109 protein-coding genes and 2 tRNA genes (2 of these 111 cut by a window edge) are annotated in these 110,690 nt (G+C 67.8%); 44 read left to right on the top strand and 67 right to left on the bottom strand.

Annotated features, from left to right (window positions below; all coding sequences use genetic code 11):
- The 10 genes from RZE77_RS07980 to mnhG all read left to right on the top strand — a co-directional run.
- Positions 1-801, top strand: the 3' portion of a protein-coding gene (locus RZE77_RS07980; RefSeq protein ID WP_319441393.1) for a TRAP transporter substrate-binding protein. The gene continues 168 nt to the left of window position 1, outside the view; 801 of the gene's 969 nt are visible here — the last part of the coding sequence; its start codon lies beyond the left edge, outside the window; its stop codon occupies positions 799-801.
- 17 nt (positions 802-818) lie between these two features.
- Entirely contained in the window at positions 819-1,325 is a 507-nt protein-coding gene (locus RZE77_RS07975) for a TRAP transporter small permease (RefSeq protein WP_319441392.1), read from the top strand.
- Complete coding sequence (locus RZE77_RS07970) at positions 1,318-2,619, top strand: TRAP transporter large permease (RefSeq protein WP_319441391.1); 1,302 nt, start codon at positions 1,318-1,320, stop codon at positions 2,617-2,619. Before RZE77_RS07975 ends, RZE77_RS07970 begins: the two co-directional genes overlap by 8 nt.
- Positions 2,620-2,653: 34 nt before the next feature.
- The gene (crcB, locus tag RZE77_RS07965; protein ID WP_319441390.1) at positions 2,654-3,031 is read left to right on the top strand and encodes a fluoride efflux transporter CrcB; all 378 of its coding nucleotides are present in this window, start codon (positions 2,654-2,656) and stop codon (positions 3,029-3,031) included.
- Between the two features lie 91 nt (positions 3,032-3,122).
- The gene (locus RZE77_RS07960) at positions 3,123-6,074 is read left to right on the top strand and encodes a monovalent cation/H+ antiporter subunit A (RefSeq protein WP_319441389.1); all 2,952 of its coding nucleotides are present in this window, start codon (positions 3,123-3,125) and stop codon (positions 6,072-6,074) included.
- Positions 6,074-6,427 (top strand): Na+/H+ antiporter subunit C, encoded by a 354-nt coding sequence (locus RZE77_RS07955; protein WP_307654613.1) that lies wholly within the window; start codon positions 6,074-6,076, stop codon positions 6,425-6,427. Before RZE77_RS07960 ends, RZE77_RS07955 begins: the two co-directional genes overlap by 1 nt.
- Positions 6,424-8,130 carry a monovalent cation/H+ antiporter subunit D gene (locus RZE77_RS07950; RefSeq protein WP_319441388.1) on the top strand — a complete coding sequence of 569 codons (1,707 nt, stop codon included), beginning with the start codon at positions 6,424-6,426 and terminating at the stop codon, positions 8,128-8,130. Before RZE77_RS07955 ends, RZE77_RS07950 begins: the two co-directional genes overlap by 4 nt.
- Positions 8,127-8,618 (top strand): Na+/H+ antiporter subunit E, encoded by a 492-nt coding sequence (locus RZE77_RS07945; RefSeq protein ID WP_319441387.1) that lies wholly within the window; start codon positions 8,127-8,129, stop codon positions 8,616-8,618. The genes RZE77_RS07950 and RZE77_RS07945 overlap by 4 nt, the downstream gene beginning before the upstream one ends.
- Positions 8,615-8,893, top strand: a complete 279-nt coding sequence (locus RZE77_RS07940; protein ID WP_021006334.1) for a K+/H+ antiporter subunit F — start codon at positions 8,615-8,617, stop codon at positions 8,891-8,893. The genes RZE77_RS07945 and RZE77_RS07940 overlap by 4 nt, the downstream gene beginning before the upstream one ends.
- Positions 8,890-9,246, top strand: coding sequence for a monovalent cation/H(+) antiporter subunit G (gene mnhG, locus RZE77_RS07935; protein WP_021006333.1), 357 nt, complete (start codon positions 8,890-8,892; stop codon positions 9,244-9,246). Before RZE77_RS07940 ends, mnhG begins: the two co-directional genes overlap by 4 nt.
- 15 nt (positions 9,247-9,261) lie before the next feature.
- Here the strand turns inward: mnhG and RZE77_RS07930 are convergent, their stop codons facing one another.
- The 7 genes from RZE77_RS07930 to RZE77_RS07900 form a co-directional block, all read right to left on the bottom strand.
- Positions 9,262-10,284 (bottom strand): XdhC family protein, encoded by a 1,023-nt coding sequence (locus tag RZE77_RS07930; protein ID WP_319441386.1) that lies wholly within the window; start codon positions 10,282-10,284, stop codon positions 9,262-9,264.
- A 14-nt stretch (positions 10,285-10,298) separates the two neighbouring features.
- Positions 10,299-10,916 carry an SRPBCC family protein gene (locus RZE77_RS07925; protein ID WP_319441385.1) on the bottom strand — a complete coding sequence of 206 codons (618 nt, stop codon included), beginning with the start codon at positions 10,914-10,916 and terminating at the stop codon, positions 10,299-10,301.
- 32 nt (positions 10,917-10,948) lie between these two features.
- Entirely contained in the window at positions 10,949-12,163 is a 1,215-nt protein-coding gene (locus RZE77_RS07920; RefSeq protein WP_319441384.1) for a vWA domain-containing protein, read from the bottom strand.
- Between the two features lie 26 nt (positions 12,164-12,189).
- Positions 12,190-13,176: an AAA family ATPase gene (locus tag RZE77_RS07915; protein WP_319441383.1), complete on the bottom strand. Its 987-nt coding sequence runs from the start codon at positions 13,174-13,176 to the stop codon at positions 12,190-12,192.
- Positions 13,177-13,246: 70 nt separating this feature from the next.
- Positions 13,247-14,038 (bottom strand): FAD binding domain-containing protein, encoded by a 792-nt coding sequence (locus tag RZE77_RS07910; protein ID WP_319441382.1) that lies wholly within the window; start codon positions 14,036-14,038, stop codon positions 13,247-13,249.
- A 21-nt stretch (positions 14,039-14,059) separates the two neighbouring features.
- Complete coding sequence (locus tag RZE77_RS07905) at positions 14,060-16,444, bottom strand: xanthine dehydrogenase family protein molybdopterin-binding subunit (RefSeq protein ID WP_319441381.1); 2,385 nt, start codon at positions 16,442-16,444, stop codon at positions 14,060-14,062.
- 13 nt (positions 16,445-16,457) lie between these two features.
- Positions 16,458-16,955 (bottom strand): (2Fe-2S)-binding protein, encoded by a 498-nt coding sequence (locus RZE77_RS07900; protein ID WP_027730067.1) that lies wholly within the window; start codon positions 16,953-16,955, stop codon positions 16,458-16,460.
- A 180-nt stretch (positions 16,956-17,135) separates the two neighbouring features.
- Here RZE77_RS07900 and RZE77_RS07895 point away from each other — a divergent pair, with 180 nt between their 5' ends.
- A complete protein-coding gene (locus tag RZE77_RS07895; protein ID WP_319441380.1) occupies positions 17,136-18,269 on the top strand; it encodes a helix-turn-helix domain-containing protein in 1,134 nt (377 codons plus the stop codon).
- A gap of 9 nt (positions 18,270-18,278) precedes the next feature.
- Here RZE77_RS07895 and RZE77_RS07890 read toward each other — a convergent pair whose 3' ends face one another.
- The 11 genes from RZE77_RS07890 to RZE77_RS07840 all read right to left on the bottom strand — a co-directional run bounded on the left by RZE77_RS07890 (position 18,279) and on the right by RZE77_RS07840 (position 28,564).
- A complete protein-coding gene (locus RZE77_RS07890; protein ID WP_319441379.1) occupies positions 18,279-18,656 on the bottom strand; it encodes a nuclear transport factor 2 family protein in 378 nt (125 codons plus the stop codon).
- Between the two features lie 112 nt (positions 18,657-18,768).
- Positions 18,769-19,629 (bottom strand): ABC transporter substrate-binding protein, encoded by an 861-nt coding sequence (locus RZE77_RS07885; RefSeq protein WP_319441378.1) that lies wholly within the window; start codon positions 19,627-19,629, stop codon positions 18,769-18,771.
- The gene (locus tag RZE77_RS07880) at positions 19,626-20,345 is read right to left on the bottom strand and encodes an ABC transporter ATP-binding protein (RefSeq protein WP_319441377.1); all 720 of its coding nucleotides are present in this window, start codon (positions 20,343-20,345) and stop codon (positions 19,626-19,628) included. The genes RZE77_RS07885 and RZE77_RS07880 overlap by 4 nt, the downstream gene beginning before the upstream one ends.
- On the bottom strand, positions 20,342-21,097 hold the full coding sequence (locus tag RZE77_RS07875; protein WP_012746731.1) for an ABC transporter permease: 756 nt from the start codon (positions 21,095-21,097) through the stop codon (positions 20,342-20,344). Before RZE77_RS07875 ends, RZE77_RS07880 begins: the two co-directional genes overlap by 4 nt.
- 94 nt (positions 21,098-21,191) lie before the next feature.
- Positions 21,192-22,664 carry a M81 family metallopeptidase gene (locus tag RZE77_RS07870; RefSeq protein ID WP_319441376.1) on the bottom strand — a complete coding sequence of 491 codons (1,473 nt, stop codon included), beginning with the start codon at positions 22,662-22,664 and terminating at the stop codon, positions 21,192-21,194.
- On the bottom strand, positions 22,661-23,917 hold the full coding sequence (locus RZE77_RS07865) for a Zn-dependent hydrolase (RefSeq protein ID WP_319441375.1): 1,257 nt from the start codon (positions 23,915-23,917) through the stop codon (positions 22,661-22,663). The genes RZE77_RS07870 and RZE77_RS07865 overlap by 4 nt, the downstream gene beginning before the upstream one ends.
- A gap of 34 nt (positions 23,918-23,951) precedes the next feature.
- The gene (locus RZE77_RS07860) at positions 23,952-24,665 is read right to left on the bottom strand and encodes an ABC transporter ATP-binding protein (protein WP_319441374.1); all 714 of its coding nucleotides are present in this window, start codon (positions 24,663-24,665) and stop codon (positions 23,952-23,954) included.
- 74 nt (positions 24,666-24,739) lie between these two features.
- A complete protein-coding gene (locus RZE77_RS07855) occupies positions 24,740-25,507 on the bottom strand; it encodes an ABC transporter ATP-binding protein (protein WP_319441373.1) in 768 nt (255 codons plus the stop codon).
- Positions 25,504-26,463, bottom strand: coding sequence for a branched-chain amino acid ABC transporter permease (locus RZE77_RS07850; protein ID WP_319441372.1), 960 nt, complete (start codon positions 26,461-26,463; stop codon positions 25,504-25,506). The genes RZE77_RS07855 and RZE77_RS07850 overlap by 4 nt, the downstream gene beginning before the upstream one ends.
- Before the next feature lie 8 nt (positions 26,464-26,471).
- Positions 26,472-27,332: a branched-chain amino acid ABC transporter permease gene (locus tag RZE77_RS07845; protein WP_012746725.1), complete on the bottom strand. Its 861-nt coding sequence runs from the start codon at positions 27,330-27,332 to the stop codon at positions 26,472-26,474.
- Between the two features lie 26 nt (positions 27,333-27,358).
- The gene (locus tag RZE77_RS07840; RefSeq protein ID WP_319441371.1) at positions 27,359-28,564 is read right to left on the bottom strand and encodes an ABC transporter substrate-binding protein; all 1,206 of its coding nucleotides are present in this window, start codon (positions 28,562-28,564) and stop codon (positions 27,359-27,361) included.
- Between the two features lie 188 nt (positions 28,565-28,752).
- Between RZE77_RS07840 and RZE77_RS07835 the strand changes: the two genes are divergently transcribed.
- A complete protein-coding gene (locus RZE77_RS07835) occupies positions 28,753-29,538 on the top strand; it encodes a FadR/GntR family transcriptional regulator (RefSeq protein WP_319441370.1) in 786 nt (261 codons plus the stop codon).
- Between the two features lie 184 nt (positions 29,539-29,722).
- Here the strand turns inward: RZE77_RS07835 and RZE77_RS07830 are convergent, their stop codons facing one another.
- Complete coding sequence (locus tag RZE77_RS07830; protein ID WP_319441369.1) at positions 29,723-30,670, bottom strand: LysR family transcriptional regulator; 948 nt, start codon at positions 30,668-30,670, stop codon at positions 29,723-29,725.
- 108 nt (positions 30,671-30,778) lie between these two features.
- Here RZE77_RS07830 and RZE77_RS07825 point away from each other — a divergent pair, with 108 nt between their 5' ends.
- The 3 genes from RZE77_RS07825 (at position 30,779) to RZE77_RS07815 (ending at position 34,801) form a co-directional block, all read left to right on the top strand.
- Positions 30,779-32,134, top strand: a complete 1,356-nt coding sequence (locus RZE77_RS07825) for an omega-aminotransferase AptA (protein ID WP_062362485.1) — start codon at positions 30,779-30,781, stop codon at positions 32,132-32,134.
- A gap of 66 nt (positions 32,135-32,200) precedes the next feature.
- Positions 32,201-33,313 carry a substrate-binding domain-containing protein gene (locus RZE77_RS07820; RefSeq protein ID WP_319441368.1) on the top strand — a complete coding sequence of 371 codons (1,113 nt, stop codon included), beginning with the start codon at positions 32,201-32,203 and terminating at the stop codon, positions 33,311-33,313.
- 36 nt (positions 33,314-33,349) lie between these two features.
- Positions 33,350-34,801 carry an MFS transporter gene (locus RZE77_RS07815; RefSeq protein ID WP_319441367.1) on the top strand — a complete coding sequence of 484 codons (1,452 nt, stop codon included), beginning with the start codon at positions 33,350-33,352 and terminating at the stop codon, positions 34,799-34,801.
- An 18-nt stretch (positions 34,802-34,819) separates the two neighbouring features.
- Here the strand turns inward: RZE77_RS07815 and RZE77_RS07810 are convergent, their stop codons facing one another.
- Positions 34,820-36,112, bottom strand: coding sequence for an SUMF1/EgtB/PvdO family nonheme iron enzyme (locus RZE77_RS07810; protein WP_319441366.1), 1,293 nt, complete (start codon positions 36,110-36,112; stop codon positions 34,820-34,822).
- Positions 36,113-36,310: 198 nt separating this feature from the next.
- Here RZE77_RS07810 and RZE77_RS07805 point away from each other — a divergent pair, with 198 nt between their 5' ends.
- Positions 36,311-36,910, top strand: coding sequence for a TRAP transporter small permease subunit (locus tag RZE77_RS07805; RefSeq protein ID WP_319441365.1), 600 nt, complete (start codon positions 36,311-36,313; stop codon positions 36,908-36,910).
- Positions 36,911-36,921: 11 nt separating this feature from the next.
- Positions 36,922-38,742: a TRAP transporter large permease gene (locus RZE77_RS07800; RefSeq protein WP_319441364.1), complete on the top strand. Its 1,821-nt coding sequence runs from the start codon at positions 36,922-36,924 to the stop codon at positions 38,740-38,742.
- 102 nt (positions 38,743-38,844) lie between these two features.
- Here RZE77_RS07800 and RZE77_RS07795 read toward each other — a convergent pair whose 3' ends face one another.
- The 4 genes from RZE77_RS07795 to xseB form a co-directional block, all read right to left on the bottom strand.
- Complete coding sequence (locus RZE77_RS07795; RefSeq protein WP_319430814.1) at positions 38,845-39,927, bottom strand: TRAP transporter substrate-binding protein; 1,083 nt, start codon at positions 39,925-39,927, stop codon at positions 38,845-38,847.
- Between the two features lie 112 nt (positions 39,928-40,039).
- Positions 40,040-41,896 (bottom strand): 1-deoxy-D-xylulose-5-phosphate synthase, encoded by a 1,857-nt coding sequence (gene dxs, locus RZE77_RS07790; RefSeq protein WP_319442320.1) that lies wholly within the window; start codon positions 41,894-41,896, stop codon positions 40,040-40,042.
- A gap of 38 nt (positions 41,897-41,934) precedes the next feature.
- Positions 41,935-42,852 carry a polyprenyl synthetase family protein gene (locus RZE77_RS07785; protein ID WP_319441363.1) on the bottom strand — a complete coding sequence of 306 codons (918 nt, stop codon included), beginning with the start codon at positions 42,850-42,852 and terminating at the stop codon, positions 41,935-41,937.
- Positions 42,849-43,115 carry an exodeoxyribonuclease VII small subunit gene (xseB, locus tag RZE77_RS07780; RefSeq protein ID WP_319441362.1) on the bottom strand — a complete coding sequence of 89 codons (267 nt, stop codon included), beginning with the start codon at positions 43,113-43,115 and terminating at the stop codon, positions 42,849-42,851. Before xseB ends, RZE77_RS07785 begins: the two co-directional genes overlap by 4 nt.
- A gap of 213 nt (positions 43,116-43,328) precedes the next feature.
- Between xseB and RZE77_RS07775 the strand changes: the two genes are divergently transcribed.
- The 8 genes from RZE77_RS07775 to RZE77_RS07740 all read left to right on the top strand — a co-directional run bounded on the left by RZE77_RS07775 (position 43,329) and on the right by RZE77_RS07740 (position 51,659).
- Entirely contained in the window at positions 43,329-44,471 is a 1,143-nt protein-coding gene (locus RZE77_RS07775; protein ID WP_145741716.1) for an aromatic ring-hydroxylating oxygenase subunit alpha, read from the top strand.
- A 28-nt stretch (positions 44,472-44,499) separates the two neighbouring features.
- On the top strand, positions 44,500-45,417 hold the full coding sequence (locus tag RZE77_RS07770; RefSeq protein WP_319442319.1) for a DMT family transporter: 918 nt from the start codon (positions 44,500-44,502) through the stop codon (positions 45,415-45,417).
- Positions 45,418-45,455: 38 nt separating this feature from the next.
- Entirely contained in the window at positions 45,456-46,364 is a 909-nt protein-coding gene (locus tag RZE77_RS07765; protein ID WP_319441361.1) for a sulfurtransferase, read from the top strand.
- Entirely contained in the window at positions 46,361-46,939 is a 579-nt protein-coding gene (locus tag RZE77_RS07760; protein ID WP_319441360.1) for a DUF2796 domain-containing protein, read from the top strand. The genes RZE77_RS07765 and RZE77_RS07760 overlap by 4 nt, the downstream gene beginning before the upstream one ends.
- 4 nt (positions 46,940-46,943) lie before the next feature.
- Positions 46,944-47,693, top strand: a complete 750-nt coding sequence (locus tag RZE77_RS07755) for an ABC transporter ATP-binding protein (protein WP_319441359.1) — start codon at positions 46,944-46,946, stop codon at positions 47,691-47,693.
- A gap of 1 nt (position 47,694) precedes the next feature.
- Complete coding sequence (locus tag RZE77_RS07750; protein ID WP_319441358.1) at positions 47,695-48,957, top strand: ABC transporter permease; 1,263 nt, start codon at positions 47,695-47,697, stop codon at positions 48,955-48,957.
- A gap of 3 nt (positions 48,958-48,960) precedes the next feature.
- Positions 48,961-49,602: a DUF3299 domain-containing protein gene (locus RZE77_RS07745; RefSeq protein WP_319441357.1), complete on the top strand. Its 642-nt coding sequence runs from the start codon at positions 48,961-48,963 to the stop codon at positions 49,600-49,602.
- A gap of 158 nt (positions 49,603-49,760) precedes the next feature.
- Entirely contained in the window at positions 49,761-51,659 is a 1,899-nt protein-coding gene (locus tag RZE77_RS07740; protein ID WP_319441356.1) for a DUF3300 domain-containing protein, read from the top strand.
- Positions 51,660-51,680: 21 nt separating this feature from the next.
- On the opposite strand, the gene RZE77_RS07735 is transcribed toward RZE77_RS07740, so the two are convergent.
- The 3 genes from RZE77_RS07735 to RZE77_RS07725 all read right to left on the bottom strand — a co-directional run bounded on the left by RZE77_RS07735 (position 51,681) and on the right by RZE77_RS07725 (position 54,434).
- Positions 51,681-52,952, bottom strand: coding sequence for a glutamate carboxypeptidase (locus RZE77_RS07735; protein WP_319441355.1), 1,272 nt, complete (start codon positions 52,950-52,952; stop codon positions 51,681-51,683).
- Positions 52,953-53,062: 110 nt separating this feature from the next.
- Entirely contained in the window at positions 53,063-53,701 is a 639-nt protein-coding gene (locus tag RZE77_RS07730; protein ID WP_319441354.1) for a class I SAM-dependent methyltransferase, read from the bottom strand.
- Positions 53,702-53,714: 13 nt separating this feature from the next.
- The gene (locus RZE77_RS07725) at positions 53,715-54,434 is read right to left on the bottom strand and encodes a helix-turn-helix domain-containing protein (RefSeq protein ID WP_319441353.1); all 720 of its coding nucleotides are present in this window, start codon (positions 54,432-54,434) and stop codon (positions 53,715-53,717) included.
- Between the two features lie 203 nt (positions 54,435-54,637).
- Between RZE77_RS07725 and RZE77_RS07720 the strand changes: the two genes are divergently transcribed.
- The 8 genes from RZE77_RS07720 to RZE77_RS07685 all read left to right on the top strand — a co-directional run bounded on the left by RZE77_RS07720 (position 54,638) and on the right by RZE77_RS07685 (position 64,569).
- Positions 54,638-55,798: an NAD(P)/FAD-dependent oxidoreductase gene (locus RZE77_RS07720; RefSeq protein WP_319441352.1), complete on the top strand. Its 1,161-nt coding sequence runs from the start codon at positions 54,638-54,640 to the stop codon at positions 55,796-55,798.
- A 33-nt stretch (positions 55,799-55,831) separates the two neighbouring features.
- Positions 55,832-57,283: a M81 family metallopeptidase gene (locus RZE77_RS07715; protein WP_319441351.1), complete on the top strand. Its 1,452-nt coding sequence runs from the start codon at positions 55,832-55,834 to the stop codon at positions 57,281-57,283.
- 31 nt (positions 57,284-57,314) lie between these two features.
- Positions 57,315-58,892 carry an ABC transporter substrate-binding protein gene (locus tag RZE77_RS07710; protein WP_319442318.1) on the top strand — a complete coding sequence of 526 codons (1,578 nt, stop codon included), beginning with the start codon at positions 57,315-57,317 and terminating at the stop codon, positions 58,890-58,892.
- 21 nt (positions 58,893-58,913) lie between these two features.
- Positions 58,914-59,849 carry an ABC transporter permease gene (locus RZE77_RS07705; protein ID WP_012746698.1) on the top strand — a complete coding sequence of 312 codons (936 nt, stop codon included), beginning with the start codon at positions 58,914-58,916 and terminating at the stop codon, positions 59,847-59,849.
- A 26-nt stretch (positions 59,850-59,875) separates the two neighbouring features.
- Entirely contained in the window at positions 59,876-60,763 is an 888-nt protein-coding gene (locus tag RZE77_RS07700; protein WP_319441350.1) for an ABC transporter permease, read from the top strand.
- Between the two features lie 8 nt (positions 60,764-60,771).
- Positions 60,772-61,800, top strand: coding sequence for an ABC transporter ATP-binding protein (locus RZE77_RS07695; RefSeq protein WP_319441349.1), 1,029 nt, complete (start codon positions 60,772-60,774; stop codon positions 61,798-61,800).
- Positions 61,797-62,795, top strand: a complete 999-nt coding sequence (locus tag RZE77_RS07690; RefSeq protein WP_319441348.1) for an ABC transporter ATP-binding protein — start codon at positions 61,797-61,799, stop codon at positions 62,793-62,795. Before RZE77_RS07695 ends, RZE77_RS07690 begins: the two co-directional genes overlap by 4 nt.
- Before the next feature lie 319 nt (positions 62,796-63,114).
- On the top strand, positions 63,115-64,569 hold the full coding sequence (locus RZE77_RS07685; protein ID WP_319441347.1) for an N-acyl-D-amino-acid deacylase family protein: 1,455 nt from the start codon (positions 63,115-63,117) through the stop codon (positions 64,567-64,569).
- A gap of 6 nt (positions 64,570-64,575) precedes the next feature.
- Here RZE77_RS07685 and RZE77_RS07680 read toward each other — a convergent pair whose 3' ends face one another.
- The 5 genes from RZE77_RS07680 to RZE77_RS07660 all read right to left on the bottom strand — a co-directional run bounded on the left by RZE77_RS07680 (position 64,576) and on the right by RZE77_RS07660 (position 68,548).
- Positions 64,576-64,788: a hypothetical protein gene (locus RZE77_RS07680; RefSeq protein ID WP_012746693.1), complete on the bottom strand. Its 213-nt coding sequence runs from the start codon at positions 64,786-64,788 to the stop codon at positions 64,576-64,578.
- Between the two features lie 125 nt (positions 64,789-64,913).
- Positions 64,914-65,786 (bottom strand): ZIP family metal transporter, encoded by an 873-nt coding sequence (locus RZE77_RS07675; RefSeq protein ID WP_319441346.1) that lies wholly within the window; start codon positions 65,784-65,786, stop codon positions 64,914-64,916.
- Between the two features lie 106 nt (positions 65,787-65,892).
- Positions 65,893-66,792: a dienelactone hydrolase family protein gene (locus tag RZE77_RS07670; protein WP_319441345.1), complete on the bottom strand. Its 900-nt coding sequence runs from the start codon at positions 66,790-66,792 to the stop codon at positions 65,893-65,895.
- Positions 66,793-66,902: 110 nt separating this feature from the next.
- Entirely contained in the window at positions 66,903-67,640 is a 738-nt protein-coding gene (locus tag RZE77_RS07665) for an aspartate/glutamate racemase family protein (protein WP_319441344.1), read from the bottom strand.
- A 20-nt stretch (positions 67,641-67,660) separates the two neighbouring features.
- Positions 67,661-68,548 (bottom strand): transporter substrate-binding domain-containing protein, encoded by an 888-nt coding sequence (locus RZE77_RS07660; RefSeq protein ID WP_319441343.1) that lies wholly within the window; start codon positions 68,546-68,548, stop codon positions 67,661-67,663.
- A 235-nt stretch (positions 68,549-68,783) separates the two neighbouring features.
- Between RZE77_RS07660 and RZE77_RS07655 the strand changes: the two genes are divergently transcribed.
- Positions 68,784-70,004 (top strand): D-amino acid dehydrogenase, encoded by a 1,221-nt coding sequence (locus tag RZE77_RS07655; RefSeq protein WP_319441342.1) that lies wholly within the window; start codon positions 68,784-68,786, stop codon positions 70,002-70,004.
- A 30-nt stretch (positions 70,005-70,034) separates the two neighbouring features.
- Here the strand turns inward: RZE77_RS07655 and RZE77_RS07650 are convergent, their stop codons facing one another.
- Genes RZE77_RS07650 through polA form a run of 3 tightly spaced genes read right to left on the bottom strand, consistent with a single transcriptional unit; the run spans position 70,035 to position 75,084 of the window.
- On the bottom strand, positions 70,035-70,937 hold the full coding sequence (locus RZE77_RS07650) for a LysR family transcriptional regulator (protein ID WP_319441341.1): 903 nt from the start codon (positions 70,935-70,937) through the stop codon (positions 70,035-70,037).
- 7 nt (positions 70,938-70,944) lie between these two features.
- On the bottom strand, positions 70,945-72,228 hold the full coding sequence (locus RZE77_RS07645) for a M20/M25/M40 family metallo-hydrolase (RefSeq protein ID WP_319441340.1): 1,284 nt from the start codon (positions 72,226-72,228) through the stop codon (positions 70,945-70,947).
- Positions 72,229-72,261: 33 nt separating this feature from the next.
- Positions 72,262-75,084 (bottom strand): DNA polymerase I, encoded by a 2,823-nt coding sequence (gene polA / locus RZE77_RS07640; protein WP_319441339.1) that lies wholly within the window; start codon positions 75,082-75,084, stop codon positions 72,262-72,264.
- Positions 75,085-75,181: 97 nt separating this feature from the next.
- Between polA and RZE77_RS07635 the strand changes: the two genes are divergently transcribed.
- Genes RZE77_RS07635 through RZE77_RS07625 form a run of 3 tightly spaced genes read left to right on the top strand, consistent with a single transcriptional unit; the run spans position 75,182 to position 77,472 of the window.
- Positions 75,182-75,547: a hypothetical protein gene (locus RZE77_RS07635; RefSeq protein ID WP_319441338.1), complete on the top strand. Its 366-nt coding sequence runs from the start codon at positions 75,182-75,184 to the stop codon at positions 75,545-75,547.
- Between the two features lie 43 nt (positions 75,548-75,590).
- On the top strand, positions 75,591-76,637 hold the full coding sequence (locus tag RZE77_RS07630) for a homoserine kinase (protein ID WP_319441337.1): 1,047 nt from the start codon (positions 75,591-75,593) through the stop codon (positions 76,635-76,637).
- A 10-nt stretch (positions 76,638-76,647) separates the two neighbouring features.
- Positions 76,648-77,472: a BPSS1780 family membrane protein gene (locus tag RZE77_RS07625; RefSeq protein WP_319430778.1), complete on the top strand. Its 825-nt coding sequence runs from the start codon at positions 76,648-76,650 to the stop codon at positions 77,470-77,472.
- A 9-nt stretch (positions 77,473-77,481) separates the two neighbouring features.
- On the opposite strand, the gene RZE77_RS07620 is transcribed toward RZE77_RS07625, so the two are convergent.
- From RZE77_RS07620 to azu, 4 genes are read right to left on the bottom strand one after another with little or no spacing between them, the layout of a single operon-like run.
- Positions 77,482-79,002 (bottom strand): DUF3999 domain-containing protein, encoded by a 1,521-nt coding sequence (locus RZE77_RS07620; protein ID WP_319441336.1) that lies wholly within the window; start codon positions 79,000-79,002, stop codon positions 77,482-77,484.
- Positions 78,999-79,127: a hypothetical protein gene (locus RZE77_RS07615; RefSeq protein WP_319441335.1), complete on the bottom strand. Its 129-nt coding sequence runs from the start codon at positions 79,125-79,127 to the stop codon at positions 78,999-79,001. The genes RZE77_RS07620 and RZE77_RS07615 overlap by 4 nt, the downstream gene beginning before the upstream one ends.
- Before the next feature lie 34 nt (positions 79,128-79,161).
- Positions 79,162-81,591 carry a UvrD-helicase domain-containing protein gene (locus tag RZE77_RS07610; RefSeq protein WP_319441334.1) on the bottom strand — a complete coding sequence of 810 codons (2,430 nt, stop codon included), beginning with the start codon at positions 81,589-81,591 and terminating at the stop codon, positions 79,162-79,164.
- Positions 81,592-81,650: 59 nt separating this feature from the next.
- Complete coding sequence (azu, locus tag RZE77_RS07605) at positions 81,651-82,103, bottom strand: azurin (RefSeq protein ID WP_319441333.1); 453 nt, start codon at positions 82,101-82,103, stop codon at positions 81,651-81,653.
- On the opposite strand from azu, the gene RZE77_RS07600 reads away from it, so the two are divergent.
- Complete coding sequence (locus RZE77_RS07600) at positions 82,102-82,272, top strand: hypothetical protein (RefSeq protein ID WP_319441332.1); 171 nt, start codon at positions 82,102-82,104, stop codon at positions 82,270-82,272. The genes azu and RZE77_RS07600 overlap by 2 nt on opposite strands.
- Positions 82,273-82,453: 181 nt before the next feature.
- Positions 82,454-83,431 (top strand): GMP reductase, encoded by a 978-nt coding sequence (locus RZE77_RS07595; protein WP_319441331.1) that lies wholly within the window; start codon positions 82,454-82,456, stop codon positions 83,429-83,431.
- 12 nt (positions 83,432-83,443) lie between these two features.
- On the opposite strand, the gene RZE77_RS07590 is transcribed toward RZE77_RS07595, so the two are convergent.
- Complete coding sequence (locus tag RZE77_RS07590; RefSeq protein WP_319441330.1) at positions 83,444-84,310, bottom strand: alpha/beta hydrolase; 867 nt, start codon at positions 84,308-84,310, stop codon at positions 83,444-83,446.
- A 94-nt stretch (positions 84,311-84,404) separates the two neighbouring features.
- On the opposite strand from RZE77_RS07590, the gene RZE77_RS07585 reads away from it, so the two are divergent.
- The 3 genes from RZE77_RS07585 (at position 84,405) to RZE77_RS07575 (ending at position 87,197) form a co-directional block, all read left to right on the top strand.
- A tRNA-Ala gene (locus RZE77_RS07585) sits at positions 84,405-84,480 on the top strand.
- A gap of 320 nt (positions 84,481-84,800) precedes the next feature.
- Positions 84,801-86,489, top strand: a complete 1,689-nt coding sequence (locus RZE77_RS07580) for a sensor histidine kinase (protein WP_319441329.1) — start codon at positions 84,801-84,803, stop codon at positions 86,487-86,489.
- A gap of 51 nt (positions 86,490-86,540) precedes the next feature.
- Entirely contained in the window at positions 86,541-87,197 is a 657-nt protein-coding gene (locus RZE77_RS07575) for a response regulator transcription factor (RefSeq protein ID WP_319441328.1), read from the top strand.
- 15 nt (positions 87,198-87,212) lie between these two features.
- On the opposite strand, the gene RZE77_RS07570 is transcribed toward RZE77_RS07575, so the two are convergent.
- The 14 genes from RZE77_RS07570 to RZE77_RS07505 all read right to left on the bottom strand — a co-directional run bounded on the left by RZE77_RS07570 (position 87,213) and on the right by RZE77_RS07505 (position 98,777).
- Positions 87,213-88,121, bottom strand: coding sequence for a type II secretion system F family protein (locus tag RZE77_RS07570; RefSeq protein ID WP_319441327.1), 909 nt, complete (start codon positions 88,119-88,121; stop codon positions 87,213-87,215).
- Positions 88,122-88,133: 12 nt separating this feature from the next.
- Complete coding sequence (locus tag RZE77_RS07565; protein WP_319441326.1) at positions 88,134-89,126, bottom strand: type II secretion system F family protein; 993 nt, start codon at positions 89,124-89,126, stop codon at positions 88,134-88,136.
- Positions 89,127-89,135: 9 nt separating this feature from the next.
- Positions 89,136-90,509 carry a TadA family conjugal transfer-associated ATPase gene (locus tag RZE77_RS07560; RefSeq protein WP_124957031.1) on the bottom strand — a complete coding sequence of 458 codons (1,374 nt, stop codon included), beginning with the start codon at positions 90,507-90,509 and terminating at the stop codon, positions 89,136-89,138.
- Between the two features lie 54 nt (positions 90,510-90,563).
- The gene (locus RZE77_RS07555; RefSeq protein ID WP_319441325.1) at positions 90,564-91,715 is read right to left on the bottom strand and encodes a CpaE/TadZ family protein; all 1,152 of its coding nucleotides are present in this window, start codon (positions 91,713-91,715) and stop codon (positions 90,564-90,566) included.
- Between the two features lie 28 nt (positions 91,716-91,743).
- Positions 91,744-92,193, bottom strand: a complete 450-nt coding sequence (locus RZE77_RS07550) for a TadE/TadG family type IV pilus assembly protein (protein WP_319441324.1) — start codon at positions 92,191-92,193, stop codon at positions 91,744-91,746.
- On the bottom strand, positions 92,190-92,648 hold the full coding sequence (locus RZE77_RS07545; RefSeq protein ID WP_319441323.1) for a TadE/TadG family type IV pilus assembly protein: 459 nt from the start codon (positions 92,646-92,648) through the stop codon (positions 92,190-92,192). Before RZE77_RS07545 ends, RZE77_RS07550 begins: the two co-directional genes overlap by 4 nt.
- 10 nt (positions 92,649-92,658) lie before the next feature.
- Entirely contained in the window at positions 92,659-93,849 is a 1,191-nt protein-coding gene (locus tag RZE77_RS07540) for a pilus assembly protein TadG-related protein (RefSeq protein WP_319441322.1), read from the bottom strand.
- A 163-nt stretch (positions 93,850-94,012) separates the two neighbouring features.
- The gene (locus tag RZE77_RS07535) at positions 94,013-94,228 is read right to left on the bottom strand and encodes a Flp family type IVb pilin (RefSeq protein WP_124957041.1); all 216 of its coding nucleotides are present in this window, start codon (positions 94,226-94,228) and stop codon (positions 94,013-94,015) included.
- A 123-nt stretch (positions 94,229-94,351) separates the two neighbouring features.
- The gene (locus RZE77_RS07530) at positions 94,352-94,645 is read right to left on the bottom strand and encodes a hypothetical protein (RefSeq protein WP_319441321.1); all 294 of its coding nucleotides are present in this window, start codon (positions 94,643-94,645) and stop codon (positions 94,352-94,354) included.
- Between the two features lie 11 nt (positions 94,646-94,656).
- On the bottom strand, positions 94,657-96,162 hold the full coding sequence (locus RZE77_RS07525; RefSeq protein ID WP_319441320.1) for a type II and III secretion system protein family protein: 1,506 nt from the start codon (positions 96,160-96,162) through the stop codon (positions 94,657-94,659).
- A 23-nt stretch (positions 96,163-96,185) separates the two neighbouring features.
- Positions 96,186-97,028 carry a Flp pilus assembly protein CpaB gene (cpaB, locus tag RZE77_RS07520; protein WP_319441319.1) on the bottom strand — a complete coding sequence of 281 codons (843 nt, stop codon included), beginning with the start codon at positions 97,026-97,028 and terminating at the stop codon, positions 96,186-96,188.
- Positions 97,029-97,070: 42 nt separating this feature from the next.
- Positions 97,071-97,655 carry an A24 family peptidase gene (locus RZE77_RS07515; protein WP_319441318.1) on the bottom strand — a complete coding sequence of 195 codons (585 nt, stop codon included), beginning with the start codon at positions 97,653-97,655 and terminating at the stop codon, positions 97,071-97,073.
- Between the two features lie 10 nt (positions 97,656-97,665).
- Positions 97,666-97,812, bottom strand: coding sequence for a hypothetical protein (locus tag RZE77_RS07510; RefSeq protein ID WP_319441317.1), 147 nt, complete (start codon positions 97,810-97,812; stop codon positions 97,666-97,668).
- 257 nt (positions 97,813-98,069) lie between these two features.
- Positions 98,070-98,777 carry an SDR family oxidoreductase gene (locus tag RZE77_RS07505; RefSeq protein ID WP_319441316.1) on the bottom strand — a complete coding sequence of 236 codons (708 nt, stop codon included), beginning with the start codon at positions 98,775-98,777 and terminating at the stop codon, positions 98,070-98,072.
- Positions 98,778-98,915: 138 nt separating this feature from the next.
- On the opposite strand from RZE77_RS07505, the gene RZE77_RS07500 reads away from it, so the two are divergent.
- Positions 98,916-98,991 (top strand) — tRNA-Lys (locus RZE77_RS07500).
- A 75-nt stretch (positions 98,992-99,066) separates the two neighbouring features.
- Here the strand turns inward: RZE77_RS07500 and RZE77_RS07495 are convergent.
- Together RZE77_RS07495 and RZE77_RS07490 are read right to left on the bottom strand one after the other, a co-directional pair.
- Positions 99,067-99,477, bottom strand: coding sequence for a hypothetical protein (locus tag RZE77_RS07495; protein ID WP_319441315.1), 411 nt, complete (start codon positions 99,475-99,477; stop codon positions 99,067-99,069).
- Between the two features lie 42 nt (positions 99,478-99,519).
- Positions 99,520-99,726, bottom strand: coding sequence for a short-chain dehydrogenase (locus tag RZE77_RS07490; protein WP_319441314.1), 207 nt, complete (start codon positions 99,724-99,726; stop codon positions 99,520-99,522).
- A 505-nt stretch (positions 99,727-100,231) separates the two neighbouring features.
- On the opposite strand from RZE77_RS07490, the gene RZE77_RS07485 reads away from it, so the two are divergent.
- Positions 100,232-100,624: a hypothetical protein gene (locus RZE77_RS07485; RefSeq protein WP_319441313.1), complete on the top strand. Its 393-nt coding sequence runs from the start codon at positions 100,232-100,234 to the stop codon at positions 100,622-100,624.
- A 6-nt stretch (positions 100,625-100,630) separates the two neighbouring features.
- Here RZE77_RS07485 and RZE77_RS07480 read toward each other — a convergent pair whose 3' ends face one another.
- The 11 genes in view from RZE77_RS07480 to RZE77_RS07430 are tightly spaced (at most 52 nt apart) and all read right to left on the bottom strand, a layout consistent with a single transcriptional unit that may run on beyond the window.
- Positions 100,631-101,089, bottom strand: a complete 459-nt coding sequence (locus RZE77_RS07480; RefSeq protein ID WP_319441312.1) for an acyl-CoA thioesterase — start codon at positions 101,087-101,089, stop codon at positions 100,631-100,633.
- The gene (locus RZE77_RS07475; RefSeq protein ID WP_319441311.1) at positions 101,089-101,616 is read right to left on the bottom strand and encodes a MarR family winged helix-turn-helix transcriptional regulator; all 528 of its coding nucleotides are present in this window, start codon (positions 101,614-101,616) and stop codon (positions 101,089-101,091) included. Before RZE77_RS07475 ends, RZE77_RS07480 begins: the two co-directional genes overlap by 1 nt.
- On the bottom strand, positions 101,616-102,392 hold the full coding sequence (locus tag RZE77_RS07470; protein WP_319441310.1) for an SDR family NAD(P)-dependent oxidoreductase: 777 nt from the start codon (positions 102,390-102,392) through the stop codon (positions 101,616-101,618). The genes RZE77_RS07475 and RZE77_RS07470 overlap by 1 nt, the downstream gene beginning before the upstream one ends.
- 52 nt (positions 102,393-102,444) lie before the next feature.
- Positions 102,445-103,215: an SDR family NAD(P)-dependent oxidoreductase gene (locus tag RZE77_RS07465; protein WP_319441309.1), complete on the bottom strand. Its 771-nt coding sequence runs from the start codon at positions 103,213-103,215 to the stop codon at positions 102,445-102,447.
- Complete coding sequence (locus tag RZE77_RS07460; protein WP_319441308.1) at positions 103,212-104,816, bottom strand: ATP-dependent acyl-CoA ligase; 1,605 nt, start codon at positions 104,814-104,816, stop codon at positions 103,212-103,214. The genes RZE77_RS07465 and RZE77_RS07460 overlap by 4 nt, the downstream gene beginning before the upstream one ends.
- Complete coding sequence (locus RZE77_RS07455; protein WP_047785234.1) at positions 104,806-105,537, bottom strand: ABC transporter ATP-binding protein; 732 nt, start codon at positions 105,535-105,537, stop codon at positions 104,806-104,808. Before RZE77_RS07455 ends, RZE77_RS07460 begins: the two co-directional genes overlap by 11 nt.
- Complete coding sequence (locus RZE77_RS07450) at positions 105,534-107,321, bottom strand: branched-chain amino acid ABC transporter ATP-binding protein/permease (protein ID WP_319441307.1); 1,788 nt, start codon at positions 107,319-107,321, stop codon at positions 105,534-105,536. Before RZE77_RS07450 ends, RZE77_RS07455 begins: the two co-directional genes overlap by 4 nt.
- Positions 107,318-108,373 (bottom strand): branched-chain amino acid ABC transporter permease, encoded by a 1,056-nt coding sequence (locus RZE77_RS07445; RefSeq protein ID WP_124957068.1) that lies wholly within the window; start codon positions 108,371-108,373, stop codon positions 107,318-107,320. The genes RZE77_RS07450 and RZE77_RS07445 overlap by 4 nt, the downstream gene beginning before the upstream one ends.
- Before the next feature lie 43 nt (positions 108,374-108,416).
- Positions 108,417-109,580 (bottom strand): ABC transporter substrate-binding protein, encoded by a 1,164-nt coding sequence (locus RZE77_RS07440; protein WP_319441306.1) that lies wholly within the window; start codon positions 109,578-109,580, stop codon positions 108,417-108,419.
- Positions 109,581-109,620: 40 nt separating this feature from the next.
- A complete protein-coding gene (locus RZE77_RS07435) occupies positions 109,621-110,088 on the bottom strand; it encodes an aromatic-ring-hydroxylating dioxygenase subunit beta (RefSeq protein WP_319441305.1) in 468 nt (155 codons plus the stop codon).
- Positions 110,085-110,690, bottom strand: partial view of an aromatic ring-hydroxylating dioxygenase subunit alpha gene (locus RZE77_RS07430; RefSeq protein WP_319441304.1) — the 3' portion only. The gene runs 720 nt beyond the window's last position; the window shows 606 of its 1,326 coding nt (coding positions 721-1,326); its start codon lies beyond the right edge, outside the window; its stop codon occupies positions 110,085-110,087. Before RZE77_RS07430 ends, RZE77_RS07435 begins: the two co-directional genes overlap by 4 nt.

Below are 110,690 nucleotides of genomic sequence, written 5' to 3'. Positions count from 1 at the left end.
ATCACCGTCCATGCGAATGCCGCGCTGTTCAAGGCGCCCGAGATCAAGCGCGCGGTGCAAGGCGGGCAGGCCCAGTTGGGCGAGATCCTGCTGGTGAATTACCAGAACGAATGGCAGATGTTCGGCGCCGACGGCATCCCGTTCCTGGCCGACAGCTACGACGCCGCATGGAAGCTCTACCAGGCGCAGAAGCCAGCGCTTGAAAAGAAACTGGCCGAGCAGGGCCTGGCGCTGCTGTACACCGTGCCGTGGCCGCCGCAGGGCATCTACGTGAAGAAGCCGATCTCTTCCGCGGCCGACCTCAAGGGCGTGAAGTGGCGTGCCTACAGCCCGGCCACCGCGCGCGTCGCCGAACTCGTCGGCGCGCAGCCAGTCACGGTGCAGCAGACCGAACTCTCGCAGGCCATGGCCACGGGCGTGATCGAGTCCTACATGTCGTCGGGATCCACCGGCTACGACACCAAGACCTACGAATACATCAAGAACTTCTACGACACCCAGGCCTGGCTGCCCAAGAACGCGGTGCTCATGAACAAGAAGGCCTTCGACGCGCTCGACAAGCCCACGCAGGATGCGGTGCTCAAGGCCGCTGCCGAGGCGGAGAAGCGCGGCTGGGATCTGTCGAAGAAGAAGACGCTCGAGTACCTCGATCTGCTCAAGAAGAACGGCATGGCCATCCACGTGCCTTCGGACCAGCTCAAGGCCGACATGAAGAAGGTGGGCGACACCATGCTCAAGGAATGGCTTGAGAAGTCCGGCCCCGAGGGGCAGGCGGTGGTCGACGCGTACAAGAAGATGTGAGGCAGCGCTGCCTACCGATGCGCAAGACACTCGATTTCCTCTACAACAGCGCCGCCGCCCTGGCGGCGCTTTTCATGGTCGGCCTGCTGGTGATGGTGCTGCTGTCCATCGTCGGACGGCAGATTCACCTCAACGTGCCCGGCATCGACGCCTACGCCGGCTACCTGATGGCTGGCTGCGGCTTCCTCGCGCTGGCCCACACGCTCAAGCGCGCCGAACACATCCGCGTGACGCTGGTCATGCAGAGCCTCGGCCCGGCAGCGCGGCGCTGGCTCGAACGCTGGGCCGTGAGTGTTGCGGCCCTGCTGGCGCTGCTGTTCGCGACCTACAGCGTGCGCCTGGTGATGCAGTCGATCGAATACAACGACATCTCCACTGGCAACGACGCCACGCCGCTGTGGATTCCGCAGCTCGGCATGGCCATCGGCGCAGTGATCTTCGCGATCGCCGCGATCGACGAAGCCGTGATCGAGTGGAAGGGGCGCCCGCTGCGCACGAACCTGGAGGCGATGCGCCATGAATGACGTGGCAATGGCGGCGCTGCTGATCGTCACGCTGTTCCTGATCCTCGGCAGCGGCGTGTGGATCGGGCTCACGCTCTCGGGCGTGGCGTGGATCGGCATGCAGCTGTTCTCCTCGCGCCCCGCCGGCGATGCCATGGCCGTCACCATCTGGGGCTCGGCGTCGGGCTGGACGCTGACCGCGCTGCCGCTGTTCCTGTGGATGGGCGAGATCCTGTTCCGCACGCGGCTTTCGCAGGACATGTTCAAGGGCCTCGCGCCCTGGATGCAGAGCCTGCCGGGCCGCCTGCTGCACACCAACGTGGTCGGCTGCGCGGTGTTCGCCGCGGTCTCGGGTTCGAGCGCCGCCACCTGCGCGACCATCGGCAAGATGAGCCTGCCCGAACTCAAGCGGCGCGGCTACCCGGACGACATGGTGATCGGCACGCTGGCCGGAGCCGGCACGCTGGGCCTGCTGATTCCGCCTTCGATCATCATGATCGTCTACGGCGTCAGCGCCGATGTGTCGATCTCCAAGCTGTTCATCGCGGGCGTGGTGCCCGGACTGCTGCTGGGCCTGCTGTTCTCGGGCTACATCATGTTCTGGGCGCTGCGGCATCCGGACCAGGTGCCGCCGGCCGACCTCAGGATGTCCTTCGGCGCGAAGCTGCGCGCCTCGCTGTCGCTGATCCCGGTGGCACTGCTGATCCTCGCCGTGCTCGGCTCCATCTACACGGGTTTCGCCACGGCCACCGAAGCCGCCGCGGTGGGCGTGGTCGGCGCGCTGATCATTTCCGCGGCGCAAGGCTCGCTGAGCTGGACCAACTTCAGGGAGGCCCTGCTCGGCGCCACGCGGCTCTATTGCATGATGGCGCTGATCCTCGCCGGTGCCGCCTTCCTGACGTTGTCGATGGGCTACATCGGCCTGCCGCGGCACCTGGCGGAGTGGATCGCCTCGCTGGGCCTTTCGCAGTTCCAGCTGGTGGTCATGCTCGCGGCCTTCTTCATCGTGCTGGGCTGTTTCCTCGACGGCATTTCGGTCGTGGTGCTCACCATGGGCGTGGTGATGCCGACGGTCATCGCCGCCGGCATCGATCCCCTCTGGTTCGGCATCTTCGTGGTGCTGGTGGTCGAGATGGCACAGATCACGCCGCCGGTCGGCTTCAACCTGTTCGTGCTCCAGAGCATGACGGGACGGGACCTGCTGTACATCGCCCGGGTCACGCTGCCGATGTTCTTCCTGATGGTGGCGGCCGTGCTGATCATCTACTTCGTGCCGCAACTGGTCACCTGGCTGCCGCAGCAGATGGCGCCATAACCAGCAACGCCGGGCGCACCCCGACAATAGGCCCATGCTGCTTCCGATTGTTGCCATCTGCATGGGTGCCTCCGTGGGCGCGCTGGCGCGCTGGGGCCTGGCACTCTGGTTCGGTGCGGGCGGACTCATGCCCTGGGGCACGCTGGCCGCCAACCTGATCGGGGGCTACCTCATCGGCGTGGCCATTGCCTCGTTCCAGCTGCTGCCCGACCTCGATCCGGCCTGGCGGCTCGCGCTGGTCACGGGCTTTCTCGGCGGCCTGACCACCTTCTCGAGCTTCTCGGCCGAGGTCGTGACCATGCTTCTCGAAGGCCGGCTCGGCGTGGCACTGCTCACGGCAACGGCCCACCTCGGCGGATCGCTGTTCCTGACCTGGCTGGGCATTCGCAGCGTGCAGGCCCTGGCCGCCTGATCGATCGACCCATCGCCGGGCTGCAAGGCCGTCGATCTTCGCGGGTTTCCGGGGGAATTTTCCGGGGGACCGGTCGATAGAATCGACCGCAATGCCCCTGGTCTTTCTCGTCGCACTCCCCTTTGTTGCCAGCGTGCTGGCCGCGTTGATGCCGTCGAACGCGCGCAACCGGGAGTCGACGCTGGCGGGCCTGGTCGCACTGGGCTGCGCGCTGCAGACCGCATGGTTCTTTCCCCAGATCGCGCGCGGCAACGTGCTGCGCCAGGAGATCGCGTGGCTGCCCGAGCTCGGGCTCAACCTCGTGTTCCGCATGGACGGCTTCGCGTGGCTGTTCTGCATGCTGGTGCTCGGCATCGGCGCGCTGGTGGTGCTCTATGCGCGCTACTACATGTCGGCGTCCGATCCGGTGCCGCGCTTCTTCTCGTTCTTTCTCGCCTTCATGGGCGCGATGACGGGCGTGGTGCTCTCGGGCAACCTGATCCAGCTGGTGCTGTTCTGGGAACTCACCAGCCTGTTCTCCTTCCTGCTGATCGGCTACTGGCATCACCGCAGAGACGCGCGGCGCGGCGCGCGCATGGCGCTCACCGTCACCGGGGCCGGCGGGCTCTGCCTGCTGGCGGGCGTGGTGGTGCTGGGCCGCATCGCGGGCAGCTACGAACTCGACGTGGTGCTCGCCTCGGGCCACGAGATCCGCGCGCATGCGCTCTATCCGGCGGCCCTGGTGCTGATACTGCTGGGCGCCTTCACCAAGAGCGCGCAGTTCCCGTTCCACTTCTGGCTGCCGCGCGCCATGGCGGCGCCCACGCCGGTCTCGGCCTACCTGCATTCGGCCACCATGGTGAAGCTCGGCGTGTTCCTGATGGCGCGGCTGTGGCCGGTGCTGTCGGGCACCGAAGAATGGTTCTGGCTGGTGAGCGGCGCGGGCGCGATCACGCTGCTGCTCGGCGGCTTCATCGCGATGTTCCAGCGCGACCTGAAGGCGCTGCTCGCGTACTCGACCATCTCGCACCTCGGGCTCATCACGCTGCTGCTGGGCCTGAACAGTCCGCTCGCGGCGGTGGCGGCGGTGTTCCACATCATCAACCACGCGACCTTCAAGGCATCGCTCTTCATGGCGGCCGGCATCATCGACCACGAGAGCGGCACGCGCGACATCCGCAAGCTCAGCGGCCTGCTGCGGCTGATGCCGATCACCGGCACGCTGGCGATCATCGCGAGCGCATCGATGGCCGGCGTACCGCTGCTCAACGGCTTTCTCTCGAAGGAAATGTTCTTCGCCGAGACGGTGTTCATCCAGGCGACGCCGTGGATCAGCCTGAGCCTTCCGGTCATTGCCACCGTTGCAGGCGTCTTCAGCGTGGCCTATTCGGCGCGCTTCGTGTTCGACGTGTTCTTCGGTCCGCCCTGCGGGCCCGAGGTGCCGAGGCAGCCGCACGAGCCGCCGCACTGGATGCGCGTGCCGGTCGAGCTGCTGGTGCTGGTCTGCCTGGTGGTGGGCGTGGCGCCGGCCTGGTCGGTCGGCACGCTGCTGGCCGCTGCCGCCACGCCGGTGGTCGGCGGCGTGCTGCCCGCATACAGCCTGGCCGTGTGGCACGGCCTCAACCTGCCGCTGGCGATGAGCTTCTTGGCGCTGGCGGGCGGCATGGCGCTCTACCTGTCGCAGCGCCGCCGCCGCGCCGACGGCAAGCTCGAGCACACGCCGCTCCTGCACCGCTTCGACGGCCAGGCCATCTTCGAGCATCTGCTCGCGCGGCTCAGCGAGGCCGGCCGGCGCAGCCGCCGCCTGCTGGGCACGCGGCGCATGCAGTCGCAATTGCTGCTGCTGATTGCGGTGGCGGGCGCCGCGGCTTCGCTCTGGACGGCACCCGTCGCCCGCGGCGACCGCGAGCTGCTGCCCTTTTCGCCGATGTTCGCGATGACCTGGCTGATCGGCGGCGTCTGCGCGCTGGCGGCGGCATGGCAGGCCAAGTTCCATCGCCTGGCGGCGCTGATGCTGGCTTCGGGCGCCGGGCTGGTGTGCTGCGTGACCTACATCTGGTTCTCGGCACCCGACCTTGCATTGACGCAGCTCGTGGTCGAGGCCGTGACCACGGTGCTGATCCTGCTGGGCCTGCGCTGGCTGCCGATGCGCAGCAAGGACGCGGTCCAGCCGGCGCGCGCCAGGCTGCGCCCCTGGGGCCGGCGCGGACGCGACCTGCTGGTGGCGGCCGGCGTCGGCGGCGGCATGGCGGCGCTGGCGTGGCTGATGATGACGCGGCCGTTTCCGCAAAGCATCTCGCCCTTCTTTCTCGAGCATGCGCTCACCGAGGGCGGCGGCACCAACGTGGTCAACGTGATGCTGGTCGACTTCCGCGGCTTCGACACCTTCGGCGAGATCACCGTGCTGGGCGTGGTGGCGCTCACGGTCTATGCACTGCTGCGCCGCTTCCGGCCGGCCCGCGAATCGATGGCCCTGCCGGTGCAGCAGCGCGCGCAGGCCGACGATGGCAGCAGCGACCTGCTGAACCCGCGCCTCGCCAAGGACACGGCGGTGGGCTACCTGATGGTGCCGGCCGTGCTGGTGCGATTGCTGCTGCCGCTCGCGGTACTGGTGTCGGTCTATTTCTTCATGCGCGGGCACAACGCACCCGGTGGCGGCTTCGTCGCGGGGCTGGTGATGTCGGTGGCGCTGGTGCTGCAGTTCATCGTCTCGGGCACCGAGTGGGTGGAAGAGCACCTGCGCATCTATCCGCGCCGCTGGATCGCCGGCGGCCTGCTGCTCGCGCTGGCCACGGGCAGCGGCGCGGTGGCGTTCGGCTATCCGTTCCTGACCACCCACACCGCGCACCTGTACCTTCCCGTGCTGGGCGAGCTGCACGTGCCGAGCGCCCTGTTCTTCGACATCGGCGTGTTCGCGCTGGTGCTGGGCGCCACCATGCTGATCCTCACCGCGCTGGCCCACCAGTCGATACGCAGCCACCGCTGGGCCGACGAGCAGCGCGAGAAGGAAGCCGAGGCCGAAGCCGCGGCGGCCGCCAGCGCAAGTCCGGAAGGAGCGCGCTGATGGAGATCGTGCTCGCCCTGGCCATCGGCGTGCTCACCGGCTCCGGGGTGTACCTGCTGCTGCGTCCGCGCACCTTCCAGGTGATCATGGGCCTCACGCTCATCTCGTACGCGGTCAACCTGTTCATCTTCAGCATGGGGCGGCTCAAGCTCGACAGCGAACCGGTGCTGGTCAAGGGCATCACCGCCACGCTGGCCAACACCGCCGACCCGATGCCGCAGGCCCTGGTGCTGACGGCGATCGTGATCGGCTTTGCGATGACGGCGCTGTTCCTCGTGGTGCTGCTGGCCTCGCGCGGCCTCACCGGCACCGACCACGTGGACGGCGAAGAGCGGCAGGAGGCGGCGGAATGACGGGGCAACTGCTCCAGCTGCTCGACCGGCTGCTCGAGTTCAGCATGCCGCACCTCGTCGCGGTGCCGATCCTCGTGCCCCTGCTCACGGCCGCACTGATGCTGCTGCTGGGCGAAAGCCGGCGCCGCACCAAGTCGGCCCTGAGCGTGGTCTCGGGGCTGGTGGGCCTGCTGGCGGCGCTGGCGCTGCTGCGCTGGGTGAATGCGCCCGAGACCGGCGACGGTCCCGGCTCGGTCGGCGTGTACCTGCCGGGCAACTGGCAGGCACCCTTCGGCATCGTGCTGGTGGCGGACCGGCTGTCGACCATGATGGTGGCGCTCACGGGCGTGGTCGCCTTTGCGGCCTCGATCTATTCCACCTCGCGCTGGGACCGCGCGGGCGTGCATTTCCATCCGCTGCTGCAGCTGCAGCTCATGGGCCTGAACGGCGCCTTCCTCACGGGCGACCTGTTCAACCTGTTCGTCTTCTTCGAGGTCATGCTCGCAGCCTCCTACGGCCTGCTGCTGCATGGCTCGGGCCGGCTGCGGGTGCAGGCCGGGCTCCACTACATCGCCATCAACCTGGCCGCCTCGTCGCTCTTCCTGATCGGCGCGGCGCTGCTCTACGGCGCGACCGGCACGCTCAACATGGCCGACCTCGGCATGCGCATCGCGCAGCTCGCACCGGCCGACCGCGGTCTCGTGCATGCGGCCGCCGCCATCCTCGCGACCGCGTTCTTCGCCAAGGCCGGCGCCTGGCCGCTCAACTTCTGGCTGGTGCCGGCCTACAGCGCGGCGGTGTCGCCGGTGGGCGCCGTGTTCGCACTCCTGACCAAGCTCGGCATCTACACGCTGCTGCGGCTGTGGACGCTGCTCTTCGCGCCGGATGCCGGCAGCTCGGCCGCGTTCGGTCAGTCCGCGCTCATCGCGATCGGGCTGGCGACGCTGTTCGCGGGCGCCATCGGCATCGTGGGCACGCAGCGGCTCTCCAACCTCGCGGGCTTCAGCGTGCTGGTGTCGGCGGGCACGCTGCTCGCGGCCATCGGACTCGGGGAACCGGCCGTGTGGGCCGGCGCGCTCTACTACCTGCTGAGCTCGACGCTGGCCGTGAGCGCCTTCTTCCTGCTGACCGACATGATCGAACGCTGGCGCAACGCCGGCATGAGCGTTGCGCCGCACGAGAGGGCCGGCAATGCGCCCTTCCTCGCGGAAGACCTGCGCGTGCTCGACGACGTGAACCTCGACGACGAGGCGCAGGCGCTCTACGGCCGTGCGATTCCCGCCGGCGTGGCCTTCCTGGGGCTGAGCTTCATCGGCTGCACCCTGCTGCTCGCGGGCCTGCCGCCGCTGTCGGGCTTCGTGGGCAAGTTCGCGATGCTCTCGGGCGCCTTCTCCACCGGCGGCACCTCGGTGCCCGCATGGATCTTCCTGGCGCTGCTGGTGGTCTCGGGCCTGCTGGCGCTGATTGCGCTGAGCCGCACCGGCATGCGCCACTTCTGGACCCAGCCGCATCCCACCATGCCGGCCTTGCCCGCGCTCGAGGTGCTGCCGGTGGCCGGACTGCTCGCAGCCAGCGTGGCGCTCACAATCTGGGCCGGCCCCGTCATGCGCCACGCCATCACCACCGCCGAAGGGTTGCGCACGCCCACCGCCTACCGCAACGCCGTGATGGGCGCGCGGCAGGTGCCCAACCCCGCGGCCCCCGCGGAAGGCCCGGCACCATGAAGCGCTGGATTCCTTCGCCGCCGCTCTCGCTGGCGCTGTTTGCGGTGTGGCTGCTGCTCAACCAGTCGCTCGAAGCCGCCACGCTGCTGTCGGCCGCGCTGCTGGCCATTGCGGTTCCGCTGCTCACCAAGGGCTTGCGGCCCGCCACGGTGCGCATGCGCAAGCCCTGGGTCGCGCTGCGGCTCGCGGGCCGGGCCTCGGCCGACATGCTGGAATCGGCGCTCTTCGTGGCGCGGCGGCTGCTGACGCGCCGCACCTCGCACATCGCCTCGCGGTTCATCAACGTGCCGCTGGAGCTGCGCGACCCGAACGGGCTCGCGGTGCTGGCCATGATCATGTGCCTCACGCCCGGAACCGCCTGGGGCGAGATCGCGTTCGACAGCAGCACGCTGCTGATCCATGTGTTCGACGTCGACGACGAAGCCGCTTTCATCGCCATGATCAAGCAGCGCTACGAGCACCCCTTGATGGAGATCTTCGAATCATGACGCCTGTACTTTTCTGGGCCTTGAAACTCGCGCTGCTGCTGCTGGCGGTGGCCATGCTCTGCGCGCTGGCCCGGCTGCTGGTGGGCCCGAGCGCACAGGACCGCGTGATGGCGCTGGACTGCCTCTACATCAACGGCATGCTGATGATGCTGGTGCTGGGCATCGTCTATGCGAGCAACGTGTACTTCGAAGCCGCGATGCTGACGGCGCTGTTCGGCTTCGTCGGGTCGACGGCGATGGCCAAGTTCCTGTTGCGCGGGGAGGTCATCGAATGACGGATTTCATCGTGGGGCCGCTGCCGCTGTGGGCGGAAATCGTCACCGCCGTGTTCGCTGTGCTGGGCGCGGCCTTTGCCGCCATCGGCTCCTTCGGTCTCGTGCGGCTGCCCACCTTTTTCCGCCGCATCCATGCGCCGACGCTCGGCGCCACGGTGGGCGTGTGGTGCATGACGATTGCCACCATCGTCTATTTCTCGGTGCAGGGCTTCAGCCTCTTCCTGCACGCCGTGCTGATCGTCCTGTTCATTGCGCTCACGGCGCCCATCACCACCATCTTCCTGATGCGCGCCGCGCTCTTCCGTGAACGGCAAAAGGGCGGCGACGTGCCGCCGGCGGCCAAGTCGGGCTGAAACCGGCGCCAGCAATCAGCTCATCGCGAGCTGCTGCATCCCCTTGGCGCGCGCCACTTCCATTTCGCGCGGCAGCGTCACCGCGTTCTTCACGGCCAGGATCTCGGCCATCACGCTCACGGCGATCTCGGGCGGCGTCTTGCTGCCGATGTAGATGCCGATGGGGCCGCGCAGCCGCGCGAGCGATTCCTCTGTCTGGCCGAAGTGCTCGATCATGCGGCCGCGCCGCGCCTCGGCATTTCGGCGCGAGCCGATCGCGCCCACGTAGAAGGCCTCGCTCTGCAGTGCCTCGAGCAGCGCGAGGTCGTCGAGCTTGGGGTCGTGCGTGAGCGCCACCACGCAGCTGCGGCGGTCGGGCTTGAAGGCCAGCACCGCGTCGTCGGGCATCTCGGTCGTGATCTCCACGCCGGACAGCGTCCATGCGGTGCGGTATTCGGCGCGCGGGTCGCACAACGTCACGGCAAAGCCGCTGAACTTGGCCATGGTGGCAAGGTACTCGGCCAGCTGGCCGGCGCCGATCAGCAGCATGCGGTATTCGGGGCCGAAGGTGTTGGTGAGCTCGGTGTCGTTCACCTTGAGCGCGTCGGGCGCGGTGGCTTCGGCGAGCCGCACGGCACCGGTCGCGAGCGTGACGGTGCGCTGCATGAGCCGGCCCTGCTCGAGCTGGGCGACCAGCGTGTCGAGCGCGGCCGCATCAGGGTCGTATTCGAGCAGCAGCTCCAGCGTGCCGCCGCAGGGCAGCCCGAAGCGGTGCGCCTCGTCGGCCGTGATGCCGTACTTCACGAGCACGGGCGGCGCGCCAACGGGCACCTGTTCGCCGTTGCCGTGCGCATGGCTGTAGCGCGCGATCAGGTCGTCCTCGATGCAGCCGCCGGAGACCGAACCCACCACCGCGCCATCGTCGGCCAGCGCCATGATCGAGCCGACCGGCCGCGGCGACGAGCCCCAGGTGCGCACCACGGTCGTGAGCAGCGCGCGCTTGCCGGCCTGCCGCCAGTCGCGCAGCGTGCGCAGCACCATGACGTCGAGATTTTCCATCGCCTGATCCGTTCCTAGCTGCTGGCGTCGCCCGGTGCGGCGGACGCGTCCTTGTCGTCCTTCTTGCCGAGGCCGATCTTCTTCATGAGGCCGGACATCATGCCGGCCTTTTCGGCGGGCGCCTCGGCCGTTTCCTCGGTCGCGGCGGCCGGCGGAGGGCCGTAGCGGCTCTGCATCTCGGCATCGAAGCGCTTGAAGAAGTCGTCGGCGGTCGACTTGGCGGCGCCATCGATGAGGCGCTGGCCCAGTTGCGCGATCTTGCCGCCGACCTGCGCCTGCACGGTGTAGTCGAGTTCGCAGCCGCCCGGTGCCGGCGCGGCTTCGGCGGCGCCGTCCAACGGCCGCAGCGTCACGCTGGACGAACCCTTGGCAAAGCCCGCCACGCCGCCCTGCCCCTCGAAGCTGAGCTTGTAGCCATCGGGCGCCACGATGTCGGACAGTGCGACCTTGCCGCTGAACTTGGCCGACACCGGGCCGATCTTGAGCGCCAGCGCCACGCTGTACTGGTTGTCGCCCGTGAGCTCGAACTTGTCGCAGCCGGGAATGCACTTCTTGAGCGTCTCGGGATCGTTGAGCGCTTCCCAGGCCTGTTGTTGGGTGACGCCGAGGCGGCGGTTGCCGAGCATTTCCATGGTGGTTTTCCTTTTTTGCTTCTGTGAAGTCCCTAGCGCCCGGACCGCATCAGGGCGGCGAGGCTGCTTGCGAGCTGTTCGAGGGCACTGAGATTGTGGACCGCCAGCATCGCGTCCGCATGCCGGTGCAGCACACTGGCCCCACGCGCCAAAGGGGCGTAGCCCTCGAAGCGCAGCAGCGGGTTGAGCCACAGCAGGCGGCGCGAATGGCGCTTGAGCCAGAGCAGCTCGCTTTCGAGCAGCGCCGGCTCGCCGGTGTCGAGCCCGTCGCTGATCACCAGCACCAGCGTGCGGCGGCCGGTCAGGCGGCGGGCATGCGCGCGGCGAAGCTCGGCCAGCGAACTGCCGAGCCGCGTGCCGCCCGCGAAATCGTCGATGGCCAGGCCGGCGGCCACCAGCATGGCATCGGTGTCGGCCAGCCGGAAGGCCGGCGTGAGATCGGTCAGGCGCGTGCCGAAGGCGAACACGTCGCGCCGTCCGGCCCGCCGCGTCGATGCATGCAGAAAGGCCAGCAGCAGCCGCGCATAGCGTTCCATCGAGCCCGACACGTCGACCAGCACCAGCAGCGGCAAGGGCTGCTCGCGCCGGCTCAGCTTCGGCAGGCGAAGTATTTCGCCGCCCGTGCGCGCCGCCTCGTGCAGCACGCCGGGCCAGTGCATGCGCGCGTGCTGCGAACCTGCATCGTTGGCAGCGCGCAACCGGCGCGACGGCAGCGAAGGAATGGGCAAGCTGACGTCGCGCGCGAGCCGTTCCACCAGCCGGTACTCGGACGCGCCAAGCGCATTGAAGTCGGCATGCTGCAGGCGCTGGCGGTCGCTCGATGTCATGGCAGCATCGAACTCGATCTCCTTGTCGGGCTTGGCGGCCACAACGGGCCTGGCGGGATCGCGCGGCGCCGTGAGCGCTTCGCGCACGCGCGGGCGCCGCTTGGAGGGCTCGGCCTTGCCTTCGGCGCTCGGCAGCATCTGCGCGAGCAGCTTGTTGGCGAGTTCGGGGTCGCGGAACCAGGCGTCGAAGAGTTCGCGGAACACCATGCGGTCCTGCTCGCGACTCACCATGACGGCTTCCATCGCGGCGCTCAGGTCGAGCCTGCTTTCCACCCCCACCAGCGTGGCCGCTTCGGCGGCCAGCGCAATGCGCATCGCATCGGTGCGAACGCCGGCGCGTCGCAGGGCGCGGCCGAAGGCCGTGATGTTGCCGGCCAGCTTGCCGCTGCGTACGTCGCCGAGTTGCTGGATGCCGGCCATGCGGGCGCCTCGACCTTCGGGCGCGCTCAGGGCGCGACCGGCTCCTCTGGTTTCAGCAGATCAGATGCCAGTTCGCGCGTGAGCGCCGCCACGTCGTCGCGCTGCTTGAACAGGATGCCGGCGGTGTCGACCACCACTTCGGGGTCGAGCTCGACGGTATCGAGCGCGATCAGCGCCCTCGCCCACTCCACGCTTTCGGCGATGCCGGGCGCGCGCTGGAAGGCGTTGACGAAAGGCGCATCGCGCAGCCGCGCAACGAAGGCCGCCACCTGGGCCGAGAGCTTCTCGCCGGCCTGCGGCACCTGGGCCCGCACGATGGCGAGTTCGCGTTCGCGCTCCGGATAGTCGAGCCAGTGGTAGAGGCAGCGCCGCTTGACCGCGTCGTTGAGTTCGCGCGTGCGGTTGCTGGTGAGGATGGTGACCGGCGGCACCACGGCGCGCACGGTGCCGAGCTCGGGAATGCTGACCTGGTACTCGCCCAGGTATTCGAGCAGGAAGGCCTCGAAGGGCTCGTCGGCACGGTCCACTTCATCGATCAGCAGCACGGCGCCCGGCGCGGGCGTCTGCAGGGCCTGCAGCAGCGGGCGGCGGATCAGGTAGTGCGGCTGGTAGACCTCGGCTTCGACGTCGCGCACGAGCGCCGCCCGGCCGCCCGAAGGCGCGAGAGCCCCCTCGGGGGGCAGCGAGGACGCGCCAGCGCCGAGCGTGGGGGCCACGATGGCGCCGGTGGCTTCGGCCGCGCGCATGTGCAAGAGCTGCGCAGCGTAGTTCCATTCGTAGAGCGCCTCGCGCTGTTCCAGCCCGTCGTAGCACTGCAGGCGCAGCAGCTCGCGATTCAGCGCGGTCGACAGCGCCTTGGCCAGCTCGGTCTTGCCGACGCCGGGCTCGCCCTCGAGCAGCAGCGGACGCTGCAGCCTGAGCGCGAGGAACACGGCCGTGGCCAGGCGCCGGTCGGCAAAGTAGCCGGCCTGCATCAAGCCTTCGGAAAGGGAATCGATGGTCGGAAAGATCATGGCGAAGCGTAGCGGAAGACGCGGGGTTGTCGCGCCTTCCGGCCTGCGAGCGGTGGCGGCGCTGCCTGGTTCAGCCCAGCGCCCTGGTGACGGCGCGCTGCGTGAGCACGCTGATCAGGTTGGCGCGGTAGGCCGCCGAGGCGTGCAGGTCGCTGTTGAGATCGCTCGCGTCGATCTTCACGGCCGCGGCGGCGGCTGCGGTGAAGCTCTTGTTGAGCGCATCTTCGAGCCCCGCGTGGCGGAACACGCCGTTGCCCGCGCCGGTGATGGCCACGCGCACGCCGCTGTCCGTCTGCGCAAGGAACACGCCGACGAGCGGAAAGTTCGATGCCTTCTGGCGCAGCTTCTCGTACACGGCGCGCTTCGGGATCGGGAAGCGGATCGCGGTGATCAGCTCGTCTTCTTCGAGTGCCGTGGTGAAGAGGCCCAGGAAGAAATCGTCCGCCGCGATCTCGCGCTTCGAGGTGATGACCGTTGCACCGGAGCCGAGCACCGCGCTGGGGTAGCAGGCTGCCGGGTCGTTGTTGGCCACCGAGCCGCCGATGGTGCCCATCGCGCGCACCTGCCGGTCGCCGATGCGCCCGGCCAGGTCGGCCAGCGCCGGGAAGGCGGCTTTCACGTCGGCGTTGTTGGCCACGTCGAGGTGGCGCGACATCGCGCCGATGGTGATCGTGCCGGCGTCCTTCCTGATGCCGGTGAGCTCCTTGATGCCGCCCAGGTCCACGAGCTGCTCTGGCGCCGACAGCCTGAGCTTCATGGAGGCGAGCAAGGTCTGGCCGCCGGCCAGCGGCTTGGCGCCCGCGGCAACGAGCTTGGCCGCATCGGCCACGGTGGCCGGCCGTTCGAGTGTGAAGGCATACATGGTGTGGGTTCCTTCGTTGTTCTAGTGGGAGGCGGCCGCCTGCATCGCTTCCCAGACGCGGCTGGCCGATGCGGGCATGTCGAAGTCCTTGACGCCCAGCGGCGCCAGCGCGTCGAGCACGGCGTTGATCACGGCCGGCGGCGAGCCGATGGCCCCCGCCTCGCCGCAGCCCTTGGTGCCCAGGGGGTTGTGCGTGCACGGCGTGCACACGGTGTCGAGCTTGAACTGCGGAAAGTCGCCCGCCCTGGGCATGGCGTAGTCCATGAAGCTGCCGGTGAGAAGCTGGCCGGTTTCGTTGTCGTAGACGCAGTTCTCGAGCAGCGCCTGGCCGATGCCCTGCACCAGCCCGCCGTGCACCTGGCCCTCGACGATCATCGGGTTGATGATGGTGCCGAAGTCGTCCACCGCGGTGAAGCGGTCCACGCGCACCTCGCCGGTCTGCCTGTCGACTTCGACCTCGCAGATGTAGGTGCCGCCCGGGAAGGTGAAGTTGGTCGGGTCGTAGAAGGCGGTTTCGTTCAGGCCGGGCTCGAGCTTGTCGAGCGGGTAGTTGTGCGGCACGTAGGCCGTGAGCGCCACCTGGCCGAAAGGGATCTTCTTGTCGGTGCCCTTGACCGTGAACTCGCCGTTCGCAAACTCGATGTCGGCATCGCTCGCCTCCATCAGGTGCGCGGCGATCTTCTTGGCCTTGGTCTCGATCTTGTCGAGCGCCTTCATGATGGCGGCACCGCCCACCGAGATGGAGCGCGAACCGTAGGTACCCATGCCGAAGGGCACGCGGCCGGTGTCGCCATGGACCACGTCGACGTTGTCGACCGGAATGCCCAGGCGCGCCGCCACCACTTGCGCAAAGGTGGTTTCGTGCCCCTGGCCATGGCTGTGCGAGCCGGTGAACACCGTCACGCTGCCGGTGGGGTGCACGCGGATCTCGCCGCACTCGAACAGGCCGGCCCGCGCGCCCAGCGCCCCGGCGATGTTCGACGGCGCGATGCCGCAGGCCTCGATGTAGCTCGAGTAGCCGATGCCGCGCAGCTTGCCCGCGGCCTCGCTGGCCGACTTGCGCTGCGCATAGCCTTCGACATCGGCCAGCACGCGGGCCTTGTCCATGCAGGCGTGGAAATCGCCCGTGTCGTACTGCAGCGCCACCGGGGTCTGGTAGGGAAAGGTGGTGATGAAGTTGCGCTTGCGGATCTCGTCCTGGCCCAGGTTCATTTCCCAGGCGCAGCGCGACACCAGCCGCTCGAGCAGGTAGGTGGCCTCGGGCCGGCCCGCGCCGCGGTAGGCATCGACCGGTGCGGTGTTGGTGAACCAGGCATCGACCTCGACGTAGATCTGCGGCGTGGTGTACTGGCCCGCGAGCAGCGTGGCGTAGAGGATGGTCGGCACGGCCGTGGAGAAGGTCGACAGGTAGGCGCCGAGGTTCGCGTCGGTGTGCACCCGCATCGCGAGGAACTTGCCGTCCTTGTCCATCGCCATTTCGGCATGGCTCACATGGTCGCGGCCGTGCGCGTCGGACAGGAAGCACTCCGAGCGCTCGGCCGTCCACTTGATGTTGCGGTTGAGCTGCTTGGCGGCCCAGGTCAGGCACACGTCTTCGGCGTAGAGGAAGATCTTGGAGCCGAAGCCGCCGCCCACGTCGGGCGCGATCACGCGCACCTTGTGCTCGGGCAGGCCCAGCACGAAGGCCGTCATCAGCAGGCGCTCGACGTGCGGGTTCTGGTTGGACACATAGAGCGTGTAGTCGTCGGTGCCACGGCTGTAGCTGCCGATGGCCACGCGCGGCTCGATCGGGTTGGGCACCAGCCGGTTGTTGACGAGGTCGAGCCTGGTGACGTGCGCGGCATTGGCAAACACCGCATCGACCGCCGCCTTGTCGCCCAGCGCCCACTTGTAGCACTGGTTGTCGGGTGCCTCGTCGTGCAGCGTGACGCCGCTCGCCTTCCTGGCGGCATCGGCCACGCTCACGACGGCGGGCAGCACGTCGTAGTCGACCACCACGGCCTCGGCCGCGTTCTTGGCCTGCTCGACAGTCTCGGCCACCACCATGGCCACGTGGTCGCCCACGTAGCGCACCTTGTTGATCGCGAGGATCGGGTGCATCGGCTCCTTCATGGGAGTGCCATCGGGGTTGTTGATGAGCCAGCCGCAGGGCAGGCCGCCCATCTTGCCCTCGATGTCCTTGCCGCTGAAGATGCCGACCACGCCGGGCATCTTGAGCGCCTCGGACGTGTCGACCGACTTGATGGCGGCGTGGGCGTGCGGCGAGCGCACGAAGACCGCATGGCTCTGGTTGGCCAGCGTGATGTCGTCGGTGTAATTGCCCGCGCCGGTCAGGAAGCGATAGTCTTCCTTGCGCCGCAGCGCTTCGCCGATGTGGGGCAGGTTCGAGAAGTCGGAGGCACCCATGATGTTGCTCCCTTCACGCCGTGGCGGTTGTCTTGACCGGCGTGCCCGAGGCCATGGCCTCGCCGCCCATCTGCACGGCCTTCACGATGTTCTGGTAGCCCGTGCAGCGGCACAGGTTGCCGTCGAGCAGTTCGCGGATCTCCGATTCGCTCGACCTGGGATGGTGGGTGCACAGGTCGATGGCGCTCATGACCATGCCCGGGGTGCAGAAACCGCACTGCAGGCCATGGCATTCCTTGAAGGCCGCCTGCATGGGATGCATGGTGCCGTCGGGCTGGGCGATGCCCTCGATGGTGGTGATTTGCGCACCGGCCGCCTGCCCGACCAGGATGTTGCACGACTTCACCGCGCGCCCGTTCATGTGGACGGTGCATGCGCCGCACTGGGCGGTGTCGCAGCCGACATGGGTGCCGGTCAGGTGGAGATGCTCGCGGATGGCGTGCACCAGGAAGGTATTGGGGGGCGCGTCGACCGTGGCCGGTCGGCCGTTGACCGTGAAAGCTACCTGCATTTGGCTGTCTCCGTTGAAGGTGATGGCTGATTCAGCGAAAGGCATCTTGGATGCCGGCCCGGTGCACTATCCTAGGCAAAACCCTTGCCGCTTGCGCAGCGCGTACGAAATTCTCAAAATGAAACAGCTTGCGGCCCGGCAAGTCTGAAAAAAACCGCCCCACCCGAGCGAACCGACCCGATGTCCGCCTCCCTCGTTGCGCCCCTGCCCGAACGTTCCGCCGCCATTGCGCAGGCCCGCCGGGAGCTGATCCACGGCGAAGCCCCCCGCTCGCGGAGCGCGGTGCGCATCGAGCCGTGGATCCTGCGTTCCTGGGAGCGTTGCCTGGCGGCGGGGCGGCAGCCGCAGCAGCGGATCAGCTTCGAGCCGGTAGCCAGGTCGGCCGAGCGCGAAGCGGCCGAGCGCAACCGAGCGCTGGTGGCGGCGGCGCGGCCGGTGATCGAGCGGCTGTCGCGCGCCATTGCCGACACGCGCTATTTCGCCGTCCTGACCGATGCCGACGGCATCGTGGTCGACGTGGGCCCGCTGCCCGACGGCACCGACACCGCCAGCCGCTATGCCCGCAACATCGCCCGCGTGGGCGTCGACCTGTCGGAGCGCGCGGTCGGCACCAGCGCGATCAGCACCGCGCTGGCCGAGCAGGAATCGGTGTGGCTGCACCGCGGCGAGCACTTCTTCGAGGACACCAGCATCTACAGCTGCGCCGGGGCGCCGCTCTTCGGCCCGCGGGGCGACTGCATCGGCATGCTCGACCTGACCGGCGTGCAGGCGGTGGAGCGGCCGGAGTTGCGGCACCTGGCCACGCTGTCGGCGCGCAGCATCGAGAACATGCTGGTGCTGAACCAGCCCTGCGAGCTGCGGCTGCACCTCTCGTGGCCGGGCTGCCCGCACGGCGACGCCACCGACGGGCTGCTGTGCATCGACGCCGACGGCACCGTGGCGGGCGCCAATGCCGCGGCGCGCCAGATGCTGCACGAGCCGCTGGCGCGCAGCCCGCATGCGCTGCACTGCAACGACCTGTTCGCAATGCCGCTGGACATGCTGTTCGATGCGGCCCGCCGGGGCGACGCCGTGCTCGAGGTGCCGCTCTGGTCCGGCCTTCGCGTGCAGGTGCGGCCCCAGCGCGGCAAGGGCTCGGCCGTCGCGGTGCCCGAAGCCCGGCCGCGGCTGCGCGACGTCGAGGCCGCGCTGATCCGCAAGGCCGTGGCCGACGCCCGCGGCAACGTGGCCGAAGCCGCGCGCACGCTGGGCATCAGCCGCGCCACGGTCTACCGCAAGCTGTGGCGCGGCCGCGCTTCCGGCGCCGCGGACTGAAGCCTCTCTTCAGGCTCCGACCGGCACCTTGTCGAGGAAGCCGGTCACCGACTGCAGCTTGCCGGCATCGAGCCGGGCGAAGTCGGTGCCCTGGATCAGGTCTTCGGCGCCGCTCGGGCCCAGGGTCCACGAGAAGCGCAGGTTGTCGCCATGCGCCTCGGGCTTGCCGAACAGGTTGAAGCGGAAACCCGGATAGCGCTGGTGCACGGCACCAATCAGCGCGCCGATCTGCTCGCGGCCGCTGGCCTGCGCCAGCGGGTCGGCATAGTGCGCATCGGCCGTCCAGGCGGCCTCGATCAGTTGGGCGCGGCGCGCGGCATCGGTTTCGTTCCAGGCCGCGATGTAGCGTTGGGCAATGGCGGCGGCGTCGTGTGCGGCGGTGTTCATGATGACCATTTCCTTTCGAGGGTTCGACCCGCAACATCGCGGGGTGAAGGAATGGTCGCGCCGGGCGCGCGCGGCGTCGATGACCTCGCAGGTCATGGAGCGATGCGCGGCTTCAGTTCGCCGATGCGTTGGGAAAGAACAGCTGCTCGCCGCCGATCTTGTAGGCCGCAATGGTCTGCTGCCCGGCCGGCGAGATCACCCAGTCGACGAACTTCTGCGCGCCCCGGCTGTTGAGCGAGGGGAATTTCGCCGGGCTCACGGCCATCACGCCGTACTGGTTGAACAGGCGCTTGTCGCCCTCGACCAGCACCGCCAGCCCGGCGCGGTTCTTGAAGCTGAGCCAGGTGCCGCGGTCGGCCAGCACATAGGCGCCGGACGAGGCCGCGATGTTCAGCGCCGGCCCCATGCCGCAGCCGCACTCCTTGTAGCCCGTGCCTTTGCGCTCGTTGGGCACCGGCTGCCCCGCCTCGGCCACGCCGGTCTGCGTCCAGAGGCGGCGCTCGGCCGCGTCGGTACCGCTCTTGTCGCCGCGCGACACGAAAGGCGCATTGGCGGCGGCGATCTTCTTCAGCGCGCCGACGATGTCGCCGCCCTTCGCGCCCACCGGGTCGGCCTGCGGGCCCACCAGTACGAAGTCGTTGTACATCACGGGATAGCGCCTGGCGCTGAAGCCCTCGGCCACGAATTTCTCCTCGGCCGCGGTGTCGTGCACGAACAGCACGTCGGCATCGCCGCGCTTGGCCATGTCGATGGCCTGGCCGGTGCCCACCGCCACCACCTTGACGTCGATGTCGCTCGCTTTCTTGAAAGCCGGCAGCAGGTGCGAGAACAGGCCCGACTGCTCGGTGGACGTGGTCGAGGCCATGGTGATGGTCTCGGCGCGCGCGGCGCCGGCCGCCACGAAAAAGACCGCAACGGCCAGCGAAGCGCGAATGCCCGCGCCTGCGCGGTGCTGCTTGAGGAACAGGTTCATGCCAACTCTCCTTTGACGAACAGGCGGGCCTCTTCCGGCAGGGGCCCATGGAAAAAATCGTGGACCGGCAGGTCGGCCAGCACGCGGCCGTGCTCGAGGTAGACCACGCGGCTCGCGAGCCGCTTGACCTGCCCCAGGTTGTGGCTCGCGAACACCAGCGTGCGGCCGGCGGCGGCTTCGGCGATGAGGGTCTCGACCTCGCGCTTGGCGGTGGGGTCGAGGCTGGCCGTGGGCTCGTCGAGCAGCAGCACGGCCGGATGCAGCGCCCAGGCGCGCGCCAGCGCCACCCGCTGCTGCTGGCCGCCCGACAGCGCGCGGGCGTTGCGCTCGGCCAGGTCTTCCAGGCCCACGCGCGCCAGCGCCGGAATGGCGGCGCGGCGGGCATCGCGCCAGTGCATGCCGCGCAGCCACAGCGCCAGGGCCACATTGACCGTCACCGAAGCGCGCAGCATGTGCGGGCGCTGGAACAGCATGGCCTGCTGCCGGCGCGGCGCGGCACTGGTGAAGCTCCCTGCCGCATGCGGCACCAGGCCGTGCAGCAGCCGCAGCAGCGTGGTCTTGCCGCTGCCGTTGGCGCCGATGAGCGCCACGCGCTCGCCGGCCGCAATGGTCAGGGTTGCGCCCTGCAGCGCCGCCACCCGCCCCAGCCGCACGTCGACGCCATAGAGCGCGAAGACGATGGCGTCCGCACCCGCGAGCTGCGCGTGTTCGTTCATGGGCGCGCCTCCGGCCGCCACCAGGCCGCCATGCCGCCTGCGCCGCCACCGCCGTCGACCCGCTCGCGCCAGCCGCGTACGGCGGCAATCGCGAGGTTGAGCACCAGCACCACGCCCAGCAGCACGATGCCCAGGGCCAGCGCCAGCGGCAGGTCGCCCTTGCTGGTTTCGAGCGCGATGGCGGTGGTCATCACGCGCGTGAAGCCGTCGATGTTGCCGCCCACCACCATCACCGCGCCCACCTCCGATACGGCGCGGCCGAAAGCCGCGATGAGCACCGTGAGCAGCGCGTAGCGCTCGTCCCACACCAGCAGCAGCGCCCGCGCGAGCGGCCCCGCGCCGAGCGAGCTCAGCTGCTCGCCATGCGCGCGCTCGGCATCCTCGATGGCCTGGCGCGTGAGCGCCGTCACCACCGGCAGCACCAGCACCGTCTGCGCCAGCACCATGGCCTTGAACGAAAACAGCCAGCCCAGGAAGCCGAGCGGGCCCGAGCGCGACAGCAGCAGGTAGATGACCAGCCCGACCACCACCGATGGCAGCGCCAACAGGGTGTTCAGCAACGTGAGCAAGCCCGCCCGGCCGCGAAAGCGCGCCACGCCCAGCCATGCGCCAAGCAGCAGGCCCAGGCCGCAGGCCAGCACGCAGGCGCTCGCGCTGACCGCGAGCGAGCGCCCGACGATGGCCAGCAGCACCGGATCGCCGGACACGAGCAGCTGCCAGGCCGCGACGGCGCTCTGTGCAAAGGTGTTCACGCGGTGGGCTTCATGGGTGGAAGCGCCGCAGTATCGGGGTGTACTTCCAATTACCTATGCAGCCTTTTGCATAGGTGGGCCCAACCCCTCCGGCTCAGATCGGATCGAGCGGAAACACCGGCCTGCGCACCTTGGAGAACGGGAACAGGCTGTAGTCCGAACTGGTCACGCCCGGGCTGTCGCATTCGACCAGCGCGGCCGAGAGCGGCTCGAACACCGGCCGGCAGTACATGCGCGACTTGAGCAGCAGGAAGCGTTCCTTGCGCGGATCGAGCCCCGCGCATTCGAAGACGCCGATGTCCCAGGGCTCCTGCGTGCGCTCGGTCACCACGATGCGCGCGGCGCCGATGTCGAACAGCACGGTGCGGCCCATGCTGCTGCGCTGCCCGGTGTAGGTGGGGCCGGTGATCACGTATTCGCCGTTGCCGATGGTGCGCACCGTGCCGGTCAGCGTCACGGGTTGCTTCGACAGGCCGATGCCTTCGAGCGACACCTTGTTGCCGAGCGCCACCGTCACCTCTGCGCCCTCGCCCGCCGCGACCAGCGCGGCCACCGCCTCGGGATCGCACAGCGGACCGACGCCGATGCCGGCCAGCCCCTGCGCCAGCGCTTCCTGCAGCACGTCCATGGTGTCGCAGCTGCCGCCCGACATGCAGTTGTCGCCATGGTCGAGCAGCAGCACCGGGCGTGTGGCACCGCCGGCGATGGCCTTGGCGCGCGCAATCGACTCGGCCAGCGGCTCGCTGCGGTAGATGAAGGCCTCGCGCTCGTCCCACATCTGCCTGGCGATCCGGTCGGCCGTGGCCTGCGCGCGCTCGGGCGATTCGGCATCGACCACCACCACGCTCATGCAGGGCGCCTCGATGTCCGACAGCGAGAAGCCCGCAAAGATCGACACAGCGAGCGACTCCGATGCTTCGGCCGCGCGCGCGGCCTCGATCGCCCGCTGCATCGCGCCGGTGAACGAGGCGCTGCGCAGCGTGTGCGCCATCAGCGGCAGCGGGTGCCAGCGCATGGCGGGCCTGCTGCGCCCTTCGAGCAGGTCGAACAGCAGGCGGCCGGCATGCTCGCCGGTCTCGTACATGTCGATGTGCGGATAGGTCTTGAAGCCGACGATCACGTCGGCATTGCCGACCATCGCGGACGTGACGTTGGCATGCAGGTCGAGCGCCACGCCAATGGGCACGCCGGGCGCCGCGGCGCGCAGCCGCACGAGCAGGTCGCCTTCGCCGTCGGCGCTGTTCTGCGCCACCATGGCGCCGTGCAGGTCGAGCAGGATGGCGTCGCAGCCCGGCGCCGCATCGACGATGCATTGCGTGAGCGTGGTGTAGGCCCCGGCATCGACCGGCCCGCTCGGATTGGCCGAGGCCGACACCGGCGTGACCAGCGTGGCGCCGGCCTGCTCGGCCAGGTCGATGAAGGCGGACATCGCGGTACGCATGCCCTTGTTGTCCTTGTAGGCCTGCTCTGCGAACGTGGGGCCATCGGGCCCGAAAGCCGCGAGCGGCGTGGGCACTGGCGAGAAGGTGTTGGTCTCGTGGTTGAGCCTTGCGATCAGCACCTTCATGACGACGCGACTCCCGCGCTTTGCAGCATTGCCTGCAGCAGCACATTGCAGCCCGCCTCGAGGTGGTCGGGCTGCGCATCCTCGATCTCGTTGTGGCTGATGCCATCGAGGCAGGGCACGAAGATCATTGCGGTGGGACACACGCGCGCGAGGTACACCGCGTCGTGGCCCGCGCCGCTGATCACGTTCATCCAGGTCATGCCCTGCGCCTGCGCGGCCTCTCGAATGGCCGACACCAGCGTGGGCGTGAAAGGCTGCGGGGGAAAGTAGACGACCTGTCCCACCGTGGCCTCGACCTTGCCCTTGGCGGCGATGCGCTGCACCGCCTCCTTCAGTTCGGCGTCCATGGCCGACAGCACCACGTCGTCGGCCGCGCGCAGGTCGACGCTGAGCTTCACGCGGCCCGGGATCACGTTGCGCGAATTCGGATAGTTGTCGATCCAGCCCACGGTGCCGCGTGCATGCGGCGCATGGGCCAGCGCGATGCGGTTGACCTCGATCACCAGTTCGGAGGCCGCGAGCAGCGCGTCCTTGCGCAGCTCCATGGGCGTGGGGCCGGCATGCGCTTCCATGCCCTGCACCACCACGTCGTACCAGCGCTGGCCGAGCGCGCCCTCGACCACGCCGATCACGCGCTCGTTGGCCTCGAGCACCGGCCCCTGCTCGATGTGCGCCTCGAAATACGCGCCCACGGGCGACGCCGCGGCCGAGGCCGGCGCGCTGCCCGCATAGCCGATGGAAGCCAGTGCCTCGGCCACGCTGATGCCGTCGTTGTCGCGCTGCGCCAGCGCATGTTCGAGCGTGAAGGCATCGACGAACACGCCCGAGCCCATCATCACGGGCACGAAGCGCGAGCCCTCCTCGTTGGTCCACACGGCAATTTCCAGCGGCGCCTCGGTCACGACCTTGGCATCGTTGAGGCTGCGGATCACCTCCAGCCCGGCCAGCACGCCATAGTTGCCATCGAACTTGCCGCCCGTGGGCTGGGTGTCGATGTGGCTGCCGGTGACCACCGGCGGCCGCGTGTCGTCGCGGCCGGCGCGGCGCGCAAAGATGTTGCCGATCCGGTCGACGCGCACCTCGCAGCCGGCCTCGCGCGCCCAGCGGGTGAAGAGATCGCGGCCCTGGCGGTCGAGGTCGGTCAGCGCGATGCGGCAGACGCCGCCCTTCTCGGTGGCGCCGAGCTTCGCCAGTTCCATCAGCGAGCTCCAGAGACGGTCGCCGTTGATGCGCAGTTGGGTGGGTGAGTTCATGGCTTTGCAAAAAGAAGAAGGGATGCGCGAAGCCTCAAGCAAGGCCCACGCCTAAATAGCGGTCTTTCACATCGTGGTCGGCCATGAAGGCGGTGTTGCCGGCCTCGTGGACGATCACGCCCTGCTCCAGGATGTAGTGGCGGTCGGCCAACTGCACGCACACTTCCAGGTTCTGCTCGACCAGCAGGATGGCCACGCCGGCCGCCTTGATGAGCTTGAGCTGCGCGACGATTTCTTCCACGATCACCGGCGCGAGGCCTTCGACCGGCTCGTCGAGGATCAACAGCCGCGGATGGTTCATGAGCGCGCGGCCAATGGCCAGCATCTGCTGCTCGCCGCCCGAGAGCTGGCCCCCGCCATTGCGGCGCCGCTCCTTCAGGCGCGGGAAGATGCGGTAGATGTCGTCCAGCTGCCAGGGCGAATCGCGGCGCTGGCCGAGCAGCAGGTTTTCTTCCACCGTGAGCAGCTTGAAGACCCCGCGGTGCTCGGGCACCAGGCACACGCCGCGCGTGGCAATGCGGTGCGGCGGCAGGCCCGCGATGTCTGCGCCCTGGAAGCGCACGCGGCCGCCGGTAGGCGTGACGGCGCCGGCAATGCCCTTGAGCGTGGTCGACTTGCCCGCGCCGTTGCGGCCCAGCAGCGTGACCAGTTCGGCCTCGCCCACCGTCATCGACACGCCCTGCAGCACGTGGCTCTTGCCGTAGTGCGCATGCAGGCCTTCGACTTCGAGGATGTTCGCGGCGCTCACTGGTGCACCCTTGGCGCTGCGCGCCTTCCCGCCAAGCGGGAGCGAGCTTGCTTGGGGGCGGCCCGGCGCGGCGCTCATGCCTTGCCCCCCGTGATCATGTTGCCCAGGTAGGCCGTGCGCACGCGCGCATCGGAACGAATGTCGCCCGGCAGCCCCTCGGCCAGCACGCGGCCCAGCTGCATCACCGTCACTGTGTCGGAAATGTCCATCACGATGTTCATGTTGTGCTCGATCAGCACCACGGTGTGGGCGTCGCGCAGGCCGCGGATCAGCCGCTTCATGTCGTCGAGGTCGTCGATGCCCATGCCCGAAGTCGGCTCGTCCAGGAAGATGGCCTTGGGCCTGGCGGCCAGCGCCATGCCCACTTCGAGGCGGCGCTGCTGGCCGTGCGACAGCTCGCTGGCGGGCACGTCGGCCAGCCGCTGCAGGCCCACGCGTTCCAGCACCTCGGCCACGGTTTCCGCGCAGGCGCGTTCGCCGACCGGCGCGCGCCAGCAGTTCATGGCCTGGCGCGGCGCGATGCCCTGCGCCGCCACGCGCAGGTTCTCGCGCACCGAAAGGCTCGCGAACAGGCTGGTCACCTGGAACGAGCGCGCCATGCCGCGCTGCACGCGCTTGTGGTCGGGCTCGTGCGTCACGTCGTGGCCGTCGAACAAGATGCGGCCGCCCGTGGTGGTGCCGGTGCCCGTGAGCATGTGGAACAGCGTGGTCTTGCCCGCGCCGTTCGGGCCGATCACCGAATGCACGGTGTTGCGCTTGATCTTCAGGTCGACCCCGCCGAGCGCGGCGAACTTGCCGTAGTGCTTGGTGACGCCGATGGCTTCGATGAGGATATCGCTCATGCCTGTTCTCCTTGCACGGCCGGCGCCTTGGTCGCGGCCGGCACCTTGCGGAACACGCGCCGCCATGCGCTTTCACCCAGGCCCCAGAGACCGCGCTGCATGCCGATGCTCACCGCAATCAGCATCAGCCCCAGCAACAGCAGCCACCGCGGCCACAACGTGGAGAGCCAGTCGGCCAGCAGCACATAGAAGGCCGAGCCCAGCACCGAGGCAAACAGGTTGCCGGTGCCGCCGATCACCGTGATGACCAGAATCATCTCGCTCGTGTGGTATTCGGCATTCGACAGCGGCGCGATGCCGGTCATCATGGCGTGCAGCCCGCCCGCGAGGCCCGTGACGGCACCCGAGATCACGAAGGCCAGCAGCTTGAAGCGCTTGAGGTCGTAGCCCACCGCGGCGGCGCGGTCCTCGTTGTCGCGGATCGCCAGCAGCGTGCGGCCGAACACCGAATCGGTCACGCGCAGCAGCAGGCCGAACGCGATGAGGAACATCACGGCCACGAAGGCGTAGTACTTCCAGGGCGTGTCCATGAAGGCGGGGCGCGGCACATCGAGCAGCCCGTTGTCGCCACCCGTGAGCCCTGAAGCCGTGTACGCCACAAAGTAGAACATCTGCGCGAAGGCCAACGTGAGCATCACGAAGTAGGTGCCGCGCTGGCGAATGGCGACCCAGCCGACCACCGCCGCGCCCAATGCACCCATGGCAATGGCCGCAAGCAAGGCAAGCGGCATCGGCAGCGAAAGCCGCGTGAGCAGGATCGCGATGGTGTAGCTGCCCAGCCCGAAGAAGATGCCCTGCCCGAACGAGAGCAGCCCCGTGTAGCCCAGCAGCAGGTTGCAGCCCAGGGCCGCCAGCGCATAGATCAGCACCTCGCTCGCGAGCGAGCCCGAGCGCAGCACCAGCGGCAGGACCAGCGCAACGACGAGCGCCAGGAGAAAAGTGATTTTTTTGGGCATGGCGATGTTCATCCTCTGCGGCCGAGCAGGCCATGCGGGCGCAGCAGCAGCACCGCCCCCATCGCCACGTAGATCATCAGGCTCGCGCCCGGCGGCCAGATGGTGCTCATGAGGCTCTGCACGATGCCGATCAACAGGCCGCCGACCAGCGCGCCGCCGAAGCTGCCGAGTCCGCCGATCACCACCACCACGAAAGCCACGCTGAGCGCCTCCACGCCCATGAAGGGCTCCGCGCCCCGGATCGGCGCGGCCAGCACGCCGGCCAGTGCCGCGGTGGCCGCACCCAGCGCGAACACCAGGCTGAACACGCGGAACACATTGATGCCGAGCAGCGACACCATCTCGGTCGACTCGCTGCCCGCGCGCACCGCGCTGCCCAGGCGCGTGCCTTCGAGCACCCACCACAGCAGCACCGCGAGCACGGCGGTGAAGCCGATCACGAACAGCCGGTACTTGGGATAGATGAAGCTGCCCCACATCACCACGCCCTGCAGCAGATCGGGCGTCGCCACGCTGTTGCCCAGCGGCCCCCAGAACACGATGACGATCTCCTGCACCGCCAGCGCAAGCCCCACGGTCACGAGAATGTGGAACTCGTGCGCCTTGGCATAGACGCGGCGCAGCAGCAGCTTCTCGGCCAGCCAGCCGAGCGCACCCACGAACAAGGGCACCAGCACCAGCGCGGCCCAGAAGTCGAGCCCCCATTGCATGGCCTGGAAGCACAGGTACGCGCCCAGCAGGTAGAAGGCCCCGTGCGCAAAATTCACGAAGCGCAGCAGGCCGAACACGATGGACAAGCCAACGGCCAGCAGGAAATACAGCATGCCAATGCCGATTCCGTTGATGGTCTGGAGCAGGTAGACGGTCATGGGCGCGTCGGTGTCCTCTTGCGGCCTCAGGCCAGCTTGCAGCCGGTCTTGTCTACGGCAAGGAAGGACTTGCCCGAACTCACCACGTCCACATAGTCGGCCGGGTTCTTCATCTTCGACTTGGCCTTGCCCTTGAGCAGGTAGTAGTCCTTGATGACCTGGTGGTCAGCCTTGCGGATTTCTTCCGTGCCGGTGAGCCCCTCGTACTTCATGCCTTCGAGCGCCGCGATCACGGCCTTCTGGTCCACGGTGCCCGCCTTGACGATGCCGTCGATCAGGATCTTGGTGCAGACATACGAGCCCGCGAGGCTGTAGTTGGGCACGATCTTGAGCTTGTCGGCCGTGAGCTTCACCAGGTCCTTGTTGAGGCTGGTGTCGGCCGTGTGCCAGTACTGCGCGCCAAAGTAGACGCCGTCGCACAGGTCGGCGCCGAGTTCGTCGAACTGTTCCAGGCCGGAAGCCCAGGCCATGAGGATCGTCATGTTCTTGTGCATGCCGAAGCTCACCGCCTGGCGCAGCGCGGCCGACGACTGCGCGCCGAAGTTCAGCAGCAGCAGCACGTCGGGCTTGGCTGCCATGGCGTTGGTCAGGTAGCCGCTGAACTCCTTCTCGTTGAGCGAGTGGTAGCTGTTGCCCACGTGCTCGATGCCCTTCTCCTGGAAGATGTTCTTGGCCGCGCCCAGCAGGCCTTCGCCGAACACGTACTGCGGTGTGATGGTGTACCAGCGCTTGGCCTTCGGCATCGAAGCGATCAGCGGGCGCACCGTCTGCTCGATGGCGCCGAAGGTGGGCACCGACCAGCGGAAAGTGGCGGGGTTGCAGTCCTTGCCCGTGATCTCGTCGGCACCCGCGGTGGTGATGAAGATGCCGCCGGCCTTCTCGGCCTCCTTGCCCATGGCCAGCGCCTCCGACGACAGGATGCCGCCCGCGAAGAACTTGGCGCCCTGCTGCTGCGAGGCTTCCTGCACCTTGCGCACCGCGGTGGCCGGCTTGCCTTCGGTGTCGAGCACCGTGTAGGCCAGCGGGCGCTTGAGCACGCTGCCGTACTGCTCGATGGCCAGCTTCATGCCCAGGTCGGCGAACTTGCCGTTGGCCGCGAAGGCGCCCGACATCGGCACCGGGCAGCCGAAGCGGATCGCATCGGCCGATTGGGCAAAAGCCGTGCGGCCGGCCAGCAGGGAAGCGGGAGCGGCCGACAGGGCGGCGAGCTGAAGAAGGTGTCTGCGTTGCATGGAATTCTCCGGACGTGGGTGGGAGGTAAGAGAAAGGTGCTGCCTGAAGTCGGCATCGAATTTAAGCGGATAAATATGATTAATATGCTGGTAAAAACCCGCTAGCAATGCCCGTGCCAAAATCCGGGAAGGCCCGGGCCCGATACCTGCTCCAGCGCCCTCACATCACCCGAAACGACCCTTTACGCATGAAATCGACGCAGGACGCCATGACCTTCGGGCACACCCGCGCCAAGCGGCAGAAGCTCTCCGACGTCATCGTCGAGGACGTCAAGCGCTGGATCGTTGCCGAGCGCAAGCAGCCCGGCGACCGGCTGCCGAACGAGAAGGAGCTGATCGAGCTCTTCGGCTATTCGAAGAGCACGGTACGCGAGGCGTTGAAGGCGCTGGAGGTGCGCGGGCTGGTCTCCATTCGCACCGGGCCGGGCGGCGGCGCCTACCTGCAGCAGGTGTCGGTCGACCATGCGTCGGAGCCGCTGCGCAACTTCCTGCACTTCCATCACCTGGACGGGCACCACATCTACCAGCTGCGCAAGGTGCTGGAGCCCGAACTGGCCGTGAGCGTGGTGGGCAAGCTCACGCCCGAGCAGTTCGAACGGCTCGAAGCCAACGTGCGCCTTTGCACGCTGGAGCCCACCAACGAGGACGAGCTGCGCACGCAACGCGAGGCCGAGCTCGCGTTTCACACCATGCTGGCCGAGGCCTGCCCCAATCCGGTGCTGTCCTTCATGTGCCGCTTCTTGAACGACTTGCTGCGCGACCTCGTGGTCTACAAGAAGGCGCTGGACCACCACCACTTCGGCGAGGCCAATGTCGACTATCACACGCAGCTGCTGGCGGCCTATCGCAAGGATGATGCAGAGGAAGTGCGCCGGCTGATGGCCGAGCACATGGTCGATGCCGAGGCGCACATGCATGAGATGGAGGCGCACATCGGGGCGAAGCATCTGTTGCTGCCTAGCGGGCAGCGTTGATTTTTCGGCGCTGCTGTTTCGGGGCGCTGTTGTTCGGGGCGCGTGCACAGGCCACCGGGTACTCCCCTCCGCGAATGTCCCCCGGCCTGCGGCCTCCTCCTTGATTTCGCTGCGGGGAGGAGCCGAAGGCGGGGGACATTCGCGGAGCAAGGTACCCCATCGGCGGGAGCGCGCCCTGAAAAAATCAGCAGTGCGCTTTCTCCAGGCACTCCTGAAACGCCAGCACAGCCCGTGACGGCTTGGGCGACCGCCGCAGCAAACTCACGAACCGGCACGCGTAGTTGAACCGCGCCGGCAGCACTGGCTTCATGAGCCCGCGCTGCTCGAACACCTGCGCGTAGTGGTCGGGCAGGAAACCGAGAAAGCGCCCCGAAAGAATCAGTGTGGCAATCGCCTCCTGGTCGAAGCCTGTCGCCTTGCGCGAGAGCTTCGCGCGATGACTCAACTCCATATTTGGCGAGTGATAGCCCAGGCCCGCAAAGTGATGCTCGCGCAGCTTGGCCCATGTGAGCTTTGCGTTGTTGCTCTCGAACAGCGGATGCCCCTTGCCGCAGTAAAGCAGCATCGTCTCGTCGAACAGGTCGGCGTACACCAGGCTCTTCGAGGCGCGGTGCGCCGGGATGATGCCGATCTGGAAATTGCCTTCGAGCACGCCCTGCTCGATGGCGTTGATCGAGCCTACATGCACCGCCAGGTTCACCTCTGGCGCCAGTTCGGTGAAGCGCGCGATGGCATCGCCGATGCGCGCCTTCGGATTGGTGGCCGTCTTGTCGAACAACGCCACGTCGAGCTGGCCGCCCATGCGGTTGTGGATGTCGTCGATGCTGCCGCGAAAGGCATCGACCGAGGCCAGCAGGCGCAGCGTCTCGTCGTACACGCGCTGGCCCTCGGCCGTGAGCGCGAAACCCGCGCGGCCGCGCCGGCACAGCACCAGGCCGAGCCGAGTTTCCAGGTCTTTCACATGCCGGCTCACGGTGGAGGTGCCGATGTTCAACTCCAGCTCGGCCGCCGCCATGCCGCCGCAGTCGACCACGCTCTTGAACACCTTGAGCAGGCGCAGGTCCATGTCGCTGAGCTGCCCCAAGACGGCGCGGTTGCGGGCACTGTTTTGGGCTTTCGCCTTTACTTGCATAAAGTGTCAAGTGAACATTGATATTGCGCCATTCTCCACACTGAAGGCTCTGCCAACAATCGGCACACCTCATCACCCTTTCCGGAGCCCGCTTGCGCGGGAAGCGCCATGACCCTTGCAACGCCCGCCATCGAACCGACGCCCGCCCTGCGCACCGACGCCGCCTGGCTCGACGCGCACTGGATGCCCTACACCGGCAACCGCAACTTCAAGGCCGATCCGCGCATGATCGTGGAGGCCAGGGGCGCCTACTTCACCGATGGCGACGGCCGCAAGATCTTCGACGGCCTCTCGGGCCTGTGGTGCTCGGGCCTCGGCCACGGCCGCCCCGAGATCACTGAAGCGGTGAGCCGCCAGATCGCCAAGCTCGACTACTCGCCCGCCTTCCAGTTCGGCCACCCGCTCTCGTTCGAGCTGGCCAACAGGATCAAGGAGCTCACGCCCGCGGGGCTGGACTACGTGTTCTTCACCGGCTCGGGCTCCGAAGCCGCCGACACCTCGCTCAAGATGGCGCGCGCCTACTGGCGCACCAAGGGCCTCGCCAGCAAGACGCGCCTGATCGGCCGCGAGAAGGGCTACCACGGCGTCAACTTCGGCGGCATCTCGGTGGGCGGCATCGCAGCCAACCGCAAGCTGTTCGGCCAGGCCGTGGAAGCGGACCACCTGCCGCACACGCAGATTGCGGCCAACGCCTTCACGCGCGGCATGTCCGAGAACGGCGCCGAGCTGGCCGACCGCCTGCTCGACCTGATCGCGCTGCACGACGCCTCGAACATCGCGGCCGTGATCGTGGAGCCCTTCGCGGGCTCGGCCGGCGTGGTGATCCCGCCCAAGGGCTACCTGAAGCGCCTGCGCGACATCTGCACCGCCAACAACATCCTGCTGATCTTCGACGAGGTCATCACCGGCTTCGGCCGCTGCGGCGCGCTCACGGGCGCCGATGCCTTCGGCGTGACGCCCGACATCATGAACATCGCCAAGCAGGTGACCAACGGCGCGCAGCCGCTGGGCGCGGTGATCGCCAGCAAGGAGATCTACGACACCTTCATGGCGGCCGGCGGTCCCGACTACATGCTCGAATTCCCGCACGGCTACACCTACGGCGCGCACCCGGTGGCATGCGCCGCCGGCATCGCGGCGCTCGACGTGCTGCAGAAGGAAGACATGATCGGCCGCGTGCAGGCGCTCGCGCCGCACTTCGAGAACGCGGTGCACAGCCTCAAGGGCAGCAAGCACGTGACGGACATCCGCAACTACGGCCTGGCCGCGGGCCTGACGATTGCCGCGCTGCCGGGCGAGCCGGCGCGCCGCCCGTACGAGATCGCGATGAACTGCTGGAAGAAGGGCTTCTACGTGCGCTACGGCGGCGACACGATCCAGCTCGCGCCGCCGTTCATTTCCGAGAAGGCGGAGATCGACCGCCTCGTCAACGCGCTGGGCGACGCGCTCGCAGAGACGGCCTGACGCACGGCGGGCGGGCAATGGACGGCTCTGCATAATGAGCCGGCCTCCAATTCCCCGTAAGCCCTCGTGCAACAGATCGACCTTTCCTACGCGATCCGGCCCCGCCGCAATGGATCGCGGCAGATCCGCAATCCGCTGATGCAGATCCTGCAGGCGGTGCGCGAGCACGGCTCCATCTCGGCCGCGGCGCGCGCGCTCGACCTGTCCTACCGCCACGTGTGGGGCGAGCTCAGGCACTGGGAGCAGGCGCTCGGCCATCCGCTGATACAGGGCGAGCAGGGCCAGCGCGCGCAGCTTTCCGAATTCGGCGACAAGCTGCTGTGGGCCGAGCGCCAGGCCCAGGCCCGGCTCGCGCCGCAGATCGAGGCGCTGCATGCCGAACTGGAGCGCGCCTTCGCCCTCGCCTTCGACGACCGCACCCATGTGCTGAGCCTGCAGGCGAGCCACGACGACGCGCTCGCGCTGCTGCGCACGCATGCGGCGGGCACCGCGCAGCTGCACCTGGACATCCACTTCACCGGCAGCGTCGATGCGATCCGCGCGCTCAACCAGGGCCGCTGCGTGATGGCGGGCTTCCACACGCTCGAGCATCCGCCGCGCGGATCGCTGGCGCAGCGCACCTACCAGCCGCTGCTCAAGCCCGGGCAGCACAAGCTGATCGGATTCGCGCGGCGCACGCAGGGCCTGCTCGTGGCGCCGGGCAATCCGCTCAACCTGCGCTCGCTGGCCGACGCGGCGCGGCTGCGCGCGCGCTACGTCAACCGGGCGATCGGCACCGGCACGCGCCTGCTGCTGGACGAACTGCTGGCAGAGGCCGGTCTCGACGCCGCCGCGCTCGCAGGCTATGAGCGCTGCGAAACCTCGCATGCCGCGGTCGCGCATGCCGTGGCGTCCGGGCAGGCCGATGCGGGACTCGGGCTCGAATCGGCCGCGCACGCCGAAGGGCTCGACTTCGTGCCGCTGGTGCGAGAGCGCTACCACCTGGCCTGCCTCAAGTCGGCGCTCGAACAGCCCGCGATGCAGGCGCTGGTGGCGGTGCTGCAGAGCGCAAGCTGGCAGCACCTGCTGGAGACGCTGCCCGGCTACGAAGCCGCGGACAGCGGCGAAGTGCAGTCGCTGCGCGCGCTGCTGCCCTGGTGGACCTTCGCGCGCGAGAAGAAGGCTCACCACGGGCCTTGAAGAGGCGGTCCGTGCACATGGGTTAAGGTTGTGCCCATGACAGCTGCGGTGCACAGCGACATTCCCGCCCGTCTCGATCGCCTGCCCTGGTCGCGTTGGCACTGGCGCGTGGTGATCGCGCTCGGCGTGGCCTGGGTGCTCGACGGCCTCGAGGTAACGCTGGTCGGCTCGATCGGCGCCGTGCTCGAGCGGCCCGACACGCTGGGGCTCAGCGCCGGCGAGATCGGTTGGTCGGGCTCGATCTACATCGCGGGCGCGGTGATCGGCGCCCTGCTCTTCGGACGCCTGACCGACCGGCTCGGGCGCAAGAAGCTGTTCCTGGTCACGCTGGTGGTCTACACGCTGGGCACGCTGGCCACCGCGTTCTCGCCGAACTTCGCCTTCTTTGCGCTGTGCCGCTTCATCACGGGCCTGGGCATCGGCGGCGAATACGCGGCCATCAACTCGGCCATCGACGAGCTCATCCCGGCGCGCGTGCGCGGCCGCGTCAACCTCGCGATCAACGGCAGCTTCTGGATCGGCGCGGCGCTGGGGGCCGGGCTCAGCCTGGTGCTGCTCGATCCGCGCGTGATCGGCCCGGTGTGGGGCTGGCGCGTGGGTTTCGCACTGGGCGCGGTGCTGGCGGTGGCCATCCTGCTGGTGCGGCGCGACGTGCCCGAAAGCCCGCGCTGGCTGATGTCGCGTGGCCGCGCCGACGAGGCGCTGCGCATCGTCGAGACCATCGAGGCCGAGGTTCGCGCACAGCACGGCCCGCTCGCGCTGGCGGAAGGCCGCGTGGCCTACGGCGGCGGGCACCACCGCAGTCCGTCGATGCGCGAGGTGGCGCACGTGCTTTTGCGCCGCTACCGCGAGCGCAGCGTGGTAGCGGTGGCGCTGATGGTTTCGCAGGCCTTTTTCTACAACGCGATCTTCTTCACCTATGCGTTGGTGCTCACGCGCTTCTACGGCGTGGCCGAGGACAACGTGGCGCTCTACATCTTTCCGTTCGCGCTCGGCAACGTGCTCGGTCCGCTGCTGCTGGGCCCGCTGTTCGACAGCGTGGGCCGGCGCAAGATGATTGCACTGACCTACGTGCTCGCGGGCGTCGGGCTCGCGCTTACCGGCTGGGCCTTCATGATGGGCTGGCTCGACGCGCGCAGCCAGGCGCTGTGCTGGTCGGCGGTGTTCTTCCTGGCCTCGGCCGCGGCGAGCTCGGCCTACCTCACGGTCAGCGAAGTGTTCCCGCTCGAGATGCGGGCGATGGCCATCGCGATCTTCTATGCCATCGGCATGGGCGCGGGCGGCTTCGTGGCGCCGGTGCTGTTCGGCGTACTGATCGAGACCGGCAGCCGCGGCACGGTGATGGTGGGCTACGCAATCGGCGCCACGCTGGTCATCGTCGCGGGGCTGCTGGCGCTGCGCTATGCGGCCGATGCGGAGTGCAAGCCGCTGGAGGAAGTGGCGCCGCCGCTGTCGTCGGACATCGGGAGCACTGGCATCGGCGATTAGGCAGGCCCCCTCGCAGGCTCAAAGTGCACAGGTCCTGAAACCGAAGAAGGCGTCGTCGCGGCCGGGCAGCGCAAAGCTCCGGCGGCGCGGCGACCGCAGGCGCGAGCGGGTCGCGAACGAAGCGCCGCGCAGCACGCGCGCCTCGCCGAATGCGGGCACGGGATCGAACTCGCTGCCCGCGCTCCAGGGATCGGCGCGAAAGCCCGGCCAGGGCCGCAGCGTGCCCGCGGTCCACTCGTGCACGTCGGCCCAGCGGAATCCGCGCCGCGCCGCCGTGTGCGCCGCAATTTCCCATTCGACCTCGGTCGCGATGCGCCGGCCGGCCCAGCGCGCCCAGGCATCGGCCTCCCACCAACTCAGGTGCACCGCGCTGTGGTGGCCGGCCGCACGCACGGTGGCACCAAAACGGTGCTGCAGCACCGAGCCGCCAGTGCCGTTGCGCGCAACGCCGATCTGCTCGATATGGCGCGGCCCGCGGCGCCCTTCGATCTGCGAGGCCAGCCAGCACCAGCCTTGCGGATGCCAGAGCTCCTCGCGGTCGTAGCCGCCCTCGTCGACGAATTCGATGAATTGGCTCCAGGTCACGGGCTGGGCGTCGATCTCGAACTCGGGCACCTCGACGCGGTGCGCGCCCTGCTCCTGCGCAAAGGCGAATCCGCAGCCCTCGGGCAGGCCGAGCTCCCATTGCGTGGCCGGCAGCAGCAGCGGCTCGCGCGTGACGGCCGTGGGCATCGGCTCGATGCCCAAAGGCAGCCCCAGCGTCTGCGCCATCACGATGAACTGCTCGCCGCGCAGGTCTTCATGGAAGAGCGCGAGGCGGTAGAAGTACAGCCCCGGATCGGTCTCCGCCGCATGCTCGAGCAGTTCGAGCGTGCTCTCCAGCGTTTCGAGCAGGTAGGCCTTGGTCTGGCCGAGATCCGGCAGGTCGGGTGACCAGCGCTGCGCGGGCGACGACTGGGCCGGGTTCCACCAGTCGTCGGCCGCGGGCTCGATGGCGGCCAGCCGGGTCGGACGCACCGGGCAATCGGCGCCGAAGGCACGCTGGGTGTTGCGCCCTATCCACCATTCGGCGAACCAGCCGATGTGTCCGGCCAGCCAGACCGGCGGCACCACGCCCGCATCGCCCGTGCGCTCCACCGCGAGTGCGGGCGAGCCCAGCGCCTCTTCGTAGAGCGAGAGCAGATGAAGCGTGTGGTTGCGCGCATCGATCAGGGCCAGCGAGAGCAGCTCGCGGCCGGCGCGCTGCATGTCGGGCGAATCGATGGAGTGCGGCAAGCCCGCGGGCAACAGGGGCGGCGACGACGGCGGCATGTTTCATTATCGCGAGCCGCCGCACCATCGCGGCGCATTGCGCCCGCGCCTACGGGAATACACCGCCCGGCCTGGTCCGAAAACGGCTTCCGGCGCCGATAAAATCGCGCGTCCGCCGAAAGCCCCCGGACCGCCGCTCGCCGGCGGCGCCCGGCCCGCTTTTGCATCCAAGCATCCATTTCCTCTCTGGAGAAGAGCATGAATTTCCTGCTCAGATTTTCGCGCGCGGTCGATTGGCTCAATGGCCAGATCGGCAAGTACGTGATCTGGCTCATCCTTGCGTCCACCGTGATCAGCGGCGTCAATGCCGTGGTCCGAAAGGCCTTCAACATCAGTTCCAACGCCTTTCTCGAGGTGCAGTGGTACCTGTTCGCCGCGTCCTTCCTGATTGCCGCGGGCTACACCCTGCTGAACCAGGAACACGTGAAGGTCGACGTGCTTGTCGGCCGCCTGTCCAAGCGCGGACAGATCTGGGTCGACATCGTCGGCTTCGTCTTTTTTCTCACGCCGTTCTGCTTTGCCATCCTCTGGTATGGCATTCCGTTCTTCCTGCAGGGCTACCGCTCGGGCGAAATGTCGAACAACGCCGGGGGCCTGCTGCGCTGGCCGGTCTACGCGATGATCCCGCTGGGCTTCTCGCTGCTGATGCTGCAGGGGTGGTCCGAACTGATCAAGCGCATCGCCTTCCTCCAGGGCCGGATCGAAGATCCGACCTCGAAGCGGGGAGAAAAGACGGCTGAAGAAGAGCTCGCCGAGTCGATCCGCCGGCTGGCCGAAGCCCAAACCAAATCCAGCTGAACCGGAACATCATGGAATTCATTGTCCAGAACTTCGCCCCGCTGATGTTTGCGGGCCTGATCTGCTTTCTGCTGGTCGGTTTCCCCGTTGCCTTCAGCCTCGGCGCCTGCGGGCTGTTCTTCGGCTTCGTCGGCATCGAGCTCGGGCTGTTGCCCGAAGCCCTGCTGCAGGCCATGCCGCTGCGGCTGTTCGGCATCATGCAGAACGACACGCTGCTGGCGATTCCGTTCTTCACGCTCATGGGGCTGATCCTCGAGCGCAGCGGCATGGCCGAAGACCTGCTCGAGACCATCGGACAGCTGTTCGGCCCGATCCGCGGCGGCCTGGCGCTGGCCGTGGTGTTCGTGGGTGCGCTGCTCGCGGCCACCACGGGCGTGGTGGCCGCCTCGGTGATCTCGATGGGCCTGATCTCGTTGCCGATCATGATGCGCTACGGCTACGACCGGCGCCTGGCAACGGGAGTGATCGCGGCCTCGGGCACGCTGGCGCAGATCATTCCGCCTTCGCTGGTGCTGATCATCCTGGCCGACCAGCTCGGCCGCAGCGTCGGCGACATGTACAAGGGCGCCTTCCTGCCCGGCTTCCTGCTGATGGGCATGTATGCGCTCTACGTGATCCTGCTCGCGCTGTTCAAGCCGTCGTGGGTGCCGGCCCTGCCGCCGGAAGCGCGCACGCTGCGCGAGGACAACGGCAAGAGCGGCGGCCCCTCGCTGCTGGTGCTCACGGCGGTCTGCGTGGTGGCCTCGGTATGGTTCGCCCGGCACATTGCCGACATCCACACCTGGTGGAAGGGCGAAGAAGTCACGAGCGTGGCCACCGACGAGACCATCGTGGTGTCGATGTGCGCCGGCGTGCTGCTGGCGCTGGTCATCGCCGTCATCAACCGCGTCACGCGCCTGGGCCTGCTCTCGCGCATGGCGGAGCGCGTGACCTTTGTGCTCATTCCCCCGCTGCTGCTGATCTTCCTCGTGCTCGGCACCATCTTCCTGGGCGTTGCCACCCCGACCGAAGGCGGCGCGATGGGCGCGCTAGGCGCACTGATCATGGCCACGGTGCGCCGGCGCATGAGCATGTCGCTGCTCAAGCAGGCGCTCAACGTCACCACCAAGCTGTCGTGCTTCGTGGTGTTCATCCTGATCGGCGCGACGATCTTCGGCCTGGTGTTCCAGGGCGTGGACGGACCGCGCTGGGTGGAGCACCTGCTGGCCAAGGTGCCGGGCGGCCAGTTGGGCTTCCTGATCGTGGTGAACGTCATGGTGTTCTTCCTGGCGTTCTTCCTCGACTTCTTCGAGCTGTCGTTCATCGTGGTGCCGCTGCTGGCGCCGGTGGCCGACAAGCTGGGCATCGACCTGATCTGGTTCGGCGTGCTGCTGGCGGTGAACATGCAGACCTCGTTCATGCACCCGCCGTTCGGCTTTGCGCTGTTCTACCTGCGCAGCGTGGCGCCGACCAAGGCCTACAAGGACCGCGTCACGGGCCAGCAGATCGAGCCGGTCACCACCATGCAGATCTACTGGGGCGCCGTGCCGTTCCTGCTGATCCAGCTCACGATGGTCGGCCTGATCATTGCGTTCCCGGGCATCGTGTCGAGCGGGCTGGACGAGAAGGAGGTCTATGACCTCGACAAGGTCATGCGCGAGATGGAAGCCAACATGCCGGGCGCCACGCCCGAAGTGCCGGCGCCCGAAGTGCCGGCGCCCGATGCAGGTGGCGCGCCGGCGCCCGCGCCGGAAGCCGGAGCTTCGGCACCGGCGGCCCCTGCGGCACCGGCGGCCGAGGACGATCCGATGAAGGCCATGCTGGAATCGATGGAGCGGGACAAGAAGAAGTAGCCCGGCTCCGTGCCGCCAGGCCCGCGCACCGCGCGGGCCGCAGACGAAAAAAAAGCCCGCGCGATGCGGGCTTTTTCCTTTGCCGGGCCGAAGCCCAGTGGATCAGAGCTTCTGCTTGGACATGAAGTTGTCGAAGGCCGATTCGGCGAAGCGGAACCACAGCACCTGGTCGCGCTGGAAGGTGCGCAGGTCGGCGTAGATCTTCTTCCACTCGGGGCTCTTGGCACCGTTCTCCTCGAACACTTCCATCGAGGCCTTGAAGGAGGCGTCGAGCACGGCCTGCGAGAAAGGCAGCACCTTGGTCTTGGACGCCACCAGCTGCTTCAGCGCGGTGGGGTTCAGCGCGTCGTACTTGGCGAGCATGTCGGACGAAGCCACGGCCGCGGCGGCTTCCACGATGGCCTTGTTCTCGGCCGAGAGTCCGTCGAACGCCTTCTGGTTGATGAAGAAGTCCACTTCCGGACCGCCTTCCCACCAGCCGGGGTAGTAGTAGAACGGCGCCACCTTGTTGAAGCCGAGCTTCTGGTCGTCATAGGGGCCGACCCACTCGGCGGCATCCAGCGTGCCCTTTTCGAGCGACTGGTAGATCTCGCCGCCGGGAATGCTCTGGGGCACCGCGCCGAGCTTGGTCATGACGTCGCCGATGAGGCCGCCGCCCAGGCGCATCTTCATGCCCTTGAAATCGGCCGGCGACTTGATTTCCTTGCGGTACCAGCCCCCCATCTGGCAGCCCGTGTTGCCGCCGGCGAAGCTCAGCATGTTGTACTTGGCGTAGAACTCGTTCATGAGCTTGCGGCCATTGCCGTGCATCATCCACGCGTTCATCTGGCGCGAGTTCAGGCCGAACGGAATGGCCGAGCCCAGCGCGAACGCGGGGTTCTTGCCGTAGAAGTAGTAAGGCACGGTGTGGCACATCTCGACCGAGCCGTTCTGCACGCCGTCCACCACGCCGAAGGGGGGCATCAGCTCGCCGCCGGCATGAACCGAGATTTCGAACTTGCCGCCCGACATGGCCTTGACCGCCTTGGCGAAGACTTCCGCGCCGCCGTAGATGGTGTCGAGCGACTTGGGAAAGCTCGACGCCAGGCGCCAGCGGACGGCCGCCTGCGCATGAACTGCGGGCGCAATGCCGGCGGCCAGAACGCCAGCGATGCCGGCGTTTTTAATGAGGGAACGACGATCCATTGAATTCACTCCGAGTGCATTGGAAAAAACGAAACGCGGCTTGTGGCCGCGTCGAGGACTTCGATAAGTCTTGCTTATTGTAAAAACGCGCTTACACGCGGCCGGCCGGGGTTTACCCTGCGGCGGCGCCGAAGCGCTTGGTGATCGAGGCGGTAATGCCAGCCGCATCGAGCCCGATCGACGCGAGCAATTTGCCCGGATCGCCATGCTCGATGAAGCGGTCGGGCAGGCCCAATTGCAGCACCGGCTTTTGCACATTGGCCGCCTGCAGCGCCTCGAGCACCGCGCTGCCCGCGCCGCCCATGACGGCGCCCTCTTCGAGCGTGACGATGGCGTCATGCGTGCCCGCCACCTTCAGCAGCAGCTCGACGTCCAGCGGCTTGGCCCAGCGCATGTTGACCACCGTGGCATCGAGCGATTCGGCCGCCGTGAGCGCCGGATACAGCAGGGTGCCGAACGCGAGGATGGCGATGCGCTTGCCCTCGCGGCGCACTTCGCCCTTGCCGAACGGCAGCGCGTCGAGCGCGAGATGCGGCACCACGCCGGCACCGGCCCCGCGCGGATAGCGCACGGCCACCGGATGGTTCTGCTCGTAGGCGCTCGACAGCAGCTGGCGGCACTCGCGCTCGTCGGCCGGGCAGGCAATGCTCATGTTGGGAATGCAGCGCAGGAACGGAATGTCGTAGGCGCCCGCGTGCGTGGCGCCGTCGGCGCCCACGAGGCCGGCGCGGTCGAGTGCGAACACCACCGGCAGGTTCTGGATCGCGACGTCGTGGATCAGCTGGTCATAGGCGCGCTGCAGGAAGGTCGAGTAGATCGCCACCACCGGCTTCAGGCCCTCGCAGGCGAGGCCCGCCGCGAAGGTGACGGCATGCTGCTCGGCAATGCCGACGTCGTAGTAGCGGTCGGGAAAGCGCTGCTCGAACTCGACCAGCCCCGAGCCTTCGCGCATGGCCGGCGTGATGCCCACCAGCCGGCCGTCGTGCGCGGCCATGTCGCAGAGCCACTGGCCGAAGACCTGCGTGAAGGTCTGCTTGGCCACCGCGGTGGGCTTGACCAGCCCCACCTGCGGATCAAACTTGCCGGGCCCGTGGTAGGCCACCGGGTCGGCCTCGGCCAGCTTGTAGCCCTGCCCCTTCTTGGTGACCACGTGCAGGAACTGCGGGCCGTCCAGGTGCTTGAGGTTCTCGAGCGTGGGCACCAGCGAATCGAGGTCGTGGCCGTCGATGGGGCCGACGTAGTTGAAGCCGAACTGCTCGAACAGCGTGGCCGGCACCACCATGCCCTTGGCATGCTGCTCGAAGCGCTTGGCCAGCTCGAACAGCGGCGGCGCAGCACGCAGCACGCTCTTGCCGACGTTCTTGGCCGCGGCGTAGAAGTTGCCGCTCATCAGCTGCGCAAGGTAGCGGTTGAGCGCGCCCACGGGCGGGCTGATCGACATGTCGTTGTCGTTCAGGATCACCAGCAGCTTGCAGTCACAGACGCCGGCATTGTTGAGCGCCTCGAAGGCCATGCCGGCCGTGAGCGCGCCGTCGCCGATGATGGCCACGGAATGGCGGTCTTCGCCCTTCTGCTTGGCCGCCATCGCCATGCCGAGCGCGGCCGAGATGCTGGTCGACGAGTGCGCGGTGCCGAAGGTGTCGTATTCGCTTTCGCTCCTCTGCGGAAAGCCCGAGATGCCGCCGATCTGCCGCAGCGTGGGCATGCGCTCGCGCCGGCCCGTGAGGATCTTGTGCGGATAGGTCTGGTGGCCCACGTCCCACACCAGGCGGTCGTGCGGCGTGTTGAACACATGGTGCAGCGCGACCGTGAGCTCGACCGTGCCGAGGTTGGAGCTCAGGTGGCCGCCGGTGCGCGAAACGTTGTCGAGCACGCAGGCGCGCACCTCGGCCGCCAGCTGCCTGAGCTGGGCGCGGTCGAACTGGCGGATCGGCGATGGATCGTGAAGCGTGGGAAGCAGCGCAGCCATGGGATCGTCGTGGGTCTTCTTGTCCATCTGTGAGTTGTTCATCGGTCGCGGTCGACGACCATGTGGGCCAGCGCGCGCAAGGCCGCGGTGTCGGCAAGGCCGCTGCGGTCCAGCGCCGCGAGCGATTCGGCCAGCAGCTGCCCTGCCTGCGCACGCGCACCGTCCAGGCCCCACAGCGAAACATAGGTGGGCTTGTCGGCGGCCGCATCCTTGCCGGCCGTCTTGCCGAGGGTCTGCGAATCGGCCGTGACATCGAGGATGTCGTCGACCACCTGGAACGCCAGGCCGATGGCGGCGCCATAGTCGCGCAGGGCGGCCAGCGCATTGGATGCCACGGCGCCGGCGCAGGCCGCGCCCATCTCGACGCTGCCCTGCAGTAACGCGCCGGTCTTCAGGCGGTGCATTTCGCGCAGCTGCGCTTCGTTCAGCGCCAGGCCCACGCTGGCCAGGTCGATGGCCTGTCCGCCCGCCATGCCCTGGCTGCCCGCGGCGCGCGCGAGCAGCCGGCACAGCGTGGCCTGGATCGATGCGGGAATCTCGTCGCCGTCGGGTGTCAGCAGTTCGAAGGCCAGGGCCTGCAGGGCGTCGCCGGCCAGCAGCGCGTCGGCTTCGCCGAACTTCACGTGCACGGTGGGCTTGCCACGCCGCAGCACGTCGTTATCCATGCTCGGCAGGTCATCGTGCACCAGCGAATAGGCGTGGATCAGTTCGGTTGCGCAGGCCGCGCGCAACGCCGCGGCCGCATTGCCGCCGACCGCTTCGCTCGCGGCCAGCACCAGCAGCGGCCGCAACCGCTTGCCGCCGTCGAGCACGGCATAGCGCATGGCATCGCCGAGCAGCACCGGCGCATCGACGCCGACCCAGCGCGACAGCGCCGCCTCGACGCGCGCCAGGTGCGGGTCGCTCCAGCTGGCCAGGCGCGCGGCGTCCCAGTCGGCCACGTTAACCGCGCTCATTCGGCGGTCCAGGGCTTGAGGCTGCCCGCGTCGAGCACCTTGATCTGGTCTTCGACCGCCTGGAGCTTTTCGCGGCAGAAGGCAAGCAGCGCCGCGCCGCGCTGGTAGCTGCCAAGCAGCTGGTCGAGCGGCAATTGGCCCGACTCGAGTTCTGCAACCAATTGTTCCAACTCCTGGAGCCCGGCTTCGTAGCTGGCCGGCAACGGCCCCGTGTCGGGCGCGGCGGCCGGGCTGGACGTGGCGGAGGAAGGGACCTTGGGCATGCGAGCGAACGAGTGTGAAACCGCGCATTTTAGGACGGGGAAGCAAACGGCCGCCGGCATGCGGCGCGCCACGGGCACTGCGATGCCCCCTTGGGTACAATCCTGGCTTCCCATGCCGGCCAACCCGGCACAACTCTTCGGGCCGTCGCCTTCCAGACGGTGCCTTCCGTCTTTTCTTTTTTTCTCCCTGTGGGGAGCTTGGTCAGGTCCTCCATGTCTGATTTAAGTCTTCAACTGCAGCAGGCCACGAGCCAACTTCCAGTTTCCGCGTACTTCGACGAGTCGCTCTATGCGCGCGAGATGCAAACGCTGTTCGCGCAGGGCCCGCGCTATGTGGGCCACCGCCTGGCCGTGCCCGAGCCCGGCAACTTCCACACCCTGCCGCAGGAGCACCAGGGCCGCGCACTGGTGCACACGCCCAAGGGCGTGGAACTCATCTCCAACGTGTGCCGCCACCGCCAGGCACTCATTCTTCAAGGCCGCGGCCAGCTCGACAGCCAGGCCGGCGGCAACATCGTGTGCCCGCTGCACCGCTGGACCTATGCGGCAAGCGACGCGCGTACCACGGGCACGCTGATCGGCGCGCCGCACTTCCAGCAGGACCCCTGCCTCAACCTGCACAACTATCCGCTCACCGAATGGAACGGCCTGCTGTTCGAGCGCGGTCCCGATGGCGCAGGGCGCGACGTGGCGGCCGACATGGCCGAACTCGGCCCGCGTGCCGACCTCGACTTCACGGGCTACGCGCTCGACCGCGTCGAGCTGCACGAGTGCAACTACAACTGGAAGACCTTCATCGAGGTCTACCTCGAGGACTACCATGTCGGCCCGTTCCACCCGGGCCTGGGCAGCTTCGTCACCTGCGACGACCTGCGCTGGGAGTTCAACCGCAACTTCTCGGTGCAGACCGTGGGCGTGGCCAACCGGCTCGGCCGCGCGGGCAGCCCGATCTACCAGAAGTGGCAGGAGCAGCTGCTCAAGTACCGCGAGGGCAAGCCGCCCAAGTACGGCGCCATCTGGCTCACCTACTATCCGCACGTGATGATCGAGTGGTATCCGCATGTGCTCACGGTGTCGACGCTGCATCCGGTGAGCCCCACCAAGACGCTCAACATGGTGGAGTTCTTCTACCCCGAGGAAATCGTGGCCTTCGAGCGCGAATTCGTCGAGGCCCAGCAGGCCGCCTACATGGAAACCTGCGTGGAGGACGACGAGATCGCCGAGCGCATGGACGCCGGCCGCCGCGCGCTCATGCTGCGCGGCGACGACGAGAGCGGCCCCTACCAGAGCCCGATGGAAGACGGCATGCAGCAGTTCCACGAGTGGTACCGCAGCGCAATGCAGAACAACGCCTGAGCTGAAGAACACAGTGCAAGCGCTCTGGATGGTGCTCGGCGCCTTTTTGTTCGCCACCATGAGCGTGGTCGTGAAGATCGCCTCGGCCTGGTTCAACAGCGGCGAGATGGTGCTCGGGCGCGGCCTGATCGGCATCGTGTTCCTGTGGCTGCTGGCGCGCAACCGCGGCGTCTCCATGGCCACCCGCTACCCCGGCATGCACGCCTGGCGCAGCACCATCGGCGTGGTGTCGCTGGGCGCGTGGTTCTATGCCATTGCCCACATGCCGCTGGCCACGGCCGTCACGCTCAACTACATGAGCAGCGTGTGGATCGCGGCCTTCCTGGTCGGCGGCGCGCTGCTGGCCTGGGTGCCGGTGCCCGGGCGCGACGGGCGCATCGAGCGGCCGCCGCTGCAGGGCACGCTCGCGCTGACGGTGCTCGCCGGCTTTGTCGGCGTGGTGCTGATGCTCAAGCCCACGGTCAGCGGCAGCGACGGCTTCGCGGGAATGCTGGGCCTGCTGTCGGGCCTCACGGCCGCATTCGCCTACATGCAGGTGGTGGCGCTGTCGCGCATCGGCGAGCCGGAGCTGCGCACGGTGTTCTATTTCGCGGTGGGCTCCGCCGTGGCGGGCGCCTTTGCCACGGCCGCCACGGGGTTTTCGGGCGGAAATTCCTGGACGTGGCAGCATGCGCTGTGGCTGCTGCCGATCGGCCTTTTGGCGGCCCTCGGGCAGCTTTGCATGACGCGCGCCTACGCCACGGCCAAGACGCAGGCCGGCACGCTCGTGGTGGCCAACCTGCAGTACTCCGGCATCATCTTTGCGGCGTTGTACAGCGTGGTGCTGTTCGACGACCGCATCGACGCCGCCGGCTGGGCCGGCATGGCGCTCATCATCGTGAGCGGCATCGCGGCCACCGTGCTGCGCCAGCGCGCAGTGCCCAAGGCGCCGGCCGAAGAACACTGATCCGCATCGACCCTCATCGACAACGAAGGAACCCCGCCATGTACACCACCCTCGTCAGCGTCGAACAACTCCAGCAGCTGCAGGCCGGCGACGCGCCCCTGATGGTCTTCGACTGCAGCTTCGATCTCATGAAGCCCGAAGCCGGCGCGCAGCAATATGCCGCCGCCCACGTTCCGGGCGCGGTGTACGCGAACCTCGACACCGACCTGAGCGCGAAGCACGGCGTGCCGGGCGCCCAGGGCGACGTGGTGGTCGCGCAGGAAGACGGCGTGCCGGCCTCGGGCGGGCGCCATCCGCTGCCGAGCCGCGAGAAGTTCGCGGCATGGCTGTCGAGCATCGGCTTTTCCAACGACATGCAGGCCGTGGTGTACGACCGCAACGGCGCCAACTATTGCGGCCGGCTCTGGTGGATGCTCAAGTGGATGGGTCACGACGCGGTGGCCGTGCTCGACGGCGGCCTGCAGGCCTGGCAGGCCGCAGGCGGCGAAGTCACGAGCCGCGAGGAGCCCGCGCACTTCCAGTCGAACTTCGTGACGGGCGAGCCGCTGGTGAAGCTCGTGACCACCGACGCCGTGGTGCGCCGGCTCGGCCAGCCTGACCAGAACCTGATCGACGCGCGTGCTGCTGCGCGTTATCGCGGAGAGGTGGAACCTCTGGACCCGATTGCGGGTCACATCCCCGGGGCTGTGAACCGGCCCTTCGCCGAGAACCTCGGCCCCGACGGCAAGTTCAAGCCGGCATCGCAATTGCGTGCCGAGTTCGAAGCGCTGCTCGCGGGACGCGATCCGGCGACGGTCGTCCACCATTGCGGCAGCGGCGTGAGCGCTGTGCCCAACCTGCTCGCGATGCAGATCGCGGGCCTTGGGACGACAGCGCTCTATGCCGGCAGCTGGAGCGAATGGAGCAACACGCCGGGGCTGCCGACCCGGCAAGGCGCAGAACCATGAAACAGATCCGACTTCGACGCATTTCATCCGGCTTCGCATTGGCCGCGGCACTGTTCGCCGCCCCCTTTCTTTCAGCGCAGGCGCAGCAGCAGCATGCGCACGTGCATGGGCAGCTCAAGCTCGACGTGGCGATCGACGGACCCACGGTCGTGATCGACATGGAGTCCCCGCTCGACAACATCGTCGGCTTCGAGCGCGCGCCCAAGACCGCTGCCGAGAAGAAGACCGCCGAAGACGCCATCGCCCAGCTGCGCGCAGCCGACAAGCTCTTTGCCATCGACCCGGCCGCCAACTGCAAGCTCGGCCCCGTCGAACTGCGCTCCAGCGCACTGGGCCTCGGCAACCCCGACCCCAGCGAGCCCGCGGGCCATGCCGACCTCGACGCCACCTTTTCGTTCAACTGCACCAATGCGGCCGCGGCAAAGTTCATCGACGTGAATCTTTTCTCCGCCTTCAAGGGCACGCGCCAGATCGATTCGCAGATTGCATCCGCCCAAGGCCAGTTCAAGCGCCAGCTCAAGCGCCCGGCCGGCGCGCAAGCCGCCCAGCCCGTTCGCCTGAACCTGGGCAAGTGACACTGTGAGCACCGTCCCCCAGGGCGAGGCCGCGCCGCCGCTGCGCGTGGTGCTCGCCGCCGAAGGGTTGCGCTTCTCGTGGCCCGGCATGCAAAAGCCTTGCATCGACATCGAGGCCTTGCGCATCACCGCGGGCGAGGCGGTCTTCCTGCACGGGCCGAGCGGCTGCGGCAAGAGCACGCTGCTCTCGCTTTTGGCCGGCGTGCTGGTGGCGGACGAAGGCCGTGTCACGCTGCTGGGGCACGACTGGTCGCAGCTCTCGGGCGCCGCACGCGACCGCTGCCGCGTTGCGCACGTTGGCTACATCTTCCAGCAGTTCAACCTGCTGCCCTACCTGAACGTGCTCGACAACGTGCTGCTGCCCTGCCGCTTCTCGCAGCGGCGCGAGTCCCAGGCCGCGCGCGGCGGCAGTGCGCGCGAAGAGGCCGAGCACCTGCTCGAGCAAATGGGGCTCGACCGCAACCTGTGGAAGCGCCAGGCGATGCAGCTCTCCGTGGGCCAGCAGCAGCGCGTGGCCGCCGCGCGCGCACTCATCGGCCAGCCCGAGGTGGTGATTGCCGACGAACCCACCTCGGCGCTCGACGAAGACCGGCGCGAAGCCTTCCTCGACGTGCTGCTGACGGCCTGCGCCGTGAACAACAGCGCGCTCGTGTTCGTGAGCCACGACCAGCGCATCGCGCAGCGCTTTGCGCGGCATGTGCTGCTGCCCGAGATCAACCGCGCGGCGCCGGCGGCCATGGCGGCGGACAGCTGAGATGAAGGCGCTTTTTTCCATCGCCTGGCGCAGCGCCTGGAACCGCCGCTTCACGCTGGCGCTCACGGTGTTCTCGATCGCGCTGTCGACCTTCCTCCTGCTCGGCGTGGAGCGCATTCGTACCGAGCTGCGCGAGAACTTCGCATCGTCCGTCTCGGGCACCGACCTGATCGTGGGTGCGCGCACCGGCTCCACGCAGTTGCTGCTGTACTCGGTGTTCCGCATCGGCGCGGCCACCAACAACATTTCCTGGAAGAGCGTGCAGGCCCTGGCCGCGCACCGCGGCGTCGAATGGGTGGTGCCGCTTTCGCTCGGCGATTCGCATCGCGGCTTCGCGGTGCTCGCCACCTCGCCCGAATACTTCACACGCTTTCGCTACGGCAACCGCCAGTCGCTCGCGCTGCGCGAGGGCAAGCCCTTCAGCGCGCTGTTCGATGCGGTGGTGGGCGCCGAGGTGGCCGACAAGCTCGGCTACCACGTCGGCCAGAAAATCACGCTGGCGCACGGAAGCGGCGAACTCAACGCGGCCGAGCATGCCGACAAACCCTTCACCGTGGTGGGCGTGCTCGCGCGCACCGGCACGCCGGTCGACCGCACGGTGCACATCGGCCTCGAAGCCATGGAAGCCATCCACCTCGAATGGGTGGGCGGCGCGCCGATGCCGGGCGTCAAGATCCCGGCCGAACAGGTGCGCAAGTTCGACCTCACGCCCAAGAACGTGACGGCCGCGCTCGTGGGCCTGCAGAACCGCTCTGCCGTGTTCGGCGTGCAGCGCTGGATTTCCACCTACACCGGCGAGCCGCTGATGGCCATCCTGCCCGGCGTGGCGCTCGACGAGCTGTGGAGCGTGATCGGCATCGGCGAGAACGCGCTGCTGCTGATGTCGGCGCTGGTGGCGCTGGTGAGCCTTGCGGGGCTGGTGTCCGTGGTGATGGCGGGGCTGAACGAAAGGCGGCGCGAGCTGGCCGTGCTGCGCGCCGTGGGCGCCGGCCTGCGCCATGTGCTGGCGCTGCTCGCGCTCGAGGGCGCCATGGTCACCGTGCTGGGCGTGGCCTTCGGCGTGGTGATGGCGGTGCTCGGCATCGCCCTGCTCGCGCCATGGCTGCAGGCGCAGTTCGGGCTGACGTTGAGCCTTTCGCCACCTACACTGAACGAATGGCTGCTGATGGCGAGCCTGCTGGTCGCGGGCTGGCTGGCGAGCCTCTTGCCCGGCATCCGGGCCTATCGGCTCTCTCTTGCCGACGGCCTTTCCCCGAGGATTTAAACCATGCGCATCGCGAAGAAGAACTCCACGATCAACGCCTTCACGCGGCTTTCGATGCTGCTGGCTGGCGCCGGCCTTGCCGCCGCCACATGGGCCGCCGATCCGGCGCCCAAGGACACGACCGCATCGAACCCGCTCGGCGGCAAGGCCGCACCGCCTGCCGCCGCGGCCAAGGCCCCGCCGGGCCAGCCGCGCCAGATCACCTGGGAAGAGCTCGTGCCCAAGGACTGGGACCCGGCCAAGGAATTCAAGGGCATCGACCTGAGCGCGCTCAACGACGGCGACCCGCGCGCCAACGAGCTGCTCATGAAGATGCAGGAAGTGTCGAACAACGCGCCGACCAACCCGGCCATGAACGGCGCGGACATCAAGATCCCGGGCTTCATCGTGCCGCTCGAGGAAGCGAAGGGCGAAGTGACCGAGTTCCTGCTCGTGCCCTACTTCGGCGCCTGCATCCACACGCCACCGCCGCCGGCCAACCAGATCCTGCACGTGGTCACGCCCAAGGGCGCCAAGTTCCGCGCCATGGACACCGTGTGGGTCACCGGCAAGCTGCAGACCCTGCGCAACGATTCGATGATGGGCGTGAGCGGCTACCACGTGAACGCGACGAGCGTCAGCAAGTACACGGGCGGCGCCAAGTAGAGCGCCTCCGGCGCTTGTGGTTCTGCGCCGACAGCGCAGGCGGCGCAACACCGACACAGACCGTTGCATCGACGATGCAGGCTGGCGTCATCGCCACAAGCGGCGCGCCGTTGAAGAGTTTCGAGGGCGCGACCACTGTGCGCCCATAGGAACTCCAGATGACAACATCACTGCGCCGCACGCCGGTCGCGCGACTCCTGACGATCTCGCTGTGCATCGGCGCGCTCGCCATCGCCGGCTGCAACAAGACCGACAGCACGCCTTCGGCCCCGGCACCTGCGCCCGCACCTCCAGCGGCCGCCGCGCCGGCACCCGCACCGGCCGCTCCCGCGCCAGCGGCCTACACGCCGCCGTCGGCCGAGCAGCTCTACCAGCTGGTCGCTCCCATTGCGCTGTACCCCGACAAGCTGGTGGCGCAGGTGCTGGCCGGCGCCACCTATCCCGACCAGGTCACCGCCGCGCACGGCTGGCTCGCGCAGAACGCAACGCTCAAGGGCGGTCCGCTCGCCGACGCGGCCAACCAGCAGCCCTGGGACCCGAGCGTGAAGTCGCTCACCGCATTCCGCCCGGTGCTCGACCAGATGGCCGGCAACATCGCATGGACCGAAGCGCTCGGACAGGCCTACTACAACGATCCGGCCGACGTGATGAACGCGATCCAGGTCATGCGCCAGCGCGCCTCGGCGGCGGGCCGGCTCAAGAACAACGACAAGCTGCGCGTGGCCAGCGCCGCCACGCCGCGCAACTACGCGCCGGCGCCGGACATGCAGCCCGTCTATGCAGGCCCTGCCGTGGTCGAGCCGCCGCCGCAGTTCATCACCATCGAGCCCGCGCGTCCCGACGTCGTCTACGTGCCGAGCTACGACCCGCAGAGCATCTACGGCGAACCCGTGCCCGTGTACCCCGGCTATGCGTACACCCCGCCGGTCGAGGTTGCGCCCGGCTACAGCCGCGGACAGGTGGCGGCGGCCGGCGCATTCACCTTCGGACTCGGCGTGGTGGTGGGCGCCGCACTCGAACGGCACGACTGGGGCTGGCGTTCATGGGACGTGAACTGGGGCGCGCCGCGTTACCGGGATCGCGACCGCGACCGCGCGGTGCAGCCGGCCTATGCGCGGCCCGCGGTGGTCTACAACAACAGCACCTACATCTCGCGCTCGACGACCGTGGTCAACAACGTGCGCAACGTCTACAACAACAACGCGCCGGGCCTGCCCCCGCCGCAGAACGCCCAGTTCGCACAGCAACAGCAACAGCAACGGGAGCAGCAGGCACGGCAGCAGCAAGCCTTCATGCGCCAGCAGCAGGAGCAGCAGCAAGCCGCACAACAAGCCCAGCAGCTGCAGGCCCGCCAGCGCCAGCAGGAACAGCAGGAGCGGCAGGCACGCCTTCAGCAGCAACAGCAGCAAGACCGGTTGCAGCGCCAGCAAGCACAGCAGGCGCAGCAACAGGCACGGCAACAGGCACAACAGCAGGAGCGACTGGCGCGGCAACAGGCGCGCAACACGCCCCCGCAAGCGCCGCAGGCCTTGCTTCAACAACAGCAGCAGGACCAGGCACGGCGGCAGCAGGCGGCCCAGCAGCAACAGCAGCAGGCGCGCGCCGCCAGCCAGGCGCAACAGCAACAGGCCATGCAGGAGCGCCAGCAACAAAGGCAATCGGCGCAGCAGGAGCAATCACGGCGCCAGCAGATGCAGCAGCAGCAAGCCCAGCAACAGGCCCGCGTACTCCAGCAGCAGCAGGCGCAACAGCAACAGGTGCAACGACAGCAGGCGCAGCAACAGGCCCGACAACAGCAGCATCAAGAGCAATTGCAGCGGCAGCAACAACAGGCGCAAGCGGCGCGCCAGCAACAGCAACAGCAACAACAACGGCAGCAGGCGATGCAACAACAGCAGCAGCAACGCCAACAGCAACAGGCTCAGCAGCAAGCGCAGCAGGCGCAGCAAATCCGCCAGCAGCAGCAACAGGCCCAGCAGCACGCGGCCGCCGCAGCAGCAGCGGCCCATCGCCGCCCGCCCGGCCGCCCCGGCGAACCTCCCAAGGACCAGCCCTGAGGGCCGCCGCCGCGAGGCCCGCTACTGCTTGCCGATTTCCGTCAGCAGCCGAGTGACAAGATAAAGGCGCGGCACGATCGAGTCGACCTCGATGTATTCGTCGCGTGCGTGATAGCCGAAGCCCGCCAGGCCGAAGCTCTCGACCACCGTGGCCTTGCCCGAACGGCCCGCATAGCCCGCGTCGGTGCCGCCGCCAGTCATTGGCGTGAGCGCGAGTTCGCGATCGATTTCCTGGTAGATGGCCCGGGCCTTCTCGGCCAGTGCGCGGCCCTTCTCGCCCGCCACAAAAGCCGGGCGGCCCACCTCCACCTTGAGCGTGGTCTCGGTGTCAGGCACCAGCTTGCCGCTCGCGAGCTTCGCCTGCAATGCAGCCTCCAGCTTCTTCTCGGCGCCGGGCTGCGTGATGCGGATGTCGCCGAGTGCCTGCGCCTTCTCGGTGATCTGGTTGATCGGACCGGTGGCGCGCGCCACGGTCCAGTTGAGTGCGACCCCGGGGATGTCCTTCGCCACGTCCCGGGTCTGCAGCAACTGGTACGACAGCTCGTACAGGGCGTTGCGACCCAGTTCGGGTGCTGCACCCGCATGCGATGCCCGGCCCTTCACTTCGAGCGTGGCCTGCGCGATGCCTGCCGCGCCCAGCAGCAGCGATTCGCCCTTGGCCACCGACTTGGCGGCGGTCGGTTCGAAGGACAGCACCGTGTCGTGCTGATCGGCCATGGTCGCGATGAGCTCGCCGGAGCCGACCGAGCCCACCTCTTCGTCGGGGTTCATGAGCACCGTGAGCGTGTCGTAGTCGCGCCAGCCCGCATCGGCCAGGATCTTCAGCGAAGCCATCATGACCGCGAGCCCGCCCTTGTCGTCCGCGATGCCCGGTCCGTAGATGCGGTTGCCATCGACCTTGTAGGGCTGGCTGCCCAGGATGCCGGCGGCGTACACCGTGTCCATGTGGCCCTGCAGCATGATCCTGCGCTTGCCCGTGCCCTTGAGGGTGCCGATGACGATGTCGGCGCCCGCGCCGGCCGTGGCCTTGCGCCGCTCGACCTTGAACCCCGCGGACTTGAGCCGCGCCTCTACCGCATCGGCCATCTTGAGCAGGCCGTCGACATTCAGGCTGCCCGATTCGATCTGCACCATCTCCTTGAGGCTCTCGATCACCGCGGGCTGGGCCTTTTCGGCGGCGGCGAGCAGCTTTGCGTCGGGCGCGGCGTGCGCCGCGACGGCCGCACCGAGGGCCAGGCCGCAGCCCAGTGCAACGGAACGCAGGGTGAAGAAAGGCGAAGAGCGCATGGTCATGTGAGTTCTCTTTTCATGGAGTGAGTCGCGGGCGCCAGCATAGCGGTCCGATGCAGGGCATCGGTACGCCTCCGCGACATCAGGCCGCGCGTGCAACGCCACCGATCACATCACCTCTTGCGAGCCACGATGCAAGGGCAATCGTCCTTGCCCTTCGTCGCGTGGCTTTCAATGGCAAGAACATCGAAACCCGCGGCATCCATGTGCCGGCTCAGGTCCTGCGCCCCAAAGACTCCGGCATGGGGCGCCTTGCCGATCGCGCGCATGGCGGGCAGCAAGGCAAGCCGGACGAGCGGATTCATGTCCCGGACACAGGGCGTCCTGGAAATGAACAATCCCTGCGCCCCAAGCAGGGCGTGGATGCAGCGCAGCGTGCCGGGCAGGTCGCGCACCAGATGGAGATAGTCGAACCCCAGGACGACATCGAAGCGCGCGGCTTCCTGCATGAGCGCCTCGGCGGTTGCCGTGCGGAAGACAAGCGCCGGGACCGGCGCGGCGGCGTGCCTCTCGTTGGCGATCGCGATCATTCCCGCGGAGAGATCCGTCGCAACATATTGCCGCACATGGCCCGCGATCCTGAGCGCCGCCGTCCCCGTTCCACAGCCCAGTTCCAGCACGCTGGCGTCCGGCTCCAGCAGCGCACGGGTCCGCTCCAGCGTGTGCTCGAACCCGGCCGGGTCCGCGATTGGGCTCCTCGCGTACCTGCGCGCAGTCCGGTCCCAGAACGCGGCGTCGCTCGCCAGGCTCATGGCGGGCAGCCTTTCAGCCCTTGCGGTGCGCCGGCGTTTTCTTCTTCGCGGGCGCGGCCTTGCGCGCCGGCGCCTTCAGCGCAGGCGCCTCGCGCGCGGACTGCATGTGCCCGCTCTCGCCGATGGTCATGCCGACGATTCGCGCGAGCTGCCGGCTCACGCTGATATACGCGTGGCCGAGCCGGCTGTCGAAATACAGCGAATCGCCGCGCGCCATGCGCACCACTTCGCCGTTCTCGAAGTGCACCTCGATCTCGCCCGACAGCACATAGGCGAACTCCTCGCCCGCATGTCGCACGAAGTCTTCCGGCCCATGGATGCGCCGCGCATGCACCGTGCCCACGATGGGGCTCATCTGCTTGCCGGCTGCCGTGGTGCCGAGAAACTCGTAGGCGATCGAGAGGCCGCGGTACACCACGCCCTTGCCGGCGCGCGTGACCACCGGCCCGTCGAACTGCGCGGGCTTGACGCCGGCGCCCGCGAACATGGCGTTCATGTCCATCTCCAGCGCACGGCCGAGCGCGGTGAAGTTCTCGTAGCCCAGCGCGAGCTGGCCGCGCTCGGCGCGCGAGATGGTGGTGATCGACACGCCCGATCGCTCGGCCAGCTGCGCCAGCGTCCAGCCGAAGCGCTTGCGCGCGGCGCGCAGGCGATGTCCGAAGGTGGTGCGGTCGAGCGTGGGCGCCTCGTCCTTCGGCCTTGTTCCCGGCTTGGTCCCTGTGTGTGGATTCACGCTTGGCTTTCTCTTGTGATGCAGCGCAATTCTGCCAGCCCGGTGCCGCGCCATCCATGGCGGCCCGGATGACGCGGGCCCGGAATTTGCGTATGCGCAAATTGCGTTCGCGCAAATTTCACCGATGCGGTGCACCATGGTTTCCCCTTGGTGCCTTCTATTTTATTTGCGTATCCGCAAATTTCTACCTACACTTTTCGCCGATGACTGCAAACTCTCCAGCGCCCACGGTGGCCGACTACCTTGTGATTGGCGGCGGCATTGCCGGGGCTTCGGTGGCCCACTGGCTCGCGCCGCATGCCCGCGTGATCCTGCTCGAACGCGAAGCCCAGCCGGGCTACCACTCCACCGGCCGCTCGGCCGCGCTCTTCATGGAAAGCTATGGCACCGCGCAGGTGCGCGCTCTCACCATGGCGAGCCGCGCCTTTCTCGAGCACCCACCCGAAGGCTTTTCCGAACACCCGCTGCTCACGCCGCGCGGCGCGATGATGGTCGCGAGCACCGAGCACCTGCCGGAGCTCGAAGCCCACTGGAACGTGCTGCGCGCCATGAACACCGGCGCCACGCGCCTGGGCAGCGAAGAAGCGCTCGCGATGGTGCCTGCGCTCAGGCCCGAGCAGGTGGCCGGCGCCGTCTACGAGCCCGACGCCGCCGACATGGACGTGCACGCCATCCACCAGGGCTACCTGCGCGGCATGCGGCAGGCCGGCGGCAGGCTGGTGTGCGATGCCGGCGTGACGGCCATCGAACGCATCGGCGAGCGCTGGCGCGTGACGGCCGGCGCCGCCGTGTACGAAGCGCCGGTGCTGCTCAACGCCGCGGGAGCCTGGGTCGACACCATCGCGCAGATGGCGGGCGTGCAGCCCATCGGCATCGAGCCGCGTCGGCGCTCGGCCTTCGTCTTCGCGCCGCCCGAAGGCAGCAGCGTCGCGCACTGGCCCATGGTGTTCGGCGCCGACGAAGGCTGGTACATCAAGCCCGATGCCGGCATGCTGCTCGGCTCGCCGGCCAATGCCGACCTGGTCGAGCCGCAGGACGTGCAGCCCGAGGAGCTGGACATCGCCTTCGCGATCCACCGCATCGAGGAAGCGACCACGCTCGCCATCCGCCGGCCCGCGCGCACCTGGGCCGGCCTGCGCTCCTTCGTGGCCGACGGCGACCTGGTGGGCGGCTTCGATCCCGACGCACCGGGCTTCTTCTGGGTTGCGGCGCAGGGCGGCTACGGCATCCAGACCTCGGCGGCCATGGGCGAAGCCTGCGCCGCGCTGGCGCGCGGGCTGCCGCTGCCCGAACGCATCGCGGGCTTCGGCCTCACGGCCGAGATGCTCGGGCCGAAGCGGCTGCGCACGGCCGCCGCCGGCTGACACGAACACTCCCACAACCACAGAGACAAACCCATGCGTGTCTTCAGCGCCTCCCTGGCCACCGAAACCAACACCTTCGGCCCGATGCCGACCGGCCTTGCCTCCTTCAAGGACCGCGGCTACTTTCCGGCCGGCCAGCACCCGGATGCGATGACGCTGTTCTCGGGCCCGCTGTGGGCCGCACGCATGCGCGGCGCCGACCGCGGCTGGGAGCTGTTCGAGGGCATGGTGGCCGGCGCGCAGCCCAGCGGCACCACCACGCGCCACGCCTACGAAACGCTGCGCGACGAGCTGCTGGCCGACCTGCGTGCGGTGCTGCCGGTCGACATGGTGCTGCTCGGGCTGCACGGCGCGATGGTGGCCGATGGCTACGACGACTGCGAGGGCGACCTGCTCGCGCGCGTGCGGCAGATCGTCGGGCCCGGCGTGGTGGTCGGCGCGGAGCTCGATCCGCACAACCACCTCACGCCCCAGATGGTCGACAACGCCGACCTGATGATCTCGTTCAAGGAATATCCGCACACCGACGTGCTCGAGCGCGGGCTGGAGCTGGTGGACATCTGCGCCGCCATGGCCGAAGGCAAGGTGAAGCCGGTGGCCGCGGTGGTCGACTGCGACATGATCGTCACCGTGCACACCTCGCGCGAACCTGCGCGCGGCTTCGTCGAGCGCATGCAGTCGCTCGAAGGCAAGGACGGCGTGCTGTCGATCTCGCTCACGCACGGCTTCTCGTGGGGCGACGTGCCCGAGATGGGCACCAAGGTACTTGTCTACACCGACGGCGACCAGGCCAAGGCCGATGCGCTGGCCCGCCAGCTTGCCGACGAAGTCATCGCCATGCGCGACGGGCTCGCCATCGACTACCCCGGCATCGACGCCTCGCTCGACCAGGCACTGGCCTTCGACGGCGGCCCGGTGGTGCTGTCCGACGGCGCCGACAACCCCGGCGGCGGCGCAGCCAGCGACTCCACCTTCATCCTGCGCCGCATGGTCGAGCGCGGCATCACGAACGCGGCCATCGGCCCGATGTGGGACCCGATCGCGGTGCGCATTGCCTTCGATGCGGGCGTGGGCGCCAAGCTCGCGATGCGCATCGGCGGCAAGATCAGCCCGCTCTCGGGCGACCCGATCGACCTCGACTGCACCGTGAAGGCGCTCAAGCACGACTTGGTGATGACGGGCCTCGCGGGCACGCCCACGCTCATGGGCGACAGCGCGCTGGTCGAGGCCAACGGCATCGAGATCGTGCTGATCACGCTGCGCAACCAGGCCATGGGCACCGACCTGTTCACCCAACTCGGATGCGACCTCGCGGCCAAGAAGATCGTCGTGGTGAAGTCGTCGCAGCACTTCTATGCCTCGTACTCGAAGGTCGCGAAGCACGTGATCTACGCCGGCGCGCCGGGCGCCGTGACGCTCGACCTCAACACCCTGCCCTACCGAAAAGCCCGCCTTCCCAAGTGGCCCATCGGAGTTGCCGCCTGATCCTGTTTATTGCCCCACCGGAGAACCGATGATGAAACGACGAACGCTTGCCGCCCTTGCCACCCTGGCGCTTTCGGCCGCGTGCCTGCCGGCGCTCGCCCAGACGCCGCCCAAGACGCTCAAGGTGGTGGCGCATGCCGACCTGAAGATCCTCGACCCGACCTTCACCACGGCCTACATCTCGCGCAACTTCGGCTACATGGTCTACGACACGCTGTTCGCGCAGGATGCGAACGGCAAGCCGCAGCCGCAGATGGCCGAGAAGTACACCTCCTCCAAGGACGGCAAGCAGTGGAGCTTCACGCTGCGCCCGGGCCTGAAGTTCTCCGACGGCGCCGCCGTGACCTCGGCCGATGCCATTGCCTCGCTGCAGCGCTGGGCCGCGCGCGACAGCATCGGCCGCGCCATGGTGGCGGGCGGCGCCGAGTGGAAGGCGGTGGATGCGCGCACCTTCACGCTCACGCTCGCCGAGCCCTTCGGCCTGGTGCTCGAGGGCCTGGCCAAGCCCTCGAGCTTTCCGCCCGTGATCCTGCCCGAGCGGCTCGCGAAGATGCCCGCCACGGCGCCGCTGCCCGAGGTCATCGGCTCGGGCCCCTTCATCTTCAAGCGCGACGAATGGGTGCCGGGCAACAAGACCGTGTTCGTGCGCAACCCCAACTACGTGCCGCGCAGCGAAGCGCCGAGCGGCCTGGCCGGCAGCAAGAAGACCAGCTTCGACCGCGTCGAATGGCTCTACCTGCCCGACGCCAACAGCGCCATTGCGGCGCTCAAGCGCGGCGAGGTCGACCTGGTGGAGCAGGTCCCGCCCGACTACATCGCGCCGCTGCGCACCGACCCCGGCGTGAAGATCGGGTCGGGTGGCACCTACCAGGGCTTCCTGGTCATGAACCACCTGCTGCCGCCCTTCAACAACCCGAAGGTGCGCCAGGCGCTGCTGCAGGCCGTGAGCCAGGAACGCATCGTTGCGGCCATGGGCTATCCGCTGGACATGCGCATGGCCTACTGCCAGACCTTCTTCATCTGCGGCAGCCCCAACGACACCGCCGCGGGCGCCGAGCCCTACCGCAAGGCCGACGTGGCCAAGGCCAGGAAGATGCTCGCGGACGCGGGCTACAAGGGCGAGAAGGTCACCATCCTGGTGCCGAGCGACGTCACCTACCTCAACGCCGAAGCGCTGATGGCCGCGCAGACCATGCGCAGCATCGGCATGAACGTCGATGCGCAAACCATGGACTGGGCCTCCATCGGCGCGCGCCGCGCCAAGCGCGATGCGCCGGAGGCCGGTGGCTGGAACATGTACGTCACCGTGGCGGGCGAGTTCGACGTCAACTCCCCCATCACCAACGCCTACCTGAGCGCGGCCTGCGGCAACACCCTGCCCGGCTGGCCCTGCGACAAGCCGCTCGACGAGCTGCGCAACGCCTGGCTGAAGGAAACCGTGCCGGCCAAGCGCCGCGAGATCCTCGACGCCTTCCAGGCCCGTGCCTACGAAACAGTGCCCTACATCAACGCGGGCCAGTACACGGCCGCGTTTGCCGCCCGCGCCAGCCTCAAGGGCACCGACAAGCTCTGGGCCGGCATGCCGACGGTCTGGATGCTCGACAAGTAAGCGGCATCGCACGGCAGCACCATGGGCTACATCCTCAGGCGATTTCTCTCGACGCTGCCCGTGATGGCAGTGGTGGCGGTGGTGGTGTTCCTGCTGATCCACCTGTCGCCCGGCGACCCGGCGGCGCTGATCGCGGGCGACCTGGCCTCCGTCGAAGACATCGAGAAGCTGCGCGCCGCACTGGGCCTGAACCTGCCGCTGTGGCAGCAGTTCGCGATCTGGCTCGGCAAGCTCTTCACGGGCGACCTCGGCACCTCGATCTTCACGCAGGTGCCGGTGGCGCAGCTGCTCGCGCAGCGGCTGGAGCCCACGGTGTCGATCGCGGTGCTGACCATGGCGCTCACGCTGGTGCTCGCGGTGCCGCTGGGCACGCTCGCGGCCTACCGCGCGGGCAGCTGGATCGACCGGCTCGTGATGCTGTTCGCGGTGCTCGCGTTCTCGGTGCCGGTGTTCCTGGTGGGCTACCTGCTGATCTACGCCTTCGCGATCCAGCTGCCGTGGTTTCCGGTGCAGGGCTACGTTCGCTTCTCCGACAGCCCCGGCCAGTGGCTGCGCGGCCTGGTGCTGCCCTGCGTGAACCTGGCGCTGGTGTACATCGCGCTCGTCACGCGCATGACGCGCGCCACCGTGCTCGAGGTGCTGCATGAAGACTACATCCGCACCGCGCGCGCCAAGGGCCTGGGCGTGCTGCCGGTGCTGGGCCATGCGCTGCGCAACGCGGCCATTCCCATCGCCACCACGGTGGGCGTGGGCATCGCGCTCCTGATCGGTGGCGTGGTGGTGACGGAGACGGTGTTCGCCATTCCGGGCGTGGGCCGCCTCGTGATCGATTCGGTGCAGCGCCACGACTATCCGGTGATCCAGAGCGTGCTGCTGCTGTCGGCCGGCGTGTACGTGCTGATCAACCTGCTGATCGACCTGAGCTACCGCTTGTTCGATCCGCGCATCACGTACTAGATGAACTCATGTCCACCGTACTTCCGATGAGTGAACTTCCACCGCCCGTTGCCATTGCCGTGGCCGACGAAGCGCCCTTCGCGCCGCCGCGCTGGCGCTGGGTGCGCAAGCATCCGACGCTGATCGTCGGCGGGCTGCTGCTGGTTGTAGTGGCCGCCGTCTCCATCTGCGCGCCCTGGATCGCCACCTTCGATCCGCAGGACATCGATCCGCTCGCGCGCATGCAGCCGCCCTCGGCCGAGCACCTGTTCGGCACCGACGCGCTCGGCCGCGACGTGTTCAGCCGCGCCGTGTGGGGCGGTCAGGTGTCGATGATCGTGGGCGCCTCGGTCGCGCTGCTCGCCACTTTCTTCGGCGTGCTGATCGGCCTTTTCGCGGGCTTCGTGCGCTGGGCCGACGGGCCGGTGATGCGCGTGATGGACGGGCTCATGGCCATTCCCGGCATCCTGCTGGCCATTGCGCTCATGGCGGTGACGCGTGCCAGCCTCACGACGGTGATCGTCGCCATCACGGTGCCGGAGATCCCGCGCGTGGTGCGGCTGGTGCGCTCGCTCGCGCTCACCCTGCGCGAGCAGTTGTATGTCGAGGCCGCGCATGCGGTCGGCACGCGGCTGCCGGTGATCCTGCTGCGCCACGTGTTGCCCAACATGGTGGCGCCGCTGATCGTGCAATCGACATTCGTGGCCGCGGCCGCCGTGCTGACCGAAGCGGCGCTCTCCTTCCTTGGCGTGGGCGTGCCGGCGCAGACGCCGAGCTGGGGCAACATGATGGCCGAGGGCCGCAACTTCGTGGCGGTGGCGTTCCACATCATCCTGTACCCGGGCCTGCTGCTGGCGGCCACGGTGCTGGCGATCAACCTGCTGGGCGACGGCCTGCGCGACGCGCTCGACCCGCGCCTGGCGCGGCAGCTGTGAGGCCATCCATGGCACCCAGGTCCCACCTTGCGCTCGCGCCCGGCGAGCCCCTGCTCGAAGTCGACAACCTGCGCACTCATTTCCATACGCTGGCCGGCGTGGTGCGCTCGGTCGATGGCGTTTCGTACACCGTGCGCGCGGGCCGCACGCTCGGCGTGGTCGGCGAATCGGGCTGCGGCAAGAGCGTGACCGCCCTCTCGATCCTGCGGCTGGTGCCCACGCCGCCGGGCCGCCACACGGGTGCCGTGCGCCTGCGCGGCACCGACCTGATGCAGCTCAGCGAACGCGAGATGCGGCAAATCCGCGGCAACCGCATCTCGATGATCTTCCAGGAGCCGATGACCTCGCTGAACCCGGTGCTCACCGTGGGCCGGCAGATCGCCGAGACGGTGCAGCTGCACCAGAAGGCCAGCCGCGCCGACGCGCTGCAGCGCGCGGTCGAGATGCTGCGCGTGGTGCAGATCCCCGAGCCCGAGCGGCGCGTGAACGAGTATCCGCACCAGCTCTCTGGCGGCATGCGCCAGCGCGTGATGATCGCGCTGGCCCTGGCCTGCAACCCCGAGGTGCTGATTGCCGACGAACCCACCACCGCGCTCGACGTGACGATCCAGGCGCAGATCCTCGACCTCATCAAGCGGCTGCAGAAAGAGCTCGGCATGGGCGTGGTGATGATCACGCACGACCTCGGCGTGGTGGCCGAGAGCTGCGACCGCGTGGTCGTGATGTATGCCGGCAAGAAGGTGGAAGAGGCCGACGTGGTCGACCTGTTCGACCGGCCGCTGCACCCCTACACGCGCGCGCTGATGGCCTCGATGCCGTCGATGAACACCGCGAGCACGCGGCTGGCCGAGATCCCGGGACTGGTGCCGGCCGCGCACGAGCTGGGCCGCGGCTGCGCCTTTGCGGCGCGCTGCAGCCAGGCGCGCGAGCGCTGCCGCGCCGAGACGCCGCAGCTCACGCAACAAGGTGGCGACCACGTGGTGGCCTGCTTCGCCGTCGAAGAACAATGGGCCGATGCCGGCGAGGTGAGCGCATGACCACGACAACCGCAGCCCCGCTGCTCCAGGTGCGCAACCTGCGCAAGCACTACATCTCGCCCAAGCGCTGGCTGCGGCCGGCCAGGCCGGCGATCCAGGCGGTCGATGGCGTCTCGTTCTCGGTGGCGCGCGGCGAAACGCTGTCGCTGGTCGGCGAATCGGGCTGCGGCAAGACGACCACCGCCAAGTCGGTGATGCGGCTGGTCGAGCCGACCTCGGGCTCGGTACAGCTCGAAGGCGAGGAACTGCTGACGCTCTCTGCCAACGAGATGCGGCTGCGCCGGCGCCAGTTGCAGATCATCTTCCAGGACCCTTATGCCTCGCTCAACCCGCGCCTCACGGCCGGCGACATCGTGGCCGAGCCGATGCGCAACTTCAGCAGCTTCGGTGCGGGCACGGCGGCCGAGCGGCGCGAACGCGTGCAGTGGCTGTTCTCGCGCGTGGGCCTCAGGCCCGAGGCGGCGAAGAAGTTTCCGCACGAGTTCTCGGGCGGCCAGCGGCAGCGTCTGGGCATTGCGCGCGCGCTGGCGCTCAACCCCAAGCTGATCGTCTGCGACGAGCCGGTGTCCGCGCTCGACGTGTCGGTGCAGGCGCAGGTGGTGAACCTGCTGATGGACCTGCAGGCCGAGTTCGGCATTGCCTACCTGTTCGTCGCGCACGACCTTGCCGTGGTGCGCCACATCAGCCACCGCGTGGCCGTGATGTACCTCGGCCACATCGTCGAGATCGCCGACCGGAACACGCTCTTCTCCGCGCCGCTGCACCCGTACACCGAGATCCTTCTCTCGGCCGTGCCCGTGCCCAACCCGCGCACACCGGCGCGCCGCATGCTGCTGCAGGGCGACCCGCCGAGCCCGGCCAATCCGCCTTCGGGCTGCCGCTTCCACACGCGCTGCCCGATGGCGCAGGCGGTGTGCAAGGAACAGGTGCCCGATCTGACGGAACGGCCGTCGTCTTCCAATGGCGGGCATTGGGTGGCTTGCCACTTTCGCTGAGGTGAAGACTTGGATGCCGCTTGTTCAGGGCGTCGCTCCCGCCGACGGGGTACCTTGCTCCGCGAATGTCCTCCGGCCTGCGGCCTCCCCCTTGATTTCGCTGCGCAAGGCACCCCATCAGCGGGAGCGTAATCAGAGCACTGGTTGATCAGCGGTACACCACGAGCGTGCCCAGTGCACAGGGCATCGGGTGCTCCCCGCAGCGAAATAAAGGAGGAGGCCGCAGGCCGGGGGACATTCGCGGAGGGGAGTACCCGGTGGCCTGTGCACACGCCCTGAACAAGAGCTCAAAAGAAATAACACCCGAAAGGACCGACACATGAACGAACCCCACTACGACCTGCTGATCCGCGGCGGCACCGTGATCGACGGCACCAAGGCGCCGCGCTTCGAGGCCGACGTGGGCATCGCCCGCGGCCGCATCGCCGCCATCGGCAATCTCGCAGGCCACACCGCCGACCGGACGCTCGACGCCACCGGCCGCATCGTCGCGCCGGGCTTCATCGACTCGCACACGCACGACGACCAGGCCGTGCTGTCGCAGGCGCAGATGCCGTTCAAGGTGTCGCAGGGCGTGACCACCGTCATTGCGGGCAACTGCGGTATCAGCGCCGCGCCGCTGCGCGAGGACATGGAGCTGCCGATGCCGCTGAGCCTGCTCGAGTCGCCGGCCGAGGGCCGCTTCACGAGCTTCGCGGCCTACCTCGATGCGCTGCGCGCCACGCCATCGTCCGTGAACGTGGCCGCGATGGTCGGGCATTCGACCCTGCGCGCCGTGGTCATGTCCGACCTCGACCGCCCTGCCAACGACGCCGAGATCGCCGCGATGCAGGCGCTGGTCGAGGAAGCGATGCAGGCCGGCGCGATCGGCCTGTCGACCGGCACCTTCTATCCGCCGGCCGTCAAGGCGACGACCGAGGAGATCATCGAGGTCGCCCGCCCGCTCAGCGCGCGCAAGGCCCTCTACGTGACACACATGCGCGACGAAGCGGACCGCGTGATGGAGTCGCTCGAAGAAACCTTCCACATCGGCCGCGCGCTCGGCATCCCCGTGGTGGTGTCGCACCACAAGGTGCAGAACGCGCAGAACTTCGGCAAGAGCAAGGTCACGCTGCCCTTCATCAAGGAAGCGATGCGCCACCAGTGCATCGGGCTCGACTGCTATCCCTACACCGCAGGCTCCACCATGATCCGCACCGACCGCGGCATGATCGACGGCCGCGTGCTGATTGCATCGAGCGTGCCGCACCCCGAATGCGCCGGGCGCGACCTGAAGGACATCGCGGCCGAATGGGGCGTGTCCGGCGAAGAGGCGGCGAAGCGGCTTTCGCCCGGCAGCGCGATCTATTTCATGATGGACGAGGACGACGTGCAGCGCATCCTCGCCTTCGAGGACACCATGATCGGCTCCGACGGCATTCCGCTCGGCGAGAAGCCGCATCCGCGGCTCTGGGGCACCTTCCCGCGCGTGCTGGGCCACTACAGCCGCGACGTCGGCCTGTTTCCGCTGGAGACGGCGGTGTGGAAGATGACCGGGCTCACCGCGCGCAACTTCGGGCTGCACGAGCGCGGCGCGCTGAAACCGGGCCACCATGCGGACGTGGTGGTCTTCGATGCCCAGGCGGTGCGCGACACGGCCAGCTACGCGTCGCCGACGCAGCCGGCCGAAGGCATCGATGCGGTGATCGTGAACGGCGCCGTCACCTGGCAGCACGGCGCGCACAGCGGCGCACGCAACGGGCAGGTGATCACGCGGCGCGACGCGGCGGCCTGACGGAGATCAGTCGGGGGCGTTCATCACGCGGTCGAACTCCTCGTCGGCCGGAACGTTGTCGGCGTCGAGCTCGCTCGCATCGGTGAGATCGATGCCGGTTTCCTCCGACAGGTCGTCGGAGATTTCGCTGTCGGTCTCCTCGAAGTCGTCGGCTGGCGTGTTGTCGTCGTCTTCGTCGGACGACGAGGCGGAACGCGCGGTGGCGTCGACGTGAATCATGATCGGCTCCTCAGGCTGAATACGGAACGAGCCCCTATAGTGCGCCTGTTTCGGCCATTCCGGTTCACCTGGAGCGCGGCGTCGGTGTCGGAAAGTTTCGCGCACCGGCGCCGGCGGCCCTGCCTTCAGTCCTTGTGGACGTGGCCGTGTTCCCCGTGGCCTTCGTCGTGGCCATGGTCGCCATGGCCGTGCTCGCCGTGCGCCAGCCGGCTCACCAGCGAGACCAGCGCGATGCCCACCACCAGCCACACGATCTGCGCCGCGGTCTGCCGCGCGGGCAGCCGCTTCTGCAGTTGGGGAATCAGGTCGGCCAGCGCCACGTAGACGAAGCTGCTGCTGGCCAGCACCAGGAAGTACGGCAGCCAGCCGTGCAGTTGGTCGACCAGCCACCATCCCACGATGCCGCCGAGCATGGTCATGGTGCCGGCCAGCGACACCTTGACGATGGCCGCACGCTGGTTGGGCGAGCTCTGGCGCAGCACGACCAGGTCGCCGATGTGGTGCGGAACCTCGTGCGCCAGCACGGCCACGGCCGCCACCAGGCCCAGGCGGATGTCCGCGATGAAGGCCGACGCGATCAAAATGCCGTCGCCGAAACAGTGCACGCTGTCGCCGGTGAGCACGGCCCAGCCGCCGCCCATGCGGGGCGCGTGGGCGTGCGCATGGCCATGGTCGTGATCGTGGGCATGGCCGTGATCGCCATGATGGTGCTCGTGCCCGTGGTGCCAGAGCTCGGCCTTGTCCAGCAGGAAGAAGAACACCAGCCCGAACAGCAGCACGCCGAACAGCAGCGCGGGCTCGATGCGGCTTTCGAAGGCTTCCGGCAACAGGTGCATGAACGCGGTGGCCAGCAGCGCGCCCGCGGCCAGGCTCAGCAGGTGCTGCGAATTCACCCCGCCCGAGCCGTTGCGGACGCCCACGCGCAAGAGCAATGCGGCCAGCCACACGCTTCCGATGCCGGCAACCAGGGTCGCCGCGATGATCACTATCAAATTCATAGCTGCTTGCGCAATGTCGATGGGCATTGATGCCCGATACCGTTCATAAAAAGAGAAAGGCCGTCACTGGGACGGCCTTCGGCGGTGGGTGGCTGCTGGCTGCCCGTCAGGCGACGCCATTGGCTTTGAACCAGGCCGTGGCGCGCTGCCACCCGTCTTCGGCCGCGCTTTTCACGTAGCTCGGGCGGTAGTCGGCATGGAACGCATGGCCTGCTTCGGGATACACGACGAAGCTCGAAGCCTTGGCCGCCGGGGTTCCGGTGGCGAGGGCGGCCTTCATCTTATCAACCGTGTCAAGGGGAATGCCCTGGTCCTTGCCGCCGTAGAGGCCGAGCACCGGCGCCTGCAGGCTGGCCGCGACGTCGACCGGGTGCCTGGGCGCGAGTTCGCTCGGCTGGCCGACCAGCCGCCCGTACCAGGCCACGCCGGCCTTGACCTTGCCGGTGGCCGCATAGAGCCACACGATGCGCCCGCCCCAGCAGAAGCCGGTGATGCCGGCCTTGGCCACGTTGCCGCCATTGGCCGCGGCGTAGGCCAGCGCGCCGTCGAGGTCGGCCATGACCTGCGCATCGGGCACCTTGCTCACGATGTCGGCCTGCAGCTTGGGAATGTCGGTGTAGCCGCGCGGATCGCCCTGGCGCGCATAGAGTTCGGGCGCAATGGCCAGGTAGCCGAGCTTGGCGAAGCGGCGGCAGGTGTCGGCGATGTATTCGTGCACGCCGAAGATCTCCTGGATCACCAGGATCACGGGCAGGCCCGTCTTGCCGGCGGGCGCGGCCGCATAGGCCGGCACCTCGAAGCCATTGACGGTGTACTTGATCGGCCCGGCCTTCAGGCCCTCGGCCGAGGTGCTGATGGCGGTCTGCGCCATGACCGGCATGACCGCGGCCGCGTAGCCCACGCCAATGGCGGCCTTGAGCGCGGTGCGGCGCGTGGCGCCCTGCTCCGTGCTCTCGCCGGGGCGAAGCGAATCGAAATCGGAACGGCTGTCGTCGCGAAGGGACATGGGTAGGGCTCCAGTTGAATCGTCGGACAAGGGGGCATGCGTGAAAACGCACGCCGCAATGTAGGCGAAATCAGCCCGGCCCGTATGTCAACAGGGTTGCTACCTGGCTTCTACTCGCGGTAGGCGCGGCGCGCCAGCGCGGCGGCCAGCACCTGCGCCGGATCGACCAGGCTCAGCCCGGCCACGGCGGCCGAACCCTGCAGCCCGAGCGGCACCTCGGTGCAGCCCATGATGATGGTGACCGGTCCGTGGCGCTGCGCGAGCTGCAGCGCCACCTGCGAAAAACAGGCTTCGGCGAGCTGCATGTTGCCGGCCTTGACGCCCTCGAAGATGCCGCGCGTGATGATGCGGCGCTCATCGGCCAGCGGCACATGGCAGTCGAGCCCCGCCTCGGCCAGCGCCTGTTCGTAGAGCCGGACGCGGTAGGTGCCTTCGGTGGCCATCAGCGCCACGCTGCCCGCGCGCTGCTCGGCAAGATGCTGCGCCACCTCGCGCGCCATGTGCAGCAGCTCGACCTGCGGAAAGCGCTCCTGCAGCCGGGCATGCCAGGCATGCGCGGTGTTGCAGGCAATGGCCACCGCCTGGCTGCCCAGTGCGGCAAGCCGCCCGAGCGCCTGCAGCATCGGCTCGAGCGGCTGGTGCGCGCCGCTCTCGGCCGAGCCCAGCGCATCGGTGCGGTCGGGCACCGGCACCTGCGCCAGCCAGTGCTCCGGAAAGGACTGGTCCCGCACCGGCTCCCCGCGCGCGCGCATCTGCTGCGCACAGGCCTGCACGAAGAGCCGGACGAAGTCGGCCCCCGCCGCCGGGCCCATGCCGCCCAGGATGCCGACGACGTTCGTGGAAGCCATGGATCTGGTCCGTCCGTGGGTCAGGTCGCTGGCTTGTCCGAAGGCGCCTTGATGTTGTCCTTGAGCTGCTGGCTCATGGGCAGGTTCAGCGGCGCGTTCTTCGGCGGGATCGGCGACATGAACCACTTGGTGTAGAGCTTCTCGAACTCGCCGCTCTTCATCATGCCGATGAAGGTGTCGTCCACCAGCTTCTTGAAGGCCGGGTCGTCCTTGGGCAGCATGCAGGCATAGGGCTCGACCTGCAGCGCCTCGCCCACCACCTCGTAGTCGGCCGGGTTCTTGGCGTTGGCAATCAGGCCGAACAGCAGGATGTCGTCCATGGCAAACGCCACGGCGCGGTCGCTTTCCACGAGCAGGAAGGCGTCGGCGTGGTCCTTGCCGAGCACGATGTCCATGTCGAGGTTCTTCTCGGTGTTGTACTTGCGCATGACCAGCGCATTGGTGGTGCCGGTGGTGCTGGCCACCGTCTTCTTGGCGAGGTCGGCGTAGTCCTTGATCTTCGAGGACTTCTTCACCAGCAGGCGCGTGCCCGTGTAGAAATGGTTGACGGCAAAGGCCACGTCCTTGCCGCGCGCGCTGTTGTTGGTGGTGGAGCCGCACTCCAGGTCGACGGTGCCGTTGGTGATGAGCGGAATGCGGTTCTGCGAGGTCACCGGCATCAGCTGCACCTGCAGGCTGGGCTTGTTGAGCTTCTTCTTCACCGCCTCGACCACGGCGTTGGAGAGTTCGACCGAGAAGCCGATCGGCTTGTTGGGGCCGTCCAGGTAGCTGAAGGGCACCGACGACTCGCGGTAGGCGAGCGTGATCTTGCCGGACTCGGCGATCTTGGCCAGCGTGTCGGCGGCCTGGACGCCGGTGGCGGAAAGCAACACCACGGCAGCGGCGGCCATCAATGCGGAGAGTTTCATGCGAGCCTTCTTCAGATTGGTTGAACAGAGCGGCCAGTGTAAGAAGGAGTGACACAGCGCGACAATTCCAATTGAACCCTAGGCCATACCCAAAGGTTATGGGTTAGGGAAACGCGGGCGGCAAGGCATGCGCTTTGGCTATGGGCCTCCGCGCTTTTGGCATTTCCGGGCGGCGCGGCGCGCACCTACAGTCGACGCTGTCCCCTCTTCACTCCCTTTTCGGAAAGTTGCCTCCATGCATGTGTGTGTGCTGGGCGCCGGCATCGTGGGCCTGGCCACCGCCTGGCAGCTCGAACGCCGGGGCCACCAGGTCACGGTCGTCGACCGCGCCGCCCCCGGTGCGGGCGCCAGCGGCGGCAACGGCGCGCAGCTCAGCTACTCGTATGTGCAGCCGCTGGCCGATCCGTCGATCTGGAAGCAGCTGCCCAAGCTGCTGCTCTCGCCCTCCTCGCCGCTCAAGCTGAGGCCCCAGCTCGATCCGCTCCAGTGGCGCTGGGGGCTGGCCTTCATGGCGGCCTGCAATGCGCAGACCTCGCGCAGCACCACCGCGCAACTGCTCGCGCTGGCTGCGCTGAGCCGCACCGGCTTCGAGGAAATGCAGGCCGACGTGGCACCCGACTGCGACTTTTCCGCCACCGGCAAGCTGGTGCTGTACGCCAGCGCGGCCTCGCTCGACGGTGCGCGCGCGCAGCTCGAGCTGCAGCGCGCCATGGGCAGCGCGCAGCGCATCGTCTCGCCCGACGAATGCGCCGCCATCGAGCCCGCGCTCGCGGGCTATCGCGGCCGGATGGCCGGCGCCGTCTACACGCCGAGCGAATGCGCGGCCGACTGCCTCAAGGTCTGCGCCGAACTGCAGCGGGTGCTCGGCGCACGCGGCGTGCGCTTTCTGCTCGGCACCGACGTGCATGGCTTCGCGCGCAGCAACGGCCGGGTGGTGGCAGTGAACACCAGTGCCGGCGACATCGAGGCCGATGCCTTCGTGATGGCGCTGGGCTCGGCCTCGCACAGGCTCGGGCGCGCGCTGGGCGCCTACTTGCCGGTGTATCCGCTCAAGGGCTACAGCATCACGGTGGAGGTCGATCCCTCGCCCGGTGCCGCGCCCACGGTGAACGTGACCGACAGCGCCCGCAAGGTGGTGTTCGCGCGCATCGGCTCGCGGCTGCGCGTGGCGGGCATGGCGGAACTGGTGGGACACGATGCGAGCATTCCGGCCACGCGCATCGAGACGCTGGCCGCCGCCACGCGCGCCGTGTTCCCGCATGCAAGCCAGCTCGAGCAACTGCATCCGTGGACCGGCATGCGGCCGGCCACGCCCAAGGGGCTGCCGATCATCGGCCGGCTGCCGAGCGCGCCGGCGAACATGCTGTTCAACACGGGCCATGGCGCGCTGGGCTTCACGCTGGCCTTCGGCTCGGCGCAGCGGATTGCCGAGGCGCTGGAGCCTGCGGCTTCCTGAGCCGCGGCGCCACCTATCTCCGGACCAATCTCAGGCCGCCTGCTCGATCGCCTCGCGCATGCAGCGCGTGATGCCGCGCACCGCCACCGAATCGGGCTTGCCCGCAAAACGCAAGGCGCGCACCGGCACCGGAATGTGCGGCTCCAGCGCCAGCACGTCGACCTTGGCGGCGTCCGCCGAACGGGCGGTGCAGCCGTCGACCAGCGCCACGCCCAGCCCGTGGTGCGCCATCGACAGCGCGGCATGGTAAGTCTGCACCGTGACCACCGCCTGCTGGAAGCCGACGCCCGCCTGGCGGCAGGCCTGGCTCAGGCTGGTGCCCACCGGGTCGCGGCTGTCGAGCCCGATCACCGGCCGGTCGACCAGATCGTGCAGCGCCACCGAGCCGTTGCGCACCAGCGCGCGCGGCAGCATGCCCTTGGGCGCGATGCACACCATGCGTGTGTCGGCCAGCGTTTCCTGCGTGAGCGAGGGATGCACCGCGGGGCTGAAGACGAAGCCCACGTCGGCCTCCTGCAGCAGCAGCGCCGACATGATCTGCGGCGAGTGCAGCGACTCCACCGTGATCGCATAGCCCGGATGCCTCTCGCGGAAGGCCTTGAGCGCGCGCGGCAGCACCTCGTAGCTCAGCGCCAGCACGCTCAGGATGCGCAACTCGCCGGTGTCGCTGCCCGCGCGCAGGTTGGCCGCGAGGCGCTGCACCTCGTCGAGCTGCGCAAACAGCCGCTCGATGTGCGGATAGAGCGTGAGCGCCTCGGTGGTCGGTGTGAGCCGACCCTTGGCGCGCTGGAACAGCGGAAAACCCAGCTGCAGCTCGGCATGCTGCAAGGTGCGGCTCACCGCCGGCTGCGTGATGTTGATGAGCCGCGCCGCCGCGCTCACGCTGCCCGTGAGCATGATCGCGTTGAAGACCTCGATGTGGCGCAGGCGCATGGCGAGGTCAGTTGCCGATTTTGTTGCGCGAGAGATCCATCACCATGCGGGTTGCAAGATAGAGCCTCGGCTCGATGGAATCGACCAGCACGTACTCGGCGTCGGCCGAATGCGCGCCGAAGCCCTGCAGGCCGAAGCGCTCCACCACCGGCGCCTTGGTCTTGAGCGCGGCAAAGGCGGCATCGGTGCCGCCGCCGGCCACCTTGTCGTCGGCCCCCAGCGGCCGGCCGAGCTCGTCCTTGTAGATCTGCTGCGCATGCTTCGCGAGCGCGAGCGAGGCACCGGTGGCTTCGAGCGGCGGACGGCGGCGCTCGAACTTCATCTCGACCTTGGCCTCCGGAATCAGCTGCTTCTTCACGCGCTCCTGCACCTGCTGCTCGATGCGGTCGTAGTCGCTCACCTTGAGCACGCGCACGTCGGCGGCCGCGGTGGCGCTGGCCGGAATCACGTTGCGGTTGCTGCCCGAACGCGAGATGGTCCAGTTCATCTTGAGCCCGGTAGCCGGGTCGGACAGGTCGCGCATCTGCAGGATCTGGTGCGACAGTTCGTAGAGCGCGTTCACGCCCAGCTCCGGCGCCGAGCCCGCGTGCGAGGCCTTGCCCGTGACGTTCAGCGAGACCGAGGCAATGCCCGCGGTGGCCAGCGAGAGCTTGTCTTCCTTGACCGAGGCACCCTCGAACGACAGTACCGCGTCGTGCTCGCCGCCCAGCCGCGTGATGAGCGCGCGCGAACCCGGCGAGCTGATTTCCTCGTCGCCGTTGATGAGCACCGTGAGCGTGCCGTAGTCCTTGAACTTCAGCGCCTGCAGCATCGCGACCGTGTGCGTGATGACCGCCACGCCCTGCTTGTCGTCGGCAATGCCCAGGCCGTAGGCCTTGTCGCCTTCGACGCGGAACGGTTGCTTGTCGAGCATGCCCACGGTGTAGACCGTGTCCATGTGCGCGATGAGCATGATCTTCTTCTTGCCCGTGCCCTTGAAGGTGGCGCGCACCGCCCGGCCGATCTTCTCGGGCGTGTCTTCCATGCGGTAGGCCTCGGCGCTGGTGTCGACGAGTTCGACCTCGCCGCCCATGGCCTTGAATTTCGCGGCGATGAGGTCGGAGATCTTCTCCAGGCCTTCGAGGTCGCGGCTGCCCGATTCGATCGAGACCAGTTCCTTCAGCGTCTCGAGCAGCGCGGGCTTTTCCTTGGCGGCCAGCGAGGTGATGCGGGCATCGGGGGCGGCAAACGCGGTGCCGAGGCAGGCGGCGCAAACGGCGGCGAGCAAAAATTTGCGGGGCTGGAATGTCATGTGCGTGCTTCTTCTTTCTTTAGCGGAGGTGGATCAGTGCGCCTTGTCCCAGTTGGGACCGATGCCGATCTCTGCCAGCAGCGGCACCTTGAGCTCGGCCACGCCGGCCATCAGGCGCGGGATTTCGGTGCGCACCCATTCGATCTCGGCCTCGGGCACTTCGAACACCAGTTCGTCGTGCACCTGCATGATCATGCGGGTGGCGCGCTTCTCCTCGTCAAGCACGTTCTGTACCTTGATCATGCTGAGCTTGATCAGGTCGGCCGCCGTGCCCTGCATGGGCGCATTGATGGCCGCGCGCTCGGCACCGCCGCGGCGCGGGCCGTTGGGCGAATTGATCTCGGGCAGGTACAGGCGCCGGCCGAACACGGTCTCCACATAGCCCTTTTCCTTGGCCAGCGCCTTGGTCTCGTCCATGTATGCCTTCACGCCCGGATAGCGCGCAAAGTAGCGGTCGATGTAGGAGGCCGCGGCCTTGGTCTCGATGCCGAGGTTGCGCGCCAGGCCGAAGCTGCTCATGCCGTAGATGAGCCCGAAGTTGATCACCTTGGCATAGCGGCGTTGCTCGCTCGACACCTGGTCGGGCGTGGCGCCGAACACCTCCGCCGCGGTGGCGCGGTGCACGTCGATGCCCTCCCTGAACGCGCGCAGCAGCGACTCGTCGCCGCTGATGTGGGCCATGATGCGCAGCTCGATCTGCGAGTAGTCGGCGCTCGCGATCACGCTGCCGGGCGGTGCAATGAAGGCCTCGCGCACGCGGCGGCCTTCGGGCGTGCGGATCGGGATGTTCTGCAGGTTGGGATCGTTGCTCGACAGCCGGCCCGTGACCGCCACCGCCTGCGCATAGTGCGTGTGGACGCGGCCGGTGCGCGGGTTGGCGAGTTGGCCGAGCTTGTCGGTGTAGGTGCCCTTGAGCTTGGACAGGCCGCGGTGCTCGAGGATCTTGGCCGGCAGCGGATAGTCCTCGGCCAGCTTTTCGAGCACTTCCTCGTCGGTGCTCGGTGCGCCGCTCGGCGTCTTCTTGACCACCGGCAGGCCCAGCTTGGTGAAGAAGATCTCGCCGATCTGCTTGGGCGAGCCCAGGTTGAAGGGCTGGCCCGCGATCTCGTAGGCCTCCTGCTCGAGCGCCATGATGCGCGTGCCGAGTTCGTGGCTCTGCGCGGCGAGCGTGGGCGCGTCGATCAGCACGCCGTTGCGCTCGACGCGGTAGAGCGCCTCGCTCGAATCCATTTCGAGCTGGTAGATGAAGCGCAGCTTCTCGTCGCGCTCGATCTGCGGCCACAGCGCGAGGTGCACGTCGAGCGTCTGGTCGCTGTCCTCGCACGAGTATTCGGCGGCCTTGGCGATGTCGACCTGGCTGAACGGAATCTGGTGCGCGCCCTTGCCACACAGGTCCTCGTACGAGATGCCGCTGCGCCCCAGGTGCCGTTCGGCCAGGCTCGCGAGGCCGTGCGGCCGGTGCGCCTCGAGCACATAGCTCTGCAGCATGGTGTCGTGCGCATAGCCCTGCACTTCGATGCCGTGGTTGGCGAGCACATGGCGGTCGTACTTGATGTGCTGGCCGAGCTTTTTCTTCGCGGGGTTCTCGAGCCAGGGCTTGAGCCTGGCGAGCACCTCGTCGATGGGCAGCTGCACGGGCGCGTCGGGATAGTTGTGCGCCAGCGGAACATAGGCCGCCGCGCCGGGCTCGATGCTGAAGCTCACGCCGACGATGCGCGCCACCATCTCGTCGAGCGAGGTGGTCTCGGTGTCGATGGCGGCCAGCTCGGCGGCTTCCAGCTTGGCGAGCCAGGCATCGAACTGTTCCCAGGTGGTGATGGTCTCGTACTTCAGGTTGCTCGCGGGCGATGCGGCCTCCAGCGCGCCAAGGTCGGCCGATTCGTCGAACAGCCCGCCCTGGTCGGCGCTTGCGGCGGCGCCACGGGCCAGCTGCTTCTTGATGTTCTCTTCGATCAGTTCGGGCGGCACTTCCAGCGCCTCGAGCGACTTGACCAGGCTCTTGAAGCCGAACCTCTCGTAGAAAGGCTTGAGCTCGGCGGTCTGCGGCGCGCCCACCGGCAGGCCTTCGAGCGAGGGCAGGCCGACCACGTGTGCGGCCAGGTCGCAATCGGTGCGGATGGTGACGAGCTGGCGGCTCAGCGGGAGCTTGTCCAAGGCCTTGCGCAGGTTCTCGCCGGCTTGCCCCTTGACCTCGGCGGCGCGCTCGATCAGCGCATCGAGCGAGCCGTATTCGAGCAGCCACTTGGCAGCAGTCTTCGGGCCGACCTTCTCGACGCCGGGCACGTTGTCGACCGCATCGCCGACCAGCGTCTGGTAGTCGATCATCAGGTTGGGCGGCACACCGAACTCCGACGTGACCCCCGCCACGTCGCGCTTCTTGCCGTTCATCGTGTCGATGATCGTGATGTGCTCGTCCACCAGCTGGCTCAGGTCCTTGTCGCCGCTCGAAACGATCACCTCGATGCCCTGCTGCGCCGCGGTCTTGGCGAGCGTGCCGATCACGTCGTCGGCCTCGATGTCGGGCACGCAGAGCACTGGCCAGCCCATCAACTTGACCACCTCGTGGATGGGGTCGATCTGGCTGCGCAGGTCGTCGGGCATGGGGGAGCGGTTGGCCTTGTACTCGGGGTACAGGTCGTCGCGGAAGGTCTTGCCGGGCGCATCGAAGATGCAGGCCGCGTAGTCGGCGCGCACCTCGCGGCGCAGCGCCGTCATCATGTTGATCATTCCGCGGATGGCGCCGGTCGCCGGGCTCTTCGGGTCGCCCGGCACGGCCCGCAGGTCGGGCATGGCATGGAAGGCGCGGTAGAGATAGCTCGAGCCATCGACGAGCAGCAGCGTTTTCTTGTCGGTCATCGGGCCATTTTGCCGTGCCCGGACCGGCATCCCGAACCACGCCGGCAAGCGCCGCCCGCCGACACCCCGAAAGCGCCCTCGCGCCTACAATCCCTGCATGCCTAGCCCCACACTCCTGGTCGCCCGCCGCATCCTGCTGGCGCTGGCCTTTGTCGTCCCCGTTGCCGCCGTCCAGGCGCAGCCTGCGCCCGCCGCAACGCCTGCGCCGCCCGAGCCGCTACAAAACCAGGAGCAGGCCGACGGCCGCCGCAACCAGAAGGTCGAGCACATCCACACGGAAGACAGCGGCGCCTCGGTCGACGAGGTGCGCTATGGCGGCCGCACGCAGAGCATCAACGTGAAGCCCAAGGCCAACGTGCCGGGCTACGAGGTGCGGCCCAACGATCCAGGCGCGCGCACAGGTTCGGGCGATGCCAACTCGAACGGCAACGGCGCCCGGGTCTGGAACGTGATGAAGTTCTGACCGTGCCGCGCCTTCCATCTGCAGCAAGACGCTGAGCACCGCCATGGCAGTTTTTACCGAAGTCGAGTTCGGCGAGGCAGACGCGCTCGTGCAGCGCCTGGGCCTCGGCCCGCTGCGCGAGCTGCGCGGCATCGAGGGTGGCATCGAGAACACCAACTATTTCGCGACCACCGAAAGCGGCGAGTTCGTGCTGACGCTGTTCGAGCGCCTCAGCGCCGAGCAGCTTCCCTACTACCTTTGTCTCATGAAGCACCTGGCGGGCCGCGGCCTGCCGGTGCCCGAGCCGGTGGCCGATCCGGCCATCCAGCCGCCCTCGGGCCATGCGCTGACGATTCCCGCAAACGCCCCGTGCGAACTGCTGCTCAAGGTGGCGGGCAAGCCGGCCGCGCTGGTGCAGCGGCTCTCGGGCCGAAGCGAACTGGCACCAGGCACGGCCCATTGCGCCGAGCTGGGCGCCCTGCTCGCGCGCATGCACCTGGCCGCGCGCGACTTTCCGCGCATCCAGCCGAACCTGCGCGGCCTCGCATGGTGGAACGACACCGTGCCGGTGGTGCTGCCCTACGTGGACGAATCGCAGGCGGCGCTGCTGCGCGGCGAGCTCGCCTACCAGAACCACATCGCCGAATCGTCGGCCTACGCGGCGCTGCCGCGCGGCCCGGTGCATGCCGACATGTTCCGCGACAACGTGATGTTCGCCACCGGAGACGACGCCGGCGCGGCGCCGCGCCTGACCGGCGTGTTCGACTTCTATTTCGCGGGCACCGACACCTGGCTGTTCGACCTGGCCGTGTGCCTGAACGACTGGGCCATCGATCTCCCGACCGGCCAGCACGACGCCGAACGCGCCGACGCGCTGCTCGCGGCCTACGAAAGCGTGCGCCCGCTGAATGCGTCCGAGCGCGCCCTGCTGCCCGCCATGCTGCGCGCCGCGGCGCTGCGCTTCTGGATTTCGCGGCTGTGGGACTTTCACCTGCCGCGCGAAGCCAGCATGCTGAAGCCGCACGACCCGGCGCACTTCGAGCGCGTGCTGCGCGAGCGCGCCACCCATCCGCATGCCATGGCGCAGTCGCTCGAGCCGCTGCCCGCCTGACCCTTCAAAAATGAAACTCCACATCGTGCCGGCGCGAACCGGCGCCGTATGGGTCCGCCTCGGGCTCAAGACCTTCTGGCGGCAGCCGCTCGCCTTCATCTCGCTGTTCTTCCTGCTGATGGCGCTGATCTCGACGGTGTCGCTGCTGCCGCTGGTGGGCAGCGTGCTGGCGCCGATCCTGCTGCCCTTCATGACGCTGGGCCTGATGGTGGCCACCTCGGTGGCCTACACCGACAACGCGGAGGGCGCCGGCATTGCCGGCCACGCGCAGCGGCCCACCGGCTCGGCCATGTTCGTGGCGGTGGCCGCCGCCATGCGCGCCGAGTGGCGCTCGCTGGTCAAGCTCGGCGTGATCTCGGCGGCGTATTTCGTGGTGGCGGTGCTGCTCACGAGCTTCATCGACGGCGGAGAGCTGGCACGCGCCTACCTGCTCGACGACATGCCGTCGGCCGAGACCATCGCGAGCAGCGACTTCCAGGTGGCGCGCATGTTCCTCATGTGCCTGAACCTGCCGCTCTCGCTGGCGATGTGGCACGCCCCGGCGCTCGTGCACTGGCACGGCGTGGAGCCGGTCAAGAGCATCTTCTTCAGCGTGGTGGCGCTGTTCCGCAACTTCGGCGCCTACGCGCTCTTCGTGCTGGCGTGGTTCGGCGTGTTCCTGCTCGCGGGCATCGGCATGGGGCTCATCGCCACCGTGCTGATCGGCGTGGGCGCGGCGGCCGGCGGCGCGGCCCTCATCGGCAACGTGCTGATCGTGGGATCGGCGCTGGTGCTCGCGGCCATGTCGCTGAGCTCCACCTGGTTCACCTTCCGCGACAGCTTCGATCCCAGCTGATCCTTCTTCTCAATCGGCCGCGGCCCTGTCCTTGCGCAGGCTCGCGAACAGCGACCAGGCCATGCCGGCCAGCAGCAGCAGGCCGATGGCCAGCGCTCCCCACAGCCACCACTTGCGCGCCGGATCCGGCTGCGTGGGCACCGGCAATTGCGCCGCCGCGGCCACTGCTGCATCGACAGCGGCCACCGGCGGCTGCGGCAGCACGACGGTGGCCTCGTCCGCCGCCACCGGCTTGTTCGCGCTGTAGCCCGGCAACAGGGTGGCAAGCGCCAGCGCCGCGCCAGGTGGACCGCCCTGCACCGCGTTCTTCGGCGGCACGGCGTTCCAGGCCAGCGAATAAGGCGCGGCGCCTTGCGCCAGAAACACCAGCGTGCGCGGCGTGGCGCCCACCGCAATCGACGGCGGCGCCGCACCCAGCAGGCTCACCGGCCCGGCGGTGCGCAGCCGCAGGTGCGTGTAGCGTGCGCCGTCCAGCGCCAGCACCGGCGAGCGCGCCTCGCCGCCCGTTTGCGCCAGGCGGTACACCACCGTGTCGAGCAGCGGCACCTCGCCCGCACTGCCGGTGGGCGCCACAGGCGGGCGCTGCCGATGCCGCAGCGCATACAGCGGATTGCGCGGCACGGGCGCCGGGTCGGCGGGGACCGTCGGCGTGGCGGCGAGCAGGCCCGAGATGCCGACCTGCGCCAGCGTGTTGACGTCGGCCAGGTCGATGCGCAACGCTTCCAGGGGCAGGCCGCGCGGCAGTGCGTAGTCGCAGTGGTCGGCGCCGCAGCGCTCCGGCTTGAGCGCGCCGGACCATTGGAGCGGCGCCGCGGGTTCGGCCTCCTGCACGCTGTCGATCGCCACGCCGGTCAGCGGTGCACCGCTCTGCGGATCGCTCCAGCGCAGGCGCAGGAAGCGCGCATGCACGCCGCCCAGCTCGACCGCGAGGCGCTCGATGGCCTGCCCGCCGTGCGTGAGCCGCACCAACTGTTCCTCGCCGCCCACCGTCCGCCAGTGCCGCAAGTCGTCGCTGGCCTCCAGCCTGAAGGCGAACAGCCCGCGCGCCTCCGGCGCCACCTCGAAGCGCGCCTGCAGCAGGCCGCCCTTGAGCTGGCTCGCATCGATCAGCCACTGCGCCGCGTCGGCCTGCTTGCGCACCGGCTTGCGGGCCAGCGCCAGCGAGCCGTCGGGCCGCACCCTGAAGCTCGGCGACGCGTCGTCCGATGCATGGTCGGCACTCGCGGGCAGCGCAAAGATCGGCACCTCCTTCGAGCTGAAGCGCGGGGCCGCGGCCTCGTCGCGCAGCCATGCGTAGGGCACGGCATCGCCGGTGGCATTGCGCACGCGAACGTCGCGCAGGTCGCCACGCGCGGCCAGGCCGTAGATGCCCAGCGGCAGCGCGAGCCGGTAGTACGGCCCGTTGCCTTGCAGGGCAATGGGCGCGGTGGTGGCGGGCTGCGCCCCGGCCGCGCCACACCAGGCCGCGGCCATGGCCACGGTGAGGCGAACACCCGCCAGAAGAAACGACAACTTGGTGTTTTGCTTCATGCTGCACCTCCTTCGGGCAACACGACATCTTTCTCCATTTCCCTCTTCTTTGGCGGCACGGGCGCGAAATAGCCCACCAGCAGCAGCAATGCGCCCAGCTTCAGCACCACAACGCCGAGCGGCACCGCGCCGCCGACCCACGAATGGCACCGCCCATATTCACACCGGCGTGAGCTTGGCCACCGACAGCGCAAGCCACTTCACGCCATGGCGCGCGAACTTGACCTGCGCGCGCGCGTCGTCGCCGCTGCCTTCGAGCGACAGCACCGTGCCTTCGCCGAACTTGTTGTGGAACACCTGCATGCCCGAGCGCAGGCCATGCGAGGGCGCGGCCTTCTGCGGCGGCACCGGCGGGCTCGCGAAGCTGTCCTTGCCGCCGCCGTAGCCACCGCCGCCGCTGTAACTGCCCCCACCGCCGCGCGTGCTCGCATAGCCGCCGCCATAGCCGAAGGCCGAGGGCGTGAAGGCCTGGTTCTTCGGCGTGAGCCACTTGAGCGCGCCTTCGGGCAGCTCCTCGAAGAAGCGGCTCTTCACGTTGTAGCGCGTCTGGCCGTGCAGCATGCGCGTCTGCGAATGGCTCAGGTACAGGCGCTTGCGCGCGCGCGTGATCGCCACGTACATCAGGCGGCGCTCTTCCTCGAGGCTCTCGAAATCGCTCATCGAGTTCTCGTGCGGGAACAGCCCCTCTTCCATGCCGGTGATGAACACGCAGTCGAACTCCAGGCCCTTGGCGGCGTGAACGGTCATGAGCTGCACCGCGTCCTGCCCGGCCTGCGCCTGGTTGTCGCCCGACTCGAGCGCCGCATGCGTGAGGAACGCGGCCAGCGGGCTCAGCGTTTCGCCGGTCTCGGCGTCGGGCGCGAGCGGCTCGTCGATGACGGGCCGGTTCGGGTCCAGGCCCTGGCTCGCGGGCGACTGGCGCAGTTCGTCGATGGGCAGCGCCACCGCATCGCGGCCGAAGCCTTCCTGCGTGACGAAGCTCTCGGCCGCGTTCACCAGTTCTTCCAGATTCTCGATGCGGTCGGCGCCTTCGCGGTCGGCCTTGTAGTGTTCGACGAGGCCGCTGTGGTCGAGCACCAGTTCGATGATCTCGCGCAGGCTCGCGCCCTGCGTCTGCTCGCGCAGCACGTCGATCTTGGCCACGAAGGCCGTGAGGTTCGAGCCCGCCTTGCCGCCGACGGCATGCACCGCGTCGTGCAGCGAGCGGCCCGCCGTGCGCGCCGCGTCCTGCAAGGCTTCGAGCGTGCGCGCACCGATGCCGCGCGGCGGAAAGTTGACGACGCGCAGGAAGCTGGTGTCATCGTCCTTGTTCTCGAGCAGGCGCAGGTAGGCCAGCGCGTGCTTGATTTCGGCCCGCTCGAAGAAGCGCAGGCCGCCATACACGCGGTACGGCACCGAGGCGTTGAAGAGCGCCGTTTCGATCACCCGGCTCTGCGCATTGCTGCGGTAGAGCACGGCCATTTCCTTGCGGTCGAAGCCGTCGCGCACGAGCTGGCGCATTTCCTCGACCATCCACTGCGCCTCGGCCAGGTCGGTGGGCGACTCGTACACGCGCACCGGCTCGCCCGGGCCCTGGTCGGTGCGCAGGTTCTTGCCCAGGCGCTTCTTGTTGTGGCTGATGAGCTCGTTGGCCGAGTCGAGGATGTTGCTGTAGCTGCGGTAGTTCTGCTCCAGCTTGATCTGGTGGCGCACATCGAACTCGCGCACGAAGTCGGCCATGTTGCCCACGCGCGCGCCGCGAAAGGCGTAGATGCTCTGGTCGTCGTCGCCCACGGCAATCACGCTGTTGTTCTCGCCCGGCACGAACTGGCCTCCTGCCGCGGTGCTGCCCGCGAGCATCTTGATCCACGCGTACTGCAGGCGGTTGGTGTCCTGGAACTCGTCGATCAGGATGTGGCGGAAGCGCCGCTGGTAGTGCTCGCGCACCGCGTCGTTGTCGCGCAGCAGTTCGTAGCTGCGCAGCATGAGCTCGCCGAAGTCGACCACGCCTTCGCGCTGGCACTGCTCTTCGTAGAGCTGGTAGAGCTCGACCTTCTTGCGGTCGTCCTCGGTGCGAACCTCGACGTCCTTCGGACGCAGGCCGTCTTCCTTGGCGCCGGCAATGAACCACTGGGTCTGCTTGGCCGGAAAGCGCTCGTCGTCGACGTTGAACTGCTTCATGAGCCGCTTGATGGCCGAGAGCTGGTCCTGCGTGTCGAGGATCTGGAAGGTGGAAGGCAGGTTGGCCAGCTTCCAGTGCGCGCGCAAGAGCCGGTTGCACAGGCCGTGGAAGGTGCCGATCCACATGCCGCGCACGTTGACGGGCAGCATTGCCGTGAGCCGCGTCATCATTTCCTTGGCGGCCTTGTTGGTGAAGGTCACGGCCAGGATGCCGCCGGCGGAAACCTGGCCGGTCTGCAGCAGCCAGGCGATGCGGGTGGTCAGCACCCGCGTCTTGCCCGAGCCGGCGCCGGCAAGGATCAGGGCATTGCCCGCAGGCAGGGTGACCGCGGCGCGCTGCTCCGGGTTGAGGTTGGCGAGCAGGGGCGAATCGGCCGCTGGGAGTTGGGGTGCGCCGGCAGTGGCGTCGTACGAGCCGAAAAGAGACATCCCGGCATTGTAGGAAGCCGGGACGTCCCGAGGCAGCGGCGGGGTTGCCCGCGCCCTTTTTACTTCACGAGTTTCAGCGTGCCCTTCATGATCGACGAATGGCCGGGGAAGGAGCAGAAGAAGGTGTAGCTGTCAGTCGCGCCCAGCTTGGCGACCGGAAAGGTCACGCTGTCGCTTTCGCCGCCGCCGATGACCTTGGTGTGCGCCACGACGCGCGCGTCGCCGGCCTTCACATAATTTTGCGGCAGGCCCGCAGCGATGCCGTCGGCGGCGACCGCCTGCACGTCGGCCGTCTTGGCAAGCACCCAGTTGTGGCCCATGGCCTGCTTCGGCAGCTTGCCGACGTGCTTGAGCTTGACGGTGAATTCCTTGCAGCTCCTGCTCACCTCGACGGCAGGCTTGTTGAACTGCATGGCGTCGTTGCTTTCGATCTCGACGCTGCAGTCGGCAGCAAAGGCGGTGGAAGAAGCGAGCACCAGGACGGCGATGGCAGCGAGGCGGTGACGAAGCATGGGAACGATCTCCGGGAAAAACAAGAAAAACGAAAGGCGGTGCACGGCGTGCTGCGGTGGCCGCATTGTCGAGCGCGGCCGCCGCACGGCACTGATCTGCATCAAGTGGCGCCGCCGCATGCTGCACTTCGCCGCGGCAGCGCGGCCGGGCAGACCGGCCGGCGAATAAGGTCTATACGAAAGCGCGGAGGAAGGCGGGACACCACCTCCCTATAATCAATCACCGGGCCCAAGTTTCTTGTCGCCCGGTTTTTTTGTGCCTGCATGGCGCCAATGACCGGGCCGGGACCAAGCGCCCACGCCGCCGAAATCGTTCGGCGGCGCACCTTTCACAGGAAGCTTGGTTTCTCATGCAAATCTTCGATTACGACAACATCCTCCTGCTGCCGCGCAAGTGCCGCGTGGAAAGCCGCTCGGAGTGCGACGCCAGCGTGACGCTCGGCGCACGCAGCTTCCGCCTGCCGGTGGTGCCGGCCAACATGAAGACGGTGGTGGACGAGCCGATCTGCCTGTGGCTGGCGCAGAACAGCTACTTCTACGTGATGCACCGCTTCGACCTGGACAACGTCAAGTTCGTCAAGCGGATGCACGGCAAGGGCGTGTTCGCCTCGATCTCGCTGGGCGTGAAGAAGCCCGACTACGACACGGTCGACCAGCTGGCGGCCGAGGGCCTGGTGCCCGAATACATCACCATCGACATCGCGCACGGCCATGCCGACAGCGTGAAGAACATGATCGGCTACCTGAAGCAGAAGCTGCCGGGCTCCTTCGTGATTGCCGGCAACATCGGCACGCCCGAAGCCGTGATCGACCTGGAAAACTGGGGCGCCGACGCCACCAAGGTCGGCATCGGCCCCGGCAAGGTCTGCATCACCAAGCTCAAGACCGGTTTCGGCACCGGCGGCTGGCAGCTCAGCGCGCTCAAGTGGTGTGCGCGCGTGGCAACCAAGCCGATCATCGCGGACGGCGGCATTCGCGACCATGGCGACATTGCCAAGAGCGTGCGCTTCGGCGCCTCGATGGTGATGATCGGCTCGCTCTTCGCGGGGCACGAGGAGTCGCCGGGCCGGACGGTGGAGGTCGACGGCGCGCTCTTCAAGGAGTACTACGGCTCCGCCAGCGACTTCAACAAGGGCGAATACAAGCACGTCGAGGGCAAGCGCATTCTCGAGCCCATCAAGGGCAAGCTGGCCGATACGCTGATCGAGATGGAGCAGGACGTGCAGAGCTCCATCAGCTACGCGGGCGGCCGCGCGCTGATGGACATCCGCAAGGTCAACTACGTCACGCTCGGCGGCGACAACGCGGGCGAGCACCTGCTGATGTAGGCCCCGGCCGGGTCAGGCCTCCAGCAGCTGCACCGCATCGCGATGCAGCCTGTGGGCCGGGTCCGCCAGCGCATCGACGATGCTGAAGTGGTTCAGCCCCGGCAGCGATTCGCACACAGGCACGGCGTTGCGGCCCCACGCATCGCGGATCAGCGCGTTGTGGCGGATGAACTCCTCGCTTTCGTCGCCGCCCACCAGCGCATGCAGCTGGCCGCGCGCGGGGGCCGGCCACAGCGCCGGGCTCGCGCGCAGCGCATCCGTATCGGTGAGCTTCAGGACCTTTTCCAGGAAGGGCGTGCGCTGCAGCGGGCGAAGGTCGTAGAGGCCCGAGATCGACAGCGCATTGCGCACCAGCTGCGCCGGCAGGTCGGGCGACAGTGCCTTCCAGTTGCAGGCCAGCAGCGCGGCCGCCATGTGGCCGCCGGCCGAGTGCCCGGCCACGGTGATGCGCGAGGGGTCGGCGCCGAAGCTCGCGGCATTGCGCCAGGTCCACTCGAGCGCGCGCACCATCTGCATGAGGATGCCCGGCACGGTGACGGCTTCCTCCGCCGTTCCGGGACACAGCGCGTAGTTGGGCATCATCACGCACACGCCGCGGTCGTTGAACGCGGGCGCAATGAACGAATGGTCCCGCTTGTCCATTGCGCGCCAGTAGCCGCCGTGAATGAACACCAGCACCGGCGCGCCGGGCACGGGTGCGGGAAAGATGTCGAGCGTCTCGTTCACGCCTTGGCCGTAGGGCACGTCGATCCGCCCGGGCAGGGTCTCGCGCACGGCTTGCGAGTCTCGGGCCCAGCGGGTGAAGTACGCCGGGTGGTCCTTCACGCGCGCAAGATTGTTGTACATGCCTTCCAGCCAGGCGGGTTCGTACGAGGCCATGCGGGTTGTGCTTTCCTTCTTTTTTCGAAGCGCGCATCTTGGCACGCGGGCCATGCGTTCCCGGGCGCGTTCTGGTTAAAATCCGGCTTGCGTTGGGGGGGTAGCTCAGCTGGGAGAGCGCCGCGTTCGCAATGCGGAGGTCGTGAGTTCGATCCTCATCCTCTCCACCATCCCATCAGAAGGGCTCGGATTTTTCCGAGCCCTTTTTCTTTGCCTGGCCACTGGGCACTCCCTTGAGCACCGATACATCTGCTGGCTGGCGGCCGCAATTTGCATCATTCGGTAACAAAAGTACACATTGCAAACGGGGTTAACCGAAAAGTATTGCTTTCGACTACAAAAGTAGTAATGTGAAATCCTCGCACTTATTAATTTTGGCGCAAAAGTGAACCAAGGTGTTACGTCGCAAGGCTTCCTTCCCAGGGGCATGGGCGCCTCGCCGTGGTTGGCTGGCAGGGCATGAACCGTCCCATGCACTTGAAAAACCGCCATGCAAGCCCACTCCATCGACCCCGATTACGGGACCGACTCCAGCCTCACCGCCGATGCGCTCATGGTGTCGCGGATGCGGCTGGTGCTGGCGGTATCGGCGCTGCTGGCGGTTGCGGTTGACCTTCGCGACCCGCAACAACGGGTAGGCAGCGTCGTCTGGCTCACGTTTTCCTGCTACGCGCTCTACAGCCTCGGCGTGTACATCTGCACACGAAAGGGCCAGCCCTACTTCCAGGGCAAGGCCATCCACTGGTTCGACGTGCTGTGGTTCACGCTGATCGTCTTCGCAACCGGCGGCATCGGCAGCCTTTACTTCCTCTTCTACTTCTTTGCCATCCTCACGTCGTCCTTCCGCTGGGGATACGAGGAAGGCGCCCGGGTAACCATGGCCTCGGTAGCCTCGTTTGCCATCTGCGGCCTGGGAACGAGCCTCGCAAGCGACACGCCGCAGCTGCTGATGCGCACCACCTTCCTGCTGGCGCTGGGGCACATGATCGGGCACTGGGGCGGATCGAAGGTCGAACTGCGGCGGCGCCTTTCGCTGCTGAGCCAGGTGAGCCGGCTGTCGAATCCCCGGTTCGGCGTGGCCCGCACCATCGCCAGCACCATGGAGAAGACGCTGGCCTTCTACAAGGCAAGCCACTGCATTCTGCTGACGCGCGACACGGCAACCAGCAGCTGGGTCATGCGCACGCTCCGGCAAAGCCATGCGGGCGAGGCAGTCGACGTCGAGACGATCGACCAGGCCTTCGAACTGCCGCTGATGGCGCTGAACCCCGGGCACATCGTGCTGCGCAATCGCCTGCCCTGGCCGCTGAGCCGGCTGTGCGTGCAGGGCCATGCCTTCGACCTTCGCCTGCGCCACTGGTACGCACAGGACGAGCCCGGCCTGCGGCGCAGCGCCGCGGTCACCGCCATGCTGGAGGCGCGCTCCTTCATCAGCGCACCGCTCCCGATGCGCCAGGGAGAGGGCCGCATCTATGTGTCGTCCAGCGAGGGGCTGTTCCGCAAATCGGACGCGCTGTTCCTGGCGCACATGATGGGCCAGGTCTTTCCGGTGATCGAGACGATCGGGGTGCTCGACCGGATGGCGTCGGAGGCCGCCTCGAAGGAGCGCCTGAAGATCTCGCTGGACCTGCACGACACCGCGATCCAGCCCTACATCGGCCTGAAGCTGGGGCTGAGCGCGCTGCGCAAGAAGGCAGGCGCCGACAACCCGCTGGTCGAGGACCTGGACAAGCTGGCCAGCATGGCCGATGGCGTGGTGGCCGACCTGCGCCACTATGCGGGCATCGTCAAGCATGGCGGCGAAACCCACTGCGAGTTCATTCTTCCGCACCTGCACCGCCAGGCCGCGCGCATCAAGACGCTCTACGGCATCGACATGGAGATCCTGGTCGATGGCGATGTCCACCTGGACGACCGCATGACGGCCGAAGTGCTCCAGCTGGTGCGTGAAGGGCTGAACAACATTTGCAAGCACACCCATGCGCACCGCGGCCGCATCCACATCGGATGCACGGACGGCGGGCTGCAGATCCGGATCGAGAACGAATCCTGCGGCATGGATTTCTCGAGCTTCCGCCCACGTTCCATCAGCGAACGCGCAGCCGCCCTCGGCGGAAGCGCGCAGGTCGGCCAGGGCGCGGGCGGCGCCACGGCCGTACTGATCGAAATACCCATCTAGGAAGGCGAAGGTGTCAAGATGCAAGCCACAACAACACACCCCATCGGCGTCATGCTCGTAGACGACCACCAGACCATGCTGTGGGGCCTGTCGAAGCTGATCGACGGCGAGCAGCCGCGCATGAAGGTCGTCGCCACCGCCAACTGCTTCGAGCAGGCGCTGGAACAGACCGAGCACGTGGTGCCCGATGTCATCCTCCTCGATCTGGACCTGGGGGGCCGATGCTCCCTCGACATTCTTCCCAAGCTGCTGTCGAACGACGTCTCGCGCGCGCTCATCCTCACGGCGGAACGCAAGCAGCAGACGCTGGACCTTGCCGTGCTGCGCGGCGCCAGGGGCGTGCTCTGCAAGGACGCTTCGGCCGAAGAGGTGCTCGATGCGATCGCGCGCGTGCACAAGGGCGAGCTGTGCATCGACGCGCAGGCCATGGGCCGCGTGTTCTCCGAGCTGACCGCGCCGAAGAAGCCGGCGAAGGCCGATCCCGAAGCGGCCAGGATCGCGAGCCTGACGCAGAAGGAGCGGCAGATCATCCGCGCCGTGGTGGAAGGCAGCGGCGCTGCGAACAAGACGCTCGCCTCGCGGCTGTTCGTGACCGAGCACACCTTCCGCAATCACCTCACGTCGATCTACCAGAAGCTCGACGTGGCCAACCGGCTCGAGCTGTACATCTACGCCATCAAGCACCAGCTCGACGCCGCGCCCCATTGAGCGCGGCGGCCGGGCTCAGTGCCCACCGCCGAGCATGGGCCCGATGACGCGGATCATGCGGATGATCGCCGGCATGAGGACAACCATCGAAACGCACGGAAAGATGCACAGCACCAGCGGCAGCAGCATCTTGGTCGGCACCTTGGCGGCCAACTCTTCCGCGCGAACCTGGCGCTTGTGGCGCAGGTCTTCCGAGAACACGCGCAGCGATTCGCCGATGCTGGTGCCGAACCGGTCGGCCTGCGTCAGCATGGTGGCGAAGGTTCCGATTTCTTCCACGCCGCTGCGAAGTGCAAGGTTGTGCAGCGACTTCTCACGCGTGCCGCCGGCGCGCATCTCGAGATTGGTCCAGTGCAGCTCCTGCGCCAGGGCCTCGCTCTTGACGCGGATCTCCTCGGTGACCTTGACCAGCGCGGCATCGAGCCCGAGGCCCGCCTCGACGCACACCAGCATCAGGTCGGCGGCATCGGGGAAGTTCTCGAAGATCTCGCGCTGGCGCCCCTTGATCACCATGTGCAGGACGATGTTGGGCAGGTAGCAGCCGAAGAGCGCGGCCACGGCCAGCCACAGCAGGGTGGTGAGCCCGTTGTCCGCCCCTGCCGCGCGCATCGCCACAAAGGCCAGGCCGGCAAAGCCGAGCGGCAGCAGCGTCTTCAGGCCGAAGTAGAAGAGGCTCGCATCCGGGTGGCGGACGCCCGCGTTCAGGAATTTCAATCGCAGCGGCGAGGTCTCGCCTTCGCCCGTAGGCGATGACAGCTGGGCGAAGGGTCCGACGATCTTGACGGCGGTTTCGGTCCAGGCCGACTTGCCCGACGAAGGCGCCACCGCCCGAAGGCGCTGCTCGGTGCGCGTGGGTAGCATCCAGACCACGAATCCGCCAATGGCAAGGGACACGGTCACGAAAACGAGAATGGGAAGCAGCATGGCGTTTCTCCTTCAGACACGGATCTTCACGATCTTGCGCATGATCAGCACGCCGACCACCATCAGGGCCAGCATGTACTTGACGACCGTGATGCCGATCGGATCGGTCCACAGTGGCGACATGAACGCCGGGTTGAAGGCGTTCATGAGCGCGGCCAGCGCAAAGGGCATCAGTCCGAGGATCCAGGCCGACAGGCGCCCTTCCGCCGACAGCACCCGCACCCGCGCCAGCAGCTTGAGCCGGTCGCGGATGAGCCGGCTCAGGTTGCCGAGCACCTCTGTCAGGTTGCCGCCGGAATCGCGCTGGATCAGCACCGACACCACGAAATAGCGCATGTCGGTGAGCGGCACGCGCTCGCTCATGTTCGTGAGCGCCTGCTGCAGCGAGACGCCGAAACCGACCTCGTCGGCCACCATGCGGAACTCGCCCGCGATCGGCTCGGACATTTCCTCGCCGATCATCTGCACGCTGCTCGCGAACGAATGGCCCGCGCGCAGGGCGCGCGTGACCAGGTCCAACGCGTCCGGCAGTTGCCTTTCAAGGTGCGCCAGGCGGCGGCTGCGCCTGTGGTTCAGGTAGAGCAGCGGCACCGCCGCACCGGCGGCGCCCACCAGCATCGCAATCCATGCGGGCTGGTTCGCGAGCGACGCCATCGCAAAGAAAACAAGCGCGCCGGACAGCGCGCAGGCCAGCAGCACGTGGGAGACCGTCCACTCCAGCCCGGCCTGGAGAATGAAGCGATCCAGGCTGTGGGCCCGCGGAAGCTTCAAGAGAACGCGCTGCATCCACGGTGCCTCGCTGAGCACGCGGTCCTTCACGAGCCGCGCCTGCGCGATGCGGTCGGTGGCCGCCGACAGCGCCTGCAGCCGCTTGCCGATCTTCTGCACCCCGGGGCCCCTGTAGGAACGCCACAGCATGTACAGGCCTTCGATCACCATCAGCACCGTCACGAAGACCAGCACGGACAGTGTGATGAGCGTGTCGCCAACCAGGTTGTCGAACATGATGGTCTCCTATTCGTAGTGCTTGTCGGGATCGAACATGGTGTCGGGCAGCACCACGCCGAAGGAGTGCAGGCGCTCGACGAATTTCGGCCGCACGCCGGTGGCATGGAAATACCCGCGCACCCGGCCGTCGGGGCCCATGCCGGTCTGGCGGAACGCGAAGATCTCCTGCATCGTGACCACCTCGCCTTCCATGCCGGTGATCTCCTGGATGCTGGTGACCTTGCGCCGCCCGTCGACCATGCGCAGGACCTGGATCACGACCGTGATGGCCGATGCAATCTGCTGGCGCACCGAGTGATGCGGCAGGTTCAGATTGGCCATGCTGATCATGTTCTCCAGCCGCGCCAGGGCATCGCGCGGACTGTTGGCGTGGATGGTGGTCAGCGAGCCTTCGTGGCCGGTGTTCATGGCCTGCAGCATGTCGACGGCCTCGGCCCCGCGCACCTCGCCGATCACGATGCGGTCGGGCCGCATGCGCAGCGCATTGCGCACCAGTGCACGTTGCGTGATCTCGCCCTTGCCTTCGATGTTCATCGGCCGGGTTTCCATGCGGGCCACATGCGGCTGCTGCAATTGAAGTTCGGCCGCGTCCTCGATGGTGATGATGCGTTCGGTGGCGGGAATGAAGCCCGAGAGAATGTTCAGCAGCGTCGTCTTGCCGGCGCCGGTGCCGCCGGAGATCAGCATGTTGATCTTCGCGCTGGCCAGCCCTTCGAGCATCAGCCCCATCTGCGGCGTGAGCGTCTTGAGGTCGTTCACCAGGTTTTCCATCTTCAGCGGGATCTTCGCGAAGCGGCGAATCGACATCATCGGACCGTCCAGCGCCACCGGTGCGACCACCGCATTGACACGCGATCCGTCCGGCAGCCGGGCATCGACCATCGGGCTCGATTCGTCGATGCGCCGCCCTACCAGCGAGACGATCTTGTCGATGATGCGCAGCAGGTGTTTCTCGTCGGTGAAGCTCACGTCCGTCAACTCCAGCCGGCCCTTGCGCTCGACATAGATCTGGTCGTGCGAGTTGACCAGGATGTCCGACACCGTGGGGTCGGCCATCAACAGCTCGATCGGTCCGAAGCCGAGCATCTCGTGCTGGATGTCGCGGATCAGCGTGCGCCGTTCGATGTCGTTCAGCGCCTCGGGCTCTTCCTGCAGCAGCCGCGCGACCATGGTGGAGATCTCATGGCGCAGCACCTCGGGCTTCAGGGTTTCGAGCACCGCGAGGTCGAAACGGTCCAGCAGTTTCAGGTGCATTCGCTCCTTCAGGAGCTTGTAGGTATCCGAGGCAAAGGACGAAAGCGCCCCATCGGCCACGGGCAACGCCGGCGGGCGGGCGACCGGCGCGGCTTCGATCGCATTGAGCTGTTCTCTGAATGACATGTGGACCTGCCTTGCTGTTGGAGAAAGAAGATTCGTGGGCGCGCAATTCGGGAGTCAGGCGCGGCGAAAGAGTCGGCCGATGAAGCCTGGCGCTTCCTTCGGGCGTGGACTGAGCGTGTGGGAGATCTCCTCGAGCCGCTTGCAGAGCGTGCTGCCCCGGGACATTTCCGCCAGCGGCACGCCGCGGTTGATCGAGGCGTCCACGTCCTTGCCGCCATCGGGCACGCTGACCAGCGTGGCTCCGCCCAGCGAACGGCGCATGTCGGACAAGCCGATCTCCGTGCCACCGGCGCTGCGGTTGACCAACAGCTCGACCTTGCCGGCCGGATAGCCGAGCGACTTGAACACCTGCACGAGGCGCGTCACGTTGCGGATGTGCGGCAGGCTGGGCTGGAGCACCGGAAAGATCCGGTCGGCGCGGTCCATGACACGTATGGCGAGCGGATCGATACGCAAGCCCAGGTCGAACAGCACGAAGTCGTACTGCGCCGCGGCCACCTGCAGGATGGCATCGATGTGCTCGGCCTTGACCTCCAGGGCGCGCGAAAGGTCCTCCGGTGCGGCCAGAATGCTGAAGCCCGGCGCCACCTTCACCACGCTTGCGGCGAGCAGCGAGGCATCGAGCCGGCCGATGTCGCGCGCCACGTCGGCCACCGTGGAAGTCGGCCGCAGGTCGCTCACATAGGAAAGCGCATCGCCGAACTGCAGGTTCAGGTCGATCAGCAGCACCGAGCGCCGCATCGAGAGCTGATGCCCGATGTTGGTCGCGAGGAAGGTGGCACCGCTGCCCCCCTTGCAGGGCATGAACGCGACGACCTGGCCCGGCTCACGCGCTTGCGTGCCGGCCATCTTTACTGCAATGCGCTCCACGGTCGCCTCGAGCGCCGCCGGCTCGGGCGGTGAAGGCAGCACTTCGCGCACGCCCGAACGCATGGCAAGAATCAGGAACTCGGGCGTCTGCATCGCGCACAGCAGCACCACCGCGATCGAGGGATTGCGCATCGTGAGCTGCTCCACCATCGCCACCTCATGGGGGTCGCAGCACATGCCGTCCACCAGCAGCAACTCAGGCGTCGATTGCTCAACCACCCACTGCATGCGGCTCTTGCCTCCTTCGAACACCGAGACCGCGTGGGAGCGGGCCTCCAGCACCTTGCGCATGTCCTGCAGGTGGGCGGGATTGGGGGAGATGATGGAGATTTTCATGATGATGTAGCTCGGAGTTAAGTGCAGATCAGGAGCAGACGGCGCTGCTGTTCGGGTCTTGGCCCATGATTTCGCGCGGCAGATAGGTGGAAAAACTCGGCATCGGGATCGGGGCATGCGTTCCGAATCCAATGGGCGAGATCCACTGGTAGTCGAGATCGAGGATGCGGACATTCACGCCGCTGCAATTGGCGGCGGTACAGGTCGCACTGACGCTGCCGTCCGCGTCGTACCAGTCGATGCCGACGTTGGCTGCCGTCAATTGCGGCAGGAACTTCTGCATGTTGGAAAGCACGACGGTGGCATCTCGGTCGCACACGACGGCTGCGCGAGCGCCCCAGCGCGTCGCTTCGGCAGCTGCATTCCACGTCCACAACATGCGTGCGAAATCCAAGATGCCCAGCAGGAAGGTCAGGAAGAGCATCAGGACCAGCGCGAACTCCACCGCGGTCGCACCGGTCTGCCGTGTTCGATTCATGATTGACCTCGCATGGTGGCGCTGATATCCCCGAACGGGATGTCTCCATTCGCATCGCCGAAGGTGAGCCCGAACGCCCCGGTGATGAGCGGGCGGAACTTGTATCCCGTGACCTTGATGGTCACGGTATTGATGGCCGGGCCGCTGCCCTTGAACTGCCAGGTCGGATCGGGAACGTGAGAAATTTCGAGGCCCAGGACCAATGGCGAGACGCCACCGGCCGGGTTGCCAAAGACCACCAGGTTCTTGGCGGTCGTGATCTTGGCGGGATCCGTGGTTGCGATCGACGGATCCTGGGTGGACAGATAGCGGGAGGCGTCTCGCAGCGATTTCGCGATGGTGTTGTACTGGTACAGCGCCCGCCCGAACTCGGTCGTGATGAACGTCAGGATGAGCAGCAATGGAAGGATCAGGGCAAATTCGACCAGGGCCACGCCGTTCTGCTTCTTCTTCATGACATCTCTCCTACTGCACGAGCGTAGGGACCTTGGGGCCGCTCGTGCCGCCGGCCAGACCTGCGGTCGCACATGGACTGCCGACGGACTCCGCATCGCCGATGAACTCGAGCCACATCTTCGACTTCTTCCCGCTCGCGTTCTTCTCCAGCGGATGCAGCATCAGCATGCAGGCAAAGCCCTTGAGCGTGATCGATGGGCAATCGACCACGGCGGTTGTGACCACGCGTCGATTGGCGCCCTTGGTGTAGTCGGTGGAACTGAAATTTCCCTGGGTCTTGAGGTTCTTGGTGTCGGGATTCTTGTTGTCCCCTTCGTAGGGCGCGAATGCGTTGCGCTTGGCGGTAAATCCGTTCGGTCCGGGGTCGTCATACCGGCCTGGGTTGGTGGCGGCAGCGCTGTCGGCATACCAGGCGTATCCGGTCTGATCGGGAATGGCAGTCGTGGCCTCGAGGCTGCCCTGATAGATGCCGAAGCGGGTATTCCAGGCTGCGACGGCGCCATTGGTCTTGCCCGCCTTGCCGACATCCGTATCGATGCCGGGAAGGCCGCATTGCCCGCTGCTCGTCAGAAGATCCTTGATCTCGCGTGCCCCGCCGCCGCTTCCGGTGAAATCCACCCAGTGGAACTGACCGGATTCCACATCGTCGTTCTCGTTGGTCACGCCCTCGATCCATTCGCCTCGTGTAAACCCCCAAGGTGTTGCTGCAGATCTTTGACAGACACCGACAGGAACCATGCAATTGGTCTGTGACGGCGCCCGCGTGGCAACGGCGACCGCGGCGACGCTCTGCGATGCCGCGTACGTGCCGTTTCCACTGAACGCGCTCAGCGCATGAAGAATCCACGGTGCGATGCCCGACTTCGTGTGCACGCACTTGGCATACCGGGCATTCGCGACCGGCGTGAAGGTATGGCTGTAGCTACCGATCAGCGAGTCGCTGAACACGATGTTGGTCTCGGCGATGCCGGTCGCCGCGCCTTGAAAATTGATCTTGTTGAGATCGGCTGCGGTCTTGCCTGCACTGGTGGCACGGGTCAACGCATCGGGGGCGCCGTCGAGTTCCTGCGCGGCAGACAGGGCACAACTGTCCAGGGCGGTCTGCAACTCCGTTTTCACGATGAAGAGACGGCCGAAATCCAGGGCGATTCCCATGAACCCAAGCAGGAAGAGAAGAACGAGTGCCACGGTCACGATCACGGCACCTTCCTGCTTTTTGCGACTGCCTGTCCTGTACATGGAAGACCTCATTTCTTGGGATGAATCGATGAAGCAGTGATCGCATTCGAGGCAAGTGGGCTTGAGTCCAGGAAGGGCCCAGGCGCCACTGCCACGTTTTCTCAAGTGGGAGCTGATACCCGCATCACCCTGCGCAGGTAACCATGTCGCCCGAGAGGCAGGCGGCCACGCGTTCAATGAAGGTTGTGAAGTAACCCCCGGTGGTCAGGCCCTGCAGTGCAATGACGAGGGCAATTGACACGACTGCGATGATGAGCGCGTACTCGATGACTTGCGCACCGTCCTCTTCCTTGGCGAACGAGGACATGAAATTGCCGGCACGGATAAAAAGTTGGTTCATTTTTTCACCTTTGAAATTGCAGTAAGAAAACAAAAAATCTTGCGTTGGCTTTTGGGTTGATTGACTTCTATCTTTGTGAGGCAACTCCTTTCTGTTCGAATTCAAGAATCGTTCGAGGGCCGCCTAACGCCCCTCACCGCCGCCACCTCCACCACCAATCGCGCCACCGATGTTGATGACGTTGACCGCCGGGGGTGGCGACTTGTAGGATTTCTGGTACTGCTGCATCGACTCGCGCGCCGCGCGGCCGTCCATGCCCACCACCGGATTCCCGTCCTTGCCGGCATCGGGATTGATGGTCATCTTCTTCTTGGCGTCGCGCACCGCATCGCCAAAGCGCGCGTCGTAGTGGGGTGTGACGTGGGAGCAGCCGGTGCCCACGAGCAGCGTCAGCGCGAGGATGGTCGACTTGAACATGGTGATGCTCCTTACAGGGGATTGCTGGCCGGTGCGACCGGGGCCGGGGTGCTGCTTTCGAGGGCACCGTTCAGGTAGACCTCGGCGCGGCTCGGAACGACGTGGTTGTCGGTCGGAACGCGAGGCGATTCGCCCAGCGGCCGAACAAGGCGCGGCGTGATCACGAACATCAGCTCGGTCTGGTCGTTCTGGAACTCGGTGCTGCGGAACAGCGCGCCCATCACCGGGACCTCGCCGAGGCCGGGGTAGCGCTTGATGGTCTCCGTGACGTTGCTCTTGATGAGCCCCGCAATGACGAAGCTCTGCCCGTCGTTGAGCTGCACGGTGGTGTCGGCACGGCGTACCGTCAGCGAAGGCAGCACGGCCGTCACGCCGCCCACGGTGGTGAAGGGAGATCCCGTCTGCGACAGGTCCGACACCTCCGAGATCATCTTGAGATTGATCCGTCCGCCGTTGAGCACGGTGGGCGTGAACTTCACGCCAATGCCAAACTCTTTTTCTTCCAGTGTGATGGTCGAGCCGGCGCGGCCGTTGGAGTTCTGCGAAACGGGGATGAAGATCTTTCCGCCCGACAGGAAGCTGGCCTGCTGCCCGCTGATGGACATGATGTTGGGCTCTGCTAGGATGCGCACCAGGCCGTCGTCTTTCTGGCCATCGATGGCGATGGATGCGCGGCCGATCCGCAGCGCCTCGACAAGGCCCGACCCGCCGCTCAGGAAATCGGAGATCAGCGAATAGGTGTTGAGCCCGCCGCTGGCCGTGCGAAGCAGGCCGACACGGGCGCCCAGCCGGTCCAGCAGTGTCTTGCTGACTTCGGCGATCTTCACTTCGAGCATGACCTGCTGCGGCGCCGTGACGCGCAGCAGATTCACCACCTTCTTGCCGTCGGCGCCGTAGGCCGAGGCCAGGGTCAGCACGTCGTCGAGCTTGAGCGCGTCGCTCACTTCGCCGGTGAGCACGATGGACTTCTCGGCGCTGCGCACACGAATCCGACTCTCTTCGGGCATCAGCTCGGCCAGTTTGGACTGCAGCGCGCCCGGGTCGATCGTGACGATGACGTCCTTGATGAAGCAGGTGCCCTCGGCGTTCTGCAGCACCACGTTCATCGAGCCAGCCTGGCGGCCGCGAAAGAAAAGATCGGTGGGGCTGAGCAGCATCACATCGACATCGGCCACGCCGTCGCCTGAGCCCTTTGCCGCAGCGGGCGCCTGTGCCGGCTGCGCCGCGGCTGCCGGGGCATTGCTCGGCGGCTGCCCGCTCACCACGATGCGCGCGACGCGTGCCTTGAGCGGAATGACCACCGACTTGCCCAGCACCGCGTAGGTGGGCTGGTCGTCCGGAATGATGGCCGTGCAGCGGCGCATTGCGGGTGCGGCGGCCGGCGCGGGTGCCGATGGCGCCGCGACCGGGGTCAGGGCCGGAGCCGGGGCTGCTGCAGGCTCCGCCGCAAACCCGGGCGCTGCCAGGGTCGTAAGCGCCGCCAGCAGCCAGGCGGATGAAGAAGAAAGATGTTGCACTTGTGGTTCCTCCAGGCGGGTGATCAGAAGCAGGTGAGCGAGCGGGCTGCGTGCTGGATCACTTCCACGCACTCGGATTGCCGCTGCACCACGGGGGCGGTACGCGGCACTCGCGCAGGGGCCGGCCGCGCTGCCACGGTGGTGGAGATCGGCAGGATTTCCTTCTCGCCGAACAACTGGCCCTTGGTGATGCCTGCGGTGGCGACCGTGGTCTTGTCCATCTGGTTGCGCAGCACCAGCGAGAGGGTTCCCACGCTGCGTGCCAGGTCGAGCTTTTCGGAATCTTCGAGCGACAGCTCCAGCGTCACGGCGCTGACCACCTTCGGCTTGGTGTCGTCGCGGTTGGCTTCTTGCGCCACTGCCAGCACCAGCACCTTTTCAAGCACGGTCTTGCTGATCTGGCGGTTCTCTTCGCCGCGGTTCTTGTCCTGCTGCGCGTTGACCATCACGTCGACGTAGTTGCCCGGCAGTGCAAAGCCCGCCACGCCCACCACGTCGTTGACCCGCACGGTCATGGCGCGCTTGCCGCTGGCAATGACGGCGGAGAGGCCGCCCTTGGTGCCGACCGGCGCGAGCTTGCCTTCCAGGATGGCCTCGCCGCGCAGCACGCCGACCTTGACCACGCGGTCCTCGAGCGACTTGGCGTCCTTGAACGAACCGGTCGGCAGCGAGCCGCTCGGCCAGTCGACCAGCGACAGCATCTGCGGGTTGACCCGGCTGCCCAGTTCGATGTCGACGGCGGCCACCACCACCTTGTTGGATGCGATCCCGCCTTGTCGGGAAACCCAGCCCGCTGCGTAGACCGCGGCCGCCAGGCCGGTCAGGAGGGCCAGCAGAAGCAGCCCGAGCGCCTTGATGTTTTTCATGCGAATCTCCGCCGTGGATGGATGAATGAAGGATGGGACGGGCTAGACGAAGCCCAACTGATGCGCCAGGACCTGTGCGATCGTCCCCACGCAAATGCAGATGCCGTAAGGCAGCTTTCCGATGGATTGCCGCGTGTCGATCGTTCCGTTCGGCCGTATGCCCGCAATGCCCGAGACGACGATGCCCTGCGCGGCACCCTTGACGTTGGCCAGCATGTGGCCCAGGCGGCGCCGGTGAATGGCCACCGCCACGGCCGCAAAGCCCCCGGCAATGCAGGTGAACAGGATGGCCTGCAGCGTCTGGTAGGGGCCGAGAAAGGCGCCGACCATCGCCATCAGCTTGACGTCGCCCGCGCCCATGATCCCCAGCACATAGAACGGCAGCATGATCGCGAGGCCGGTACCCAGGCCGCCCAGGGCAGTCATCGCGCCTGTCATCGGCGTGCGCGCCGCGAAGGTGCCGTAGACGATCGCGAACACCATGCCGCCGAAGGTCAGCCAGTTGGGAATGCGGTAGAAGCGCACGTCGCTCACCGCGGCCATCACCAGCAGCACGAAGAGCCCGCCCATGCGGAAGTCCGAGGCCAGCATGGTCAGCAGATCGAGGACGGCGTTGAATTCCTGCATGGCGCGGACCTCAGGCGCTGCGCCGCACGGCAAGCAGCAGGAGCAGGCACACAACCACCACCAGCGAACCGATGAGCGCGGCTTCCATGAACGACATGCCCGCGTCCTCGCGCAGCAGGGTCATGAAGCCTCTTGGCAGCAGGTTGAGCGTTTCCATGCGTGTTCCCCAGTGATGTTTGTCGGCCGGCACCGCTTCTTTCCCCTTGCCGGGCCGAAGCGTTTTGCCGTGGGGTCACTGTAGAAATCGCGCCGCATGCGCACATGAGCAGTGCGCCCCTTTTCCAGGGAGACAAGCGCCCCGCCCTCTTGGCCCGCAACCATGACAAAGCGCCTGCCCGGAAGCGGCGCGCGGAGGGGCGAAAAAAAAGGCCCTGGCGTTGCCGCCAGGGCCCTTGCTGCTGCTGTTGCTTCAGCTCAGGTGTCGAGCGTCAGGTGCTGGCCATGCAGCGCCGCGGCCGCGGGCGACGCAAGAAAGCCGATGGTCTGCGCCGCGACGGCGGTCGACACCCATCCGGCGGGATTGGCGTCCGGCATGGCCTGCCGATTGGCCGGCGTGTCGAGCACGCTGGGCGCCACGCTGTTGATGGCCACGCCATGCGGGGCGGCCTCGGCGGCCATGGCCTCGACCAGGCGCTGCAGCGCGCTCTTCGACGCGATGTACGCCGCCATGGCCGGCAGGCCGCGCGCCGCCACCTTGGCCGTCACCGCCACGATGCGGCCGGCGCCGTGCTCGATCATCGAGGGCAGCACCGCCTGCGTCACCGCCACGAAGGACCAGGCGTTGAGGTTCATCATCCGGTCCCAGCTCGCCCGCGTGAGCGCGTGCGTGGCCTCGCCCATCTCGAAGCCGCCGGCAATGTGGACCAGCGCGTCGATGCGGCCGAAGGCCTTGAGCGCCTGGCTCGCGAGTTCCGACATGTCGGCCGCCGAGGTCACGTCGCCCGCGAGCAGCAGGTGCTGCGAATTGTCCAGGCCCGGAAAGACCTCGGCCAAGCGGTCCGCACGATGGTCGACCAGCGCCAGGCGCGCGCCCTGCTCGAGGAAATGCTGGACCACCGCACGGCCCAGCGCGCCCGCGGCCCCGGTGATCACAACATGGGACATGGTGGTGGTATCTGTCATGGAAGATCTCCTGATGGAGGGACCGCGGCCCCGTCGATGATGGCGAATCCTAACGCCGCCGCACACAAAATCGTTGAGCCCCTGAATTTTTACGCTATACTTGTGGTCTTGCCAAAAAACGCAAAACGTTTTGTGCAAGGGCTCTTAGCTCAGTTGGTAGAGCAGCGGACTCTTAATCCGTAGGTCGAGTGTTCGAGTCACTCAGGGCCCACCAACCAACATCGCGGAAACGCTGAAAAGCCCGCTACCTCACCGGTAGCGGGCTTTTTTCATTGGCCTCCCTGGAACACTACAGCGCGCCGTCCAGCCAGCCCTCGACAAACCGCGCCAGCACTTCCCGCCTTTCCCGCACCTCCGCCAGCAGGTACTGGCGCGCATGTTCCTGAGCCAGTTCGTTCGACAAAAACCAGGCCTCGCGCGCTGGGTCTCCGTGCGGGGGCGGCGCGCCCCATGATGCGGCGCCGTTGCCGAGAAAGGCTTCCGTCACGGGCAGGCGCCCATCGGTGCGGCCCAGTTCCGACAGCGGATTGCGCGGGCCGCCGAGTTCGATGCGGACGTGCACGATGTCTTCTTCCACCGCGATGGACGCCCCCAGGCCGCCTTGCTGCTGCACCTGCCAGAGCTGGGCGGCGCTGGCATGGCGCACCCAGCTTTCCAATGCCCGCTCAAGGCTTTCGATGATGGCTTGCTTGTTGTCCATGCGGCACTCACTCCTTCATGTTCATATCGATGCCTTGCAGCACTACCACTCGCCGACCTCGCGCACGCGCTGGTCGAGGTCGGGATATTCAAGGCTGCGGTCCGTTGGCGCAAGCGAAGGCGCCGCTGCGCCCTGCCCGGCCGCCGCACCGATGCCCAGGCGCTGCGCGAGCGCCCACGCCATGCGGCGGCGCGGCTGCGCCGGACGGACCGCGATCATCCGGATGGGGGTGTTGCTGCGCTTGCGCATGGTGGCTCCTTGGGTTGATGACGCGGGGTTTCTCCATTTCGGTTGTGTCCTCGCGCGACGGACAGCACCCTGGGGTGCTGCCCCGTACGACGTCGCTGCACAGGAACGGTCCACTTTCCTGCACATCCCGCCAGGCCGTCCACGCGGCTGGAAACTGGCGGTGTGGCGAAGGCACACCCGAAATGGCAAAACCAAAAAAACAAAAAAGGCCCGGAACCTTGCGGTGTCCGGGCCTCTGGTGAAGAGAGCTTGGGAAGTGCGCTTTAAGCGCAACCTCCACCCGGGGGCATCTGACCTTTGAACGCTGCAACGCGCACGAGCGATCGGCCCGAAGCGGGTCGAATGCTGGTGAGGTTCAGTGCGGTGGGGGTCACGATGGTTCCTGGTTGAAGTTTTCTTCTTTGTGCGGCCGAAACCGCGAATGAGCCGAACTGTAAATAGTGTTTACGGGAGCGTCAACAACCGGGACAATCTTTCTCTGTCTCGTTGTTGTTGTTTTCAAACAGTGCCCAATATCACCGTCGCGCGTCGCCGCAATGTTCTTGCGCTGCACCGCCGCTTTCTCGAAGGGGCCATTGCAGCCGGCCTGCCCGCCAAGGGACTGGACCAGGCCTTTGCCGGGAAGATCGAAATCTCGCCCAGCATGTGGAGCCAGATCAAGAGCTCCCGCCCGATCGGTGACAACCTGGCGCGGCAGATCGAGCAGCACTGCGAGGTGGAGGCGGGCTGGCTCGACAAGGAAGACCGTCCCTCCGAAGTGCCCGATGCGGCGGAAGAGCGCTTCATCGCGGCCGCGCGCGAGGCCTGGCGGCAGGCCAACGCCAAGGGAAAAAGGGAACTCAGCGGCTGGCTCAAGCAGCGTGCGGCGCGCCCGCCCGGCGACGAGCCGCCGCCTTGATTCTTTTCAGGCGAGCGAGGGCGCGCCGCGCAGGATGGCGGTGCGCAGGTCTTGCGGAATTTCCACGGCGCGATGGCTCTCGAGCGAGGTGGTCACGAGTACCTGCTTGACCTGCATGCGCAGTTCGCCGCTGGCGGGATCGAAGCAGCGCAGCACGAGCGTCATGGAGCGCGAGCCCAGCCGCTCTACCGCAAGGCCCAGCGTGACGCGGTCGCCCATGCGGCTTACGGCGCGGAAGTCGGCCTCGAGCCGCACCGTGGGCAGGCCGATGCGCCGCTCGGCGATAAGCGCGTGGTAGCCGATGCCGAGCCCTTCGCTCACCCAATCTTCCACCAGGCCGTTGAGCATGATGAAGTACTGCGGATAGAAGACGATGCCCGCCGGGTCGCAATCGGAAAAGCGGATCATCCGTGCGCGCTGGAACTCCGCCTGGGGTGCTTCGGTTTCGCCTGTGCTCGTCGCCATCAGTCCTCCTCGCCCGCAGGCTCGCTGCGCATCACGTGCACGCGCAGCTGGCCGAGCTGGGCATGCATCTGCCTGACGGTCTTCATGTCGAGGCCCGAGAACATCTCGAGGATCCATTGTTCGTGTTCCTTGGCCATGGTCTCGAAGCTCGCGCGGCCCTTGGGCGTGAGGCTCACGATCCACGAGCGGCGGTCGTCGGGGCTGTGGGCGCGCGCCACCAGGCCGTCACGCTCCAGCTCGTCAGTCAGGCCCGTGACGTTGCCGCCGGTCACCATCAGGTAGCGCGACAGCACGCGCATCTTCAGGCCCTCTTCATAGCGGTAGAGCTGGGCCATGTAGTCGAAGCGCGCCAGCGAGATGCCGAAGCGTTCGCGCAGCCGGCGCCGGATCTCGGCTTCGATCTGCGTGGTGCTGGCGAGCATGCGCAGCCACAGCCTGAGCATGGCGTGGTCTTCGCGGCCGGCGCGGGCCTCGTGGCCGAGCTCTTCGGCATCGCTGAGCGCGGCATGCGAGGCGTCGTTGCGCATCACATCACCTCCCCGCCCGAGACCGAGACCGACTGCCCGGTGACGGATGCGGCGCCCTCCCCGCAAAGCCAGCGCACCGCGTCGGCCACCTCGGCGGGCTGCACGATGCGGCGCTGCGGATTGGCGCTGGAGAACTCGGCCAGCGCATCGGCTTCGCTGCGGCCGGTCTTGCCCACCACGTTGGCAACGCTCGCGCGCAGGATGTCGGTGTCGGTGTAGCCGGGGCACACCGCGTTCACCGTGACGCCCTTGCGCGCCACCTCGAGCGCGAGCGAGCGCGTGAGCCCGACCACGCCATGCTTGGCCGCCGCATAGGCCGCGACGTAGGCATAGCCCTTCTGGCCCGCGGTGCTGGCGATGTTGACGATGCGGCCCCAGCCGGCTTCGAGCATGTCGGGCAGCGCGGCCTGCGTGCACAGGAATGTGCCGGTGAGGTTCACCGACAGCATGCGCTGCCAGAGTTCGGCCGAGGTCTTGAGAAAGGGCGCGCTCTCGGCCGCGCCCGCGTTGTTGACGAGGATGGCGAGCGGCCCGCGTTCGGCACGCGCCAGCGCAAAGGCCGACTGCACGGCCTGCGCGTCGGCCACGTCGGCCGCGGCCACGCCGTGGCCCTGGCCCGCGAGCGTCGCGGCCACGCGCTGTAGCGCATCGAGGTCGCGCCCCAACAGCGTGAGCGTTGCGCCCTCCGCAGCCAGGGTGCGGGCGATCTCGGCCCCGATGCCGCGCGCGGCGCCGGTGACGAGGGCATGGCGGCCGGTCAATGAATTTGCGTGCATACCTGAATTGTTTAGTTCTGAACTATTTTAGCGTGTACGGCGCATCGCCTGTTCAGCGCATGAAACGGCCGCCGTTGAGGTCCAGCGTGGCGCCCGTCATGAAGGCGGCCGCGGGCGACGCGAGGTAGACGACGGCGGCCGCCACCTCTTCGGCCTCGCCGAAGCGGCCGAGCGGAATGGCGGCCTTCACCGCCTGCTGCCGCGCCGGGTCCAATGCATCGAGCGCGGGGCTGCGAACCGCTGCCGGGGCCAGTGCGTTCACCGTGACGCCATGCGGCGCGAGTTCCTGCGCGAAGCTGCGCGTCAGTGCCAGCAGCGCCGCCTTGCTGGCCGCATAGTGCACGCCGGTCGCGGCACTGGGCTGCTGGCCCGCCAACGACGCCAGGTTGACGATGCGCCCGGACCCGCGCTCGCGCATGTGCCGCCCGGCAATGCGGCAGCCGAAGAAGCTGCCGCGCAGGTTGACGGCCAGCACGTCGTCCCACTCGTCGGGCGTGATGTCCCAGAGCGAAATAAACGGCGTGCGCGCGGCGTTGTTGACCAGCACGTCGATGGCGCCGAAGCGGGCCACTGCCGCCTCGAAGCAGCGCGCGAACGCCGGCTCGCTGCGCACGTCGAGTTCCATTGCGATGCAATCGGCGCCCGCGGCGCCCGCGGCGCGCAGGCCCGCGGCCGCCGATTCGGCACTGCCTGTGTCGATGTCCGCAAGCACCACGCGCGCACCCGCTTCAGCCAACCCGCGCGCAATGGCGGCACCCAGGCCCTGCCCCGCGCCGGTCACGAACGCGGCCTGGCCGGCAAGCGGTGGCGGCGCGGAACTCATGCCGTCTTTGCCGCGGGACGAACGGCAAGCCGCCCGTCCCAGGTCTGTTCGCCGACGCCGCGCTCGCGCAGCTTGAACTTCTGCACCTTGCCGTTTTCGGTGCGCGGCAGGTCGGCCAGCACGTCGATGTAGCGCGGCACCGCGAAGTACGGCAGGCGGCTCTCGCAGAAGCGCGCCAGTTCGGCCGGGTCGATGCGCTGGCCCTCGCGCGGCACCAGCGCGGCCATCACCTCGTCCTCGGCCAGTTCGGACTGCACCGGGTACACGGCGCACGAAGCCACGCCGGGGTGGCTCAGCAGCACCTGCTCGACTTCGAAGGACGAGATGTTTTCGCCGCGCCTGCGGATCGCATCCTTGATGCGGTCGACAAAGCGAAAGGCGCCATCGGCATCGCGCACCACGCGGTCGCCAGTATGGAACCACAGGTTGCGCCAAGCCTCGACCGTCTGCTCGGGCATGTTGAAGTAGCCGCTCGCAAAGGCGTGGGGCTCTTCCGCGCGCAGCAGCAGTTCGCCGGCCTCGCCTGCCGGCAGTTCCACATCGCCTTCGTCTGCCACACGCGCCTGGAAGCCGGGACGCAGCCAGCCCATGACGCCGCCGCGCGGCGAATCCGGCGCAGTGGCAATCGCGAAGTTGGTCTCGGTCGACCCATAGCCTTCGAGCAGCGCCACGCCAGTGCGCGCCCTGAAGGCCTGCCCGGCGGCCGAGGGCACGCCCGGCCCGAGCCCGATGCGCACGCGGTGGTCGCGCTCGCCATCGCCCTCGGGCTGGGCAAGCAGGATCGGCACCATCGCACCCAGCAGGTAGACCACCGTCGCACCGTTGGCGCGCATCGACGGCCAGAAGCCCGATGCCGAGAAGCGCGATTCGAACACCACCTCGGCCCCGGTCAGCGCGGCCTGCGCGAAGGTGTTGAGCGCGTTGATGTGAAAGAGCGGCAGCGTGGTGCACAGCACGTCGTCGCGGCCAACGCCGAGCACTTCGGCGCTGTTCACGCCCCACCAGAAATACTGCGCATGCGGACAGACCACGCCCTTGGCCGGGCCGGTGGTACCGGAGGTGTACAGGATGGCGAGCGGATCGCCGGGCTGCACCGCGGCGGGTGCGATGGCCTGCGCGCCTTCCGGGTAGCTGGAGGCGCGGACGCCTGCGGGCGGCGTCCATGATGCGGGCGCCTGGCCGACGATCCAGAGCTCGCGCAGGGAGGTGCGCCCCAGGTCGGCCGCCTTCAGCCGTTCGAGAAAGCCCGCCTCGATCACCAGCAGCTTCGCCTCGCTGTTGGCAAGGAAGTATTCGATCTGCGGCCCCATCGACGCGGTGTTGACCGGCACCACCGATGCGCCGAGCCAGCCCGCACCGAGAAAGGTTTCGAGAAACTCGATGCGGTTGCCGCACATCACCGCGATGCGGTCGCCGCGCGCCACGCCGGCCTCTGCCAGCGCGCCGGCACGCACCGCAGCCGCCTGAGCGGCGTCGCCATGCGTCCACTGACCGCCCGCGATACGCAGCAACGGGCGCCCGGCGAAGCGTTCCGACTGCCGCTGCAGCATCGCGGGCAGCGTGCGCTGGCCCGGCGGCAGCGCGCGCGCTTCACTCGTCATCGTGCGTGCCTCCACCGAGGTAGGTGGCCTGCACCCGCGGATCGCTCGCGAGTTCGCCCGATGCACCCGACAGCGCGATCTCGCCGGTTTCCAGCACGTAGCCGTGGTCCGAGGTCTCGAGCGCGGCGCGCGCGTTCTGCTCCACCAGCAGGATCGAGACACCGTCCTCGCGCAGTTTGCGCACGATGGAAAGAATATCGCGCACGATCAGCGGCGCAAGCCCGAGGCTGGGCTCGTCGAGCATCAGCAGGCGCGGCGCGGACATCAGGGCGCGGCCCACCGCGAGCATTTGCCGCTCGCCGCCCGAGAGCGTGTCGGCGCGCTGCGAGCGGCGCTCGGCCAGGCGCGGAAAGCGGTCGTACACCGATTGCAGCTGGCGCTTCATCGCATCGCTGCGCAGCCGCTTGGCATAGGCGCCGAGCTGCAGGTTGTCGAGCACGGTGAGTTCGCCGAACAGCTCGCGCTTCTCGGGCACCAGGCACAGGCCGCGCTCCACGCGCGCCTCCACGTCGAGGCCCTGCAGATCCTCGCCTTCGAAGCGCAGCGTGCCCTTGCAGGGCAGCAGCCCCATGGCGGCCGCGAGCAGCGTGGTCTTGCCCGCGCCGTTCGGCCCGATCACCGAGATGATCTGGCCCGGCTGCAGGTCGAGCGACACGCCGCGCACCGCCTCCACCTGCCCGTAGGACACATGCAAGTCGCCAATCTCCAGCATCGCGGTCATACAACGCTCCCCAGGTAAGCCGCCTGCACGCGCTCGTCGGCGCGCACCGCCGACGGCACGCCCTCCACGAGCTTGGAGCCGAAGTTCATCACCACCAAACGGTCCACCAGTTTCATCACGAAGTCCATGTCGTGCTCGACGATGAGGATGGTCACGCCCTCCTCGCGCAGCTTGCGCAGCAGGTCGCCGAGCGCCATCTTTTCCTTGCGGCGCAGGCCCGCCGCGGGCTCGTCGAGCACCAGCAGCACCGGGTCGGCAGCCAACGCACGTGCGATTTCCAGGATGCGCTGCGTGCCCAGCGGCAAGCTGCCCGCGAGCTCGTGGGCGCGGTCGCCCAGGCCGATGCGGTCGAGCTGGCGCTGCGCTTCCTGCAGGATCTGCATCTCTTCCTTGCGGTCCAGGCGCAGGCCCGCCTTCAGGATGCCCGAGCGCGTGCGCGAATGCGCGCCCAGCGCCACGTTGTCGAGCAGGCTCATGTGCGGCCTGAGCTTCACGTGCTGGAAGGTGCGCGCAAGGCCCAGCCGCGCCACCTGCCGCTGCGGCATGCCGGCGATGTCATGGTCGAGAAAGCGCACCTGGCCCGCGCTCATCGGCAGCGTGCAGGTCAGCAGGTTGAACATGGTCGACTTGCCCGCGCCGTTGGGCCCGATCAGGCCGACGATCTCGCCCGCGTTCACCTCGAAGCTCACGTCGTTGACCGCCACCAGCCCGCCGAAGCGCTTGACCGCGCCGCTCACCGACAGCACCTGCGTACCGCGCGCGGGCAGCTGCCTGTGCGGCAGCGGATCGACCGCGGGCGCTTCGTGGCGCGAGGCAGCTTGGGTGCCGGCGCGGCGGCGCGTCCAGCGCCGCAGCAGGCCCATGAGGCCGCCCCGCGCGAAGTGCAGCAGCAAGATGAAGAGCGTCGCGAAGGCCACGGCTTCCAGCTGGCCGGCACGCTGCGTGAGCATCGGCAGCACGTCCTGCAGGCCGTTCTTGAGCACCAGCACCAAGGCGGCGCCCACCAGCGCGCCGGCCAGCTGCCCGAGCCCGCCGGCCACCGCCATCAGCAGGTATTCGATGCTGGCGCGCACGTCGAAGGGCGAAGGGCTCACGAAGCGGTTCATGTGCGCATAAAGCCAGCCCGCCAGCCCCGCGAAGAGCGCGGCCGTGACGAACAGCGTGAGCCGCACGCGGTAGGCGTCGGCCCCCACGCTCGCGAGCAGCGTGGCACCGCCGCGCAGCCCGCGGATCGCGCGCCCCGGCCGCGACTGCAGCAGGTTATGGCTGAACAGGCAGGCCAACCCGACCACCACCCAGATCAGGTAGTACATCGAACGCGGATCGGCCAGCGACCAGCCCGCGATCTGCAGCGCCGGAATGTTCGACAGGCCCGTGTGGCGCCCGAGCGCGTCGACGTTGCCGAACAGCATCGCGATCGACAGACCCCAGGCGATGGTGCTGAGCGGCAGGAAGTGCCCGCCCAGCCGCAGCGTCAGCATGCCGATGGCCAGCGCCGACAGGCCCGTGAGCAGCAGCGCGAACAAGAGGCCGATCCATGGCGACATGCCCTGCGTGGTGGTGAGCCAGGCCGTGGCGTAGGCCGCAATGCCCACGAAGGCCGCCTGCCCGAACGAGGTCGCACCGCCGACGCCGGTGAGCAGCACCAGCCCGAGCGCCACCAGCGCGCCGATGCCGATGTCGTTGAGCAGCGAGACCGTGAAGCTGCCCGCCACCGCCGGCACCAGGGCCAGCACGGCGACCACCGCCGCGATCCATGCCATGCGTTTGGAGTTCGCGTTCATTGGTCCACCTCGTCTTCTTCTTCTTCGGCATGGGCCGCCATGAACGACCTGAGCATCAGCACCGGGATCAGCAGGCTGAACACGATCACGTCCTTCAGCGCTCCGCTCCAGAACGAGGCAAAGCTTTCCACCACGCCCACGGCGAGCGCGCCCACGGCCGTCATCGGGTAGCTCACGAGCCCGCCGATGATCGCGGCCACGAAGGCCTTAAGGCCGATGATGAAGCCCGAGTCGTAGTACATGGTGGTCACCGGCGCGATCAGCACGCCGATGAGCCCGGCCAGCAGCGAGGCGCAGCCATAGGCCAGCAGCGCCGTGCGCACCGGCCGGATGCCGACCAGCCGCGCACCCACGCGGTTGACGGCCGTGGCGCGCAGCGCCTTGCCCGCCACCGTGCGCTCGAACACCAGGAAGAACAGCCCGCTCAGCACGATGGCCGCCCCCACCATCAGCACCACCTGGCCGCTGACCGTGAAGCCGTCGCCCAGCGTGAACACGGCGCTGGTGAGCGGCGTGGTGCGCGAGCCTTCAGGGCCGAAGAACAGCAGGCCCAGGCCCGACAGCAGAAAGTGCAGCGCCAGCGAGACGATCAGCAGCACCAGCACCGAGGCGTCCGCGATCGGCTGGAACACCACCCGCGCGAGCAGCGGCGCAATGGGCACCACCAGCAGCACGGCCACCGCGATGTGCACCGCCACCGGCACGCCGGGCCGTGCCGCCAGCCAGGCCAGCAGGCACGGAATCGCAGGCAGCACGCCCCACATCAGCACCGCCTTGGGAATGCGCGCGGCCTCGCCGCGACGCAGCAGGCTGCCGATTTCCGTCGCCAGCGCGAGTGCCGCAAGCACGGCGACCATGCCGATGGTCGGCGGCACGCGGCCGGTCTCGAAGGCCGCAAGCGACAGCGCCGCGAAGGCCGCGATGTCGCCGAACGGCACGAACACCACCCGCGTGACGGAAAAGATCAGCACCAGCCCGAGCCCGGCCAGCAGATAGACGGCACCGTTGGCCAGGCCATCGGTGACGAGAATCAGCGCCACGTCCCATGTCATGGAAAAGCCCCTCGCAATATCGTTGTTGTTGGAATGAAATGGTTCAAGGTGCGAGCTTCCATTGGCCGTTGTCGAGCTTGACGATCACGCGGGCGCGTTCGTCCACGCCGTAGAGGCTGCCCGGCTTGAAGCTGTAGACGCCGTGCGTGCCCACCACTTCCTTGGTGCTGAAGATGGCATCGCGCAGCGCGACGCGGAATTCGGCCGTGCCCGGCTCCGCCTTCTTCATGGCGCGCGAAGCGGCATCGGCAAACACCAGCCAGCCGTCGAACGAATAGGCCGAGAACGCATCGCTGGTGGGCGCGTTGTTGACCTTCTGGAACACGGCGCGGAAATCGGTCGCGATCTTCTTGGTCGGGTGGCTGTCGGGCAGCTGCTCGGCCACGATCACCGGGCCGGTGGGCATCAGCGCGTTCTGCCCCGAGGCGCCGACCACGCGCACGAAGTCGGGGTTGATCAGCCCGTGCTGTCCGTACACGCCACCCTTGTAGCCGCGATCCTGCAGCGCGAGGAAAGGCAGCGCGCCCGGCGTGCCGGCGCCACCGGTCATCACCGCATCGGGCCTGAGCGCCACGATCTTCAGCACCTGCCCCGTCACCGAGGCATCGGCGCGCGCATAGCGCTCGTTGCTCACCACCTTGATGCCGGCCTCGGGCGCGGCCTTCATCAGCGCGTTGTAGACCAGGTCGCCCCAGGCATCGGTGAAGCCGATGTAGCCCACGGTCTTGACGTTGTTGTGCTTCATGCGCTCGACCACCGCGTCGATCATCAGCTGCGTGGGTTGCGCCACCGTCATGACCCACGGGTTCTCGTTCGCGTCGAGCAGGATGGGCGTGAGGCCGATCATCGGCACCTTGGCTTCCTTGCCGACCTGCGCCATGGCAATGGCGGCCGGCACGCCCGATGTGCCCATGAGCACATCGACCTTGTCCTCCTCGATCAGCTTGCGCGCATTGCGCCCGGCCGTGGTCGGGTCGGAGCCGTCGTCCAGCACGATGAGCTGCACCTTGCGGCCGTTGATCTCGGGCTTGTAGGCCAGCGCGGCCTGCATGCCCTTGGCATAGGGCACGCCCAGCGAGGAGTTCGGCCCCGACAGCGACACGCTCAGGCCGACCTTGAGGTCGGCCGCCAGCACGCTCGCAACACCACAGGCGGTCAGCGCCGCGGCGATGGCACCGCGCGTCAAGGTCAGCATCAGGCTCTTCATGTCGTAGCTCCGGTGAGGATGGATGGAATGAACGGGAAACTCAGATGAACAACTGGATTGCGGGCAATGCACGCGCGGCGTTGAGCAGATCGATGCGCTTCTCGCGGATGGCCCAACCCGTGGGCGCGCGCACGAGGTGATGGCGGGCGGTGCCGGTCAGCAGGATCTGCGATTCGCCGCGCGCCTCGGTGTAGAGGAAAGGCGTGCGCAGGCGCACCGCGTCGCTCGTCTCTTCCTCGATGCGCGAAGGCTGCAGCACATGCTGGCTGTGGCTCGCGGGATGCTGCGAATGGGCACGCGGGTTCTTCAGGCGATCCACACGCAGCTGCAGCAGCAGCCGGTCTTCGTAGGCCAGCGAGTTGTGCGAGAACGGGTCGGCCTGCGCGGCGCCGAGCAGCGGTATCCAGTAGTGGCCGTCCTCGGTGAAGAGCGCCAGCCAGTCGTCGAAGCGCCGCTCGTCGAGCAAGGCGGCCTCGTGGGCGACGAAATCGCGCGGATCGTCCTTCATGCCGCCGTCTCCATGCCCGCCACCATCGACTTCGCCCAGGCGCGGAACTGGTTGCGCATGAGCAGTTCATTCGTGCCGTTGGTGGTGAGGGTCGATTGCGCGAGTTCGGCCGCGTCGAAATTGCGGTGGAGGCTCACCCATTCGTTGCCCCCCGCGCGCAGGCCCTGCTGGATGCTCTCGAACAGATGCACGTCATCATGCGCAACCACCGACATCGGCGAGAACACGAGCCGGTTGTAGCTCATCGCGCGCTCGAACAGCAGTTCGGGCGCACCCGCCGCGCGGAAGCTCCAGGCTTCGACGAGCGTGCGGTTCGCGGCCAGCGGGCGGATCACGCGGATGGCCTGCGGCGAGCCCTTGACCGACAGGCTCGGATAGAAGACCGAGTTCTGCGGCGAGCGCTGCAGGATCTCGGCCGCGCGCTCTTCGCCGTGCGCGGCGCGCATCGCAGCCTCGTACTCGGGCAGCTGTGCGTAGTTGGAGTGGATGCTGAAGTTCACGCCCAGCACGCTGTGGCCGTTGGCAAACACGCGCCCGCCCATCTTGTCGAAGAATTCGTAGCCGGAGCCGAAGGGCAGGATCTGCTCCATCGCCATCGGCTT

The sequence above is a fragment of the Variovorax sp. SPNA7 genome, from assembly GCF_033807855.1.
GTDB lineage: Bacteria > Pseudomonadota > Gammaproteobacteria > Burkholderiales > Burkholderiaceae_C > Variovorax > Variovorax beijingensis.
This window is presented reverse-complemented; position numbering and strand designations above follow the sequence as displayed.

Bases quoted from the DNA above. Each gene is read 5' to 3' on its own strand.
- mnhG (WP_021006333.1), top strand. From the start codon at position 8,890: ATGACGGATTTCATCGTGGGGCCGCTGCCGCTGTGGGCGGAAATCGTC.
- RZE77_RS07595 (WP_319441331.1), top strand. From the start codon at position 82,454: ATGCAAATCTTCGATTACGACAACATCCTCCTGCTGCCGCGCAAGTGC.
- RZE77_RS07565 (WP_319441326.1), bottom strand. From the start codon at position 89,126: ATGTTCGACAACCTGGTTGGCGACACGCTCATCACACTGTCCGTGCTG.
- xseB (WP_319441362.1), bottom strand. From the start codon at position 43,115: ATGCCCAAGGTCCCTTCCTCCGCCACGTCCAGCCCGGCCGCCGCGCCC.
- RZE77_RS07885 (WP_319441378.1), bottom strand. From the start codon at position 19,629: ATGAACCTGTTCCTCAAGCAGCACCGCGCAGGCGCGGGCATTCGCGCT.
- RZE77_RS07765 (WP_319441361.1), top strand. From the start codon at position 45,456: ATGTACACCACCCTCGTCAGCGTCGAACAACTCCAGCAGCTGCAGGCC.
- RZE77_RS07440 (WP_319441306.1), bottom strand. From the start codon at position 109,580: ATGAAGAGCCTGATGCTGACCTTGACGCGCGGTGCCATCGCCGCGGCG.
- RZE77_RS07695 (WP_319441349.1), top strand. From the start codon at position 60,772: ATGGCACCCAGGTCCCACCTTGCGCTCGCGCCCGGCGAGCCCCTGCTC.
- RZE77_RS07750 (WP_319441358.1), top strand. From the start codon at position 47,695: ATGAAGGCGCTTTTTTCCATCGCCTGGCGCAGCGCCTGGAACCGCCGC.
- RZE77_RS07840 (WP_319441371.1), bottom strand. From the start codon at position 28,564: ATGCAACGCAGACACCTTCTTCAGCTCGCCGCCCTGTCGGCCGCTCCC.
- RZE77_RS07685 (WP_319441347.1), top strand. From the start codon at position 63,115: ATGAACGAACCCCACTACGACCTGCTGATCCGCGGCGGCACCGTGATC.
- RZE77_RS07580 (WP_319441329.1), top strand. From the start codon at position 84,801: ATGCAAGCCCACTCCATCGACCCCGATTACGGGACCGACTCCAGCCTC.
- RZE77_RS07670 (WP_319441345.1), bottom strand. From the start codon at position 66,792: ATGTCCCTTCGCGACGACAGCCGTTCCGATTTCGATTCGCTTCGCCCC.
- crcB (WP_319441390.1), top strand. From the start codon at position 2,654: ATGCTGCTTCCGATTGTTGCCATCTGCATGGGTGCCTCCGTGGGCGCG.
- RZE77_RS07775 (WP_145741716.1), top strand. From the start codon at position 43,329: ATGTCTGATTTAAGTCTTCAACTGCAGCAGGCCACGAGCCAACTTCCA.
- RZE77_RS07800 (WP_319441364.1), top strand. From the start codon at position 36,922: ATGGAATTCATTGTCCAGAACTTCGCCCCGCTGATGTTTGCGGGCCTG.
- RZE77_RS07665 (WP_319441344.1), bottom strand. From the start codon at position 67,640: ATGGCTTCCACGAACGTCGTCGGCATCCTGGGCGGCATGGGCCCGGCG.
- RZE77_RS07535 (WP_124957041.1), bottom strand. From the start codon at position 94,228: ATGAACCAACTTTTTATCCGTGCCGGCAATTTCATGTCCTCGTTCGCC.
- RZE77_RS07805 (WP_319441365.1), top strand. From the start codon at position 36,311: ATGAATTTCCTGCTCAGATTTTCGCGCGCGGTCGATTGGCTCAATGGC.
- RZE77_RS07560 (WP_124957031.1), bottom strand. From the start codon at position 90,509: ATGTCATTCAGAGAACAGCTCAATGCGATCGAAGCCGCGCCGGTCGCC.
- RZE77_RS07475 (WP_319441311.1), bottom strand. From the start codon at position 101,616: ATGCGCAACGACGCCTCGCATGCCGCGCTCAGCGATGCCGAAGAGCTC.
- RZE77_RS07865 (WP_319441375.1), bottom strand. From the start codon at position 23,917: ATGAACTCACCCACCCAACTGCGCATCAACGGCGACCGTCTCTGGAGC.
- RZE77_RS07895 (WP_319441380.1), top strand. From the start codon at position 17,136: ATGTCCGCCTCCCTCGTTGCGCCCCTGCCCGAACGTTCCGCCGCCATT.
- RZE77_RS07650 (WP_319441341.1), bottom strand. From the start codon at position 70,937: ATGCGCCTGCGCCACATCGAGGTCTTCAACGCGATCATGCTCACGGGC.
- RZE77_RS07710 (WP_319442318.1), top strand. From the start codon at position 57,315: ATGAAACGACGAACGCTTGCCGCCCTTGCCACCCTGGCGCTTTCGGCC.
- RZE77_RS07700 (WP_319441350.1), top strand. From the start codon at position 59,876: ATGAGTGAACTTCCACCGCCCGTTGCCATTGCCGTGGCCGACGAAGCG.
- RZE77_RS07970 (WP_319441391.1), top strand. From the start codon at position 1,318: ATGAATGACGTGGCAATGGCGGCGCTGCTGATCGTCACGCTGTTCCTG.
- azu (WP_319441333.1), bottom strand. From the start codon at position 82,103: ATGCTTCGTCACCGCCTCGCTGCCATCGCCGTCCTGGTGCTCGCTTCT.
- RZE77_RS07855 (WP_319441373.1), bottom strand. From the start codon at position 25,507: ATGAGCGATATCCTCATCGAAGCCATCGGCGTCACCAAGCACTACGGC.
- RZE77_RS07845 (WP_012746725.1), bottom strand. From the start codon at position 27,332: ATGACCGTCTACCTGCTCCAGACCATCAACGGAATCGGCATTGGCATG.
- RZE77_RS07450 (WP_319441307.1), bottom strand. From the start codon at position 107,321: ATGAACGCGAACTCCAAACGCATGGCATGGATCGCGGCGGTGGTCGCC.
- RZE77_RS07720 (WP_319441352.1), top strand. From the start codon at position 54,638: ATGACTGCAAACTCTCCAGCGCCCACGGTGGCCGACTACCTTGTGATT.
- RZE77_RS07975 (WP_319441392.1), top strand. From the start codon at position 819: ATGCGCAAGACACTCGATTTCCTCTACAACAGCGCCGCCGCCCTGGCG.
- RZE77_RS07730 (WP_319441354.1), bottom strand. From the start codon at position 53,701: ATGAGCCTGGCGAGCGACGCCGCGTTCTGGGACCGGACTGCGCGCAGG.
- RZE77_RS07900 (WP_027730067.1), bottom strand. From the start codon at position 16,955: ATGCAGGTAGCTTTCACGGTCAACGGCCGACCGGCCACGGTCGACGCG.
- RZE77_RS07760 (WP_319441360.1), top strand. From the start codon at position 46,361: ATGAAACAGATCCGACTTCGACGCATTTCATCCGGCTTCGCATTGGCC.
- RZE77_RS07620 (WP_319441336.1), bottom strand. From the start codon at position 79,002: ATGAAGCAAAACACCAAGTTGTCGTTTCTTCTGGCGGGTGTTCGCCTC.
- RZE77_RS07455 (WP_047785234.1), bottom strand. From the start codon at position 105,537: ATGACCGCGATGCTGGAGATTGGCGACTTGCATGTGTCCTACGGGCAG.
- RZE77_RS07920 (WP_319441384.1), bottom strand. From the start codon at position 12,163: ATGGCCGGCATCCAGCAACTCGGCGACGTACGCAGCGGCAAGCTGGCC.
- RZE77_RS07950 (WP_319441388.1), top strand. From the start codon at position 6,424: ATGACGGGGCAACTGCTCCAGCTGCTCGACCGGCTGCTCGAGTTCAGC.
- RZE77_RS07495 (WP_319441315.1), bottom strand. From the start codon at position 99,477: ATGGACAACAAGCAAGCCATCATCGAAAGCCTTGAGCGGGCATTGGAA.
- RZE77_RS07575 (WP_319441328.1), top strand. From the start codon at position 86,541: ATGCTCGTAGACGACCACCAGACCATGCTGTGGGGCCTGTCGAAGCTG.
- RZE77_RS07930 (WP_319441386.1), bottom strand. From the start codon at position 10,284: ATGGAAAATCTCGACGTCATGGTGCTGCGCACGCTGCGCGACTGGCGG.
- RZE77_RS07740 (WP_319441356.1), top strand. From the start codon at position 49,761: ATGACAACATCACTGCGCCGCACGCCGGTCGCGCGACTCCTGACGATC.
- RZE77_RS07625 (WP_319430778.1), top strand. From the start codon at position 76,648: ATGAAACTCCACATCGTGCCGGCGCGAACCGGCGCCGTATGGGTCCGC.
- RZE77_RS07480 (WP_319441312.1), bottom strand. From the start codon at position 101,089: ATGGCGACGAGCACAGGCGAAACCGAAGCACCCCAGGCGGAGTTCCAG.
- RZE77_RS07505 (WP_319441316.1), bottom strand. From the start codon at position 98,777: ATGACAGATACCACCACCATGTCCCATGTTGTGATCACCGGGGCCGCG.
- RZE77_RS07465 (WP_319441309.1), bottom strand. From the start codon at position 103,215: ATGAGTTCCGCGCCGCCACCGCTTGCCGGCCAGGCCGCGTTCGTGACC.
- RZE77_RS07645 (WP_319441340.1), bottom strand. From the start codon at position 72,228: ATGACATTCCAGCCCCGCAAATTTTTGCTCGCCGCCGTTTGCGCCGCC.
- RZE77_RS07545 (WP_319441323.1), bottom strand. From the start codon at position 92,648: ATGAAGAAGAAGCAGAACGGCGTGGCCCTGGTCGAATTTGCCCTGATC.
- RZE77_RS07600 (WP_319441332.1), top strand. From the start codon at position 82,102: ATGGGAACGATCTCCGGGAAAAACAAGAAAAACGAAAGGCGGTGCACG.
- RZE77_RS07630 (WP_319441337.1), top strand. From the start codon at position 75,591: ATGGCAGTTTTTACCGAAGTCGAGTTCGGCGAGGCAGACGCGCTCGTG.
- RZE77_RS07925 (WP_319441385.1), bottom strand. From the start codon at position 10,916: ATGGAAATGCTCGGCAACCGCCGCCTCGGCGTCACCCAACAACAGGCC.
- RZE77_RS07590 (WP_319441330.1), bottom strand. From the start codon at position 84,310: ATGGCCTCGTACGAACCCGCCTGGCTGGAAGGCATGTACAACAATCTT.
- RZE77_RS07915 (WP_319441383.1), bottom strand. From the start codon at position 13,176: ATGATCTTTCCGACCATCGATTCCCTTTCCGAAGGCTTGATGCAGGCC.
- RZE77_RS07890 (WP_319441379.1), bottom strand. From the start codon at position 18,656: ATGAACACCGCCGCACACGACGCCGCCGCCATTGCCCAACGCTACATC.
- RZE77_RS07850 (WP_319441372.1), bottom strand. From the start codon at position 26,463: ATGCCCAAAAAAATCACTTTTCTCCTGGCGCTCGTCGTTGCGCTGGTC.
- dxs (WP_319442320.1), bottom strand. From the start codon at position 41,896: ATGGCTGCGCTGCTTCCCACGCTTCACGATCCATCGCCGATCCGCCAG.
- RZE77_RS07715 (WP_319441351.1), top strand. From the start codon at position 55,832: ATGCGTGTCTTCAGCGCCTCCCTGGCCACCGAAACCAACACCTTCGGC.
- RZE77_RS07940 (WP_021006334.1), top strand. From the start codon at position 8,615: ATGACGCCTGTACTTTTCTGGGCCTTGAAACTCGCGCTGCTGCTGCTG.
- RZE77_RS07550 (WP_319441324.1), bottom strand. From the start codon at position 92,193: ATGAATCGAACACGGCAGACCGGTGCGACCGCGGTGGAGTTCGCGCTG.
- RZE77_RS07570 (WP_319441327.1), bottom strand. From the start codon at position 88,121: ATGCTGCTTCCCATTCTCGTTTTCGTGACCGTGTCCCTTGCCATTGGC.
- RZE77_RS07830 (WP_319441369.1), bottom strand. From the start codon at position 30,670: ATGCAAGTAAAGGCGAAAGCCCAAAACAGTGCCCGCAACCGCGCCGTC.
- RZE77_RS07745 (WP_319441357.1), top strand. From the start codon at position 48,961: ATGCGCATCGCGAAGAAGAACTCCACGATCAACGCCTTCACGCGGCTT.
- RZE77_RS07905 (WP_319441381.1), bottom strand. From the start codon at position 16,444: ATGGGTGCCTCCGACTTCTCGAACCTGCCCCACATCGGCGAAGCGCTG.
- RZE77_RS07955 (WP_307654613.1), top strand. From the start codon at position 6,074: ATGGAGATCGTGCTCGCCCTGGCCATCGGCGTGCTCACCGGCTCCGGG.
- RZE77_RS07660 (WP_319441343.1), bottom strand. From the start codon at position 68,548: ATGAAACTCTCCGCATTGATGGCCGCCGCTGCCGTGGTGTTGCTTTCC.
- RZE77_RS07770 (WP_319442319.1), top strand. From the start codon at position 44,500: ATGGTGCTCGGCGCCTTTTTGTTCGCCACCATGAGCGTGGTCGTGAAG.
- RZE77_RS07810 (WP_319441366.1), bottom strand. From the start codon at position 36,112: ATGCCGCCGTCGTCGCCGCCCCTGTTGCCCGCGGGCTTGCCGCACTCC.
- RZE77_RS07555 (WP_319441325.1), bottom strand. From the start codon at position 91,715: ATGAAAATCTCCATCATCTCCCCCAATCCCGCCCACCTGCAGGACATG.
- RZE77_RS07835 (WP_319441370.1), top strand. From the start codon at position 28,753: ATGAAATCGACGCAGGACGCCATGACCTTCGGGCACACCCGCGCCAAG.
- RZE77_RS07690 (WP_319441348.1), top strand. From the start codon at position 61,797: ATGACCACGACAACCGCAGCCCCGCTGCTCCAGGTGCGCAACCTGCGC.
- RZE77_RS07515 (WP_319441318.1), bottom strand. From the start codon at position 97,655: ATGCAGGAATTCAACGCCGTCCTCGATCTGCTGACCATGCTGGCCTCG.
- RZE77_RS07490 (WP_319441314.1), bottom strand. From the start codon at position 99,726: ATGCGCAAGCGCAGCAACACCCCCATCCGGATGATCGCGGTCCGTCCG.
- RZE77_RS07510 (WP_319441317.1), bottom strand. From the start codon at position 97,812: ATGGAAACGCTCAACCTGCTGCCAAGAGGCTTCATGACCCTGCTGCGC.
- cpaB (WP_319441319.1), bottom strand. From the start codon at position 97,028: ATGAAAAACATCAAGGCGCTCGGGCTGCTTCTGCTGGCCCTCCTGACC.
- RZE77_RS07470 (WP_319441310.1), bottom strand. From the start codon at position 102,392: ATGCACGCAAATTCATTGACCGGCCGCCATGCCCTCGTCACCGGCGCC.
- RZE77_RS07460 (WP_319441308.1), bottom strand. From the start codon at position 104,816: ATGACGAGTGAAGCGCGCGCGCTGCCGCCGGGCCAGCGCACGCTGCCC.
- polA (WP_319441339.1), bottom strand. From the start codon at position 75,084: ATGACCGACAAGAAAACGCTGCTGCTCGTCGATGGCTCGAGCTATCTC.
- RZE77_RS07610 (WP_319441334.1), bottom strand. From the start codon at position 81,591: ATGTCTCTTTTCGGCTCGTACGACGCCACTGCCGGCGCACCCCAACTC.
- RZE77_RS07635 (WP_319441338.1), top strand. From the start codon at position 75,182: ATGCCTAGCCCCACACTCCTGGTCGCCCGCCGCATCCTGCTGGCGCTG.
- RZE77_RS07705 (WP_012746698.1), top strand. From the start codon at position 58,914: ATGGGCTACATCCTCAGGCGATTTCTCTCGACGCTGCCCGTGATGGCA.
- RZE77_RS07655 (WP_319441342.1), top strand. From the start codon at position 68,784: ATGCATGTGTGTGTGCTGGGCGCCGGCATCGTGGGCCTGGCCACCGCC.
- RZE77_RS07680 (WP_012746693.1), bottom strand. From the start codon at position 64,788: ATGATTCACGTCGACGCCACCGCGCGTTCCGCCTCGTCGTCCGACGAA.
- RZE77_RS07530 (WP_319441321.1), bottom strand. From the start codon at position 94,645: ATGTTCAAGTCGACCATCCTCGCGCTGACGCTGCTCGTGGGCACCGGC.
- RZE77_RS07945 (WP_319441387.1), top strand. From the start codon at position 8,127: ATGAAGCGCTGGATTCCTTCGCCGCCGCTCTCGCTGGCGCTGTTTGCG.
- RZE77_RS07795 (WP_319430814.1), bottom strand. From the start codon at position 39,927: ATGGATCGTCGTTCCCTCATTAAAAACGCCGGCATCGCTGGCGTTCTG.
- RZE77_RS07825 (WP_062362485.1), top strand. From the start codon at position 30,779: ATGACCCTTGCAACGCCCGCCATCGAACCGACGCCCGCCCTGCGCACC.
- RZE77_RS07675 (WP_319441346.1), bottom strand. From the start codon at position 65,786: ATGAATTTGATAGTGATCATCGCGGCGACCCTGGTTGCCGGCATCGGA.
- RZE77_RS07910 (WP_319441382.1), bottom strand. From the start codon at position 14,038: ATGTATGCCTTCACACTCGAACGGCCGGCCACCGTGGCCGATGCGGCC.
- RZE77_RS07785 (WP_319441363.1), bottom strand. From the start codon at position 42,852: ATGAGCGCGGTTAACGTGGCCGACTGGGACGCCGCGCGCCTGGCCAGC.
- RZE77_RS07880 (WP_319441377.1), bottom strand. From the start codon at position 20,345: ATGAACGAACACGCGCAGCTCGCGGGTGCGGACGCCATCGTCTTCGCG.
- RZE77_RS07815 (WP_319441367.1), top strand. From the start codon at position 33,350: ATGACAGCTGCGGTGCACAGCGACATTCCCGCCCGTCTCGATCGCCTG.
- RZE77_RS07435 (WP_319441305.1), bottom strand. From the start codon at position 110,088: ATGAAGGACGATCCGCGCGATTTCGTCGCCCACGAGGCCGCCTTGCTC.
- RZE77_RS07870 (WP_319441376.1), bottom strand. From the start codon at position 22,664: ATGAAGGTGCTGATCGCAAGGCTCAACCACGAGACCAACACCTTCTCG.
- RZE77_RS07960 (WP_319441389.1), top strand. From the start codon at position 3,123: ATGCCCCTGGTCTTTCTCGTCGCACTCCCCTTTGTTGCCAGCGTGCTG.
- RZE77_RS07735 (WP_319441355.1), bottom strand. From the start codon at position 52,952: ATGACCATGCGCTCTTCGCCTTTCTTCACCCTGCGTTCCGTTGCACTG.
- RZE77_RS07445 (WP_124957068.1), bottom strand. From the start codon at position 108,373: ATGACATGGGACGTGGCGCTGATTCTCGTCACCGATGGCCTGGCCAAC.